This is a genomic window from Lentzea albida (genome assembly GCF_900111005.1).
Lineage (GTDB): Bacteria > Actinomycetota > Actinomycetes > Mycobacteriales > Pseudonocardiaceae > Lentzea > Lentzea albida.
The window spans coordinates 1-113,086 of the sequence record NZ_FOFV01000022.1 but is presented as its reverse complement, the minus strand read 5'-3'; the positions used below and the strand labels follow the sequence as shown (position 1 = coordinate 113,086).

Below are 113,086 nucleotides of genomic sequence, written 5' to 3'. Positions count from 1 at the left end.
CGAGCACGAGCCCGTACTTGTCCTGCTGCGCCTCGTCGGGGTAGTCGCCGAAGAACGACAGGCTGAAGTCGCACGAGGCGGGCGACACCGGGACGAGCGCCGGTTCCTCCGCCTCCTCGACCTCCTCGGTGACGGGGTCCCCTGCGATGAGCGTGGCCACGTCACGCGGGGTCGGCGCCACGGTGAACAGGTCCTTCACCGGCAGGCGCACGCCGAAGTCGCGCTCGATCTCGCTGACCAGTCCCATGAGGGCGAGCGAGTCCGCGCCCAGCGCGAGGAACGTCTCGTCCACCCTGGGCTCGCCGGTGAGTCCGAGCCGCGTCGCGGTCAGCCGCCACAGCCCGCCCAGGACGTCCGCCGGACCGGTCTCGACCGGCGCGACGGCCCGCCCGCGCTCGAACGGGTAGCCGGGCAGCCAGATCCGCCTGCCGGTCGCGACCCCGGAGAGGTCGACGTCGGCTCCGGCGGTGTACGCCGCCGCGAGGGCGTCGAGGGGACGCCCTCCGATCCACCGGGCCTCCGGTTGCTCGGCGCGGCCCAGCCGGCAGAGCACCGAGTCGGTGCCGATCTCGATCCGCGGCCCGCTGTCCCCCAGCTCCGCGAGGCACAGGTCGAACCGCATCGGCTGCCGCAGGTGGTCGGTGAGGTGCCGCACGTCCACCACGGACCCGACGGGCAACCGCACCCCGTCGACCCCGCGGACCAGCGGAACGCGCAGCGGCGTGAACTCGGCCTCCGCCAAGAGCCTCGCGAACTCGTCGACGACCGGTTCCACGAACCGCGAGTGGAACGCCCTGTCCACCCCGAGCCGCGTGCACGGCACCCCGGCACGGCGGGCGGCCTCCTCGATCGCGTCGGCGTCGCCGGACAGCACGTGGCTGAACGAGCCGTTGACGACGGCCAGGTCGGTGCCGCTCGCCCGAGCGACGGCCTCGGCCTGCTCGCGGGTCGAGTGCACGGCCACCATCCCGCCCGGCCGGGTGCGGTCCGTCAGCGCGCCGCGGGCGACCGTCAGCCGCAGCCCGTCGTGCCGGGAGAGCCCGCCCGCCACGACCAGCGCCGCGTACTCGCCGATGCTGTGGCCGACGACGACCTCGGGCTCCACACCCCACGAGCGCCACAGTTCCGCGAGCGCCACCTGGTACGCGAACATCGCGGGCTGCACGGCCAGTTCGGCGGTGGGATCGAGCAACGCTCGCAGGTCCGTGGTCTCGGACAGCTCGTCGACCACCGCGCGGAACACGGGGAACTCGGCGTGCAGCTCCGCCGCCATGCCCGCACGGGCCTGGCCCTGTCCGGGGAAGGCGAAGACCACGGGACCGGGGGCGGGCTCGGTCAGCGGAACGTCCAGCGCGCCGACGAGGCCGGCGGTGGTCTCGGCGGTCACGGCCATCCGGTGCCGGTGGCGCGGACGGGCGGCGAGCGTGGTGGCGACGTCGGCGACCGCGAGGTCCGGGTGGGCGGTGAGGTGGGCCTTGAGGGCGGTGACGGATTCGGCGAGGGCGCGAGGGGTTCGGGCCGACAACGGCACCACGGCGGCGCCGGAGGTCTGCCGCGGTGAGGGAACAGGCGGCTGTTCCACCACGACGTGGGCGTTGGTGCCGCCCACACCCAGAGCGGTGACACCCGCCCGCCGCGGTTCTGTTCCACCCCAACGACCACCTGCTGTGGCCAGCTCGAACGGCCCGAGGTCCAGCGCGGAGTTCGGCTCCCCCACACCCGGCGTCGGCACGATCTCGCCGTGCTCCAGCATCAGCACCGTCTTGATCAGGCCGACGAGCCCGGAGCACGTGTCGAGGTGCCCGACCGAGGCCTTGGCCGACCCGAGCCGCACCGGCCCGGGGTAGACCTCGCGCAGCGCGGACACCTCGATCGGGTCGCCCAGCGCGGTCCCGGTGCCGTGACACTCCACGTAGGACACCGACGAGGGTTCGACCCCCGCCCGCTTCAACGCGAGGCGGACGACTTCGGCCTGCCCGCTCACGCTCGGCGCGGTGAACCCGGCCTTCGCCGCGCCGTCGTTGTTGACCGCGGAGCCGAGGATCACGGCGTGCACGGCGTCCCCGTCGGCGAGGGCCTGGTCGAGGCGCTTGAGCACCACCGCGGCGACGCCGTTCCCGCCGACCGTGCCGTCCGCCTCCGCCGAGAACGGCCGGCACGCGCCGGTCGGCGACAGGATGCCGTCGGGATGTGCCTCGTACCCGGCGTCCTGCGGCAGGTGCACGGCGGCGGCGCCCGCCACCGCCACGTCGGAGTCGCCGGTCAGCAGCGACTGCACCGCGAGGTGGACCGCCACCAGGCCGGTCGAGCACGCCGTCTGCACGCCGATGGCGGGACCGGTCAGCCCGAGCCGGTGCGCGACCCTGGACGCGAGGAAGTCCGGCTCCACCCCGATCGCGGTCTGCATCGCGGCGGGCACGTCCGCGGCGGACAACGCGTCCTGGTGCCCGTACAGGTGCATGCCGGAGCCCGCGAAGACACCGACCCGCGCGGTGGTGCCGAGGCACCCGGCGTCCTCGAGCGCGCGGTAGCACTCCTGCAGGAAGAGCTTGTGCGCAGGGCTGGTCAGGTCGGCCTCGGCCGGCGTCATGCCGAAGAACGCGTGGTCGAACGCGTCCGCGTCGCTGATCTTGCCCATCGCGCCGACCCGGCCCGGGGCGTCGAAGCGGGTGATCGAGCACCGGCCGGCGCGCAGGTTCGCCCAGAACTCCGCCACGTCGTCCGCGCCCGGCACCCGCGCGGCCATGCCGATCACGGCGATCCGGGTGTCCGCCGAGACGGGCTCGGCCGTCACGGGCGCGGACTCCGCACCCTCCAGGTACCGCACCAGCGCCGCGATCGACGGGTGCGCGAAGAGTGCGGTCTCGGGGAGCGACACCCCGAGGTCGTGTTCCAGTTCGGTGCGCAGCCGTGCGAGCGTCACGGACGTCAATCCCAAGTCGTAGAAGGCCTTGGAAGGGTCAGCCGGTCCACCGCTCACCCGCTCGACGGCCGCGCGCACCAGCGAAGGCACGTCGGTGAGCAGCCGGCCGATCTCGCCGCGACGGATCTTGCCCCCGCCGGTGCGCGGGAAACGCGCGGGATCGACGACGACCACCCGTGCCACCGGCAGCCGCAGCCGTGCGAACACCGCGGCCCGGATCTCCTCCGCCGGCACCGGATCGGCCGATCCGACGACGAGCACGACGTCCTCGGTGGCCAGCCGGGTGTTGGGCACCCCGCACGCGGCGACCCACCCGGCAGGTGCGCCCGCGTCCACCGCGACCGCTTCGATCTCGTGGCAGAAGTGGTTCTGCCCGTTGACGATGACGACGTCCCGCGCCCGCCCGGTGATCACGACCTGCCCGTCCAGCACGTACGCGAGGTCGCCGGTGTCGAACCACCCACCCGTGGGTTTCTCCTGTCCGACGTACCCCGGCGTGACCCGTGCCGACCGCACCTGCAACGCGCCGATCCGCCCTTCCGGCAGCACTTCCCCGCCGCGCACGACCCGGACGGCGGCTCCCGCGGCGGGCGGTCCCACCGGCACGAACTCCACGCACGGACGGGGATCCCCGTCCGGCGCCAGTTCCAGCTCGCCGGCGAGGCTGTCCCGCACGACCCGGTGCACGCCGTCGGAGAACCGTCCGATGGTGATGCCCGTGCACGTCTCGGTCATGCCCCACGCGGGCCGCAGCACCGACTCCGGCAGTCCCAGACCGGCCGCGAACCGGCGCATCAGCCCGGCCGGGACCTGCTCACCGCCGCTGACCAGCGTCCGCACGTGCGACAGGTCCCACGAACGTCCCTCCGAGGAGTCCGCCACCAGCCGGTAGGCGAACGCGGGCGCCCAGCTGTGCTGCGCGCCGTGCTCGGTCAGAAGGTCCATCCAGCGCACCGGTTCCGAGGTGACGAGGTCCGTCGCCACGTGCACGTTGGAGGCGCCGGTGAAGACCGGCAGCAGGTGGTAGAGCAGCAGGGCGCCGCTGTGGTCGAGCGGCAACCAGTTCAGCGTCGTCTCGCCGGCGCGCAGGTCGAGGCTCTCCCCCGCCCCCACCGCGAACTCCACGAGCCCGCGGTGCGTCAGCGGGATCGCCTTCGCCGCACCGGTGCTCCCCGACGAGAGCAGCACCAGCGCCTCGCCGTCGTCGGCGCGCCCGAGCGGCTGGGGCGCGCGTCCGAACACCGGCACGGGTACCGCCCCGGCGAGCACGCAGGCCCAGAAGGCCGGGAAGAACTCCTGCAGCGGCAGGTCCGCGAGGACCACCCGCGAGCCGGGTTCGACGTCCGCGGACAGCTCGGTCGCGCGGGCGAGCAGCGAGGCGTAGGTGAGCGTGGTCGTGCCGGCCGCGGTCACCGTGGTCACCCCCGCACCGGGGAACCGGGCGGCGGCCCGGCGCAGGGCCGAGGCCAGGTCGAGCGGGAATTCCGCCGGGAACCTCAGCTCGGGTCCGCGGCACAGGGAGGTGGCCATGTCGGTCCTTCCACAGGTCAGGTGAGCCGGCGGGACACCAGTGCCAGCGCGAGCGCGCAGACGACGGCGACGGTGTGGAACCCGGCGACGACTCCGAGGACGGGGAGCGTGGGCAGCAACGCGGAGGCGACGAGGGTCCCGGACGCGAAACCGGCCGTCTCGGCCGTCGAGGACAGGCCGAACAACCGCACCCGGAGGTCGCCGTGGACCTCCTGCAGCCGGGACGTGTAGACGATCTCGGTGAGGCCGTCGGAGAAACCGGCGCACACCATCACGAGGATCAGCACCGGCCACGGCGGGCCGGTGAACGCGAGCACGAACGACGCCGACATCACGCAGGTGCCGACGACGAACGCGGTGGTGCTGTGGGCGAAGCGGGGCGCGACGAACCGCGCGGTGAACGCGCCGACCGCCCACGAGGCCCAGAAGCCGCTCATGAACACGGCGGCGTCCGCACCCGCGACCGCGGAGGCGTGCACCGGCAGCGAGAGGTTGTGCGAGGCGGACCCGAACGCGTCGGCCGCCCGCACGGCGACCAGAACGGCGATCGCGGGTCCGACAGCGCGCAGCAAGGAAGCGGAAGGGCCGGACGCGCGGCGCACGGGTGGCAGGGACTCGTTCCACCGCAACCGGGACACGACGAACGCGGAGAAGGCGAAGGACGCGGCGTTGACGGAGAAGGCCAGGACGAAGCCTCCGAACGCGATGATCGTGCTCGCCGACGCGTACCCGGCGATCACCGCCAGCGCCCGCCAGGTCACGAGCCTGCCGTTCGAGCGGGCGTTCTCCCCCTCCGGCACCAGGTCCGGGACGCTGGCCCGCACGCACACGTTCGAGATGGAGTTGCCCGCGCCGAGCACCAGCGCCGTCACCACGAGACCGGGCAGCCCCGCAGAGGAACCCAGCGCGGCCAGCGCGCACATCACCACTGCCTGCGCGAGGTCGCTCGACATCATGAGGCGCCGCAACCCCAGCAGCCGCACCAGTGACGGCGCGACGAGCCCGCCCGCGAACCCCGCCGTCAACCGCGCGGCCATCACCAGGCCGAGGCCCCACGCGCTGCCCGTCACCGCGTAGGTGAACAGGGACAGCGCGACGAGGTTGAGGAAGTTCCCGAACGCCGACACCGACACGGCGGTGACCAGCGCGGTGAACCGGGCGGGTGGCGCGAGCAGGGTGGTCATCGTCAGCCCAGCGTCCGGCGGGCCGCGGCGGTGAGCGGCACGACCCACGCCGAGCGCGCGAGTTCCGCGGCACCCCGGCGCTGCTTGACCTGGCCGGCCGAGATCGAGAGGTCGAGCGAGCGGACGCCGGCCCCGGCGGCCCACCGGATCACCGCGTGGAAGACCGCGCCGAAGTAGACCGGCGCGCCCGCGGTCGCCTCGTCGTCGAACCCGGCCTGCCGCACGAAGGCCGTGGCGCCGTGGCGGACGACGGACGCGAACCCGACGCGGTCACCGTCCCGCCGTGCCTCCACCAGGAACGCGTCCTCGCCGAGGCACGAGAGGTAGGCGCGGTGCAGGTTCGCGGCTTCGGAGGACCGGTAGTCGTTGCCGTACTTGTGGTACAGCCCCAGTTCCAGCGGCACGATCCAGTCGACGTCGGCCTCGCTGAGCGGACGCACGTCGTAGGTGACGCCCGCCTCCTCGAGCTTGCGGACGTCGGCGAGTTCCTTGTAACGCTGCTTGCGCGGCAATGAGGCCAGCCAGTCCTCGAAGGACTCACCCGGCAGGTCGAGGCGGTAGGTGGCGTGCGAGGGCACGCGAATCCCGCCGTGTGCCTGGAAAGCGGCGGCGAGTTCGGTGTCGGAGTCGTCGCAGTAGAGCGCCGCGACCGTCGCGGCACCGAGGTCCGCGGCCGCCTGCGCCGCCGCGCCCACGAGGGAGGTGAGCTCGCCCGCCCGGCCGGGCCCGTCGTCCACCAGGAACCGGCTGTGCCCCGGCCGCCTGCCCCCGAGCAGGTAGCACGGCAGCACGTCGGCGGCAGGCCGTTCCAGGGCCTCCAGGAACAGGTCGAGGCGGGCGATCGGCCACGGGTTGCTGCGCTCGTCGAAGTGGTACGCCGCCGCGAACCCGCCCCCGGGCGCGAACACGTACAGCGGTGGCACGTCGGCCACCTGCTCCTCGACCGCGAGCCACCGCCGGGAGGCGTACAGGTGGTCGGTGACGTCGATCCGGCTCAGGGCCGGATCGGGCAGTGCGGCGAGGTCGTGCGTCGCGCCGCCGAGGACGCGTTCCGGTGCGGTCGTCATGACTCCTCCTCGTGGGCGGGCGTCACCGCGGCCATCCCGACGCCGGCGACGAGGACGAGGGCTCCGGCGGCGATCAGCACGACGCGGGGCGAGGAGATCGCGCCGAGGCCACCGGCGAGCGCGGAGCCCAGCGGCAACCCACCGAACGCCAGCAGCCGGTACGCGGCGGTCACCCTGCCCAGCAGGTGGTCCGGCACCGCGCGCTGGCGGTACGACACGGTGATCACGCTGCCCAGCACCAGGAACCCGGTGCCGGCGATGCCGAGGACGACCAGCGGCAGGCTCAGCGTGAGACCCGCGGTGGCGATGCCCACCGCCAGCACGCCCTGGCCCACCAGCAACGTGCCGCGGTTGCCCAGCCACCGGACCAGCGCGGGCGCGCAGAGTCCCAGCACCAGGCCGCTGACACCGGACGCGCCGATCAGCAACCCGTACTGCGCGGCGGTCAGGCCGAGCGGCCCGTCCCCCAGCGCCACGATCGGCAGGGCGGTCTGGAACGCCGCGTACCCGGCGTTGACCAGGCCGACGCCGAGCGCGTACACCGCGAGCCTGCGCCGGGTGAACAGGAACGCGAGCCCCTCGCGCACCGAGAACTTCGCCGGTGCGGTGGAAGGTTCGTCGCGGGTCACCAGTGTGACCGCGGAGACCGCCGCCGCCGTGTAGAGCAGGGCGACCGCGCCGAACGAGAACCCGAGCGCGATGCCCGCGACCAGTCCGCCGACCGCGGGCCCGACCAGGAACCGCGTTACGAGCTCGGTGGCCTGCATGCGGCTGTTCGCGCGTTCCAGTTGGTCCTTGCCCACCACACGAGGTGTGATGCTGTGCATGGCCGTGTCGCCCGCGGTCTCCGCGACACCCAGCACGAACGCGATGGCGGCCAGCGCGAGCACACCACCGCCGAAGACGACGACCGCCGCGCCGCACAACAACATCAGCGTGCGCACCACGTTCGCGATGATCATGATCTTGCGCCGGTCGAACCGGTCGACGAGCACTCCCGCGTGCAACGCCGTCAGCGCCCACGGCAGCCGCGCCGCCGTGTAGACGGTGGCCACGGCGGCCGGCCCGCCGCCGAGCTGCAGCGCCGCGATCGGCAACGCCACCTGGTAGATGCCGTCGGCGAAGGTCGCGCTGCCCGCGCTCGCCCACAGCCACTGGAACGACCGGGGCAACCGGGAGGGCCCGGCCGCCGCGGGGGCGGCGGCCGGTGCGGCGGTGGTCATGAGCGGGCCACCTTCTCCTCGAAGCGGCGCAGGAACTTCTCCCGGTCGATCACCGCGCGGACGTGCGTTCCGCGGTACACGACCTCCACACCGTCGTGCGCCCGCACGGCGAACGTCAGCATGCGTCCGTCCACTTCGGTCACTTCCGCGGTCACGGTGACGGTCCAGCCCTCGGGGGTGGCGGCGACGTGCTGCGCGTTGTCGTGCTTGAAGCCCACGGTCATCTCGGAGGGCTCCAGCGCGCCCTCGACCACCTTCATGCAGGTGACCTCGGCCAGCCACAGCAGCACCGGTGTGGCGAGTACCGGTAGGTCGTTCTCCCAGTGGGTGGCGCAGTCCTCGGCGCGCACGACGTGCTCGCGCACCGCCGTGGCGCCCACCGCGAACCGTTCGCTCATCGCGCACCGCGCAGGGCGTTGATCTGGTTCATGATGTTCTTGCGCTGCATCTCGGAGGTGCCGCCGGCGATCAGCGTGCCGAGCGCGTCCTGCACGTCGCGGGTGCTCTCGCCGCGCATGTAGCCGACGTGGCCGCGCAGCCGCATCAGGTTCGTCGCGGCCTCGACCAGACCCTCCGAGCCCACGAGCTTCGCCACCGAACAGCGCAGCGACGCCTCGGGGTCGCGGTCCACCAGCGAGTCGATCGCGGCGAGCGACACCGCGCGGGCCACCTCGATGGTCACGCGGATGTCGGTCACGCGGCCCTGCACGTACTGGTGGTCGATGATCGCGGAGCCGAACGCCTCGCGCCGCTCGCAGAAGTCCAGCACGCTGTCGAGTCGCGGCTCGAGGTAGGCGGCCGCGACCAGGCCGTACAGCGCGCGGTCGAAGCTGATGACGTCGTAGAGGGTCTGCAGGCCGTCGCCGGGAGCGCCGAGCACGGCCTGCTCGGGCAGGAACACCTCGTCGAACTGCAGCGGCCCGGTCGGGCTGGTGCGCAGACCGAGCAGCTCCTCCGGGATGCCGCGGCGGACACCGGGCGCGCGGAAGTTGACCAGGAACAGCGTGATGTCCCGCGTGCCGAGCTCGGGCACCCGGCCCAGCACGAGACCGCGGTCGGCCACAGGAGCGTTGGTGATGTGGTTCTTGGCGCCGTTGAGCCGCCACCCGTCCTCGGTGCGGCGCGCGGCGGTGTTGGTGCGCGCCACGTCCGACCCACCGCGGGTCTCGGTCAGCGCCGTGGCACCGACCGCGCCTCGCAGCAGCGGCGGCAGGAAGTGCTGGTGCGCCCACTCGTCGCCGTGCAGGACGAGTGCGCGCACCAGCCCGACGTGCGCGATCAGCGACAACGTGAAGCCGAGGTCGTCGCTGCCCTTGGCCACCCCCGCCACCGCCACCGCGAGGTCGCGCCACGTGCCGCCGCTCCCGCCCAGCTCGTGCGGCACGCCGATCTTGAACAGGCCGTGGTCGGCGAGCTGCCGCCACGACATCCGGTCGAACGCCTCCGCCTCGTAGGCGCGTTCGGCCCTGGGCGCGACGATCAGCCGCGAAAGTTCGGCGAACTGCTCGTCCAGCGGCAGTGTCGGCGGCTGGATGAGTGCGATGGACATCGGGAAGGCCTTTCTGCCAGCTCGGAAAAGGTGGTGGTTCAGTACCAGCGCAGGACGACGGCGCCCGCGGTCATGCCGCCGCCGACGGAGGCGAGGACGACGACGTCGCCGCGCTTCACCCGGCCGGCGGCGACCGCCTCGTCGAGGGTGATCGGGACCGAGGCCGCGGCGGTGTTGCCGTAGCGCTCCACCGTCAGCGCGACCTTGTCCTGCGAAATGCCGACGGCGGCACCCACGGCCTCGATCAGCCGCGCGTTGGCCTGGTGGGTGATCATCAGGTCGACGTCCTCGACGCCGAGGTCGGCCTGCAGCAGTGCTTCCTTGATGGCCGAGGGCAGCTGGGTGGTCGCGAACTCCCACACCTTCGGGCCGTTCATGTGGAAGTAGTGCCGCCGCGCGGAGACGGTCGCGTGCGACGCCGGCTCGGCGCTGCCGCCCGCCGGCACGCCGACCACCTCGGCCTGCGTGCCGTCGGCCATCAGGTGTGCGGAGAGCACCCCGTAGCCGTCGGGCACCTCGCCGAGCACCACGGCCCCGGCGCCGTCACCGAAGAACACGCTGGTGGTGCGGTCGGTGGGGTCGAGGATGCGGCTGTACGCCTCGGCGCCGACCACCAGCATGCGGCGGTACTGCTGTGGGAAACCGCGCATCATGCCGACGGCGGCGGTGAGACCGTAGACGAACCCGGTGCAGACCGCGGAGACGTCGAACGCGGTGACCGCGCCCATGCCGAGCTTGGCCTGCAGCACGCACGCCGTGGCGGGCTGGATGTGGTCCGGTGACGAGGTGGCCACGACCAGGCCGTCGATCTGGAGCTGGCTCAGCCCACCGGAGTGCAGCGCGCGCATCCCCGCGATCGTGCCGAGGTCGGAGCTCGCGGCACCGTCCTCCGCCCGCCGCCGCTCGCGGATGCCCGTGCGGGACACGATCCACGCGTCGGTGGTGTCCACGACGGACTCGAGTTCCTTGTTGGTCACGACCCTGCGGGGCAGGAACGAACCGGTGCTGAGAATGCCGATCGCCATGTCGACGCTCCCCCGGATCAGGCCGTGACGCCGTGCGTGGACAGGAACGAGCGGTAGGCGGCCGCGAAGCGGTCGACCATCTCCTCCAGGTCGGCGTCGGTGCTGACCAGCGGAGGTGCGAAGACCACGGTGTCCCCCGCGAACCGCAGCAGCACACCGTGCTCGGCCGCGGCCGTGACGAGCTCCTTGCCGGGTTCGCCCGGCCTCAACCCGCACGCCACCGCGTCGAACTCGACGCCGCCGAGCAGGCCGTAGGTGCGGACGTCGCGGACCAGCGGGGCGCCGAGGAACTTGTCCAGCGCGTTGGTGAGCACGGGCGCGGCGGCGCGGACCCGGCCGGGGATGTCGCGCTCCTGCACGATCGCGAGCGTCTCGCGGGCCACGGCGGCCGCGACCGGGTGCCCGGAGTAGGTGAAGCCGTGCCCGAACGACCTGATCTCCTGCGAGCCCTTCGCGAGCACGTCGCAGACCTCGCCGGACACCAGCACCGCCGAGATCGGCAGGTAGGCCGACGAAAGTCCTTTCGCGACTGTGATCATGTCCGGCCGCAGCCCGAACTCGGTCGTGCCGAACATCGAGCCGGTGCGGCCGAAACCGGTGATGACCTCGTCGGCGATGAAGAGGATGTCGTGCTGCTTCAGCACTTCCTCGACGCGGGCGTAGTAGCCGTCCGGCGGGATGACCAGGCCACCGGCACCCATGATCGGCTCCGCGATGAACGCGGCGATCGTGTCCGGGCCCTCCTGGCTGATCAGCAGCTCCAGCTCGTCGATCAGCCAGTCCACGAACTCCTCGTCCGACAGGCCGTTGGCCTGCGTGGACAGCACGTCCGGCGTGTGCATCCGGAGGAACCCGGGCAGCGGGATGCCGAACCCGTTGTGGATGTGGGCCAGCCCCGTCGCGGAGCCCGCCGCGGTGGTCGCTCCGTGGTAGCCGCGGTGGTGCGACAGGATCTTCTTGCGGTGCGAACGGCCCTTGGCGCAGTGGTAGAACCAGGCGAACTTGATCGCGCTGTCGTTCGCGTCGGACCCGGAGTTGCCGAAGAACACCCGTCCCATCGGGATCGGGGACAGCGCGGCCAGGTCGTCGGCGAGCGCGACGGTGACGTCGGCGGTGCGGTGGTTGAACGAACCGTAGAACGGCAGCCTCTCCAGCTGCTTCGCGGCGGCCTCCACCAGGCGCGGCTCGCTGTAGCCGAGCGTGACGCACCACAGACCGGCGACGCCGTCGACGTACTCCTTGCCCTCGGTGTCCCACACACGCACACCCTCCCCTCGGGTGATCACGTGCGGTGCGGTCGGCAGGCCCACTACGGTGTGCGGTTCCAGCAGGGTCGAACTGTCCATCTCGGACTCCTCAGACGTGGTGGGGAAGGAGGTTCACCGGCCTCCGCCGACTTCGAGCACGGCTCCGGTGGTGTAGGAGGACGCGGGCGAGAGCAGGAACCACACCGCTTCCGCCACCTCGTCCGGCTCGCCGATCCGCCCGAGCGGAACCGAGGCGCGCAGCCGCGCCGGCCGGTCGGGAACGCCGTTGTCCTCGTGCAGATCGGTCTGCACCAGGCCGGGGGCGACGGCGTTGACGCGGATGCCCTCGCCGGCCAGTTCCTGCGCCGCGCCCCAGGTGAAGGTGTTGACCGCGGCCTTCATCGCCGCGTAGTGGACCCACTCGCCACCGCCGCCGGTGCGGGCTCCGGTGGACGACACGTTGACCACGACACCGCCATCACCACCACGGCTGCGCGCCATCCGCCGCGCCGCCTCCCGCGTGCACAGCAGGGTGCTGCGCACGACGGTCCGGTACGCCTCGTCGGCCTGACCGAGGTCGAGGTCGAGGATCCGGGTGAGTCCCCCGGTGGTGCCGGCGTTGTTGACCAGCGCGGTCACCGGGCCGAGCGCGGCGGTGGCGGTGTCGAACAGGGCGTGCACGTCCTCCTCGACCGCGACGTCCGCGCGCACCGCGATCGCCGTGCCGCCCACGTCCGCGATCTCCCGTACGAGGGCCTCGGCCGCGTCCTTGCTGGCGCGGTAGTTGACGCAGACGGGCCTCCCGGCGGCGGCAGCCCGCCGGGCGACCGCGGCGCCGATGCCGCGGCCCGCCCCGGTGACCACGATCATGACCGCGCTCAGCCGTTCACGACGCCGAAGCGCTCGGGCAGGAAGAAGCCCTCGAACGCCTGCAGGCTGTAGACGTTGTGCGTCTTGAGCAGCCAGCGCTGCTTGAGCGACTCGATGTCGCGGATCTCGTGCACCTCGCGGCCGTGGATGACGTGGTGGTTGGAGAACGTCACCGAGTCGCCGGGCCTGGAGATGCGGACCTGCTTGCGCTTGTGCAGTGCGGCGAGGAACCGGTCGAGCGCGCCCTGGGCCTCCTCGTCGAGGCCCTCCGTGCGGCCCTCGAACACCTTGGCGCCCTGGCCCTCGATCAGCACCGGGTGGTCCTTGGCGCGGCCGAGCTCCATCGACGTGGTGGAAACGTCGTCGAACGGCGTGTAGAAGCGCTCCTGGCTGAGGATCTCGACGTCGCGGTCCGACAGCTCCTCCACCGCGTGCCGGGTCACCGTGAACGTGGAGTAGACCTCGTTCTCCGGGGTGTCGCGCAGGGTCAGCGTGTTCACGAAGTCCGGGCACACGAAGTGGTTGGTGAAGTCGCGGTGAAACTTCAGGGTCTTGAGCGTCTTCTGCGACTGCGTGTCGAACATCGACTCCTTCGGGTAGATGTCGTGGAAGAAGTCGCCGTCGTTGACGCTGAGGTGCCCGATCATCTCGGTGCCGGTCAGCAGCGCGTACATGCCGAGGAAGCCCTCGGCGACCCAGGTCTTCTTGAGCTGGTACTTGTCGTGCACCGGGTTCTCGGTGCCGAAGCGCGGCAGCTCCGGGTCGATGGGCGCGTTGCCGATGACCACGAACGGCTCCTTGGCGAAGTCGCGCAGCATGGAGGTCTCGCAGAAGTCGACGAACCGCGTCGGCACCTTGCGGTCGTCCCGCAGCTGCGAGAGCTCGTGCATGAACTTGTCGTAGTCGGTGTACGGGTGCGACTCGACGTCCAGCAGCACCTTGCCCAGTGCCTCGGACTCCTCGCGGGTGAACACGAAGCCGTAGTCGATGAACTTCACCGTTTTCCTCCAGGGTGGGGCGACGGACGGGCGGAATGCCCGGCCGTTCGTGTGGGAAGCGGGATCAGACGAGCTCGAACACCGTTGCGGCGTCGAGGAGGTCGAGGTCGCGGCGCAACGCCGCGTAGTCGTCGTTCCACAGCAGCACCGACGCGGCGAAGTCGCGGATGTCGGTGGCGTCGGCGAGGGTGTCGCCGGGTGCGAGGTTCCAGGTCCAGCGGTGCTCGGAGGCGATCTCCGGCCGGGTCAGGGCGGCGACGGTGCCGGCCTTCTTCGGGAAGTACACGTAAGCGGCGAACGGGCCGCGGTGGTTCTCGGGCGTGGTGAAGGGTTCTCCACGCTGCAGGGTGAACAGCGCCTGCTCGATGTCGACGCCCCAGCGGATGCGACCGGTCATCGGGATCAGCGCGGCGGGTGCGCGGGCGGCGATCTCCAGGAAGATCGGCTCTCCGGCGGCGTTCAGGAAGATCTCGTGGTGGAACACCCCGTCGCGGGGCTTGTTCTCGAGGGTCGCGAGCACCTTCTCGTTGAACGCCTTGAGAACCGGCACGACCGGGTCGTCGTCGGGCAACGTGAACGAGCCGTTCACCTTGCCGTAGGCGTATTCGTGGCAGGGGTGCAGGTCCTGGTTGACGTGCACGTGCACGACCTCGCCGTCCCGCACGGCGGAATCGACGTGGTAGAGGGTTCCCTCGACGAACTCGTCGACCTCGAACTCCCACGGCCCCGCGCTCGCGGCCCAGGCCCTCAGCTCGTCGACCGTGTCTATGCGCGCGGCACCAACGGCACCGGACTCGTTGACAGGCTTGACGAACGCGGGAAGACCGACGGTGTCGAGCACCCGCGCCACGTAGGAGTCCGGGTCCTCGGCGTGGGCCTCGGCGTCCCACGCCAGGTGGCGCGGTACCCGGATGCCCGGCAGCGCGGCCTTCATGGCGAGCTTGTCGGTGAACGGTCCCACGTTCACCGGCCGGTCGCCGCTGATGCCGAGCTTCTCCCGCACGGCCGCGACCGCGCCCAGCACGTACTCGTCGTGGCACAGCAGCCGGGTCTCCCCCGCGTGCTCCTCGATGAGCGCGCCGACGGTGCGGGCGAGACCGTCGGGCGTGAAGTCCGACGTCACGACGACCTGGTCGAAGACGTCCGCCCGTCCGCGCTGGCGCAACGCCTTTTCCTTGGCAGGGCTGCAGATCAGGACCAACGACCGGTCGGGCCGAGCCAACGACGCCGGATCGATGCGAAACGACGCGACGTTCTGGACGACGATGTCGAGCTTTCCGATGCGGTCGAACCGTTGCTCGTTCTCAGGCATGCCACGAATCTGGCACGCGTTCCGCGGCCCGGACAGCACCTCGGCGGACATCAAGCTGCAGGCGTGTCTGCAGCTTGATGTCAGGGCTCGGCAGACGCTGTCCGGCCACGTGTTCGACAACGGCGGCAGGCGGATTCCGCACCGCTGTCGATCTGCCGCCCACCTGGTTCGTCGTGGGGTGGAGGCCGCCGGAGCAGGGGCCCGCACCGAAGGCGTGATGACGTGGCGAAGTACATGATCCTCATCTACGGCGACGCCGGACAGTGGGACGCGATGTCCGAGGAGCAGTGGAAGGCGCACAACACCGGTCACGCGGCGTTCGTGGACGAGGCCGGTGCCCGCGTCCACGACGGCCGGCAACTCGAGACGGCCCCCGGTGGCCACGTCGTTGCGCGCGGACGCGAGCGGCCGGGCCCACACCACCGACGGCCCGTTCCTGGAGACCGAGGAAGGCTCGGCGGCTACTACCTGCTCGACGCGGCCGACCTGGACGAGGTGCTGGAGCCGGCCGGGCTCCTGTCCGAGCTGAACCACACGCACAGCGCCCTGGAGATCCGTCCCGTGGTCGAGCACGGGTGAGCGGCACGGGAGACGAGGTCGTCGCCACCACCGCCCAGCTGCCCCGGGACCTCCACCTGGCCGAGGAGTGCACCCAGGACGCGTACGCGCAGGCCCTGGAAATGTGGGGCGCGACGGGCGCACCGGCAGGCCGGGTGCCTGGCTGACCACCGCCGCGCGCAACCGGGCACTCGACGTCCTGCGCGGCCTGGGAGATCCACCCCGAACATCGTCCACGAACAGGTTCGACGCGGGTCGCGGAAGTTCGCCCATCTCACAGAAGATGTTCGTCGAATGCCTCACCATTCTTGTTCGGCAAAAAATTGACGACCGTCGCAGATCTGAATACCTTCTGCCTCTCGGTTCCGGAATCCCTGACCGGAGGTCGGCTTTGACCGCGCGCAGATCCACGTTCACGGCCCTCGTCACGCTGCTCACCTTCGCCGGGATCCTGGTGGCACCACAGGCTTCCGCCGCGTCCCTCGTGGAGGTGACCGCTTTCGGCGACAACCCCGGCGGCATGCGCATGCACGTCTACGTGCCGGACAGCCGCCCGGCCAGTCCGGCGATGGTGGTGGCCATGCACGGCTGTGGCGGTTCCGGGCCCGGCTTCTACTCCGGCAGCGAGTTCGCCTCTCTCGCCGACAGGCACGGCTTCATCGTCATCTACCCGAGCGCGCAACAGGAAGCGGGGTTCGGCAAGTGCTTCGACACCTGGTCCGACGCCGCCAAGCGGCGCGGCGGTGGCAGCGATCCGGTGTCGATCGTCTCGATGGTGACCTACGCCCAGCAGCGCTACGGCGGTGACCCCGGGCGCGTCTTCGCCACCGGGTCGTCCTCCGGCGGCATGATGACCAACGAGATGCTCGCCCTCTACCCGGACGTCTTCAAGGCCGGCGCGGCGTTCATGGGCGTGCCCTTCGGGTGCTTCGCCAACGCCGCCGACTACCCGCCCGGCGCCAGCAGGTGCACGGGCAACGGTGGCGCGAACCGCACCCCGCAGCAGTGGGGCGACCTCGTCCGGCAGGCCTACCCCGGCTACACCGGCACCCGTCCGCGGATGCAGCTGTGGCACGGTACCGCGGACACGCTCGTGCCGTACTCCTTGCTGCGGGAAGAGATCGAGCAGTGGACCGATGTGTTCGGCCTCAGCCAGACACCGACCTCCACCGACACCCCGCGAGCCGGGTGGAACCGCAGTCGCTACGGCGACGAGGTCGAGGCCTACAGCATCCAGGGTGCCGGGCACAGCCTGCCGTCGTCCGGCATGGCCGCCGCGGCCCTCGAGTTCTTCGGCATCACCGGCACCCCCGATCCGGACCCACCGGTACCGGGTACGTGCAGCGTGAAGCCGACCGTCAACGCCTGGAACAACGGCCTGACCGCCAGTCTCGCCATCACCAACAACGGCACCGCCACGATCAACATGTGGTCACTCGCCTTCACCCTGGCGAGCGGGCAGACCATCACCTCCGGCTGGAACGCCACCTACGCACCGTCGACCGGACAGGTCACCGCGCGCAACGCCGGCTACAACGGCACGATCCCACCCGGCAGATCCGTCGACATCGGGTTCCAGGCCACCCACACCGGTAACGCGGCCGCGCCTTCCTCGTTCGTCCTCAACAGCACGGCCTGCTCCACCGGCTGAGCAGACGCGAACCCGCTGGATCAACTCTGGTCGAGAAGCGGCAGGGTGAGGCGGAAGCAGGCGCCTCACCCAAGGCCGCGTCGAGCGAGACGTCGCCGCCGTGGGCGCGGGCGATCGTCAGCCCGAGTCCCGCGTTGGCGCCGCTCCCCCGCGTGAGTGTTCAGCACCTGCCCGGCCTCGACCGTGAACGACAGGTCGTCCACCACCGTGCCGAGGCCGTACCGCTTGGCCAGTCCCCGGACTTCGATCATCGTCATGGGACCGGGCCTCGCCACCCGGCCTGACCGGATCCTGGGAGTTCCTGCGAGGTCCCGGAGAACCGCGCGTCCGCGACGCGGTCACAGCGGCGGGTTCACAGGGAAATCCCAGAACCCGGGCGGAGGACCGCTCTCAGTTTGCGACGAGCCGCCACCGGTTGTCCGCGCTGCCGTTGTCCGAGTCCTGCACGATCTGCGCGCCCGCGCTGGTGGACCCGTTGAGAACGCCCAGCAGCTTGCCGCTGTGGGCGTTGCGGACCTTGTGGGTGCCGTCGCCGCCGGCGATCAGCGTCCACCGGTGGTCGGCGGTGCCGGTGTCGCTCCACTGCAGGACGCGGGCGTTGTCGGCGGTCGACATGTTCTCGACGCCCAGCACCTTGCCGCTGTGGACGTTGCGCAGCCGCACGTCGGACCCGTCGGTGATCAGCTGCCAGTTGTGGTCGGCGGTGCCGCTGTCGTGCCACTGCACGGCCAGCCCACCGTCCGAAGTGGACATGTTCTGGACGCCCAGCACCATGCCGGTCGCGGCGTTGACCAGGCGGTAGCTGATCACACTCCCACCGCCGGTGTTCCAGTAGACGGTGTAGTTGAAGCCGTGCGCGTCGTGGAACGGGCCGAGGTTCACCCGCGTCCCGTTCGCCGTCGCGGTGAACGCCAGCGACGACGTGCTGGTGCGGGTGACCGAGCCGACGTCCAGCGAGGGCAGCGACGACAGGGCCGTGTTGCCGTAGTTGCCCGCCAGCACGACCGGGCCGCAGGTCAGCGCGACGACGTTGCTGTTGTCGTTGGCGGGCTGGGCGATCACGCGCATCGGCAGTCGCAGGGTCACCACGTCGCCGGACGTCCACGACCTCGTCAGCGCGGCGTAGGTGCCCGGTGTGGTGGTCACGTTCTGCGCGACGCCGTTGACGCTGATGGTGGCGCCGGTGGTCCAGGCGGGGATGCGAAACCTCATCGTCCACGAGCCGCCCGCGGTGCCGGTGACGGTGAACGTCGTGGTGTCGCTCGCCGGGTAGGTCGTGCTCTGGGTGACGGTGATGCCGCGAGCCGACCACGTCAGCACTGATGGCGCGTACAGGTTCACGGTGAGCGTGGTGCCGTTGTGGAAGTAGATCGAGTCGGCGAGTTTGGTGTTGGTCTCCAGCGCGGTGCCCTGGCAGCACCAGAACGTGGTGTAGTCCGTGCTCCAGTTGCCGCCGCCCCACGCGGGGCCGGTGTTGCCGCGCCGGTGACCGGGGTTGAGGCCGGTGAAGTAGCAGATGTGACCATGGGCGTCCGCCGGGTTCTGCTGGCCGATGAGGTGGTTGACCAGGGCGCGCTCGTAGTAGTCGAAGTAGGCGGCCCTGCCGGGGTCGGTCAGCCACAGCTCGCGGGTCAGATCGAGCATGTTGTAGGTGTTGCACGCCTCGCACGCGTCGGTGCTCAGGTATCCGGCGATGGCGTTGGGGGCGCGGAAGTGCTCGGCCTGGCTGTTGCCGCCGATGACGTAGGTGTGCGCGCCGACGGTGATGTTCCAGGCGTTGAGGGCGATGTCGCGGTAGCGGGTGGTGCCCGTCGCCTTGTACTCGCGCGCCGCGCCGATCCACTTGGGCACCTGCGTGTTGGCGTGCAGCCCGTTCAGCCGGTCCTGGTTGGACGCCAGCGGGTCGAACACGGCCGCGTGGTCGAACCGCTGGGCCGTCGTCAGCCAGCGGGAGTCGCCCGTCTGCTGGTACAGGTCGGCGAGCACCGCGTTCATGCCGCCGAACTCGGTTCCGAGGACGCCCTGCATCTGACTGCGGGACAACCGGGCGGTGCGCCAGTCGACCCAGCCGGCGAGGCGCAGCAGCACGTCCCGCGCCTGGGTGTTGCCCATGAGGCGCCAGGCGTCCAGCAACCCCGCCAGCGTTTTGTGCAGCGAGTAGTACGACACGGCCTTGGGCGAGCCGGCCTCCAGCGCGTCGAAGTCCGACTCCGGGAAGCCCGCCAGATAACCGGCGGTGAACCCGGCAACCGCGTTGTTCGCCTGGCACTTGGCCAGTTCGGCGACCATCTGGTTCGCCCGGCCGAGGCACGTCGTGTCGCCCAGCACTGCCCATGCCTGCGCCCACGCGGTGAGGAAGTGCCCTTGGCTGTGCGTGCGGAACGGGAAGTTCGGTGCCTCCCACCCGCCCAGCGGCGCGGCACCGCCGGTGGACAGGCGGTGGTTGGCGCGGAAGTTGTAGAGCAGCCGGTCGACGTCGACGAACTTCAGGTACGACAGCGTCCTGTTCTGGTTGTCCATCCACCGGCCCGGCGTCAGCCGGACCTCGGACAGGTCGAACGCGAAGGCCGACACGCCCGCGTCGCCGCGGACCGGTGGCACCGCGGCGGCCTGCGCCGGACTCGGCGTCAGCACCGGCGCGCTGGTCGCCAGCGCGGCCACCCCCGCTGCCTGCAGAAGCCTGCGCCGACTCAACGATGAGGACATGGGGTGCTCCAGCCACTCGGCAACGCTGCTCGTACAGGTGTAACCACGTCACCACGCACAGTCAATGCTAAATGTGAGCGTTAACTTTAGCCTTGAAAGGACCAGTAGCAGTTATCATTGTTATCGCTCACAAGGGCTGGCCGCTGACGGTTCAGGCTCCCGCTGGTCAGGACCACGACGTCTCCCCGTCGTGGGAGACGAACCTGCCCGTACCGGCTTCCGGTCCTCAGGTGGCGGGCGCGACGAGGGCCGTGCAGGCCTTTGCGGGCGTCGACCTGGCCCTGCCGCGCGGCACGTTCCCGGCGGTCATGGGGCCGTCCGGGTCCCGCAGGTCACCTTCCCGCAGTGCGCCGCCGGGCTCGACCGTGGACGGGACGTTCCCAGCGAGATCATCACGTTCCCGATCGACGCCCTTCCCTCACGCGCGGCCGGACCGACGCGGCCACAGGCGTGGCCACGCGGATCGTGTCGTAGCCGCACCGCCAGGCAAACGTCCGGCGACAACGTCTTCGAGGAGCGTGCCGACCGTCTCCGCGGCGCACGTCCTGTTGGCTCCGATACCACCGGTGGAACCGCGTTTCGCCCAGCCGACCACATAGGCGCCGGGGCGGCCGTGCACCCGTCCGGCCGTGTTCGGAATGGTGCCGGTCGTCTCGTCGAAGGGCAGGCCGGACAGCGCGGTGCTGCGGTGCCCGACGGCGTGCACGACCTGGCCGGTCACGATCTTCGCGACCCCGTGGGCACCGTCGACCCACAAGTTCTGGTCGTCACTGAGTTCCACGGGCGTGGCGTGGAAGCGGAGCACGATCCGGCGGCGGTCGTGAGCCGGCGGTGCCGACCAGTCCACACTCACCCGGTCGACACCGCGGAGCAGCCCCGCCTTGCCCAAGGCACCGTCGATGGCGGCCGGGATGCGCGGGTCGTGGGCGTCGACGGCCAGGTCGACGCTGGAGCGTTGGGCGAGCGCCAGCAGTTCCGACCTCGTGTACGCCGCCGACTCCGGGCCGCCGCGGCCGAGCAGCACCACTTCGCGGACCTTGCTCGCCCGCAGGGCGGCCAGGGCGTGGGGTGCGATCGCGGTGCCGGCGAGGTCAGCGGGGTCGGCTGTGAGGATCCTGGCGACGTCGAGCGCGACGTTACCGGTGCCGACCACCACGACGCGCTCTGCCGACAGGTGGACGGCGTTCGCCGGGACGTCGGGATGACCGTTGTACCACCCCACCACGGTCGTCGCCGCGAGGCTCAGGTCCTCGCCCGGGATGCCGAGCGGCCGTGGGGACGCCGCTCCGACGGCGTAGATCACCGCGTCGTGCCGTGCGGCCAGTTCGTCGGTGGACACGTCCCGGCCGACCTCGACCCCCAGCCGCAGGCGCAGCCGCGGGTGGTGGTGCAGGCGGGCGAAGGTGTCGCCGATCTTCCTGGTCGACGTGTGGTCGGGTGCGACACCGAAGCGCAGGAGACCACCGGCCACCAGGAGGCGGTCCAGCAGGGTCACCCGCGCGCTGGTGTGCAGCAACAGGTCCTGGACCGCGTACATGCCCGCCGGTCCGGAGCCGACCACGGCCACGTCCAGTTCGGGGAAGTCGCCCGGGATCGTGCGGGTGAAGTCGGGCGGGCCCCAGGCGTGGAAGTTCGGCGACGGGTCCGCCGCGACCGGGGCGCGGCCGGCGTAGTAACCGGCGTTGATGTCCGCGTAGGGCCGCATCGCCGCGGTGAGCGCGTCCACCGGGAAGATCGCGTCGACCGGGCAGGCGTCCGCGCAGGCACCGCAGTCGATGCACGTCCGCGGGTCGACGTAGAGCATGTCGGTGGTACCGAAGTCCGGCTCGTCCGGCGTGGGGTGGATGCAGTTGACCGGGCACACCGCGACGCAGGACGCGTCGGCGCAGCAGGTCTGCGTGATCGCGAACGCCATCAGATGAGGTTGGCGCGCTGGTAGACGAGGCGTGCCGGGCGGGTGAGCAGGCCGGCGGAGTCGAGGAACTCCATCAGACCGGCGCAGCTCGACCGCAGCATCGCCTTGTGGTGCTCGTTCGCCCCGGCCTCGCGGACGGCCCGGCTGACGTCGAGACCGGCGTTGGCGTACACCTGCCGGTTCACCATGTTGGTGACGATGACGTAGGCGGCGATCGCGACGGCCAGCGCGTTGACCTGCCGGCGCACGAGTCCGGCGCCCCGCAGCCGCGCCTTGGTCTCCTCCCGGGCGAACTTCATGTGCCGGGACTCCTCCACGACGTGGATGTTGTTGATCGTGCGCACGAACGGCACGACCCGCTCGTCGCGCATCCAGTCGCGCTGCATGACGTCGAGGACCTCCTCGGCGACGAGGATCGCCGCGTAGGCGGCCTCACCCGAGGCGACGGCCTTGAACACCCTGCCCAGTTCGACCGCGACCCGGCGAGGACGGTACGCGGGCGCGCCGAGCTTGGCGGCACCACGGGCGAACATGATCGAATGCCGGCACTCGTCCGCGATCTCGGTCAGCGCCCACTGGAACGCGGGATCGGTCGGGTCCTTGGCGTAGAAGTCCCGCAGCATCATCTGCTGCAGGATCATTTCGAACCAGATGCCCGTGCACGCGACCGACGCGGCTTCCTGGCGGGTGAGCTCGCGTTGCTGCTCAGGGGTCATGTCGTCCCAGTACGCGGTTCCGAACAGCGTGCTCCACTCCGGGCTCATGCCGTGGAAGGCGGAGTCGAGGGGCGTGTCCCAGTCGACCTCGTGAGCCGGGTCGTAGGACAGCTGCGCGGACGAGTCCAGCAGCCGCCTCGCGGTCACCTGCCTGTCAGTCTCCGCCACGACGTGCGCTTCGGGCCTGGTCATGAGGACTCCTGCAGGGTCGAGTCATGCCTGTTACCGACGTTTACTGTTACCCATGGTAACACCAATTGATGCTTGCGGCGCACGTCCTGTGATCTCACCGCGCGGCACTTGATGTGTTCTTCGCGGACGTCGTCGTGATCGGGGCAGGGACAGCGGGTCTCCCGTTCGCGCAGGTGCCGGCAGACGACGGGCACAGGTGCGTGTGCTCGCCCGTGGCCGTCTGGTGGGCGGACGGTTGGCCAAGCCCTGGGGCTGTTCCCGCGGCCGGCGATCGCCTCGCAGAGCCGGCGGCCGGTCATCGCCGCGGTCCTCACCTACGCGGCCCGCACGTGGAACGGACTACGCGGCGCGTTCGTCAACGACCACCCGCTGCTCGCCACCGTGCGACGACGGCGACCGCCGAGGTGACGCCGCACCGGTCCTCGTCGCCCACTCCACCCTCGAACTGGCCTCCGAACACCTGGACGCACCCGCCGAGGCCGGCCCGATCCTCGCCGCGGCCGCGGGAGAACTGCTCGGCATCACCGCCTCGCCGCAGATCGAGACGCACCGGTGGACATACGCCCAGCCGGAAAAGGGCTTCGAGGCCCCGTGGAGCAACCGGGCGCGGGACTGCTCGCTCGCGCCGATCACGACGAGCGCCAGGTAGGCGGGCAGCACCGCGAACCCGCAGGGGTCGACCGTGGCGACCATGCCCGCCACCAGGGCAACCGGCAACGTCTGCACCATGCGAGCGTGCTCAGCCGCTGCTCCAGGTCCTGTTCGGACAGTTGACTCGTCACGCGGAACCGGGCGGCCTCCGACGTGGTGCCGCCTGCTGTCGCGCACTCCGAGACCATGGGCGCGACCCGTGGAACACGACCCCGCGGAGGGTCGGCTATTGCGTCCGCCGTGTCGCAACCGCATCCCGCGCGGGTAGCACGATGCCTGGCTGATTTCAATGAATCCAGTAGCTGGCGTTCACCGTGGTGAACACGCGAAAAGGCGATCCCGTTCACGAGTGTGACCAGCGGAAAACTTGCAGCTGACAGCGCCGATCCATTCGATTGTCGTTGACCTCGACATTCGATGCTGTTCGACGACAAAAATCGACTGGAACCGCGAAATGCCAACATTGACCTCCTCCGAAGAACACCCATAACATCCGCTGGGAACCCGCCGCGCAGCCGACCGGAAAAGCCTTTCTCCGGCGCTTGAGGAGTGGAGACCCATGGGCATTTCGGAACAGTCGGCGCGCCAGCGCCGTGCGCGCGCCGGGATGGTGTCGGGTGGTGCCGTCGTCGCACTGGTCACCGTGCTCGCGACGTGGCCTGGCGTTGCCGCGACGGCGAACGCCGCGCGTACCTACGTGCTGAAGAACGCCGGCACGGGACTGTGCCTCGACGCGGGGGCTGGTTCGTCGAGCGGGACGCAGTTGCGTCAGCAGGCGTGTGCCGGTCAGGAGTGGGTGCTCACCGATGTGAGCGGTGGGGTGCGGATCAGCTCGGGAGGCTTGTGCGTCGGCGTGCGCGACGCGTCCACCAGTGCGGGCAAGCCGGTCCAACTCGAGACGTGCGGTGGTGCGGCGAGCCAGGTCTGGGCGCTGACGTCGAGCGGGTCGGACTACCGCCTGGTCAACACCAATGGCGGGAAGTGCATGAACGTCAAGGACAACGCCACGGTGGCCGGGGCGTTGGTGCAGACGAACTCCTGTGACAGCGCTGCCACGAAGCAGTGGACGCTCGAAACGGCCGGTGGCGGGCCGACCAGCACGACCACGACCGGTCCGACGACCACCACCGGCACGCCACCGGCCAACGCGCTGTACGTGTCACCGTCCGGCCGTGACGGCGCCTCGGGCACGATCTCCGACCCGACCACGCTGACGTCCGCCCTCCCCCGCGTGGCCGCGGGCGGCACGATCCTCCTGCGCGGCGGCACCTACAGCTTCGCGCAGACCGTCACGATCCCGGCGACGAACAACGGAACCGCTGCCGCACGCAAGAAGCTCGCGGCCCACCAGGGCGAGAAGCCGGTGCTGAACTTCGCCGCACAGGCCGAGGACCCGGCCAACCGGGGCCTGGCCGTCAACGGCTCGTACTGGCACGTGCAGGGTGTCGTCGTCGAACGGGCCGGGGACAACGGCATCTTCGTCGGCGGCAGCCACAACATCTTCGAGCGCACCATCACCCGCTTCAACCGCGACACCGGCCTGCAGCTGTCCCGGGCGCTGTCCAGCACCCCGCAGGACCAGTGGCCGTCGCACAACCTGATCCTCGGCGCCGAGTCCCACGACAACGCGGACTCCGACGGCGAGGACGCCGACGGGTTCGCCGCGAAGCTCACCTCCGGCCCGGGCAACGTGTTCCGGTACTCCGTGGCGCACAACAACATCGACGACGGCTGGGACCTCTACACCAAGCCGGACACCGGTCCCGTCGGTGCCGTCACCATCGAGGACTCACTCGCCTACGAGAACGGCACCCTGAGCAACGGCGGCCAAGCGGGCAACGGCGACCGCAACGGCTTCAAGCTCGGCGGTGAGGACATCGGCGTCGACCACACCATCACCCGCACCATCGCCTACGACAACGGCAAACACGGCTTCACCTACAACCGCAACCCCGGCTCCATGACCGTGTCCAGCAACCTCAGCATCGACAACGCCGAGCGCAACTTCTCCTTCGACGCGGGCACTTCGGTGTTCCGCACCAACACCTCCTGCCGCGGCGCCAGCGGGAGCAACGACAAGGTCGTCGGCAACTCCGATTCCTCCAACCAGTTCTGGACGGGCACCAACGGCTCGCGGTGCTCCGGCTTCACCGGTCCCCTGGGCTGGTCCTTCGCCTCCGACGGCAGGCTCGTCGTCACCTTGGGCGGCAGAACCGTCGTGCTCTGACAGGAGATCCGGCACCGCCGCCGCGACCAACTCCACCAAGAGAACGAGGTGTCCCATGGTTGCTCCAACGACGTACGCACCGGGACGAGTCGCACCGGCAACAACACGCGCGTTGCGAAGGTTCATGCTGGTCGTGGCGCTGACCCTGACCACCGCGGTCGCCACCGCACCCCAGGCGTCGGCCTATCCCCTCCCGGGCAGGGTCACCGGTGACATCAGCGTGCACGACCCGAGCGCGGTGAGGCGCGCCGACGGGAGCTACCTGGTGGCGCACACCGGCACGAACATCGCCCTCAAGACCTCCGCCGACCGGATCGCGTTCCGCGACGCGGGCTCGGCGTTCCCCGGCGGCACGCCGTGGGCGACTTCCTACACCAACGGAGGCAACAACCTCTGGGCACCAGATCTGTCCTATCGCGACGGACGGTACTGGCTGTACTACTCCGCCTCCACGTTCGGGTCGAACCGGTCCGCGATCTTCCTCGCCACGAGCACCACCGGGAACGCCGGCACGTGGACGCACCGCGGGCTCGTGGTCGAGTCCCGGACGTCGGACGACTTCAACGCCATCGACCCCGACCTCGTCGTGGACGACCAGGGGCGCTGGTGGCTGAGCTTCGGCTCGTTCTGGTCCGGCATCAAGATGATCGCGCTCGACCCGTCCACCGGACTGCGGTCGGGCACGTCCCTCCGGTCGCTCGCCGGCCGCGGCGGCGGGCCGATCGAGGCGCCGACCATCGTCAAGCGCGGGGCGTTCTACTACCTGTTCGTCTCGTTCGACCACTGCTGCCGCGGCGCGGCCAGCACCTATCGGGTGGTGGTGGGCCGTTCCAGCAGCGTCACGGGACCGTACGTCGCCCGCGACGGCACCGCTCTGACGTCCGGTGGCGGCACGGAGGTCCTGGCAGGGCAAGGGAGTGTGCACGGGACCGGCCACCAGGACGTGCTCGCCGATGTGGACGGTGACGTCCTCCTCTACCACTACTACACCGACAGCGGCGCGTCGCGGCTCGGCATCAACCTGCTGGCCTACGACTCGGCGGGCTGGCCGTTCCTGAGGTGATGAGACCGGCACGCGCTCACGCCGGCTCAGCGCCGCGGCTGCCGGGTCAGTGGCCCAGCAGCCGCGCGCTCTCCTCGGCGCGGTGCAACGCCGCCAGCAGCGCCGCCCGCCCGGTGTGGTCGATGTCCTCGGTCAACGCGTCCGCCGCGGCCTCCCCACCCTGCTGGAGCTGGTCGGCCAGCGCGCGGTGGACGGCCGCCAGGCTCGCGGCGTCGAAGTCGGGGCGGACGAACGTGAGCAGCAGCCTCACCTCGTCCTCGCAGCGGCGGTAGCTGTCCAGCAGGTGCCGGTTGCCGGCCAGTGCGACGATCGCGCGGTGGAACGCGCTGTGCGCCCTCGTGAGCTCCCGCCACGACGGTCGCGGCGACCGCTCGGCCAGCGACTCCAGGCGTTCTGCCTCGGCCAGCACGGGGGTCAGGTCCGCGCCCGCGGCCAGCGCCATGCGCAGCGCGCCCAGTTCGAGCACCTTGCGGTAGTCGAAGACCTCGTCGATGCGGGCCCGGCTGAGCGGCGCGACGACCGCTCCGCGGTGGCGCTCGTGCGCCACCAGGCCTCGTTCGACCAGCAGCCGCAGCGCCGAGCGGACGGTGTGCCTGCCGACGTCGAACCGCGCGGCCAGGTCCTCCTCGCGCAGGCGGGTGCCGACCGGGTGCGCGCCGTCGAGCAGCTCGCCCCTCAGGGCCGCGGCGATCCGCTCAGGAGCGGCCATCACGGTGTTCACGGGCAGGATTGTGTCACAATCGACAAACTATTGTTGCACAATCAGGCTCACACCTGGGCTACAAAGGAGCATCGATGCAGCTCGACGACGTTCGCGTGCACGGCGAGTCCGGCCCGCCGGTGCTGCTCCTGCCCGGTGGCGCCGAGTCCTGCGACGGCTTCTTCCCCGGTCTGCGCGAGGGACTGATGGCGACCGCCCAGGTGGTCGAGTACGACCGGCCGGGCACCGGGACGTCCGCCGCGGACGGATCGCTCGCCGGTGCCGCCGCCGCGCTCGGCTCGGTGATCGAGCGGCTCGGCCGCGGGCCGGTCGTCGTGGTGGGGCAGAGCCTCGGCGGCGCGGTGGGTGTGCTGCTCGCCCGCGACCACCCCGAGCAGGTGGCGGGTCGCCCGCAACCACATAGCCGCCCTCCACGAGAACCAAAGCCGCGTCCGACCGATCCGACTGGAGCAGCGCTTTCAAGTCAGCGACGGGAACAGGCATGAACGATCGCTCCTTCGTTGTGAACGTGTCTCGCCCCCTCACCGGGGGACGACTCCTGTTCCAGCGGACCCGTCGGCCGACCGGACACTTCTGCTCATGAGAACCCCGGCCACGACGAGCACCACGCCCACCACCAGGAAGGCGATGTCGTAGATCAGCTCGTCAGCTCCGTGCCTGACGTGGTGCAGGCCCAGGAGGTGGTGGTCCACCACGCCCTCGACGAGGTTGAAGACACCCCACCCGGTGAGCATCCCTCCCGCCAGCACCGCGGTGCGCAGAGGCGGCCGCCGGTTGAGCATCGCGATGCCGGCCAGCACGAGCAGCAGGCAGAACAGGTGGAACAGCCCGTCACCGACCATCATGAGGTGCACGTCGTCGAGCGGATACCACCCGGACAGCATGTGGTGCCAGCCGAGCAACTGGTGGATCACGATGCCGTCGACGAACCCCCCGACGCCCAGCCCCAGCACGAGAGCCGCACGATCGACCCGCCTCATCCCGTCACCGTCCGCACCAGCAGGAACAGGTTCAGCGCCGAGATCACGAAAGCCGCCGCCGCGCCGATCGCCGTGACGCCCCTGCGGTTGACCGCCGCGCCCATCACGTCGGCGCGCCTGGCCAGCAGGACCAGGGGGACCAACGCGAACGGGATGCCGAACGAGAGCACGACCTGGCTCAACACCAGCGCTTTCGTGGGATCGACACCGAACGACAACACCGCGAGTGCCGGCGCCATGGTCACCGCCCGGCGCAGCCACAGCGGAACACGCCTGCGCAGGTACCCCTCCATGATCACCTGTCCGGAGTAGGTGCCCACGCTCGACGCGGCGAGCCCGGAGGCGAGCAGTGCCAGGGCGAACGCCAGTGCCGCACCAGGACCGAGCAGCTGGCCCAGACCCGAGTGCATGTCCTCCAGGGACTCCCGCGGCGCACCGGTCTGGTGGAACGCTCCGGCCGCCACCACGAGCATGCTCACGTTCACCATTCCGGCGATGCCCAGTGCCACGACTATGTCCGTGCGGCTGGCGGTCAACGCCCTGCGCTGCCCGTCAGGACTCGGGCTGTGGTGGCGTTGGGTCAACGCGGAGTGCAGGTAGATCACGTGCGGCATCACCGTCGCGCCGAGCATGCCGGTCGCGAGCAGGACGCTGTCGACGCCGGCGAACCCCGGCACCAGCCCGGCCGCCGCGCCGGTCAGCGGGCCGAGGTGCAAGGTCTGGTAGAGAAATCCTCCGAGCACGATCGCGAGCAGTCCGATGATCACGGACTCGAACCGGCGCCTGCGCAGTGGCGCGAGAGCGAGGATGCCGAAGGACACCACCGCGGTGATCAGCGCCGCCGGCAGCAGCGGCACGCCGAACAACAGGTTCAGCGCCACCGCCGCACCGACGAACTCCGCCAGGTCGGTGGCCATCGCCACCAGCTCCGCCTGCACCCACAACAACCGGGTCACCGGACGCGGGTAGTGCTCGCGGCAGAGCTCAGGCAGGTTCCGGCCGGTCACGATGCCGAGCTTCGCCGACTGGTACTGGACGAACATCGCCAGCAGACTCGCGCTGACGATCACCCACAACAACAGGTATCCGTGTGTCGCGCCGCCCGCCATGTTGGTCGCGAAGTTGCCGGGGTCGACGTACGCGACCGCGACGACGAACGCGGGCCCCATGACTACCGCGGCAGACCGGAAACGTGCTGGCATCGTGATGCCGACCATCTTCAAGACCCTCCTCAGGTGAGCTTGCGGATGGCCTTCTCGATCAGCCCCAGGTTCGCCGGACTGGTCGCGTACAACAGCGGATCCGGCTTCGGTGCGGACGCGTGGCCGCCCAGCGGCTCCGGATCCATCACGTAGGAGAACTCGTGCACACCGTCCGGCGCCGTACCGGACGCCCAGCCGCCTTCGGCTCCCAGCGCCCCGTCGGAGTTGTGCCAGATCGTGCCGGCGTGCTCGGCGTTCTCCTCGTCGAACAGCGCGCTCGGCGCGATCGGGCCTTCGAGGCCGTCCTCCTGCAGTTCCTCGATCGCGGCGAGCCACATGTTCTGGTGGGCCGTGTCGCGCGCGAGGTTGAACCGCAGCATGTCGCGGACGCCCTGGTCGTCGGTCATGTTGTACAGCCGCGCGGTCTGCAGCCTGCCCTGCGCCTCGGCCGCCACGTTCGCACGGAAGTCGGCCATCAGGTTGCCGCTCGCGATGATGTAGCGGCCGTTCCACGGCACGCCGTTGCTGTCCGACAGGGTCGGGCCGCCACCGCTGACGATCGCCTGCTGCGGGTCCATGCCCCCGAGCACCGCCGCGACGACGGGGTCCTTCGCCGCCACCTCGTCGGTCGCCTCCGAAGGGGCGTTCTCGAGCAACCGGGCCACCATCGTCGCGAGCATCTCGACGTGCCCGATCTCCTCGGTGGCCACGTCCATGATCAGATCCTTGTACTTGCCCTCCATCCGGCAGTTCCAGCCCTGGAACAGGTACTGCATCGTCACGGTCATCTCGCCGAACGCGCCGCCGATCAGCTCCTGGAGCTTGCGGGCGTAGTGCGCGTCCGGCCGATCCGGCTTCGCCTCGAACTGCAACCTGCTGGTGTGCAGAAACATCGTGCCTCCATGGGGTGTGACTCCACGGCGAAGCTAGGCGGCGACCGTGACCGGCGCGGTTCCGCTTCGCCACCAGCGGGACACGACCGCGTCACCGCGGCTGGTCAGGCTGGAGCAATTCGACGCCGCGGGGGTGTGAGCCCGCCGCGATCGGGCACCCGGCGACTCCTGACACGGGAGAGGAGCGAACCGCGACATGACCGGACTGACCTTCACGCCGGATCCCCGGCCGCACATCCAGTTGCTCGGTGGATTCCGGCTGGGATTCGGGCCGACCCCGGTCCACGTCGTGCCCGGCGCGCAGAGGCTGCTGGCGCTCCTCGCTCTGCGTGAAAGCCCCGTTCCCCGTGGCGTGGCCGCGGCACTGCTCTGGCCGGAGGCCACCGCACGTCGTGCGGCCGCGTGCCTTCGGTCGTCGTTGTGGCGGTTGGGCAAACCGGCTCCGCTGGTCGTGGCCGCGGACGACGTGCTGACGCTGGGGGTGGAGGTCGACGTCGACTTCCACCGGGCCTGCGCACTGACGGCGGATCCAGGCGCGAGCCCGGACGCGGTGACCGTGCTCAAGGCGGAACTGCTTCCCGGGTGGGCACAGCCGTGGGTGCTGGCCGAACAGGACTGGTGGCACCAGGCCAGGCTGCGGGCGTTGGAAGCGCTCAGCGAGAACTTCCTGGCCACCGGCGACCGCCACCACGCACACGAAGCCGCGCTCGCCGCCGTTCAAACCGACCCGTTGCGCGAGAGCGCGCACCGAACCCTCGTCGAACTCCACCTCGCCGACGGCAACCCCGCGCAGGCGGTGCGCCAGTTCCAGAGGTACCGGAGGCTGCTGCGAACCGAGCTCGGCCTCGAACCGTCCCCGCACATCCACGACCTGATCCGCCCGCTGCTGCGGAGTGCCCGGTAGCAGCCAGTTCGCCCACCGGTATCGGAATCGAGCGTCGGACGGCCTCTGCCGGGGATCGTGAACACCTCCACCACCAGCCACGTGCTGCGCGAGCACCAGCCCGCTGCGCCGGCCTCATCACGTGGAGGGCAGCACCACGCTGACCGGATCCCGGTCAGGACGCATCCCGCGCCACGCCGGGTGCCGCAACCGCCCGTCCGACGTCCACTGGCGGAACTCCACCTCGCCCACCAGCCTCGGTTCGACCCACCGCGCGTCGCGGGCGTGCTCGCGCGGCACCTCGACGCCGAACGGGCTGGTGGCCCGTTCCAGCCTCGTCAGCTGTCCCTGCAACTCGGCGAGGACCACCTGGCTGAAGCCGGTTCCGACGTGGCCGACGTACACGAGACGGCCTTGCTCGTCATGAGCTCCGAGCAGCAAGGAGCCGATCTTGCCCGCGCGGTTGCCCTGGCCCGCGCGCCATCCGCCGATGACGACCTCCTGGGTGTACCGGAACGGTGTTTTCACCCAGGCGGGTGACCGTCGGCCGGGCTCGTAGCGGGACTTGATCCGCTTCGAGACGATGCCCTCGAACCCGTACTGGCTCGCGACGCGCAGCACGTCCTCGGGCTCGGTGTCCGGGAAGCTCGGCGGCACCTGCACCGCGTGCTCGCCGGGCAGACCCAGGTCGACCAGCATCGCCCGGCGCACGTCGTACGGCTTCGACACCAGCGACCGCCCGTCCAGGTGCAGCAGGTCGAACACGAAGTACGCGATGCGGGGCCGGCTCGGCCGCAGCTCGCGCACACCCGGCGCGGCCTTGTCGCGCTGCTGCAACAACCCGAAGTTCGGGCGGCCGTGCTCGTCGAGCGCCACGATCTCGCCGTCGAGCACGGCGGTCCGGTTGCGCAGCAGGTCGGGCAGGATGTTCAGCTCGGGGAAGCGGGGCATGAAGTCGAGGTCGTTGCGGCTGATCAACCGCACATCGCATCCCTGGCAGTGGGCGACGCCCCGGTAACCGTCCCATTTGAACTCCACGGCCCAGCCGTCGTCCCGCGGGGCGGTGCCCGGCGTGGCGAGCATGGGCCGGACGAGGTCCAGCGGCCGGTTCGCCGGCGCTGCGCTTCCCATCTCGCCACCTCCTCCGCTTCCTCCTCGCGTAGTCATGGTCGGCGAGAATTCACGAGGTCGCGACACGAGGAGGCGGCCGACCACCGCGGTACGACCTCCGCGAAGCACCGTGCGTGGCCGCGGAAGCCCGTCGGCCGGGTGACGAGGAGCGACGCCGTGGACCACGTGACGATCAGCCGCGACCGATCTCCGGCGCACTGGTCCTGGGCCGGCCACGGGCGTGCTCCCGGTCCACACCGCGATGCGCATCAGCGGCGCCGTGGAGCGGGGGCAGGTCCGGTTCGGCGGGATCTGCGTCCGTGACGTCCAGTCAGCTCCGCAGCGTGTGGCTGGGCGGGACGCCGTACGCCTTCCGGTACGCGACCGCGAAGTTGCCGGGTTTCGCGAAACCCCAGCGGGCGGCGATCTCCGCGACCGTGGCGCCGGTGGTGGGGTCTGCGGCGAGCAGGTCCTCGTGCGCCCGCCGCAGCCGGATCCGACGCAGGTACCCGGTCGGGGTGATGTCGAAATGACGGCCGAAGGCGTGCTGGACGGCGCGTCCGCTGGTGCCGGCCGCGGCGGCGATCTCGGTGAGGGTGACGGGTTCGTGGGCGTGGGCCTCGATGAAGGCGACCGCGCGACGCAGTGACGCGGGCGCTGTCCACCCCGGGCCTCGCAGGTGCTCGGCGGTCATGGTCGGGTTGGGGAACACCATCAGGGCGGCGGTCGCCGCGGTCTGCAGCAGGTGCTCGTTGATCAGCGGGTTCGCGGCCGAGGGGTCGTCGGCGGCGAAGTCGTCGTGGATCAGGGTGGTGATCCTCGTCCAGTAGGCGGCCATCGCGGACGAGACAGGTCGCATCGACGTGAACCGCAGTCCGCGTGCCGGCAGGCCGGTGCGGTGTCCGGCTGCGACGGAGACCGCGTCCCACGGCAGGACGAGCAGCCTGACGTCGAACGCGGCGGTGTCCACGTGCTGAGCGGCGTCACGCCGGTAAAGGGCGTGGTCGCCCAGACCGAACACCTGTTCCGAGCCGCCGTCGCCGACGCGGGCGGCACCGATCCGGAAGCAGAAGAAGACCAGCTGCTCGAACGGGTCGAAGGTGGTCCGGAACGGGAAGGTGTTGCGGACGTGGTCACACCGCACGCGCCCGGCCACCGCCGAGCTGAACGAGTACTCCGTGGCACCGGCGGGCGAGCGGACACCGGTGACGGCGTTGCTGTACATCGTCCGCAGGATGTCGGCGGCCTCGTCCTCGTCACGAGCCACCCGCCGCAGACGCTCGACGGGAATCGTCGCCGGCTCGACCACGGTCCCTCCCGTTCGAGGGTGCCGGCCCACGAGGCACCACCCGCCAAACAAACAAAGTACCCCTCGAACCCGGCTCGGCAAGGCCCGTACCGCGCGTGCACTGCTGCCGCGCGGGCCGGTCGGGAGCGTCGCACCCGATCGCGGATCTCCGTGGAGCGGTGGACGCTGCCCGTCGGGTCCGAGGTCCGGATCGGCGCGTCGGCGGCCAGCACGCACCAGGCGGACGTCGAGGTAAGGCTCTTGGTCACCGGAACGCGCTCGGCCACCCCGATGACGGGAAGACCTCGAACACAGAGCTGAGCAGATGAGCAGGACCCGCGGCGGAGCGAGCGGGCCGCAGCGTCACCACCGCGCCCCGCCCGCTCCGCCGTCCCGATCAGCCGATGCTGTTGACGACCGCGGTCGTGATCGCCACCGACTTCAACACGGTGCCCTCGGGAATCCAGCTGTAGCCGTTCTCCGGGCCCGCGATCGTGCGGTCCCCGATGAAGTCGCCCGTCTCCGGCGAAATGACCAGCTCGAGGCGTTCACGCGGGTCCATCAGCGTGATCCCGACACCGGTGCGGCCGTCCACCGTCACCTTCTCGGGGGTCAGCACGACGCCGTCGATCTTCGCGATCGCGCGGTACCACCCGGCCCTCAGATCGGCGGGCATGTGACCGGCCCGGAGGATCTCGGTGGCCAGGGCGAACATCGACACCGGCGCCGACCCGCGCTGACCGGTGCTGGAGCGCAGCCAGTCGTAGAGGGCCGCCGGGTCGCGGGGCAACGAGGCGTAGAACGCCGGGGAGTCCCAGTCGGTCGTGCTTCCGCACACCTTCTTCGGCCTGGCGTTGGGGAAGAAGTCGCCGCACGCGCCCCTGCGCTCGCCGGTGTCGGTGTCATCGAGCTTGAACGGCACCTCGGACTGCGGGACGTTGCCGCCCAGCCACTTCACCTCTCCGTCCTTCGTGCGGCGGTTCAGCCACTCCCCGGTGACGTCGGCCGGGATCCAGGTCTTCGACGTCAGTTCGACGGCCCAGGTGCCGCCCTTGTCCGGCGACGGACCGACGATCATGCCGCGGGCGTACGTGCCGTGCTCCGTGATCAGGCGGTACTGGCCGGGTGCCAGCGGCTGGTCCACCGTCTTGATCTTGTCTGCGGCGTCGTCGAGCGCGCCGGCGGCGGACACCAGCCGAACCTCCGGCCGCACAGCTGATTCCGCCGCGACGGGAGGCGCCTGCGAGGGCGCGTCGTTGGCCTTCACCACGAGGACGCCGGTGGCGACGAGTGCTGCCGCGGCAGCGGCCACCGCGACCGGTGCGACACGCCTGCGGCGCAGCGGGACGACGTTCGCGGAGGCGGCTTCGAGCACCCTGGCGCGCACGTCACCGAGCGGCCTGGTGCTCGTCCTGTCCTCGTGGTGCAGGAGGTCCAGCATCTCGTCCAGATTGGTCATCACCGTTCTCCGATCATCGTCTGCAACTTCTCCCGCACGCGGTGCAGCCGCGAGCGGACGGTGCTGGCGGGCAGGTTCAGCGCGGTCGCGACCTCGGACGGGTCCAGCCCCGCCCACGACGTCAGCAACAGCAGATCCCGCTCCTGCCCTGACAACCGCGGCAGCGCCCTGGCGAGTTGCCGCTGGGCGTCCACCTGGGCGGCCACGCGCGCGTCATGGCTCTGCACCGCCTCGGCGCTCAGCCGCTCGGTGGCGCGGTACTTGCGCAGCTCGGTGCGCATGTGGTTGCGCAGCAGGTTCGTGGCGATGCCGTAAAGCCACCCCCTCACCGAGGCGGTGAGGGGGTCGTAGTCCTTCCGCCTGCGCAGGGCGACGAGAAACGTCTCCGCCACGAGGTCGTCCGCGGTGTCGACACCGACCCGGCCGGCCAGGTACCCGCGCAGGGCCGACGCGTGGCTGTCGAAGAGAGCAGCGAACGCGGCGGCGGGGTCCTCTCCGGTGAGGTCCGGTCTCGTGTCGTCGACGACGCGCTCCTTGGGCTTGGTCACATCCACCACTTGTCCGCAGGCCCGCTGGCGTCCCCTCACTGTGGTGGGCGTCACACGGGTCGAGCAGGCTCCACCGATGATGGTCGAGAACTCTCCACGCCGACAGGCGGGCTGCCTGCATGGTCTCGTCCACGGTGAACGGAAAGCATTGGTCTCGTTCGCTGTTTCCGTTGTGAGGGAAGAACATGTCGAGACTGAAGTCCGTTCGCCGTGGAGTGGTCCGGGTGGCCGGTGTCCTGCTGGCGGGTGCGTTCGCCGCCACCGCGACGGCCGGGACCGCGGGTGCCATCGTCAACGGGGAGGACTCCTCCGAGCGCTACCAGTTCATGAGCTCGATCCCGATGAGCGTGCCGAGCGCGGGCAACGCCAAGGGCGTGTGCGGGGCGTCGCTGATCCACCCGCGGTGGGTCGTCACGGCGGCACATTGCGCCGGCCAGGGCGAAGGAGGAGCGGTGATGGACGGGACCGTGCGCATCGGCAGCGACCACCGGACCTCAGGCGGCACCGTCCGGACCGTCGACCTCGTGGTGCGCCACCCCGGCTACGAGGTGATGCCGGGAATGCAGCCCAACCGCAACGACATCGCTTTGGTGCGCCTCGACCGCCCGGTCGCGCAGCAGCCGATCCGGATCGCCGACCGGGCCGGCGCGCCCGGCACCCCGACCCGGCTGCTGGGATTCGGCACCACGGTCGAGGGGTCCGGCCCGGAGGAGTGGAAGTTCGCGGAGCGGCTGCAGCAGCTCGACACCCGCCGCGGCGCCGAGTCCGAGTGCGCGCCCGGCTTCGCGAACCGGACCCGCCTCTGCACGGTGAGCCCGAAGGCCGGCGCCATGGCGTGCTCCGGCGACTCCGGCGGGCCTCAGCTCCAACGCGGCAAGTGGGGACGGTGGGAGCTGATCGGCGTCACCTCCGGCCCCGGTGACGAGGACGTGCCCTGCGCGAACGGACCGGGCCTGTACACCAACGCCACCGCCTACACCGGCTGGATCCGGAAGACCATCAACGCCCACCGCTGATCTCGCACCGCACCTGGCGTCTTCCCGCTGGAGGACGCCAGCAGGTGGACGTGGCCGACGGGGACGGTGCCCACTTTCGGGTGATTGAGGTGTGGCCGGGGAACGTTCGCCTCCTCGCGGGCTACCCCCGGCGTGCTGTCGCACCACACCCGAACAGCCACAAAGGACGGTCGAGAGGCCACCCGGCACCTCGGCTTCTCCGTCACGACCACGTGGGGGCCTCGATGCCGATGGACGACGACCGCTCGCGTGGCCGGGTGGCGACGCGGAAGCGCCGGCCCCTCGCCGTGCCCCTGCTGGTGTCCCTGGTGGTCACGAGCTGCACCGCCGGGCCGTTCGGGCTCTCGACCTTCGGCGCCGCCGACGCGGCGACGGCCGAAGTGGCCGCACCGGCCGAGAAGACCACGGTGCTGGACGCACCGCCCGGCTCGGCGTCGGCGGTCGCGATGAGTTCGGCGCTCTTCCACCGGGCACCGGTCGTGGTGGTGGCAGCGGAGTCGGACCGCGCGGCCTCGGCCGGGGCGGGCGCGCTCGCCGAACGGCTGGGCGTGCCGGCGCTCCAGGTGCCCGCCTCGGCGGAGCCGGTGTCCAAGGACGCCGTGCGCGAGGAGGTGGAACGGCTCTCGCCCCAGGTGGTGGTCACCGTGGGCGCCGAGGCGCGCCGGGAGGTCGAGTCGTGGGCCGGTGGAGCCGAGGTGGTCGGGATCGACGCTCCGCGGGACAGCGGCAAGGCGCCGGAGCCGCCCTCCGGGTTGCCGGCCGTCGAGCGCGCCCAGCCGGTGGACGTGACGGTGCTGGCGGACTCGGGTCGTGACGACGCCGCGGCGGTCGCGACGGCGCGTGCGGCCGGCGCCAGGGTCGTGCGGCTGAAGGGTGCCGATCCGAGGAGCGACCAGGCCGCGATCGACGCGTTGCGCGCGGAGCCGTCCGGCGCGTTGCTGGCGCTGGGCGGGGACTTCGGTCCGCCGGACCGGTTGCGCGGGCGGGTCGACATGGCGGTGCGCGGCGGTCAGCTGCCGGGCGGTGGACAGGTCCTGTTCCCCGGCCGGATGCTCGTCTGCCTCTACGGTCACCCGGACGGGCCCGCGCTCGGCGCACTCGGCGAGCAGGACCTCGACGGCACCATCGTCCGCGCCAAGGAGCTGGCGAAGCAGTACGAGCCGCTGTCCGACGTACCCGTCGTGCCGAGTCTCGAGATCATCGTCACCGTCGCGCACGGCTCCCCCGGCCCGGACGGCGACTACTCGGGCGAGAGCGATGTCGAGTCGTTGCGCCCGTGGGTCGACCGTGCCGGGAAGGAGGGTCTCTACGTGATCCTCGACCTGCAGCCGGGCCGGGCCCGCCTGGTGGACCAGGCGAAGCGGTACGCGTCGCTGCTCGAACAGCCCCACGTGGGCCTGGCCGTCGACCCGGAGTGGAAGCTCGGGCCGGACCAGGTGCCGTTGCAGCAGATCGGCGGTGTCGACGCTGCCGAGGTCAACGAGGTCTCGGCGTGGCTCGCCGACCTGACCGCCGCGAAGTCGCTGCCGCAGAAGCTGCTCGTCGTGCACCAGTTCCAGCTGACGATGATCCGCGACGAGCAGGCCCTCGACACCAGGCGCGACGAGGTGCAGCTGCTGATCCACATGGACGGCCAGGGCACCACGGGCCAGAAGGTGGACACGTGGAACTCCGTCGTGGGAGCGCGGCCGGGTGAGCTGCCGATGGGCTGGAAGAACTTCTACGACGAGGACAAGCCGATGCTCACCCCGGAGCAGACCATGACCTACGAACCGAAGCCGTCGATGATCTCCTACCAGTGACGCCGGTCAGGTCTGGCAGACGCAGCGGTAGAACCGGGCGGCACCGAGCTTGTCGATCACGTCGTGCGCCGGGACCTCCTCGGATCCGAAGAGGACGGTGCGCTCGAAGCGGTCGCCGCCGCACCCGGACCTCGGTGTCCACACCAGCAGCTCGATCTCGTGGTCCGGGTGCTCGGCCTGCAGGCGCGCGAGAACGGCATCACCCGCGTCGGCGGTGCGCACGCCGCCCTCGGGCGACTCGGCCGCGACCACGGCCACCAGGTGGGCGATGCCGAACTGCCAGAGGTGCAGGGTGCGCGCGCCGTCCTCCGGGTCGTCGGTGAACGTCCACCGCGGGTCGTTGCGGAGCAGCTTCGCCTCCGAACTCCCCGGCAGCACGCGGGATCCGCTCAGGCCGCGGGCGCAGCGCAGGCGGGCGAGCTGGTGCAGGAGCGCCTGGCGGACGGGCTCCACCTCGGCGACGAGCCCGGCGAGCTCGTCCAGTCCCGGGGCCTCCGGGTGCTTGAGGCGCCACCTCGCCAGTTGCCGCGCCATCGTCGCGTGCCCGACGCCGACGTCGTGGTACTCCTCCTCGAGCTGGTCGCACCACGAGCTGTCGGCGTCTTCCACCGCCATGCCGGACAACTCGCGCGCGAGCGCACGCGCTTCGGTCAACTCGGCGCGCAGGCCCGCCAGCGCGACGGGCACCATCTCGATGCCCAGGTCCGAGGGCTCGGCCGGATGCAGGTCTCCCACCCCCGCAACGATACGAACGGAAAGGCCACAGTGGATGATCAACACACGTTCGGCGCCGCAGATTCGCCAATCCGTGCGACCCGGGCCCTGGACGCGGATCGCCGCTGCCGCAACACGAAGAGGCGATCAAGGCCGCCACGGGCACGCTGGGTGACGAAATCCCCGTGCCGGATTCATTCGATGTGGGCGCCTGAGCGCGGACTCGCGGGGTAACCGCCCGCAGCCGCATCGACTGAGGGAGCCCGTCCTTGGACCGCAAGAAGATCGTGCCCTGCGCCGGGAAGCTGGCCGGGCTGTGCCTGCTCGCCGGCGTGCTGCTCGCAGGACTCCTCTTTCCGGTCACCGCGGGGATGGGGGTGCTGTCCAACGAACTCAGCGACCAGGTGGACTCCACCCTCGCGCAGATGTTGAACACCGACCCGCCGTTGATGACGACGGTGACGGACAGGGACGGCGCGCCGATCGCGTACCTGTACGACCAGTACCGGGTCCGGACACCGCCGGACAGGATCTCGCCGCACATGAAGGACGCGTTGCTCGCGATCGAGGACCGCCGCTTCTACGACCACCACGGCGTCGACTGGCTCGCGACCGCACGGGCGGCGGCCCGCAACAACGCCAGTGGCGCTGTGGAGCAGGGCGCGTCGACGCTGACGCAGCAGTACGTGAAGAACTACCTGGTGCACGTGCTCGCCCGCGACGACACGAGCGCCCAGCGCCTGGCCCAGGAGCAGAGCGTCACCCGCAAGCTGCGCGAAGCCCGCATCGCCGTGGGCGTGGAAACGGCGCTGGGCAAGGACGAGATCCTCGCGCGCTACCTCGACCTCGTGCCGTTCGGCTCGACGATCTTCGGGATCGCCGCCGCGGCGCAGGCCTACTTCGGCACGACCCCGGCCGAGCTCACCGTGCCCCAGGCCGCGATGCTCGCGGGCATGGTCAACAGCCCGAGCGCGCTCGACCCGGAAACGCGGCCGGACAAGGCCTTCGAGCGCCGCAACCTCGTCATCGACGCGATGGCGGCCCACGGGAGGCTCTCGGCCAAGGGACGCGGCACGCCACAAGTTCGCTCCTCTCGGTCTGAGCAAACCCGTCCGTCCACTGCAGACCGGGTGCGTGGGCGCTGGTCCGTCGTACGGCTTCTTCTGCTCGTTCCTGGTCGAGTACCTGGGCGAGTCCGGGTTCAACCTGGAGGAGCTGAAGATCGGCGGCTACCGCGTGGAGACGACGCTGGACCGGCGGATCACCGAGCACGCGAAGCAGGCCGTCGAGGCGCAGGCGCCGAAGAACACCCCCGGTGTCGCGAACACGATGGCGGTCGTCCGTCCCGGCAAGAACGCGCACGAGGTCGTCGCGCTGGTCGCCAACCGCGACTACGGGCTGAAGCAGGAGGAGTTCCAGACCCAGTTCGACCTGCCGAGCGGGGTGGAGAACAAGTTCGGCACGGGCTCGGTCTACAAGATCTTCACCGCGGCCGCCGCACTCGAGAAGGGGATCGGCATCGACACGGTGATCCCCTCCCCCAACACCTACACGTCGAAGGTGTTCAAGGGCGGGGCGCGCTCGTGCCCCGCCACCGGGGAGCCGGACACGCGCTGGTACTGCCTTTCCAACCACAACGACCGCTACCCGCCGCAGATGCCGCTGAAGCAGGCGCTCGCCACCTCCCCCAACACGGCCTTCGTGATCCTGGAGGAGAAGACCGGCGTCGACGCGGTGGTGGACATGGCGTCCCGGCTCGGCATGCGCAGGACGATGGCCACCAACATCGCCGGTGTGCGGCCGACGCCGAAGGCACCCCGGGACCTGCGGCTGTCCCAGGCGCAGTACTACGCGTCCAACGCCAACGCCTCCTTCACACTGGGTCCCGCACCGTCGAGCACCCTCGAGCTCGCGAACGTGGCGGCGACGATCATGAGCGGTGGCACGTGGTGCAAGCCCACCCCGGTCCGCCGGGTCCTCGACCGGAACGGCCGGCCCGTCGAACTGGCGAAACCACCGTGCGAACAGGCGGTGCCGGAGAAGCTCGCCGACGCGCTGGCCGTCGGGCTCAGCGAGGACGCCAAGGGCACGGGCAGTTCCTCGAACGCCGCCAGGAAAGCCGGGTGGACGCGCCCGATGATGGGCAAGACCGGCACGACCGAGGAGTACAAGTCCGCGGCCTACGTCGGGGCCACGCCCGACTACGCGGGCGCCGTCCAGGTGTTCAACGACGGCACCTCGCCGAAGGGCATCTGCATCGGCTCGGGGCCGCCCCGGCTGTGCTCCGAGGGCAACATCTACGGCGGCACCGTTCCTGCCGCCACCTGGTTCGACACGATGGTGAAGGTGCACGACGGCCTGCCGGAGAAGCCCCTGCCCGAGGTCGAGGACCGCTACCGCCACGGCGACACCAGGATGTCCGTGCCGGACGTCGTCGGCACGGACGTCACCCGGGCCTCGGCGGTGCTGCGCCAGGCCGGTCACCAGGTGACGACGGTGTCCGTCAGCTCCCCTCGACCTCGCGGCACCGTCGTCGCCCAGTCGCGCAAAGGTGCTTCCCTGCAAGCCGCACCGGTGACGCTCTCGGTGAGCAGCGGCCCCGCCGCGCCGACGACTCCCCCGCCGGACCTCGCCTCGTCCACCGCGGTCCCGCCGCCCCCGGACCCGGGGCGGCCGGCGGCCGCTCCCCCGCGATGACACCGTTCGAGTGATCATCGAGGGACGAACGGCGGGCCTTCCCGCACGTCGTGCCCCCGGCGTCCGGTCGGCGGGACGAACAGCTCGGCGCCGAGGTCCAGTAATGTCGTTCGGGTCGTGAGGTTTGCTTGAACACACAGGTCTGCCTCCACGTGTTCGAGTCGTGCAGTGGAGGACCTGGGATGAGTGGCACGAGCGCGCCTGCTGACGGTCGGGACGCGCGAAGAGCAGTCGACCTGCCCGAGTTGCGGCAGTTGCTCGCCGGGCTCACCGCCGTGCGCGACGGCGACTTCGGCATCCGCCTGCCCGACGACTCCGACGGGCTGCTCGGCGAGATCGCGACGGTCTTCAACGGCATGGTGGACCAGCTGTCGCTGTTCACCTCCGAGGTCACCCGCGTCGCGCGGGAGGTCGGCACGGACGGCCGCCTCGGCGGCCAGGCCGAGGTGCCCGGGGTGTCCGGCACCTGGAAGGACCTCACCGACTCGGTGAACGCCATGGCGGGCAACCTGACGAGCCAGGTCCGCGACATCGCCCAGGTCGCCACCGCCGTCGCGCGCGGCGACCTGAGCCAGAAGATCGACGTCGACGCGCGCGGCGAGATCCTCGAGCTCAAGAACACCGTGAACACGATGGTCGACCAGCTGTCGTCGTTCGCCGACGAGGTCACCCGCGTGGCCCGCGAGGTCGGCAGCGAGGGCAGGCTCGGCGGCCAGGCCGAGGTGCCCGGTGTCGGCGGGGTGTGGCTCGACCTCACGAACTCCGTGAACTTCATGGCGGGCAACCTGACCGACCAGGTCCGCAACATCGCCCAGGTGACCACCGCGGTCGCCAGGGGCGACCTCAGTCAGAAGATCACCGTCACCGCCAGGGGCGAGATCCTCGAACTGGCCAACACCATCAACACGATGGTCGACCAGCTGTCGTCGTTCGCCGACGAGGTCACCCGCGTCTCCCGCGAGGTCGGCACCGAGGGCGCGCTGGGCGGCCAGGCCGACGTGAAGGGCGTCTCCGGCACGTGGCGCGACCTCACCGACTCGGTGAACTTCATGGCGGGCAACCTGACCGCGCAGGTGCGGTCCATCGCCCAGGTCGCCACCGCGGTCGCCAGGGGCGACCTCAGCCAGAAGATCACCGTCACCGCGCGGGGCGAGATCCTGGAGCTGAAGAACACGATCAACACGATGGTCGACCAGCTCAGCTCGTTCGCCGACGAGGTCACCCGCGTGTCGAGGGAGGTCGGCACGGACGGCCGCCTCGGCGGTCAGGCGGACGTGAAGGGCGTCTCCGGCACGTGGAAGGACCTCACGGAGTCCGTCAACGTCATGGCGGACAACCTCACCGCGCAGGTGCGGTCCATCGCCCAGGTGACCACGGCCGTCGCGCGCGGCGACCTGAGCCAGAAGATCCGCGTCGACGCGCGCGGCGAGATCCTGGAGCTGAAGGAGACCATCAACACGATGGTCGACCAGCTCTCCGGTTTCGCCGACGAGGTCACCCGCGTGTCCCGCGAGGTCGGCACCGAGGGCAACCTGGGCGGCCAGGCGACGGTGCGGGGCGTCTCCGGCACGTGGAAGCACCTGACGGACAACGTGAACGTCATGGCGTCCAACCTGACCAACCAGGTGCGGTCCATCGCCCAGGTCGCCACCGCGGTCGCGCGCGGCGACCTCAGCCAGAAGATCACCGTCGAGGCCAAGGGCGAGGTCGCCGCGCTGGCGGGCGTCATCAACACGATGGTCGACACGCTGTCCGCGTTCGCCGACGAGGTCACGCGCGTGGCCCGCGAGGTGGGCACCGAGGGCATGCTCGGCGGCCAGGCGCGCGTGCCGAACGTGGCGGGCACGTGGAAGGACCTGACCGACAACGTCAACTTCATGGCGAACAACCTGACGAACCAGGTGCGCAACATCGCCCAGGTGACCACCGCGGTCGCGCAGGGCGACCTGACGAAGAAGATCGACGTCGACGCCCGCGGCGAGATCCTCGAACTCAAGACCACGATCAACACGATGGTCGACCAGCTCTCCTCGTTCGCCGCCGAGGTGACGCGCGTGGCGCGGGAGGTCGGCAGCGAGGGCCGGCTGGGCGGCCAGGCCGAGGTCGAGGGCGTCTCGGGCACGTGGAAGCGGCTCACCGAGAACGTGAACGAGCTCGCCGGCAACCTGACCCGGCAGGTGCGGGCGATCGCCGAGGTGACGAGCGCGGTGGCCGAGGGCGACCTGACCCGGTCGATCACGGTCGAGGCCTCCGGTGAGGTCGCGGAGCTCAAGGACAACATCAACTCGATGGTCGGGTCGCTGCGCGACTCCACCAAGGCCAACCAGGACCAGGACTGGCTGAAGTCGAACCTGGCGCGCATCTCCGGCCTGATGCAGGGCCGCCGCGACCTCGCCGTGGTCGCCGAGCTGATCATGGACGAGCTGACGCCGCTGGTCTCCGCCCAGTTCGGCGCGTTCTACCTGGCCGACGACGCGGACGACCGCCAGGAGCTGCGCCTGATCAGCTCCTACGGCCACCCCGACGACGACTCGCGGCCGACCCGGTTCCAGTTCGGGCAGTCGCTGGTCGGCCAGGCCGCGCGCAGCCGCCGCACCATCGCCGTCGACGAGATGCCCGCCGACTACGTCGCCATCACCTCCGGGCTCGGCCGCACCGCGCCGGTGAACCTCGTCGTGCTGCCGATCGTGGTGGAGGACCAGGTCCTCGGCGTCATCGAGCTGGCGTCGGTGCACCGCTTCACCGACATCCACCGCGACTTCCTCGAACAGCTGATGGAGACCGTCGGCGTCAACGTCAACACCATCATCGCCAACGCCCGCACCGACGAGCTGCTCGTCGAGTCGCAGCGCCTGGCGGGCGAGCTGCAGTCGCGGTCCGGCGAACTGCAGGTGCGCCAGGAGGAACTCCAGCGCTCCAACGCCGAGCTGGAGGAGAAGGCCGCGCTGCTGGCCACGCAGAACCGCGACATCGAGGCCAAGAACCTCGAGATCGAGCAGGCGCGCCAGGAGCTCGAGACCCGTGCGCGGGAGCTCTCGCTCGCGTCGAAGTACAAGTCGGAGTTCCTGGCCAACATGAGCCACGAGCTGCGCACCCCGCTCAACAGCCTGCTGATCCTCGCCCAGCTGCTGGCGCAGAACCCGAGCCGCAACCTCACGCCGAAGCAGGTCGAGTACGCGGGCATCATCCACTCCGCGGGCTCGGACCTGCTGGGCCTGATCAACGACATCCTCGACCTGTCGAAGATCGAGGCGGGCAAGATGGACGTCACGCCCGAACGCGTGCCCCTGCGGCAGCTGCTGGACTACGTCGAGATGACGTTCCGGCCGCTCACCTCCCAGAAGGGGCTGGGCTTCCAGCTGACCACCTCGCCGGGCACACCGCCCGAGCTGGTCACCGACGACACGCGCCTGCAGCAGGTGCTGCGCAACCTGCTCTCCAACGCCGTGAAGTTCACCGAGACCGGCGGGGTGGAGCTGCGCATCGGGCTCGCCGACCCCGAGGAGCTGCCGCTCGCGGTCCGGGTGCACGGGCCCGCGATCGCGTTCCGGGTCAGCGACACCGGCATCGGCATCGCCGAGCACCAGCTCGACTCGATCTTCGGCGCGTTCCAGCAGGCCGACGGCACGACGAGCCGCAAGTACGGCGGCACGGGTCTCGGCCTGTCGATCAGCCGCGAGATCGCCTACCTCCTCGGCGGCTCGATCACCGCGGAGAGCGCGCTGGGCAAGGGCAGCACGTTCACGCTCTACCTCCCCGTGCACAGCAAGGACTTCACCGAGCAGCCGCGGGAGACGACCGCGGAGGAGCCGCCCTCCGCGCCCGCGGAGGAGCCCGCACCGGCGCCCGTCCACCGGCGGAGGCTCCTCGTCGTGGAGGAGCGGCCGCAGGGCCTGCTGTCGCTCGTCGCGCAGAGCGCCGTGACCGACCTGTCCGCGAGCAACGACCCGCGCGGTCCGGTCGAGGTGGTCACCGCGGTCGGCAGGGAGGAGGCCGCGGCGGCGCTCGCGACCGATCCGTGCCACTGCGTCGTGCTGGAGCTGGACATGCCGGACGGCGCCGCGCTCGCGTTCCTGGAGGCGCTCGACGGCGATCCGGCGACCCGCACGATTCCCGTGCTGGCGCACAACAACCGGAGGTTGTCGCCCTCGTACGAGAAGGAGCTGCAGGCGCGCAGCGGCACGCGGCCGCTCGAACTGCTGTCCAGTTTGGACGAACTGCGCGAGCGGATCGCGTTGCACCTCGACGCAGACGGTCCCGAGGACGTGCTGCCGCTCGTGCGGCCGGAGCAGCCGCGGCCACCGGCCCGCCAGCAGGGCAACGGCGCCCTGGCCGGGCGGACGGTGCTGATCGTCGACGACGACGCCCGCAACCTGTTCGCGCTCAGCAGCATTCTGGAACTGCACGACATCCGCGTGCTGCACGCCGAGAACGGCAGGGAGGGCATCGAGGCCCTGACCGCGCACCCGGAGATCGACCTGATCCTGATGGACGTGATGATGCCGGAGATGGACGGGTACGCCGCCACCGCCGCCATCCGCGCCATGCCGGACCACGCGGAGCTGCCGATCATCGCGGTGACCGCGAAGGCGATGCCCGGCGACCGCGACAAGAGCATCGCCGCGGGAGCGAACGACTACGTCACCAAACCCGTCGACGCCGACGACCTGGTCTCGTGCATCCACCGGTGGATGCGGTCCCGGTGACCGCGGACGAGGTGGGCGTCGGGCGGCTCGCGGGCACCGTCGCCCGCCTGCGCAGGGAGATCGACGAGGCGCGGGCCGAGGCGGACGGCCGCGCGCTGGTGGAACTCGCGAAGGGTGTGCTCGTCGAACGGCTGCGCTGCGGTCCCGCGCAGGCCGCGGCACAGCTCGCCCTGCTCGCCGAACGCGCGGGCACCACGCAGCTCACGCTCGCCGTCGACATCATCAACGAGGTGTCCGGCGACGAACTCACCGCCGTCCCCGCGGCGGGAACGGACACCGCCACCGCGATCCGGTTGCGCACGGCGGAAAGCGGCGCCCTGCACGCCGGCGACACGCAGTCCGTGGCCGAGTCGCTCTTCGCCCACGCGCTCGCCCCGCTGGGCGCGAGCGCCGTGGCGATCTGGCTGGCGGGCGCCGACTCCTCGCTCACCCTGGCCGGGCACGCCGGGTTCGCGGCGGGCGAGGCGAACCGGTGGCGCTACGTCCCTCCGGGCGTGCCCACCCCGGCGCGGCGCGCGCTCGTCGAACGCGAGGCGGTGTGGATCCCCGACCTCGGCGAGTCCGGTCTGCCGTCGATCGGGTCCACCCTGCGCGGCCGCGCCACCGTCCCTGCCGGAACCGGCGGCCGGATCACGGGTGTCCTGGAGATCTGCTGGCCCTCGCCACTGCCGCCGCAACCGCTCAGCGTGCTGAAGCAGGTGGAGGCGCTGGCGGAGCTGTGCGCGGCCACGCTCGACATCACGGCACCCGCCGGCCCCGCCGCGCCCGCCCCGTCCGAGCTGACGGACCTCGCGGACGGCCTGCTCGACCCGGCGTTGGTGCTGGGCCCGGAGGTCTCGCCCGACGGCACGATCACGGACTTCCGGGTGCACCACGTCAACAGCGCGTTCGTCGACCTCGCGGGCAGGCCGCGCACCGCCGTGGCCGGCAAGACCCTGCTGGAGGCCTATCCCCTGGCCGCCGCCGAGGGCGACCTGTTCGACAAGATCGAGCGCGTGCTCGGCACCGGTGAGGCGTTCCGGGCCGAGCAGATGAACCTCGCGGCGCTCATCGACGAGGTCCCGCTCACGGTGACGGCCGGGGTGAGCATCACCCGGCACGGCGCACTGGTCCTCGTGGTGTGGCGGGTGCAGGACGAGACGACCCGCCTCGCGAACCTGCTGCAGCACGCCCAGCGCCTCGGCCGCGTCGGCGGTTTCGAGGAGGAACGGCACAGCGGCACGATCGTCTGGAACAGCCAGCTGTACGCGCTCCACGGCCGGGACCGCGGCGCGGGCCCCATCCCGCTGGAGGAGATCGCGGACCACGCCCACCCGGACGACGTGCCCGCGCTCAACGGGTTCGTGCAGACCGTCCTGCGCGACCACCGGCACGCCTCGGCGGCGTTCCGCCTGCAGCGGCCGGACGGCGTGACCCGGCACGTCCGCGTGATCGCGGAACCCGTGCTCGACCCGCTGGGGACGCTGCTCGCCGTCCGCGGTGCCTACCAGGACATCTCGGCCCAGCACTGGACCGAGGTCGCGCTGTCCGCGACCCAGGACCAGCTCGCGATCACGGCCCAGGAGGCGGCCGAGCGCAACAAGCTGACGTTGCAGCTCCAGCAGGTGATCATGCCTCCGACCCACCCCACCCTGGAGGCGTTCGGACTGCGCGTCGCCGTGCGCTACCAGCCGGCCGCGCAGGAGGAGCTGGTCGGCGGCGACTGGTACGACGCCGTCGTGCTGCCGTCGAAGCAGATCCTGGTCTCCGTCGGCGACATCACGGGCCACGGCATCAAGGGCGCGACCGGCATGGTCGTGCTGCGCAACGCGTTGCGCGGTCTCGCCGCCACCGGCGCGGGCCCGGCCCAGCTGCTCACGTGGCTCAACCTCGTGGCCCACCACCTCGCCGACCACATCTTCGCCACGGCGATCTGCGGCGTGTACGACCCGAACACCCGCGTGCTGCGGTGGGCCCGTGCGGGCCACCTGCCACCGGTGCTCGTCCGGGGCGGGCGCGGCGAACTGCTGCCGATGCTGCCCGGCATGATGCTCGGCGCGTTCGCTGAAGCGTCCTATGTGGAGGGAGAGGTCGTCCTGGAGTCCGGGGACACGCTGGTGCTCTACACCGATGGCCTGGTGGAGCGCAGGGACCTGCCGCTGGACGACTGCCTCGACCGGCTGTGCGCCGCCGCGCAGGAACCGCGGGCGAACCTCGACGAGCTGCTGGACCACCTGCTGGTGCACAGCGACTCCAACACCGATGACGACACGTGTGTCGTCGGTGTGCAGCTGCCGTGACGAGAGCCCGGGTTCCGGCCCGGCCCGCAACGCCGTGAAGCGCCCGGCTGGAAGGTTCAGCCGGGCGCTTCACCGTTGGCACACGCCCGTCGCGATCGACGCCTCTTCAGACCGACGACGATCCCGACTGCACGGGCGCGCCTGGTCACCACCACACCACGCGGCCGCCGCCCCGGGCCGTACCGGCCCCGAAGTGATCAACCGGTAGGAACCGGTGCGTCGCCGGCCTTGCGTGGTGTGCGCGGATCAGCGGTCCGAGTCGCCGTGGACGTCGAGGTCCGGGTTGGCGCACGTGCCGCTGTCGTTGTTGGAGAACAGCGGCACCGCGATGACGTTCACGTCGACGTGGCAGACGTTGAGGTCGCTGAGGACCTCGGACTCGTCCAGGTTGACCAGGCCCACCTGGTGGGTGTGGTCGTACCGCGGAGCGATGTCCACGGGCTCGTCCTGCGTCGCGAACGCGGGCGTGCCCATCATCAGGAAACCCGCGCCCACAGCGGCCACGGCACAAGCCTTCTTCAGCATCACGTCTTCTTCCTCGAGAACCGGCTGGGTCGAACTGCGGGTGTTGCGACGGGAGGCGGAGCAGGCATCCCTGGTCACACGCTCCGCCTCCGTTCGGCGCGCCGTCGGGGCAGGGCGCCGTCTCACGTCACTTGTCGTCGGGGTTGGCGCACAGGCCGCTGTCGTTGCCCGACAGCGCCGGCACCGCGATGACGTTGACGTCGATGAAGCAGGCGTTGATGTCGCTCAGCACCTCGGAGTCGTTCAGGTGCGCGACACCGGACTGACCCGTGATGTCCAGCTCGGGGGTGTCGGCCAGCGCGGCGGAACCCATACCGAGGAAAGCGCCCGCGATAGCGACGGCCGCCCCTGCCTTCTTCAGCACAGAAATCTCCTCAATCAAATCTTTCGGGAACTGACAGCGGCGGCGAATGCCGTCCGCAAGTCCGCCAGGACCGTATCCAAACGATGCGACCGAAGCAAAATCAGTGGCCGCCCCGCAGCGTTCGGAAAGCCTCCAAACCACACCTTCGAGTGATGCATTGTTTTGGAGGTTTGAGCGCCACCGGCAAGATGAGCTGCCGAAATCCAACACATTCGCAGCGACACCTTTCCATGGGGTGAACAATCGGGCCCCAGCGCCGCTACCAGGCCCTGCACCGCCCCACCAGGCACGCTCGGGCCACGCCAGTACGCACCGGCCCACCGAGCACGTCCGACAAAGGCACACCTCCGTTTGTCGGCAGCACCGGAAACCAATACGGTCACGAACCGAGATCACCGGAACTGGTCGAGTTGAGCCGGCAGCTCGAAATCACACCGAGGATGTGACCGGTCGAATGCGAATCGCGATGGTGTCCGCGCAGGCGAGTCCGCTGGCGGAATGCACGGCACAGGGCGCGCACGTCACCGAACTCTGCGCGGGATTGAGCGCGTCGGGCCACGACGTGGTCGCCTACACCCGGCGCGACGATTCCACGTCCCCCGACGTGGTGCGCGCCGACGAGGGCCACGACGTCGTGCACGTGCCCGCCGGGCCCGCCCGCGTCATCACCGAGGACGAGTTCACCGCACACCTGGGCGACTTCGCCGCGTTCCTCGCCGAGCGCTGGCGGGTGCTCCCGCCGGACGTCGTGCACTCGCACCACTGGACGTCCGGTCTCGCCTCGTTGATCGGCGCGCACCACCGCCAGATCCCCGTGGTGCACTCGTACCACGGGTTCGGGGAGTCCCCGGAGCGGCAGCGCTCCGACGCCGAGACCCTCCTCGCCCGCCGGGCCGCGTGGATCACGGCGACGAGCACGGCGGAGGCCGCGCACCTCTGGCAGCTCGGCGTGCGCCGCGCCAGGGTGTCCGTCGTCCCGAGCGGCGTGGACGCGTCCCTGTTCACCCCGGAGGGCCCGGCCGAGATCCACGACGGCCGGATGCGCGTCGTCACCGGGAACCTCGATCCCTGCAACCGCACGGCGATCGACGCGGCTCTGTCCACACTGGACCACGTCGAGCTGGTGGACGTCAGCCCCCTCCCCCGCCGGGTGCGGCCGGGTGTGCTGAGGTCGGCGGACGTGGCGTTGTGCGCCCCCGCCACCGACACGTTCGGCAGCACGGCACTCGAGGCGATGGCTTGCGGCGTTCCCGTGGTGGCCACGGCGGTGGGCGCGCTCAGCGACATCGTCCTGCCGGACGTGACGGGCCTGCTGGTGCCGCCGCGGGACAGCGGACGGCTGGCGCGGTCGCTCAAGACGTTGCTCGCCGACGAGACGCTGAGGGAACAGTTCGGCATCGCGGCGCGCGACCGCGTTCTCAGCCGGTACTCACGACGCCGGCTCGCACAGGAGACGCTGGCCGCGTACGACCATCTTGGCCTCGCCGCGCACGGCGACCGCTCCCGGTAGGCCGGTGGTGCGGGGTCGGCGACCGGTGTTGCCGCTGCGACCTCGACAGCCGGTGTTGCCGGTGCGGGATCGACGGCCGGTGGTGCCGGTGCGGGATCGGCGGCCGGTGTTGGCGGTGCGGCGTTGCCGGTGCGGCCTCGACAGCCCAGCGTCGGCAATGCGGGCGTCGGCGTGCGGGCGTCGCGGCCCAGCCTCGGCAGCCCGGCGTCGGCGGCGCGATCCGCGCTCAGCAGGACCCCTCGTGGTCCTGAGCGCGAATCGCGCCGCCCCAGGCCTCGCCACTAGATCGGCAGCGTCTCGCCGCGCCTCACGACCCGCACGCCCCTCTCCTGCCGCCGCGCCGCCTCCGCGGTGAAGTCCGACAACGGCGACTTCATGACGGTGTACTCCTCGTAGTGCACGGGCACGGTGGTGCGCGGCGCGAGCAGCTCCACCAGGTCGGCTCCTTGCACGCCGTCCATCGTGAGCAGCAGTCCCAGTACCTTGGTGCCGCCGAGGTGCACGACCGCGAGGTCGATGTCCCCGAAGCGGGTGCGGATCTCGCTCAACGACGGGTGCACCAGGGTGTCGCCGCTCAGGTAGATGCGGAACGGGCGCCCGCCCGCCCGGTACTCCAGCATGGTGCCCATCACGGGCGGCAGCAGGTGGCCCACCAGCCCGAGCGCGTGCCTGCCCGGCAGTGACGTGATGGTGAGCGTCGCCGTTCCCCGCGACAGCGTGGTGGTCTCCCACGTGCGCAGCGGCGCGGTCTCGCGGAAACCGCGCCGGGACAGGCGTTTCGCCGCGTGCGGGGTGGTGAAGACGGGCAGGTCGCGGCCGAGTTCCCTGCTCGCCACCCGGTCGAAGTGGTCGCCGTGCAGGTGCGAGAGCACGACGCCGTCGAGGTCCGGCAGGTCGGCTATTCCGATGGCGGGATCGACGAGCCGGCGCGACACGATGCCCTGACCGATGTGCGTCCACTGTCCTCTGTGGAGGAAGTTGGGATCCGTCAGGAGCGTGAACGGGCCCAGTCGCAACACGGTGGTGGCGTTGCCCACGAAGTACAGGGAGCCGTGCACGCCCTCCCCACCCGGCTGCGGATCGCCCACCGTCATGGGCGGAACACCGACCGGACGCAGTCGTCCTCCTTCTTCTTGAACAGCTCGTAGCCGCGCGCACCTTCGGCCAGCGGCATGACGTGCGTCGCCAGGTGGCTCGTGACGAGTTCGCCGGACGCGATGCGGTCCAGCAGCATCGGGATGTAGCGCTGCCCGTGCTGCTGCGCGCCGCGTACGGTCAGGCCCTTGTTCATCAGGGCGCCCAGCGGGAACTTGTCGACCATGCCGGTGAAGACGCCCAGCACGAACACCGAACCGCCCTTGCGGCAGTTGTAGATCGCCTCGCGCACCGCGATGGGGCGGTCCATCTCGAGCTTCAGCTTGCTCTTCACCTGGTCGTACACGTACTGCGGGCCCGTGGAGTGCGCCTCGCAGCCGACCGCCTCGATGCACACGTCCGGACCGCGCCCACCGGTGGCCTCCAGCAGCGCGTCGCCAACGGACGTCTGCTCGTAGTTGATCGTCTCGACGCCGAACACGGACTCCGCCTGCCGCAGGCGGTAGTCGAAGCGGTCGATGACCAGCACGCGTTCCGCGCCGAGCAACTGGGCCGCCCGCGCCGCCATCTGGCCCACGGCACCGGCGCCCCACACGGCGACGACGTCACCTCGCTGGACACCGCCGAGGTCCGCGCCCATCCACCCGGTCGCCGCCGAGTCGGACGTGAACAGGGCGCTCATGTCGCCCACGCCCTCGGGGATCGGGATCGCGGTGTGGTCGGCGAACGGCACGCGCACGTACTCGGCGTGGCTGCCGCGGAACCCGCCCATGGCGTGCGAGTAGCCGAAGATCCCGCCGGGGTCGGCCCCCCCACAGGTGCTGGGTGATCGCCGGGTTGGTGTTCGTGTTGTCGCACAACGAGTAAAGCTCGTTGCGGCAGTACCAGCAGTTGCCGCAGGCGATGAACGAGCACACGACCACGCGGTCGCCCGGCCGGTGCTTGGTCACGCCCGGCCCGACCTCGACGACCTCGCCCATGAACTCGTGGCCGATCACGTCGCCCGCCTGCATGAACGGGATGTAGCCGGTGAGCAGGTGCAGGTCCGAGCCGCACACGGTGGTGAGGCCGACCTTGAGGATCATGTCCTGGTCGTTCAACAGCTTCGGGTCGGGGACGTCCTGCACGCGGACGTCGTTGATCCCCTCCCAGCACAGAGCCTTCACAGCCTGCCTCCTCCTGCCGCACGGCTCGTCACGAGCTGCAGCGCCTTGCCCATCGGTCCGGGATGGGTGGGCGCGGTGTCGGCCCGCACCACCTCGCCGGCTTCCAGCACCGACTTGGCCCGGCGCAACGCCACCCGGACGTCGTGCGCCGACGCCCCGGCGGCGGGCTTGGCCCTCAGTTCGGTGCCCTTGTCCCCCGAGGCGGGGGTGATCTGGAGTTCGACCTCTTCCCGCAACCGCGCCAGCTCCTGCGGCAGCGCGGCCTGCACCTCCTGCGGTGCGCGGTTCACCGTCACGACGAGCCACTGCCCGCCCGATCGGCCTGCTCCCGCGCGTCGCCGCCGCCTGGCCACCACCGCGGCGGTCGCCGCACCCGCTGCCAGCAAAGCCTTGCCTGCTGTGTTCATGATCCGCCCTCTCTAGGCGCACGAGGGCCGTGGATACCCCTGCCCGAGCGGGAAAACCGGATGCCACGAGATCGGTTGGACCAGATTCGCACGGGTATGACCCCACTACCGACACACCAGGGAGGTAAGCGATGGCCACGGGTGAAACCGGCTTCGACGACGTCAGCTACGACCTGATCTCCGTGCAGTACCACGCGCTCAAGGCGGGCCACGACTACGGCCAGTACGTCCGCGACGCCGACAACGCCGGCCGTCAGGACATCGCCGACTTCTTCCGCCGCGTCATGGAGGAGGACTCGGCGAGGGCCAAGCAGTGCCACGAGTACCTGAAGGACCTCTCGGGCTCGGGTGATTCCGGACCCGCCGTCAGCTGACCGCTCGCCGACGTCGTGCCGCGGCGCCCGTTTGTCCGGCAACGGCTCGGGTAGCCGGGCACGACCGAAGCGAGACCCTGCTCCCCACCTGGAGTTCTCATGTCCCGGACCGATCACGCGGTGCGGACACCCGTGCAGAAGGCGGCACTGGCGGTCAGCATCGTGTTCGTCCTCGTCGGCGTCGCCGGCTTCATCCCCGGCCTCACGACGAACTACGACACCCTGATGTTCGCAGGCCACGAGTCGCAGGCGATGTTGCTGGGCATCTTCATGGTGTCGATCCTGCACAACATCGTGCACCTGGCGTTCGGCGTCGTCGGGTTCCTCATGTCCCGCACGGCGCAGGGCGCGTACCGGTACCTGGTCGGCGGTGGCATCGTCTACCTGCTGCTGTGGCTGTACGGCCTGGTGATCGACCACGACAGCGACGCGAACTTCGTGCCGCTCAACACCGCGGACAACTGGCTGCACCTGCTGCTCGCGGTCGGCATGGCCGGACTCGGGTTCGCGCTCGGACGCGGCGCGCGCAACCGCAACCGGCACGTCTAGAGCGCAGCTCCCCCGGTGATGATCAGCAGGGCGACGTCGACGAGTGCCACGACGAGCAACGCGTTGAAGTTCGCCCGTGATCCGGCCTCGCGGCCGCGGATCCTGCCGATCACGAGGACCACGACCGACAACGGCACCGCCACCAGTCCCGCCGTCGTGACGGGACCCGGCGGGCCGAAGGCCAGGACCAGTCCGGTGATCACCGCCAGCGCGGATGCCACGCCCGCGCTGGCGGCCCCGCCGAGGCGGTGCGGCAGTCCGCGCACCCCGGTGGCGGCGTCGTCCTCCAGGTCCGGCAGGACGTTGGCGAAGTGCGCGGCACTGCCGAGCACGGCCGCGGCCACGACGAGCCAGGCCGGTGCCCAGTGACCGCCCGGACCGCCGAGCGTGACGAACGCGGGCAACAACCCGAACGAGACCGCGTACGGCACGACGGAGAACACCGTCGCCTTCACACCGAAGTCATAGGCCCACGCGGAAAGCAGCATCACGACGTGCACGAGCGTGGCGTCCACACCGGACAGCAGCGACAGCAGGACCGCTGCGACAGCCGCGACGATCGTGACGACGAGAACCAGTCGCCTGGACACGGCACCGGACGCGACCGGCTTGTCACGACGGCCGACGCGCGCGTCCCTGTCCGCGTCCAGCAGGTCGTTGAGCCATCCCACGGACAGCTGACCCGCCAGCACCGCGGCGGCGACGGCCACCAGACCGCCCGGCGACCTGCCGGTGGTCATGGCGAGAGCCGTGGCGACCGCGGTGACCGCGAGAGCAGGCAACGGATGACAGGAACGGGCGAGAGCTTCGGTGCGGCCCATGGGATTCCAGTCTGCCAGTCGCGGCGGATCACGCAGAACGATCTTGAGCCCAACGACCCCGAACTGTACGAGAGGCTCGCCGGCCAGTGGTGGCAGCCGCGCGGAGCGTTCGCCGTGCTGCACTGGCTCGCCGCCGCCCGCGCCCGGCTGGTCCCCGAGGCACGGCCGGGAGCCGTCCTGGTCGACCTGGGCTGCGGGGCGGGCCTGCTCGCACCGCACGTCACCGGCTACCGGCACCTCGGCGTCGACCGCTCGGAGTCCGCTCTGCGGCAGGCACGGGCGCACGGCGTCGAACCGATCTGCGCCGACGTGCTCGCCGTGCCGCTGCCCAGCGGGTGCGCGGACGTCGTCGTCGCCGGCGAGATCTTCGAGCACGTCCACGACCTCGCGGGCGCGGTCGCCGAAGCCTGCCGTCTGCTGCGGCCGGGCGGCCTGCTGGTGCTGGACTCGCTGGCCGACACCGCCCTGTGCCGCCTGGTGGCGATCGGCCTGGCGGAACGCGCCGGTCTGGCACCGCGCGGCGTGCACGACCCCGCCTTGCTCGTCGACCGCGCGCTCCTGGTCGGCGAATGCGCCCGGCGCGGTGTGCGCCTGCGGCTGCGGGGTATCCGCCCGGCACTGCTCGACCTGCTCACGTGGCCGGTGCGCCGCGGAACCCCCGTCCGCATGGTCCCGACCACGACCACGGCCGTGCTCTTCCAGGGCGCGGGCCGCAAGAAGGGATGAGCCTTGGACCTCCACCCCCTCGCCGAACGCCTGTCCAGCCGGGCTGCGCGGTACGACGCCTCCGGTGACTTCCCGCAGGAGGACTTCGACGACCTGCGCGAGGCCGGACTGCTCGGCCTGATGACGCCGCGGCACCTGGGCGGGTCCGGTGCGTCGTTCGCCGAGTACACCGACGTGGCGATCGAGCTCGGCAGTGGCGCGGGGGCGACCGCGTTGATCTTCAACATGCACGCGTCCGTCACCGGGGCCCTCGCCCAGACCCCGGACGAGCTGGTGCGGCAGTTCGGCGGCGCCGAGAGCTTCTTCGCCTTCCGCGACCGCGTGCTGAAGGCCGCGGCGGAAGGCGCCCTCTACGCCGTGGCGATGAGCGAACGAGGTGCCGGGTCCCGGCTGTCCCAAGTGCGGACCGCCTACGAGCGCACGGGTTCCGGCTTCCGCGTCACCGGCTCCAAGACGTTCGTCTCCGGCGCCGGGCACGCGGACGCGTACCTCGTCGCCGCGCGGGACAGCGGGTCGGAGGAGCCGAAGATCTCGTACTTCCTCGTCCCGGCCGGTCCGGGCGTGGACGTCCAGCAGACCTGGGACTCGCTCGGCATGCGCGCGACCGGGAGCCACGACCTGCACCTCGACGTCGAGGTGGGCGAGGACGCGCTCGTGGGCGGCATCGAGGGTGCCGCGCTGCTGCTGGCGCAGGTGATGCCCCAGTGGCTGGTCGCCTCCTACGCCGCCGTCTACGTCGGTGTCGCCCGCTCCGTGCTGCACCACGGCGTGCGGCACCTGACCGAGCGCGGGCTGCACACCCTCCCGATGGTCCGCGCTCGCCTCGGCCGCGCCGACGTGCAGGTGGCCGCGGCCGAGCTCGTGGTCCGCGAGGCCGCCCGGCGCGTGACCGGCGACCCCGGCAGCCCCGAGACGAACCGCTGGGTGTGGCGGGCCAAGCTGATCGCCGGGGACACGGCCGCGCAGGTCGCGTTCTCCGTGCTGGAGGCGGCGGGGGCCTCGGCCACCCGGCGGGGTCATCCGCTGGAACGGCTCTACCGCGACGCGCGGTGCGGCGCGCTGCAGCCCGCCACGTCCGACGTGTGCGCGGACTGGCTCGGCGCCGCCGCGCTGGGCGAGGACCCCGACGGGCAGGCCCGCTGGTGACCGCGCACATCGCCGCGATCGGCACCGCCCTGCCCCCGGTCGTCGAGCAGAAGACGTTGTGGGAAGAGCACTTCCGCCCTCTGTTGCAGGAGAGCAGGGCCGCCGAGCGGATCTTCGCGGCGGCCGGGGTGCGGCGGCGGCACGCCGTGGTCAGCCCGCTCGACTTCGACCTGTCGGAGTGCACGACCGGGGAGCGGATGCAGTTCTACAACCTCTTCGCGCGGCCGTTGGGCCATGAAGCCGTCGTTTCGGCGCTGTCCTCCGCCGGCCTGGAACCGGCGGACGTCGGCCAGCTGACCGTCGTGTCCTGCACCGGGTACACGGCGCCGGGGCTCGACGTGCAGCTGGCGGCGTCCCTGGAACTGGCCGAGGACGCACAAAGGCTGCAGGTGGGCCACATGGGGTGCTACGCCGCGCTTCCCGCACTGGCCACCGTCGCCGACCACGTCCGCGCGCACCGCCGTCCGGCCGTCCTGCTGTGCCTGGAGCTCACCTCGCTGCACGCACAGGAGTCCACAATGGACGCAGGCCAGATCGTGTCGCACGCGCTGTTCGGGGACGCGGCCACCGCGCTCGTCGTCCGGCCGGAGCCGGGCAGGCTGGAGGTCGTCGCCACGGGCGCGGTCACCGATCCGTCCACAGCGGACCACATGACGTGGACGGTGACCGACCACGGCTTCCGGATGACGCTGTCGCCGCAGGTGCCCGAGGTGCTGGGCAAGCACGTCCGGGACGCCGTCGAGCGCCTGCTGGGCGAGCACGGCCTCACCGTGCCGCAGGTGCGCGGGTGGGCCGTGCACCCCGGCGGCCCGCGCATCCTCGACACCGTGCAGCACGAGCTCGGCCTGCGGGCGGAGGCCCTGGAGCCGTCGCGGCACGTGCTGCGCGAGCACGGCAACTGTTCGTCGGCCACGGTCCTGATGGTCCTCGACGAGGTGCTGCGCGACACCGCGCTGCGGCCGGGTGATCCGGTGGTGGCGATGGCGTTCGGACCCGGCCTGACCCTCTACACCACGCTGTTCCGCGTCACCGGATCGCCGGCGTGACGCAGGCGTACCCGGCCGCGGGCCGGATACCCCGGTGTCATGGACACCGATGAACTGCGGAGGTTCGTCCTCGACCGGCTCGACGAGGACGAACGACGTCTGGCCGGCGAGGAGCTCCCGTTGCTCGACGACGCGGAGCGCCGCGGGAGGCTGCGCATCACCCGCACCGACGACGGCGCGGGACTCCTGCTGCTGCCCGGCCCGGCCCAGGCGGCCGACGAGCGGGAACTCGTGCCGTTCCCCGAGAAGGTGGGCCAGCTGAGGAGCGAGGTCGAGCAGACGGACGACGACACGGTGCTGCGGCTGCTCGCCGGGGCGTTCGACACGCACCACGACTGGCAGGAGGAGCGGCGATGACGACGCCCGAGCCCGACCGCGTGACGGCGGAGAGCGAACTGGAGGACGCGGACATCGGTGCCGAGCACACGCGTCCCACCCTGGCCGACGAGAACCCGGGCGGGCCGCACCGGGGACGCGACGAGTCCGAACCGGACGGACGCGGTGGGGACGGCGGGATGGATCCCGCTCCGTAAGGTGCTGGAAGGATTCCTCACGCCTGGCAGGCCTCGCCTGTCAGGCGTCCTCCGCCCGCACGACGAGTCCGCGCACGGTGAGCACCGTCGACTCCGGGCTCTCCGGCAGCACGAACTCGACGTCCGCCGGGTCACCTCCGACGCACAGCGGTTCCCGTGCGGCCAGGCGGATCTCACCGCCGGGCTGGGTCACCGTGGCCGCGTCCCGCTCCAGCACGACGGTCCCGCCGTCCTCGGCACCACCCGCGTCCGGCAGCTCGGCGACCAGCCGCAGACCCGCGTCGTCGTACTCGCCGGCGAAGTCGAGGACCATCGGCTTGGACCGCAGCGTCACTTCGACACCTGCTGCGTGACAACGAGTTCGGCTCATGCGCGAGCGGTACCCGCCCGCTCTGGGACGAAAACACGGGGTGCCGGAAGTGCTCAGACCATGACCTCCCGCAGGACCCGCAGCACGTTCTCGCCCAGCACCTTGCGGATGTCTGCCTCCGCGAACCCGCGCCTCACCAGCGCGTCGGTGATCTTCGGCAGGTCCGACGGGCGGGAGACCTCGGCGTGCGCGGTCGTGGCCTCGAAGCCCGGCGGGAGCATCCAGCCGCCGTAGACCTGCTGGTAGTAGTCGTCGATGAAGTCGGGACCGAGGCCGACGTGGTCGATGCCCGCCACCTCGGCGATCCGCTCGACGTGGTCGGCGACGCGGTCGGCCGTGGGGTTCTGGGCGTCGATGAAGAACGGGACGGCCGCCGCCACGCCGATGACGCCGCCGAGGTCGGCGATCTGCTTGATGTGGTCGTCGTGGAGGTTGCGGTGGATGTCGGTGATGCCGAGGCAGGCCGAGTGGGTCGCGAGGAACGGCCTGGTGGCGAGTTCCAGCACGTGGTCGACGCCGCCGAGGCCGAGGTGGCTGATGTCGAAGACGATGCCCAGCTCCTCCATCTCCCGCAGCGCCTCGATGCCCTGCGGGGTGAGGCGGCTGCGCGAGGTCGCGTCGAGGCCGCTGCCGTCGGCGAGGAACGTGCGGCCGAAGTGGGCGAGGGAGATGACCCGGACGCCCACCCGGTGCAGGGTGCGGACAAGCGCGACGTCCTGGCCGATGCCGTGCGCTCCCTCCAGCGCGATGACGAGGGCGATCCTGCCGGCGGCGACGGCCGCGTCGATCTCGGCGCCGGTCACGCAGACCGCGACGTCCTCGCTGTGCTCGGCGGCGAGGCGGTGGATGCGCTCGACGAGCAGCAGCGTGCGCCGCAGACCACCCTCTGACTGGAAGGCCTCTTCGAGGCAGATGGGCAGGATCTGGACGTCGACTCCTCCCGCCCGCAGCTCGGGGAGCCAGAACTCCCGGAAGTGACCGGGCTTGGCGCGCTGGTCGAAGTGGTCGACCAGCAGGATGAGGTCGTTGTGGCAGTCCACCACCACGGCGTCCTGGTGCAGAGACATGGTCATCCTGTGGGGTTGCGGGGCCGAGATGGTCGTCGAGTCTAGGTGCCGCCACTTCCGCACGAACGCGCGAAACGTCGCTCCCCGCGGCGGATCCGTGCGACATCGGTCGCGTCAGATGTCGCCGAGCAGTCTCGCCGCCTTGATGCCGAGGTGGAGGACGAGGCGGCGCTCACCGTCGCTCAGGTCGAAGCCGGTGAGCTGCTCGATGCGGCGGAGCCGGTGGTAGATCGTCGCGCGGTGCACGTTGAGGCGCTCGGCGACCGCGCGGGAGTCGCCCGCGCGGTCGAGGAAGGTCTCGGCGGTGACGAGGAGCGCGGGATCGGCGTCGACGAGCGCGGTGATCGCCTGCTCGACCCCCATGCTGCGGAGCTGCTCGCGCGGCTGGGCGACCAGCAGCGCGTAGATCCCCAGCGCGTCGTGGCGGGCGACGGGCCGGAACACCGGGATGACGTCGGCGACCCTGATCGCGTCGAGGGCCTGCTGGTACGAGGTGGCGACGTCGGTCAGCCGCACCGTCGGGCGGCCCACGCCGGCGACGACGGCCCGCCACCGGTCGGCGCGCCCGAGCCTCTGCACCGCCGACGAGCACAGTTCGTCGGCGAGCCGCGGGACCCGGTCCATCGCGCGTTGCGTGGCGACGAACAGCCCGTGGCCGGGGCGGACCAGGTACATGCTCTCGCGGAACGGCATCGTGTGGGCCGCCGCGCGCAGAGCCGCTCCCAGCGCGAGGCGGTCGCCCTCGTCGACGTCCTGACCGGCCACCGGCAGTGGCGCGACGACGATGGCGACGACACCCCCGCGTGCCGCGAAGAGGCCCGATTCGACGAGCCCGTCCGCGGCGAGGGTGCGCGCGACGTGGTCGTCCGACATCAGGTCGCGGAGGAACTCGCCGACGCGGGCGTCGTGCAGCTCGCCCAACGCCCGTTCGCGGAACAGCACTTCCGCGGCCTCGTCGGCCGCGACACCGGCGAGGGCCAGCCCGGCGTCGTCCACCGGTTCGTCAGCGTCGATGAGCCACAGGTAGCCGAACTGGACGCCCTGGAACCGGATCGGGATCGCGACCCGCGGGAGCAGGTCGAACTCGTCGGTCGTGGGCAGCCGCACCGGTCCGTCGGCGCGCTGGAGCCGGAGCTTCCGCAGCCACGCGACGGCCTCGGGCGGCGCCTCCCTGGTCAGCACGACCCGTGCGCGCATGTCGTCGATCGGACCGGCCTGCGCGCTGTAGGCGAGCAGCCGGAAGTGGACGTCGTCGACCGCGACCGCCCGGCCGAGCTGCCGGGCGAGCGTGTCCACCACCCGCTGCAGGTCCTCGCTCACGGTGCCGCGTTCCGACGCATCGCCACGCCTCTCGTCATCAGCCCGATGGTAGGGACAACAGGGGGTGCTTCAACGCGACAGCAGTCACTCTATGGCTGCTTTCGGTTCGACACCTGTCGAGTGGGTGCACGAACGCCCCGTTGTGGGTAGCCGGAAGTCATGAGCAAGATCAGTGCAACGGACCTGTTGCTCGACGGGTTCGACAGGGTCCAGCAGGCGGTGGCGGAGGTCGTGGACGGCCTGTCCCCCGACGACCTGGCGCACCGGGTCGACGGCTCGGCGAACTCGATCGCCTGGCTCGTCTGGCACCTCACCCGCGTGCAGGACGACCACGTCGCCGACCTCGCGGGCACCGACCAGGCCTGGACCGCCGACGGCTGGGCGGACCGGTTCGACCTGCCGCTGCCCCGCGGCGACACCGGCTACGGCCACGGCGACGAGCAGGTCGCGGCCGTGCGGGCGTCGACTGACCTGCTGCTCGGCTACCACCGGGCCGTCCACGAACGCACCCGGGCCTACCTGCGTGAACTGGACGTCGACGACCTCTCGACGGTGATCGACGAGTCGTGGGACCCGCCGGTGACCCGCGCGGTGCGCCTCGTCAGCGTGCTCGAGGACGACCTGCAGCACGTCGGGCAGGCCGCCTTCGTCCGGGGGCTGCGGGAACGCGAGCTTTAGCTAGGGCTGCGGCCGGGCACCGGGCCCGGGTTCCGCGCGGATGTCGCCGATGCTGTCGACGCGGTGGCCCTCGCCGCAGCGGATCTCGGTGCGGATCGGCGCGCCGCACTCGCGGTGCGACAGCGCCACGGTGGGTCCCGCCGGGCTCGGCAGCCAGCGGTCGGCCCAGGTGAGCAGGCTGATGATGGCCGCGGCGAGGTCACGTCCCTTGTCGGTGAGCCGGTACTCGTGACGGCCGCGGGAGCCGGTGTCGTGGTAGGCGACCCTGACGAGGATGCCCTGACCGGTCAGCTCCCGCAGGCGCGCCGACAGCACGCCGCGCGTCATGCCGGTGTGGCGCAGGAAGTCGTCGAAGCGCCGCGTGCCGTAGAAGGCCTCCCGCACGATCTGCCCGGCGCTGCGCGGCACGAGCACGTCCAGCGCGCGTTGCGCGGAGTCCGGTTCCAGCTGCCAGGCCTCGCGCCTCCACCGCAACTCGTGCGCGTCGTCCGCAGGTGGCCTGGCGGTCGGCTCCGGCACGCCTTTGTGCTGCATGCGCGCACTCTGTCACATGTTCCCAGCACCCCGGCGGAGGCCGTGCGGGAGACGTCCCCGCGATGGGCTACCGTGCTGAGTATGGTTGACAGTACTCAGCCGGTGCGGCGGTTCGTGGCGCTGGGCGACAGCGTCACGGAGGGGGTCGGCGATCCCCGCCGGGACGGCAGCCTGCGCGGCTGGGCCGACGTGCTGGCCGGCGAGCTCGCCCACGCCTGGCCGGGTCTCGAGTACGACAACCTCGCCGTCCGCGGATGGCGCACCCGGCACGTGCTGGAGCACCAGCTCGAGCCCGCGCTGCGGAGCAAGCCCGACCTCGTCAGCGTCGTGGCGGGCGCCAACGACGCGTTCGACCGCGACGGCTTCGACGGTCCCGCCGTCGGCAAGGCGCTCACCCACGCCGTCGCCGCCCTGCGCGACAGCGGCGCCCGCGTGATCATGGCGACCCTGCCCGACGTCACGCGGCGCTGGCCCGGTCCCCCGGCCCGGCACCAGGCGACGCGCTCGCGCCTGCAGCACGTCAACGACCTGGTGCGCACGATCGCCGCCCAGTACGAGGCGGTCATGCACGACCTCTGGCACGACGAGCGCACCCACGCGCCGCGCATGTGGTCGATCGACCGCGTGCACCCCGGCACCCACGGCCACGCCGGCATCGCCCACACGTTCGCCGAGCTCCTCCTCGGCCGCGCCCGCACGCCCTGGACCGCCGCCGGACCACCGGTCGGCGCGGCGCAGCGGATGGCCGAGATCCGCTCGCTGTGCACGATCGTCCGGACCGACTTCCGCCGCAGCCTGCCGAGTCAGCTCCCGCGCGGCCGGTGGGACACCGCGGTGAACGCACCGGGTCAGTCGCTCTGAGCGCTCAGGACGCGACCGGGCACGCCGCGCCGATGACTCCACCCCGCGCAGAGCTTCCGCGAGCAGGTCGCTCGCATGGCGCCGAGCACCCGCGCGCCGCCCCGGTCAGGCGCTGATCAGTCGCCGGACCCGCGAACCGACTCGACGGCGGCGTCGACGGTCTCGGCGAGCGGGAGGACCTCGCTCAACCCGCTGATGAAGAGCGGGTGCTGAGCGGCGTTGTCCTGCGCCACGATCGCGAACCCGATGCCGTCGTTCTGGGCCCGGCCGTGCAGCTTCAGCAGCATCGACAACCCGGCCGAACTCAGGAACGACACGGCGAGGTCGACCACGAGGGCGGCCGGCTGCTTGTCCAGGAGCTCGGTCAGGGCGGTACCCGCGGCGTCGACGGTGGCCGCGTCGAGCTCCCCGGTGACCGTGGCGACGAGCACCCCGTCCCGATCGGCGGTCTGCACATCCGCCGCAGTGCCTTCGGCTGGCTCGACCGTCATCGTGCACCCCGCAGACGCATCACTACCGAATCCTCCAACGCACTTCGTCACCACGCGTACATCCGGACGTTACGCTGCGCTTACACGATCCTCAACTCGGTTGCGTTCGCGCTCGCGCCGCGGAGGTGACATACCCCGCGAACAGAGCTTTCACGCCGTCGATCCGACATCCGGGTGACACTCCAGACGCCGACGATTGATTCCCACATTCCGGGAGCGCTCCCAGACTCGCTGGTCTTTCCGGCAGCACCGTGGACCGATTCGCTCCGGGCGGTCATCGGGCTCGCCAGGTATGCGATTCCAGCATCACCGCTGTTCAGGCGCCCAACTCTCACCGCAGACCGGCGAGCGCGTGCGTCAGCCACGACACGGAGCTTGACACGTCGCGCAGGGCGATATGAGACTCCCCAACCTGGGAACGCTCCCAGCTCTACCGCCGCCGCTAGAGGAGTTCTCACGTGCGTCCCCGCCACTGGGTCAGAGTGGTGGTCTGTGTCGTCGTCTCCACCGTCGTCGCCGCCTGCGGCGCGGGAGGAGCGGCGAACCGGACCGCCGACGGCAGAACCGAGCTGACCGTCGCCACGTTCAACGAGTTCGGCTACGAGGAGTTGTTCCGGGAGTACGAGGCCGCCCACCCGGACGTCAAGATCACGCCCCGCAAGACGGGCCAGGGCGCCCCGCACCACCAGAACCTCTTCACGAAGCTGGGCGCGGGGTCGGGTCTCGCCGACGTCGAGGCCGTCGAAGAGGGTTACCTGAGCCAGGTCATGGCCAGGTCCGACCAGTTCCACGACCTGCTGGAGATCGGTCCGAAGGCCGTGACGCCGGACCGCTGGCTCCGGTGGAAGGTCGAGGCCGCGACCACCAGGAACGGCCGGCTGATCGGCTACGGCACGGACATCGGCCCGCTCGCCCTGTGCTACCGCAAGGACCTCTTCGCCGAAGCCGGTCTGCCGTCCGAACCCGACGACGTCCGGCAGCTCTTCGCCACCTGGGACAGCTACTTCGCCGCGGGTGACAGGTTCGTCGCCGCCGTCTCCGGTGTCGCCTGGTTCGACAGCGCGGCGCAGATCTTCAACGCCATGCACAACCAGCACGACGTCGGCTACTTCGACACCTCCGACACGCTCGTCGTCGAGTCCAACCCGGACATCCGCAACGACTGGAACGCCGTCACCAACGCCGTGGCGAGAGGGCAGTCGGCGAAGCTCACGGCCTTCAGCAACGAGTGGAACACCGGCTTCAAGCTCGGCAGGTTCGCCACCACGACGTGCCCGTCGTGGATGCTCGGCGTCATCGAGACCCAGGCGGGGCCGGAGAACGCCGGCAAGTGGGCCGTCACCGACGCGTTCCCCGACGGCGGCGGCAACTGGGGCGGCTCGTACCTGACCGTGCCGAAGCAGAGCCGCAACGCCGGCAAGGCCGCCGAGCTCGCCGCCTGGCTGACCGCGCCCGAACAGCAGATCAAGGCCTTCCAGGCGAGAGGAACCTTCCCCAGCCAGATCGACGCGCTGGAGAACCGGGCCCTGCTGGAGCAGGTCAACACCTACTTCGACAACGTCAAGGCGGGCGCCCTGTTCGCCGCGCAGGTGCAGAAGGTCAAGGCCGCGCAGCACAAGGGGCCCGCCGACGGGCAGATCCAGGAGGACGCGTTCGGCCCGGCGCTGCGGTCCGTCGAACAGGGCAAGAACGCGAACGACGCCTGGGGCACGGCGGTGAAGGAGGCGAAGAAGATCGCCGGATGAGCGACACGCCACGACCGGCTCGTCCGGAGGGCACAGCGCTCGGATCGCACGTGTTCACGGCGAAGTGAACACGTGCGTCACAACGCCCCCAGTTCGGCGCACAGGTGCTTGCGCACGAGCTCGACCTGCTGCTGGTGCCCGGGACCGGAGTACCCGCGCGGCGTGCCCTCGACGAGCATGACCAGGTAGAGGTAGCTGCGGTACATCGCCAGCCGCAGCCGCGCGCTCCGCGTGAACGGCCCGGCGCCGTAACCGGACAGAAAGGCCCGGTCGCGTTCGATGTCGTCGAACAGCGCGAGCGACACGAACTCGGCGAGCGGGTCGCCCCAGAACGCGCGCTCCCCGTCGATCAGGCCCGTCACCCGGCCGTCGTGGACGAGGACGTTGCCGTCCCACAGGTCGAAGTGCACGAGAACGGGACGGGACACCTCGTCCAGCAGTGCGGCGTGCGAGCGCATGCGGCCCGCGACGTCGTCGACCGGCAGCGCCACGGCGAACCTCGCGGCGTCCGCCAGCACACCGTCCACCATGGACAGGAACGCCTCGCGCCAGGTGCGGGCCAGCCCGAGTTGCGGGTAGCCGTAGCCGGTGCCGGTGACCTCGTGCAGACCGGCGACGACCCGGCCGAGGCCGGTCCGCAGCGCGGCCGCCTCCGCCGGTGTGGTCGTGGCAGCGCGTGCCGCGAGGGTGTCGCCCTGGATCTCCGTCATCAGCAGGAGGTCGGCCGGGACGGTGGTGCGGCCGAAGTCGGCGTGCACCACCTCGGGTACCGGCGCGCGCCCTCCTGCCGCCCGGTAGAAGGCGGTCTCGGTCCGCATGAGGCCGCGCTCGTGGGTGAGGCCCGGTGCGTCCGGGTGCGGTGCCACCTTCAGCACCAGGCCCGGACCGCCGGCCCGCCTGATCCGGTAGGCGGTGTTGTAGGTGCCCTCGGTCAGCTCCACCCAGCCGGTCGCGGTGACGGGGTCGACGCCCGCCTCGCTCAGCACGCGGCGCATCGTGTCGTCGTCCAGCTCGAGCCGGTGCTCGTTGTGCATTGAATCCCCCGGAAACCGTCACTTCAGCAGGAACGCGTCGATGACAGTCTGGGTGACGGAGTTGCCGGCGGTGTCCCTGGCCGACGCCTTGAGCGACACCGAGACGGCGCCCCGGGGATGGCTCAGGACGGCGGCCCACCTGCCGTTGCCGCCCACCAGCGGGGCGGCTCGCCACGTCGCTCCCCGGTCGTACGACACCTGCACGCCCGTGGGGCGGGCGGCGATGCCGGTGTTGTGGCTGACCGACAGGGGCACGACCGCCGAGAGCCTGCTCGCGCGGTTGTGGCCGTCCACGGCGGGTGTGAACTTCACGGCCATCAGCGGCAGCGGCCGGGCCGGGCCCTCGGCGACCGTGTCGGAGGTGAAGGTCCAGTCGGCGACGACCTCGCTGGTCAGCGTGCGGTCCCTGGTCGCCTCGGTGTGCAACCGGTAGGTGGCCGGGCCGGAGCCAGCCGCGAACAGACCGCTGGTGCTCGGGATCCTGCCGATCTCGACGCCGTCCCGGTAGAGCGTGGAGCTGCCGGTGTGCGCGGAGAACCCCTCGCGGTCGCGGCCGGAGTCGGCGAAGAGCGGGATCTGGAAGACCATCGTGTCGGTCGACCGGCTGGCGTACCGGGTCGGCCTGCCCGGGTTCGAGGGCAGGTCGGGGCCGAACACCGCCAGGTTGAACGAGTCGGTGGCGGTCCTGCCCCGCGGGAAGCTCGTCGGCGCGCTGGAGAACAGGCGCGACCGGTACTCCCCCGCCGCCGTCATCTCCGAGAAGTCGTTGAACCACGGCGTTTCCGGCGAGTAGAGCTCCTCCAGGACGTACGGCAACGGCTTGGTGATCATGCCTTCCCGGGTGCCCGTGGTCCCGGACGTCGTGGCGCCGTGCGTGGTGCGGACCTTCACCAGGTCCTTGTCCCGCAACCGGAGCACGGGATCCACCGGCATGCGGCCGTCGACGTCACCCCGCACGTTGTACAGGTACGGGCTGGCGTCGAAGCTCCCGGTGGCGTCCTTCTCGGCGAACCTGCCGCCGACCGAGTAGCGGAACCGACCGGGTGCCGAGGTCTTCGACGGGCTGACGAGGACGTCGCCGTACTCGGGAGGGCTGATCGTCGTGCGCAGGTGGTCCTTGCCTCCGTAGGAGGTCGAGCGGGAGAACTCCACGAACTTCTGGCCCGCCTTGGCGCCGCGCCGGTCGAGGACGAGGCCCGCGGGCCTGCCCTGCCGGGCGTCGACGGTGATCGTGGTGGCGGCGCCGAGGTCCACGTCGGGCTCGACGGCCACCGCAAGTCGGTCCGATGTGGACACCTGCGATTCGAAGTAGTAGTGCCCCTTGGGTGCGCGGACCGTCAGCGAACCCGAGGATTCGTACGGCACGCGGGACTCCGGCTTGCTCAGGTCGACGAGCCGGAACGCGTAGTCGGGGGTGGGCTTGCCGTCCGTGCCGAGGACGTTCACCTTGAGGTCGTAGCTCTCCACTTCCCGGGTCACGGTGATGGGCGTGCGCAGGTCCCCGGCCGTGACCACACCGCTGTAGATCCCGTCGGCGCCGCCGGCCTTCGTGTCGGTGGTGACGGTCGCCTGGGCGGACGCGCCGGGAGCGATCGTCAGGGTCGCGGGGGCGACGGTGAACATCCCCGCCGGAGCGGCCTTGCCGTTGGGGTCTTCGACCTCCGTCGCGAGGGCCAGGGTCACGGGTGACGTGCCGGAGTTGTGGTAGGTCACCGCTGTGGTGACCGGGACGTCGTCGGTGTGCGGCCACTGCACGACACCGTTGTTGATGCTCGCCACGGACGCGTGCACGGACGTCGTCACCGCCTTGGCGACGTCGACCCGCCCGGCGCCCTGTTCGAACGCGGTCAGCGCGGGGTTCGGCTTCGCGGTGCCCATCAGGGCCGCCTTGAGCTGCGGTGCCTTCCACTCCGGGTGCCGGCCGGCCAGGATCGCGGCGGCGCCGGCCACGTGCGGGGTCGCCATGGACGTGCCGGACAGCGCGACGTGGTCCTCCCCCACCGGCGGTTCCAGCCGGCTGATGAGGCTGTCCCGCGCCAGCGCGGCGACGATGTCCACGCCCGGTGCGGTGATGTCCGGCTTGATGGCGTTGTCGCGCAGTCGTGGGCCGCGGCTCGAGAAGCCGGCGAGCGCGTCGGTGTGGTCGACGGCGCCGACGGTGAGCGCGGCGTCCGCGGCCGCCGGCGAGCCCGGCGTGCGTCCGCTGTTGCCCGAGGCGATCACGAACAGGGCGCCCGTCCGCGCGGTGAGCTCGTTCACCGCCTGCGACAGCGGATCGGTGCCGTCGCTGGGGGCGTCGCCGCCCAGGCTCATGTTGATCACTTGGGCACCGCCGGCCGCGGCCCACTCCATCCCGGCGATGATCCCGGACTCCGTGCCGCTGCCCGCGTCGTTGAGGACCTTGCCGACGAGCAGCCTCGTGTCGGGCGCGACGCCCTGGTACTTCGGGTGGCCGCCCGTGACGATCGACGCGACGTGCGTGCCGTGGCCGTGCTTGTCCGCGGTCCCGCTCGCGCTGCCGGTGAAGTCCTTCGCCTCGGTCACGGCGTCGGCGAGGTCGGGGTGGGTGGCCTGGATCCCGGTGTCGAGCACCGCGACCGTGGTGCCCTTGCCGGTGTGGCCAGCCTGCCAGGCGGCCGGAGCGCCGATCTGCGGCACGCTCCTGTCGAGCAGGGCGTGCACGGGGCCGTCGAGCCAGATCCTGGTGGCGTCGCGGGTGTTCCAGAACGCCGTGTCCTTGACCGCGAGCACGGCCGCGCCACCGATGCTCGGCAACGCGCGGACCGTGCGCGCGTTGAGGTTGCCTGGCCGGGTGACGATCAACGGGATGTCGCCGCGTTCGGCGTCGCCGTAGCCGCTGTCGAGGAGCCGGGTGACGTTGAACAGCCGGGGGTCGAGCCGTCCGTCCCGAAGCGGGCCGAGCGCGTCGAACGGCGTGACGCTGACGTCGCCGTTGACGTCGGTGCGGGTCAGGAAGCCGACGTGCTCCCTGCCCTCGGCCGCGCGCACGACGGCGTGCCCGGTCGCGGTGAGCACCACCTGGTCGCCGGTGACCAGCGTGATCGTGCGCCCCTGGCCGGTCGGCGAGGCGACCGGCCCGGCGTTCGCGTGCGCCACCGGCCCGACGAGACCCGCCGCCGCGACCACGACGACCGCGGCGGACCGCCTCCACCTGTTGCTCATGCTCCCCCTCTGGAGATCTCCGGCGCCCACACAGAGATCTACTGGCTCCGCTGGTGGTTTCCACCCGTTGCCAGTTGCCAGAGTTGGTCTAAACCTCCGCCGCGTAGAGGGCGGCGACCGCCCTGGCCTGCCGGCTCAGGGCTCGGCGCGCCTCGTCGGGGGTGAGCACCTCGACGCCCGAGCCGAAGGCGAGCAGGGTCTCGACGGCGCGCACCGAGCGGAAGCGCAGCTCCACCCGGCTCCAGCCGGGCCCCTGCGGAACGGGCGTCCCGTCCGGTTCGGCGAGATCCGCCTGGTGCACGCGCAGGAACAGGGCCAGCACGTCGTCCCGCACCAGGGCCGTGACGGCCACGAGCGACGGGAGGTCGTCGATGCGGCGGCGCAGGACCTCCCACACCTCGTCGAGTTCGACGCCGGCGCGCCGCTGGACGGGCTCGGTGAGCACGACGGCCGACTGGGAGCGGTCGACGCGGTAGAGGCCGGGTTCACCTTCGTGGTCCGCGACCAGGTACCAGACGCCCGCCTTGTTGACCAGGCCGTACGGGTCGACGACGTAGGTGTGCGCGCGGTTGTCGCGGCCGTGCCGGTAGCGCAGCTCCAAGCGCCGGTCGGCGAACACGGCGCGTTGGAAGACCTCCAGGTCCGACCGCCCCGGCGCACCCCGCCAGCGGACCGGGTCGATCAGCACGCGCCTGCTGGTCAGGTCGGCGCCGCCCCGGTGCGGGGCGGGCAGCGCGGCCATCACCTTGCGCAGGGCGGAACCGAGGGCCTGACCGAGGCCGAGATCGGTGTGCGCGGAACCGGCCAGCGCCACGAACAGGGCCCGCGACTCGTCGGTGGTCAGGCCGGTGACGTCCGTCTGGTAGCCCGGCAGCAGCGCGATGCCTCCCTGCGGGCCGCGCACGGTGTAGACGGGCACGCCCGCCGTCGAAAGGGCCTCGACGTCGCGCATGATCGTGCGGACCGAGACCTCCAGCCGCCCGGCCAGATCGGTGGCGGACAGCTGCCCGTGGGTCTGCAGGAGCAGCAGGATCGAGAGCAGGCGGTCGGACCTCATGCCTCCGGATTCTTCTCCACGTACATGACAGAAGATGACATATAAGTGCCGCAACACTCTGGTCACCTGGTCGCGACGAGCGCGACCGGACAGGGAGGAACCACCAGTCATGACCGCCACCACCGGTGCCGCGCAGACGATCGCCGACGAGTACGTCCGCGCCTGGACCAGCGGCGACGCCGAGAAGGCCCTGAGCTTCGTGGCCGACGACGTCGTGTGCGAGGCGCCCAGCGGACGCATCGAGGGCATCGAGGGCTACCGGCAGTTCCTCGCGCCGTTCGTGGGCAGGATGCTCAAGGGCGAGGTGGTCGACGTGCTCGGCCACGACACCCGCGCCGTGACCGTCTACGCCGTCGACCTGCCGTTCGTGCGGAACCTGCACGGGACCGAGTACCTGACCGTCGCCGACGGCAAGATCAGCCACGTGATCAGCGTGTTCGACATGTCGCCGATGCTGCGGGCCGCGCAGTCCTGACCGGACACCACGGACCTGGTCATGGCGCTCGCGCTGCCGGGGTACGAGGCGGGGCCGCGGAGTAGCGCTACCCGCAGCGGGAAGCCATCACCCGGCCATGACCAGTCCTTTGTGGAGCCGGTCGGGCACGGCGCTCACGGGCACGGCGGCAGCGGAGTCCGTGAGCGGCCGCACCGGGCCAGCTCCGGCCACCTCACCCCTCCTCGGTCAGGGCGGTGATCATCGCCTCGGCCATCGGGGCGCTCGACGCGGGGTTCTGCCCGGTGAACAGGTTGCGGTCGCGCACGGTGTAGGCCTGGTAGGCGGGCCCTTGCGAGTGCAGCGCGCCCTTGTCCCGCAACGTGCTCGCCAGCAACCACGGCGCGTTCTCGGCGGTGCCGAACAGCTGCTCCTCCTCGTCGGTGAAGGCCGCCATCCTGCGGCCCTCGAACACCCACCTGCCGTCGGCGTCGACGGCGGAGAGCAGCGCCGCCGGGCCGTGGCAGACCGCGCCGATCACCTTCCCGGACGCGTCGGCCTCGACGAGGAGCCTGCCGAGGTCGGCGTCCTGGTACAGGTCCACGACGGGACCGTGGCCGCCGGGCAGCACGATCGCGACGTAGTCGTCCAGAGCGACCTCGTCGAGCTTGAGCAGCGGGCCGAACTCCCGCAGTGCGCGCTCGGCGTGCTCGACGTGGTGCCCGCACTCCGGCCCGGCGATCTCCGGGTCGGCGCTGTGCGCGTCCAGCGGCTGCAGGACGCCGCCGGGCGAGGCGAAGTCGACGGTGAAGCCCGCCTCGACGAACTTCTCGTGCGGGGCGGCCAGTTCCTCCGCCCAGTAGCCCGTCGGGTAGGCCGAGCCGTCGGTGCGCTCCCAGACGTCGGCGGCGGACATGACGATCAGGATCTTGCTCATCTGCTGGCTCCGTTCCGGGGCAGGTGCGTCAGGCGGGGAAGTCGCTGGCGGACGCGGTGGAGGCGGCGGCGTCGAGGGTCGCCTGCAGCGCATGGACCTTCGCGGTGGCGTAAGCGTGGGAGTCCGAGCCGAGGACCAGGCGCAGCGAGGTGTCGCCCGACACGACCTTCTCGATCGTGATCCGGGCGCCCCTGACCGGGTCGCCGAGCTGGTTTCCCTGCAGCTTCAGGTGGTTCTCGACCATCTCGCGGATCTCCGGGTACGCCGGGGTGGTGTTCTCGGGCAGCGCCAGCGAGTCGGTGGTGAGGAAGCCCGTGCGGAAGTAGCCGGGCTCGACGATCGTGACGCCGACGCCGAAGCCCGCGACCTCACCGGCGAGCGCCTCGCTCAGGCCCTCCAGCGCGTACTTGCCGGCGCAGTAGAGCGCCCAGCCGGGCACCGAGGTCAGGCCGAGGACCGAGGACACGTTGACGACGTGGCCGCCGCGCTGCTCGCGCAGGACCGGAAGCGTGGCGCGCAGGACGTTCCACACGCCGGCGACCTGGACGTCGAGCATGTCCCGCACGTCGCGGTCGCTGGTCTCCTCCACCGCGGCGAGGAAGCCGTAGCCGGCGTTGTTGACCACGACGTCTAGCCCGCCGAAGCGGTCGGTCGTCTGCCGCACGGCCTGCGCCACCGCGGCCTCGTCGCGGAGGTCGACCGCCAGCGGCAGCAGGCGGGTGGTGTCGGTGTCGAGCGCCGCGAGGAGGCGTTCGGTCGAGCGGGTCGTCGCGGCGACGTTGTCGCCCCGCTCCAGGAGCTGCTTGACGAGTTCGAGGCCCAGGCCACGGGAGGTGCCGGTGACGAACCAGGTGGCGGGACGATCGGTCGGAAAGGTCATGGCACAAGCCTGGCGCCGCGAACGGTCCCGTTGGGACGCATATCCGGCCCTGTGCGACCTCGGACTCGGCAACCTAGGACTCGGAGGTCCAGTTATGAACTCCGTGACTGCGCTAGGACTGCGCGACAATGGCTTCATGGCCAGTCTCAACCGCGAACTCGCCGACTTCCTGCGGCGCGCACGCAGCCAGGTCGACCCGTCCCGCGCCGGCCTGCCCTCCGACGGCAGGGTCCGCCGCGTCAAAGGCCTGCGGCGCGAGGAGGTCGCGCTGCTCGCCGGCGTGTCCACGGACTACTACGCCCGGCTCGAGCAGGGCAGGCGCATCACCCCGTCCGCGGCAGTCGTCGAGGCCATCGGCCGCGCCCTCGAACTGGACGAGGCGGGCCGCACGCACCTGCGGGACCTGATCGGGCTGCCGGCCGGCCCGGCGCCCCGCCGGCCGAGCAGCGTGCAACGCGTCCGTCCTGGCCTCTACCAGCTGATCGACGCGCTGGACGGGGAGCCGGCGCTGGTCCTCGGCCGCCGCACCGACGTGCTGGCGGCGAACCGGATGGCGAAGGCGTTGTTCGCCGACTTCGACGAGATCCCGCCCAAGGAGCGCAACTACGCGCGCTGGATCTTCCTCGACGAGGCCGCCCGGTCGTTGTTCGTCGACTGGCACGACCAGGCCCGCGCCGCCGTGGAGAGCCTGCGCTTCGAGGTCGGCAGGGACCCCGGCGACACCGCCACCGTCGCGCTCGTGAACGAGCTGCGCGAACGCAGCCGCGACTTCGACCAGTGGTGGGAGCAGCACCGGGTGCACCAGCGCACGTACGGCTCGAAGCGGCTGCGGCACCCGCTCGTCGGCGACCTCACCGTCGAGTACGAATCGCTCGCGCTGCCGGGAGATCCGGACACGATGCTCTACGTCTACAGCACCGCGCCGGACTCGCCGTCGAGGCAGGCGATGGACATCCTGGCCAGCTGGACGGCCGGTGCCCGGCCGAGCCCGCAGGAGGCAGGGCCCGAGGCCTAGTCGAACCGCCCGTCGAGTGTTCCGGCGGGCAGGACCTCGGTCGAGTTGTGCTCGCGGACGATCCGCCAGCCGTCCGGCGTGCCGCGCCAGACCAGCGAGGTCGTCGTGCGGATGTCCGTGACGGCCTCGGGTGTGACGATCCTGGCCACGAACCTCAGCGTGGACGCGGCCAGGTCGCCGGAGGCGAGCACGTGCGGGCCGTCGTCGACGGCGTGGTGCGCGGACACCATCTCGCGGAAGGCGGGTTCCCAGATCTCGCCGTAGGCGGCGGCCGTCGTGGCCACCCGGTGCTCGGGGTCGAAGTCGTCGTAGAGGCGGAGGTCCGCCGAGTCGAAGTCGTAGAACTCGCCGAAGACGCGCCGGAAGCCGAACGGCGCGTCCCCCGCGCGGCGGTCCCAGCCGAACACCCACCGGACGTGCCGGTCCGCGATCACCTGCTCTGTCGTCATGATCCCGACGCTAGGACCGCCCAGGACTTCCTGACAGGGTGCGCGACTCCTAGGGAGTCGCGTGGCGCTCGAGCACGCAGGCGATCCGCTGCACCGGGATCTCGTGCCGATCGCGGGTCAGCTCGTCCTGCACGACGTAGTGCAGCTTCTCCCCCACGCTCCGCAGCATCATCACGATGCCCTTGCGGGGTTCCTCTCCGTCCACGGTGAACTCGACGAAGTCCCCTTGCCTCGCGTCAGATCCGTAGTCGCGCAGCATCACGAACGCCACCTCCACCTCGTTGTGGTCCGACTCAGGAGAAATTGACGTCCTGACCGTCCACAAACGACATTTCACCGGATCAGGTGAGGAGGTGGTTCAACTCCGCCGAAGACCGTTGATCAGCAGCCGCACCAGGTGGCGCACGTCGTAGCGAACGCCTTCGGCCACGTTCGCCCCGGCGCAGATGCTGCCGACGGCGCGCATCAGTTCGTGGGCGTCCTGCCCTTCCACTATCTCGCCGGCCTGAGCGGCCTCGTCCAGCAAGCGCGTGCACACGGGCACGAGGTGTTCGAGGAAGTAGTCGTGCAGGGGGTCGTAGCAGGACTCGCTCGACTGCAGCACGGACGCCAGACCCTGTTTGGTGACCACGAAGTCGACGAACCTGTCGATCCACTTCGTCAACGCCTGGTGCGGACCCGGTTCGCTCGCGAGCAGCGCGGGCCCCGCCTCCGACAGCGACTCCACCTGCGACCGGTAGACGGCGAGGATCAGGTCGGCCCGCGTCGGGTAGTGGCGGTAGATGGTCGCCGTGCCGACTCCGGCGCGGGCGGCGATCTCGCGGATGGGCGCCTCCACACCGGAGGTGACGAACACCGCGGCCGCCGCCTCGAGCACGCTCCCGGCGTTGCGCCGGGCGTCGGCCCGCCGCTGGGGCCGCACCGCCGCGCCGGGAACCTCGCTCATCGCCCCATCCTATCGAGCCGTCCCCACCGGGACGGGCAGGTCCAGCAGCAGCGCGGCCAGTTCGTCCGGCACGGTGATCATGCAGTCGTGGCCCGACGCCAGTTCCCGGACGTCCGCCGGCTCGCCGTTCGGTTGCACGCCGGGAACGGGACGGCGCCGGACCGCCGACTCCGCCGTGCAGTGGACGTGCGTGCGCGGGATCGAGGCGAGCGCCGGGTGGTCCATCGCGACCGGCTCGTCCAGGCACCGCACCGTCTGGTCGGACAGCATGGACCGCAGCCACGCGACGTCGGCGGGATCGCTGACCCCGAACAGCCCGAACGGCTCCGGCGGCGGGGGCACCCTCCAGCCGTCACCGAGCATGCCGCGCGCCTCCGGCATCACGTCGAGAGCGCTCTCACCGTGCACCGGCACCATCGCGTCGAGGTACACGAGCCGCGCGATCCGCTCCGGGACCTCGTTCGCCACCGCGGAGATCACCATGCCCGCGTAGCTGTGGCCGACGAGGACGACGTCGTGCAGGTCCTCGTCCACCAGCAGCCGCACGACGTCGGCGGTGTGCGTGCGCAGGCCCGTGTCGGGGCCCAGCAGGTGCCGCGTCTCGCCGTAACCGGTGAGCGTCGGGGTGTAGACCGGACTGCCGCTCGCACCCAGCCTCGGCACCACCTTCGACCAGCTCTGGCCGCTGTGCCACGCCCCGTGCACCAGCACGTACGTCATCGGCATGATCTCTCCAGACTCAAGTGGGACATTGTCCCGATTACGATACGGGACGATGTCCCACTTAGTCGAGGAGGGATCCGGACACGTCAGCGCACCTTCTTCACCCGCGTCACGCTCACCGCGCCCAGCACCCCGAAGATCGCTCCACCCAGGAACAACCCGAGGTACCCGAACGAGGCGATCAAACCGGGCGCCGCCACCGGGATCAGCGACTGCGGCAACGACTGCGCGAGGTTGGCCACGCCGAGGTCCTTGCCCGCGGTCTCCTCGCTGGGCAGCACGTCGGCGATCAGGGCGAGCTCGACGGCGAAGAACGCCCCGAGCCCCGCCCCGAGGACGAGCTCGCCGAGCAGGACCGCCTCGATCGACGGGGCGAGCGCGATCACGGTCAGGCCCACGACGGCGATGGCCGACGAGATGATCACGAACAGCTTGCGGCGGCGCAGGCGGTCGGAGAGCCAGCCGAGCAGGGGCGCGACCAGGAGGATGCCGACCGCGTTGGCGAGGATCGCCTGGAAGACCAGGGTGGGCGCCTCCTCGTCGGTGACACCGAACCGCTCGATGAGGAAGTACGTGAGGTAGCTGGTCGCGGTGAACTGCGTCGTCGTCAGGAAGAACCGCGTGAGCCACGCCCAGCCGAGGTCGGGGTTCTTGCGGGGGTTGAACACGAACGAGCCGAGCAGGGCCTTGAGGTCGAAGGGTTCGCGAACGCGTTCGACGCGGACGCGGTCCCGCACGGGGGCGATCACGGCGACCATCAACACGACGCCGATCAGGCTGGGCACCAGGTACTGCACCGGTCCGGCCGGGAAGAGCTGGACGAGGAACGTCGCGGCGACACCGCCGACGTTCTGCGCGAGGCTGATGAACGACGCGGTGCGGCCGCGTCTCTCGGGGCCGATCTGGTCTGGGAGCATGGCCACGAGGGCGGCGAGCGCGAAGTTCAGGCCGACCTGCGCGATGCTCCAGCCCACGAGCACGACCGCGACGTTCGGGGCGACGGCGATCACGACGATGCCGGCGTAGCCGAGGGCGGCACCCGAGAAGATCCACGGCTTGCGCATGCCGAGGCGGCCGGTGGTGCGGTCGGAGAACCGGCCGGCGAGCGGGTTCGCGATCAGGGAGAAGACCGCGCCGACACCGAGGACCAGGCCGAGCGCCGCACCCGCGCCGTCCAGGTCGAGTTCCCGCAGCCGCAGCGCGATCGTGATGACGAGCGGCGGGACCAGGGCGATCGAGAAGCCCAGGATCGCGAGGGGGATCGCGATCTGGGGGTAGCGCGATGGCGGCGCACCGGTCGACACGGCCGTGGCGGTCGTCGTACCGGCGGTGGCGGGCGCAGGAAGGGGCTTTGACTCGTCCACGTTGACTTCCCTCTGCAGGCGAGCCCGGGGCGTGCTGCCCCAGGCAAGGCCAACACGATAACCCCAAAAAGTTCCAAGTGGAGCTTTTTAGTCCGCCACCGGCCTCAGGAGGTGCTCGAGGAGGGTCATGCCCCGGTTCATGTCGACCTGCGGGTCGAGCAGCCACTGCGTCGAGAGACCGTCCATCGCGGCGATCACCAGTGACGCCGCCACCTCCGGCGAGATGTCGGCCCGCACGGTGCCCACGGCCTGGGCGAGCCGCAGGATCAGCAACGCCTCCTTGCGAATGGAGTCGTAGCGCTCCACGAAGAACGCGCGCGAGTGCTCGTTGCCCGGCTCGATCGCCCGCGCGACCATGCCGTGGCGCAGCGCCACGAGACCCGGCGCCCTGGACACGTAGTCCTCCAGGTGGGAGGCGAAGTCGATCGTCTCGACGACGTCGACGCGGGCGTCGGCGAGCGCCTGGCGGTCCTTCTCGCGCAGCACCTCGACGAAGAGCTCCTCGCGGGTCTCGAAGTAGCGCTTCAGGGCCGCGTGGCTCACCCCGATCGCGTCACCGATGGCGCGCAGGCTGGTGCCCTCGAACCCGTGCTCGGCGAACACCTCGATGGTGCGGTCGAGGATCTGCTGCCGGCGCAGGATCCCCTTGGGGTACCGGCCGCGCTGCCTCGACGCCCCCTCCTCCTCGGTGTCCTGGACCTTCTCCGCGCGCTCACCCTGCGGCACCTGTACCTCCTCGTCGGTCGTTCGGGTCCACCCTACCAAAAAAAGTTCCACTCGGAGCTTTTCCTGGTAGCGTGCGGTCATGCATGACAACGTCGTCCAGGTCGAGCAGCGCGTCGGGAACACCATCCGCGATCACGTGACGCCCGCCCTGTTCATCAGGACCGCTCCCGTCGGCATCACCGCGTGGGAGGTGCCGGACGAACCCGTTCCGTTCGCGGAAGCAGTGAACCAGGACTTCGAGCCGTTCGAGGTCGGCACGCCCTGGAGCAGGCCCTGGGGCACGACCTGGTTCCACGTCACGGGCTCGGTGCCGCAGGACTGGGGGCGCGAGGGCAGCGCCGTGCAGCTGTTCGTCGACCTGGGCTTCTCCCCCCTGCTGCCCGCGTTCCAGGCGGAAGGCCTCGCCTACCGGCCGGACGGCACCATCATCAAGGGCATCGAGCCGTTCAACCGCGTGGTCGACGTCGACGGCACGTCCGTCGACCTCTACGTGGAGGCGGCGTCCAACCCGAACATGCTCGAGCACTTCTTCGCCTCGGCACCCGCCGCGGCGGCCGGGGGCATGGCCGCGGCGCTGCCGGGAACGCTCGCCCCCGTCGCCCGGCCCCACGCCGCGCGCCTGGGCAGCAAGACCACGGCCGGCTCGGAGCCGATCTACACGTTGCGCAGCCTCATGCTCGTCGAACGCGATCTCGAGGTGGACGCGCTGCTCGCCGACGTGACCGTCCTGACAGGACTGATGCGCGAGCTCGAGCCGACCCTCCCGCGCCGGGCCGAGATCCTCCGCGCGCTCGAGGCCATGTGCGACACGATCGACCCGGACGACGTCCGCGGCAGCGCTGCGGCAGCACGGAAACAGCTCGCCGGCGTCCTCGGCGCTCCCGCCCACTCCAGCGCGCACTCGATCGTCGCGGTCGGTCACGCGCACCTCGACTCCGCCTGGCTGTGGCCGACGCGCGAGACGGTCCGCAAGTGCGCCAGGACGTTCTCCAACGTGCTCGACCTGATGGACGCCGACCCCGAGTTCACCTTCGCCTGCTCGAGCGCCCAGCAGTTCGCGTGGGTGAAGGAGTACTACCCGGACCTCTTCGAACGCATCCGCGTGCGCGTGGCCGAGGGCCGGTTCGTCCCGGTCGGCGGCATGTGGGTCGAGAGCGACACGAACATGCCGGGCGGCGAGGCCCTGGTGCGCCAGTTCGTGCACGGGCAGGGGTTCTTCCAGCGCGAGTTCGGACTGCTCTCGCGCGAGGCCTGGCTGCCCGACTCGTTCGGTTTCACCGCCTCCCTGCCCCAGATCGCCCGCTCCGCCGGGACCGACAGCTTCCTCACCCAGAAGATGTCCTGGAACGACACCAACAAGATGCCGCACCACACCTTCTGGTGGGAGGGCATCGACGGCAGCCGGATCTTCACCCACTTCCCCCCGAACGACACCTACGGCTCGGACCTGGGTGCCGCCGATCTCGCCAAGGCGCAGCGCCAGTACGCCGAGAAGGGGGCGTCGAACGTCTCGATGACCCTCTTCGGGTGGTACGACGGCGGCGGTGGCCCGACCCGCGAGATGATCGCCGCCGCACGACGCACGCGGGACCTCGAAGGGTCCCCGCGGGTGACCCTGGGTTCACCGGGCGACTTCTTCGCCGAGGCGAAGGCGACCCTGACCCGTCCCGAGGTCTGGACGGGCGAGATGTACCTGGAGACCCACCGCGGCACCTACACCTCGCAGGCGAGGACCAAGCTCGGCAACCGGCGCAGCGAGCACCTGCTGCGCGAGGCCGAGCTGTGGAGCGCGACGGCCGCCGTCCGCGGGCTGCTCGACTACCCCTACGAGCAGCTGGACGCCATCTGGCACACGGTGCTCCTCCAGCAGTTCCACGACATCCTGCCGGGCTCCGCGATCGCGTGGGTCCACGACGAGGCCGAGGAGAACTACCGCCGCGTCGGTGAGGAGCTCGAAGGCCTCATCGCGGCCGCCCAGAGCGCTCTCGCGGGCGACGGGGACGCGACAGTCGTGTTCAACGCTGCCCCTGTCGCCGACGGAGGTGTTCCGGCACTGGGAGCGTCGGTCGGCCAGGAAGTGCCGCCGGCGGTGACGCCGGTCGCGGTCGACGGCGGTCACGTCCTCGAGAACGGCCGGATCTCCGCGCGGTTCGACGCCGCGGGACTGCTGGTCTCGCTGGTCGACACCGAGTCGGGCCGCGACCTGGTCCCGCCCGGTGAGGCGGCGGCGCTGCTCCAGGTCTTCCGGGACAAGCCGGTGATGTTCGAGGCGTGGGACATCGACCGCTCCTACGCCAACACCGTGACCGAGCTCCGCGAGGCGGCGTCGATCCGGATCGACGGCGACGCCCTGGCCGTGACCCGCACCCACGTCGACTCGGAGGTCGTCCAGAGGTTCCGCCTCGCCGCCGGCGCGCACGAGCTGCAGGTCGAGACGGCGGTCGACTGGCACGAGCAGGAGAAGCTGCTCAAGCTCGCGTTCCCCGTCGACGTGCGCGCCGACCAGTTCGCCTCCGAGATCCAGTTCGGGCACGTGATGCGCCCGACCTTCGCGAACACGTCGTGGGACGCGGCGCGGTTCGAGACGGTCGCGCACCGGTGGGTGCACGTCGGCGAGCCCGGGTTCGGCGTGGTGGTCGCCAACGCGTCCACGTACGGGCACGACGTGACCCGCACGACCCGCGACGACGGCGGCACGACCACCCGGATCCGCCAGTCCCTGCTGCGGGCGCCGAAGTTCCCCGACCCGGACGCCGACCAGGGGACCCACGTCTTCCACACCACGATCGGCTTCGCCCCGACCGTGCTGGAGGCGGCGGCCGCCGGCTACCGGCTGAACCTGCCTGCTCGCGGCGTGCGCGGGAACCCGGCCAACGCCGTCGACCCGATCGTGGCGGTGTCCTCGCCGTCGGTGCTCGTCGAGTCGGTCAAGCTCGCCGAGGACCGGTCCGGTGATCTCGTCGTGCGGCTGTACGAGGCGCGGGGTTCGCGGACGTCGGTCACCGTCGGGCTCGGGACGCCGTTCTCCTCGGCGTCGCGGACGGATCTCCTCGAGCGGGAACTGGGCGAGCAGGTGTGGGGAGCGGACGAGACGATCGGCCTGGAGCTGCGCCCGTTCGAGATCGCGACACTGCGCGTGCGGGTGTGACACCGCGGTCTGTGGTGGCATCGGCGCTTCGGGATCGGAGCTGTTCGTGACAACCGCGCCTTCCCGGCGCCGATGCGCGCCCCCATGTTCGTCCGGATTCCCCGTCGCGGTAAGGGTCTTGTGACCCCGGTCTTCCGCCCCCGCGGACGGGTCCGGACGGCCCGGAGGGGGCGGCCGCCGGCCCGGACTCGCGGGAACTTTGCCGTAGGGTGATCGCCGTGGTGCGGATCTCGCGGACCGACCTCTCCGGTGGGGTCGTCCTGACGACGACCGGAGCGCTGGACGCGGCCACCGCCGCCGCCTGGCAGTTCTCCGCCGCGCAGCACGACCTGCCACCCGGTCACGCACTGGTGCTGGACCTGCGGGAGACCGACTTCATCGCGATCGCGGGCGTCCGCGCGGTCGTCGCCGTCGCCGACCACCACGACCGGGAGACCGTCGTCGTCCTGGCGGCCGGTCACCACCTGCGCGACTGGATCGGCCTCCTCGACCCCCGGCAGCGTGTGCGCGTCGTCGACCGCCTCGGCCACGCGCTCGTCCTGTTCCGGCAGCTCCAGCCGTGAGCTCCCACAGCGCGTTCGTCTACGGGTCGCCCGACGAACTCGTCCAGCACGCGCTCACCGCGCACCGGTCCCCGGGACCGCTGGTGCTGGGCTGTTCACCGCGGCACAACGCCCTGATCACCGCGGCACTGGCGCCCGGCTCGGACGCGCGCACCCTGACCCGGCCCCAGGCCGGGACCAGACCGGGCACCGCGATCGCCGTCCTCGAACGGCTCGTCCGCGAGTGCGGTCCGGTGACGGTGCTCGTCGAACCGGACCACGGCGCCACGGCCGCGGGTACGACCCGGTGGCGCCGGTTCGAGGCCGCGTGCAACCTCACGCTCGCGCCGCGGGCCGTCACCCTGATCTGCGCCTTCGACGGCCGCAGCACACCGGACGCCGTCCTCGCCGCCCTGGCGGAGAGCCACGGGCACCACGACGACCCCGAGGCGGTCCTCGATCGGCTCGCCGTCCGCGCTCCGCTCGTCCCTCCCCCGGCCGATCCCGTGCTCGTGGTCCTCGGCTCCGCGTCGATCGACGACCTCGGACCGATCCGGCGGCGGGTCTCCGCCGCGCTGGGCGTGCTGCCGGTGCTGGCGCGCACGGACTTCGTCGCCGCGGTCAACGAGGTCCTCACCAACGCCCACCTGCACGGACGACCACCCGTCGACACCAGGCTGTGGGTCTCACCGGACTTCGTGGAGTGCCGGATCACCGACCGGGGACGGGGTTTCGGCGACGCCGGCGCCGGCTTCCGCCCCGGTGCGGGCGGCGGTGACCTGCGCCGCGCGGGGGCGGGGCTGCGGCTGACCAGGCAGACCTGCGACGACCTCGACACCTGGCACACGGCGACGACGTTCACCGTCCGGCTGTCGAGCGCGACTTCCTCCACGCACGACATGAACCACAACGGCGCGATCGCGCGCGTGGAGGCCGCGCAGGTCCGTGCCGACGCGGCGCTCACCAGGGCCGAGGCCGCGCGGGTCCGTGCGGAAGCGACCCGCGAGCGCCTGGCAGGCCGCATCGCACCACCGCACTGACGGTTCAGAGCACCGCCCACACCGTCTTCCTGCCGCCCGGCCGGTCGATCACGCAGCCCCACGTCCTCGCGAGCTGCGCGACCACGTGCAGTCCCCGCCCGAAGTTGGCGGGGCTGCCGGGGTCACCGAGCACCACCGGGATCGAGCTGTCGTCGCCGACCGCCACGGTGAGCCGGCCGCGCCGCAGCTCGAGCCGGAGGCGCACCACCTCGGAGAACGTGTGCTGGACGGTGTTCTGCACGAGTTCCGACGCCACCTGCACGGCGTCGTTGGTCAGCAGGTCGGCCAGCTCCCACTCCGCGCACGTCTGCCGCACGAACAGGCGGGCCGCACGGGGGCTGCTCGGGTCGTGCGGCAGTTCGCGGGCGACGCGCTTGCGCGGTGCGGGCCGTTCGACGTTGGCCAGCGCCTCACCGACCTGGCCGTAGACCCCGACGTACCGGCGGATCGCCGTGCGCCGGAGCAGTTCGACGTGCCGGGAGCCCGTCGCCACGAGCAACGGTGTCGCGGGCCAGTCGCTGATGCGCAGCCACACCGTCGTGAACACGCTCAGCGCGCTCGTCGTGGCGATCGTGACGTTGCTCAGATCCACGACCAACGCCCGTGGCGCCTCCACGGCGCACTTGAGCATGTAGTCGCGAAGCACCGCATAGGTCGAACGCCCGAGCACCCCGTCGACGGAGATCAGCGTGCACTCGTCGCGCTCCTCGGCGCGAACCTTCAGCTGCTCGACCCGGGAACCGGCCATCTCATCTCGTCGGGAGCTCGGCCCGCGCGGAGTCGGCGAGCTCGCGCAGCGCGGCCCCCAGGTCCGGGAACAACCGCAGCCGCACGTCGACGCCCGTGGCGGCCAACGGCGACAGCACGACGTGGTGCGCGGCGACCACACCGAGCGGGATCTTCCTCGCTCGCGCCTCCCGCTGGGCGATCAGCAGCAGGTTGATGCCCGACGAGCCGAAGAACTCGATCTCCTGCAGGTCGACGACGACCCTGGCCGGGGCCTTCTCGACCGCGGACAGGACCTCGTCGAGGCCGATCTCCTCGGTCAGCATGTCGACCTCACCGGTCAGCGCGACGACCGCGACCCCTTGGTGCTCGGTCGTGTGCGCGGTCAGAACGTCGGAAAGTCCCTCGAACGGATGGCCCATGGCCGGCCTCCTCTCGGCGCACCGCGCGAAGCGCCGACGTCAGCCGCTGCCCAACCCGGAGAACCTGGTAGGTGTTCCTCGTGTGGTGATCGATGTTTCGGGAAGCTCCACCCCACGCTATTCCCATCTCCCACATCCGACAACCGCGCTGGTGACGGCGGGGTCTGGTGGCCCAGAGGAAGCCCGCGCCGCGTGGTGGGGCCGGGGTGGCCGGTGGGCTGGATCGGTTGCGGCACTGGGGGAACATGGGATGGCGGGATGACGCGGATCGGGCGCCGGCGGGGTGTGGCGAAGGGCGTTGGAGACGCTGGTCCGCTGGCCGGGCGCGTGCCGTCGGCACGCCCGGACACGCGGCCGGCCGCTGCCGGCCGGCAGACCCCGCACGGCAGGCACCGCCCCGGTCGCACGAGCCCAAGGCCCCCGCTCACCCGATCGAAGCCGAAGCGGGGGTCGTTCGGACACGCGAATCGAAATAGGCTCACCACCGTGGACGCCCACTCCGCCCGCTACCAGGTGGTGCTGGTCGGCGCCTCGCTCGGTGGCGCCGAGGCGCTGCAGGTGCTGCTGGGCGGCCTGCGCACGGACCTGCCCGCGCCCGTCGTCGTCGTGCAGCACCTCGGCCCCGGCACGAGCGCGCTGGACTCGGTGCTGGGCAAGGTGTCGCGGCACCCGGTCGTCTGGGCGCACGACGGGGTGCTGCTCGAACCCGGCACCGTCTACCTGTGTCCCGGCCGGACCGGGGTGCGCCTGGAGCCGGACGGCACGCTGACCGTGCAGCCGATGGCGAACCGGTCCTCCTACGGACAGGTGGACGAACTGTTCACCTCGGCGTCGACGTCGATGGGCGCGCATGTCCTCGCGCTCGTGCTGACCGGCCTCGGCAACGACGGCAGCGCCGGCGCTCTCGCCGTGCACCGGGCCGGCGGGACGGTGATCGTGCAGGACGAGTTCACCTCGACGGCGTTCGGGATGCCGTCGGCGGTGATCAAGGCCGGTGCCGCGGACCTGGTGCTGCCTCTGGGGGAACTGCCCGACCTGCTCGACCGGGTGGTCGGTGCCGGCCGGCCGGTGCCCACGCCCGCGGTCCGCGCCACCGAGGCGATGTTCGCGGGCGGTGGTGAGCTCGGCCGGCTGATGAGCACGACCGACTGGGGCACCACCGCGTTCGGTCCGGTGGACCGGTGGCCCGCCCTGCTGCGCGACACGGTGGCGATGGTCCTCGCCAACCCCGTGCCCATGAGCCTGATGTGGGGGCACGACCTGCTGCAGCTGTACAACGACGCCTACCGCGACCTCCTCGGCGAACGCCACCCCGAGGCCCTCGGCCGTTCGGTGCTGCGGGTCTGGCCGGACGCGGCGACGACGATCGCCCCGGTGGTGCGGCAGGTCGTCGACACCGGGACGGCACGGCGCCTGACCGACCAGCCGTTCGTCGTGAACCGGGACGGCAGGCCGGAGGAGCTCTTCGCGACCATCGCCTACTCCCCCGTCCGCGACGGCGACCGCGTCGCGGGGGTGCTCGCCACCCTCGTCGACACCACCGACCAGGTCCGCAACGCCCGCCGCCTCACCACCCTGCACCGGCTCACCGCCACGTCGCGCGAGGCGAGCGACACGACCACGGACCGCGAGGTGTGCCAGTGGCTGATGCGGGCGCTGGCGGCCAACCCGCAGGACGTCCCGTTCGCCCTGGTCTACCTCGTCGAGGAACGGGGCGTGCGCGCCCACCTCGCCGCGTCCACCGGTCTCACCGACGACAGCCCGGCCCTCGACCAGCTCGTCACCAGCGAGCGCCCGGCGGCGTGGCCGTTGCACAAGAGCATGCGCACGGCCGAGCCGCAGGTCGTGGAAGACCTGCTCACGCGCTTTCCGGGGCTGGTGTCCGGCACGTGGCCGCAGCCCCCGCACACCGCGGTGATCCTGCCCGTCAGCCCGATCCGCGACGGTGTGCCGGCCGCCCTGCTGGTGCTCGGCGTCAGCTCCCACGCCCCGTTCGACGCCGCGCACCGGCAGTTCTTCGACCTCATAGCCGAACGCGTCGCCGCCACCCTCACCGCGGCGCGCATCGACCGCGAGCAGAAGCGCCAGATGGCGGCGCTCGCCGAGCTGAACCGCGCGAAGAACCTCTTCTTCGCGGGCCTCAGCCACGAGTTCCGCACACCGCTCACCCTCTTGCTGCTGCCGCTCGAGGAACAGCTCACGACCCTGCCGGCCGAGCACCGGGACACGGCGCGGATCGCGCACCGCAACGCGCTGCGCCTGCTCCGCATGGTCAACACGCTGCTCGCGTTCTCGGAGCTCGAACAGGGGCGGGATCCGCGGGTCGTCGAGGACATCGAGGACCTCGCCGGGCTCACGACCGACCTGGCCGGCGTGCTCCGTCCCGCGATCGAACGCGCGAACCTCGCCCTGGTGGTCGACTGCCCACCGCTCGACCGGCCGGTGCGGCTCGACCGGGCCATGTGGGAGACGGTCGTGCTCAGCCTGCTGTCCAACGCGCTCAAGCACACGTTCACCGGATCGATCACCATCGCGCTGGGCTCCCGGCAGCACCACGTCGAGCTCGTGGTGACGGACACGGGAACCGGCATCGACCCGGCCGAGATCCCGCACCTGTTCACCCGCTTCCACCGGATCGAGGGCGCCAGGGCGCGCAGCCGGGAGGGCTCCGGCATCGGCCTCGCCCTGGTGCGGCAGCTGGTCAGCCTGCACCACGGCAGCATCCGGGTGCGCAGCGAACCCGATCTCGGCAGCACGTTCACCGTGTGGATCCCTTATGCCCAGCCACAACACGCCCAACGGCCCGCACCCGTCAGGTCCGCCGAGGAGAAGGCGCGCATGCGGCAGGCGTTCGCCGAGGAGGCCGAGTCCTGGCTCGTCGGCGACGAACCCGCCGTTCTCCCCTCTGCGGCGGGACACCGGGCCACCGTGCTCGTCGTCGACGACAACGCGGACATGCGCAACTACCTGCGACGGATGCTGAGCGACCAGTACGACGTCCTGACCGCCGCCGGCGGTGACCAGGCTCTCGACCGCCTCGCCGGGCGGGGAGCCGACCTGATCATCGGCGACGTCGTCGTGCCGGACCTCGACGGCGTCCGGCTGGTCGAACGGGTGCGCGCCGACCCCTCGTTGCGCGCCACCCCGATCATCCTGCTGACCGCGCTGGGCACCTCCTCGTAGGCGGTCCGGGGCGCCCACGACGTCCTGGTCAAACCGTTCACCGCGCGGGAGCTCTTCGCCCGCGTCGAGGCCCAGCTCGCGCTCAGGCGCGTCCGCAGTGCCACCGCCGAGCGTCCCGGGTCGGGAGCGTCCGCCGCCGACGTGTGACGGGGTGGAGCCCGGGTACCCAGCCCGAAATCACACGGGTGAGGAGGCCCTTTGCACAGGGACCTGGTCGTCGCCGGAGCTTCCGCCGGTGGAGTGGAGGCGCTGCGGTCCCTGGTCGCCGGACTGCCTCCCGACCTTCCCGCCGCCGTGGTGGTCGTGCTGCACATGCCGGCCGGGGGCTCGTCCGCGCTGCCCGCGATCCTCGACCGCAGCGGGCCGCTGTCCGCGGTCGCCGTCGGGGACGGCACGCCGTTGCGGCACGGCCGGATCCACGTCGCCCCGCCCGACCACCACACGCTGGTGCAGAACGGCGTGCTGCGGCTGTCACGAGGTCCCACGGAGAACGGGCACCGGCCGGCGGTCAACGTGCTGTTCCGCTCCGCCGCGCTCTCGGCCGGTCCCGCCGCGATCGGGGTGGTCCTGTCCGGCATGCTCGACGACGGCGTGGCGGGCATGGCCGCGATCAAGAACCAGGGAGGTCTCGCCCTGGTGCAGTCCCCCGGCGACGCGCTGCACCCCGGCATGCCGGTGAACGTCCTCGAGCACGTCGCGGTCGACCACGTCGTGCCCGCCTCCGAGATGGGTGCGACGCTGGCAGAGCTCGTCGCGGAGGAGATCACGGCGGCGGCACCTCCGGTGCCCGAGACCCTCCGGCTGGAGGTCGAGGTGTCAGGCGACAACGCGGGCGCGGGCTTCGGCGACATCCCGAAACTCGGCCGGACGACCACCTTGACCTGCCCGGACTGCGCCGGTTCGCTGCTCGAGATCCCCGGCGGAAGCGGCCACCACCGCTGCCTGGTGGGCCACGCGTGGACCCCGGAGGCCCTGCTCGACGCCTACAGCGGAGGCCTGGAGCGCGCCATGTGGACCGCGGTGCGCACACTGGAGGAGAAGATCGCGCTCGCCCGGCGCATGGCCGGTCACGCGCGGCAGTCCGGTCGCGCCCACATCGCCGACCGGTACTCCGATCAGGAGGAAGAGGCCCTGGCCGCCGCGGACGTGCTGCGCAAGCACCTGCTGCGGTCCGAACTGAGGGAGGGAACCGGCTCGTGACGGGCATCAGCGTCCGCACGGCGGACCTCGCGGGCATGGTGGTCGCGACGCCGGTCGGGCGCCTGGACGTGACGTCGTACCCGGTGCTGCGCGACGGACTGCTCAAGCTGGCGGCGGAAGCCCCGGTCGCCCTGCTGGTGCGGCTGGGCGCGGACTTCGAGACGGCCGGCGCGGCGATGCTGTCGGTCTTCACCACGGTCTGCACGAAGGTCTCCGACTGGCCGGACGTGCCGGTCGTCCTCATCGCCGAGACCGAACGCCACCGGCACGACCTCGGCCGCAGCGGGATCACGAGGAGCGTCGCCACCGCACCCGACCTCATCTCGGCGGTCGAGCTCGCCCAGGAACAACCGCTGCGCCGGCTCCGCAAGCTCTCGCTGCCGGGCACGGCCGCCGCGCCGTCGATCGCGCGCGAGGCCGTGCGCGACGTCTGCGAGGAGTGGGACCTGCCGCACCTGCTCCAGGACGCGCTGGTGGTGGTGACCGAACTCGTCGGCAACGCGGTGCGGCACGCGCGCACCGACTCGGTGTTGCGCGTCGAGCTGCGCCGGACCGGACTGACGCTCGCCGTCACCGACGGCAGCCCCGAACCTCCGGTGCTGGGCGCCTCGCGTCAGGACCTTCCCGGACACCGGGGTCTGGAGCTCGTGGACGGCATCAGCCGCGCCTGGGGCTCCATGCCCGCGTTCGACGGGAGCAAGGTCGTGTGGGCCGTGCTGGCACTCGGCCCGAAGCGGTAGCTTCGGGCGCGTGAACGACCGCCTGCCGACGCCCGGCCCCGGTGTCGAGGACGTGCTGCAGCACCTCGAGGAGGCGCGCGGCTCGGACTTCACCGGGTACGAGCGAGCCGGCCTCATCCGCCGCGTCCGGCACCGGATGAGCGAGTTGGGCATCGGGGACCACGCCGGGTACGTCGAGCACCTGCGCGCCGACGCGGGCGAGGTCAGCGCGTTGGTCGACGCCGTGCCGGCCGACGTCCCCGGCTTCTTGCGCGATCCGGAGGCCTGGACGTCCCTGCGCGAGCAGGGCGTGCCCGCGATCCTCGCCGAACGCGGGCCGCACGACCCGATCCGGGTGTGGAGCGCGGGCTGCGCGTCCGGTGAGGAGGCGTACAGCCTCGCGATCGCCTTCGCCGAGGTCGTGGGCATCGAGCAGTTCCGCCAGCGGGTGAAGATCTACGCCACCGACGTCGACGACGAGGCCCTCGCCAAGGCGAGGCTCGCGAGCTACGGCGAGCGCGAGCTGCGGGGCGTGCCGCCGGAGTTGATCGCCAGGTACTTCGAGCGGCAGAACGGCCACCACCGGTTCCGCAAGGACCTGCGCCGGTCGATCGTCTTCGGCCGCAACGACCTGGAGCAGGACGCGCCGATCTCGCGCCTCGACCTGCTGGTCTGCCGCAACACGTTGACGTACCTCGACCAGCGGACCCGGTCAGAGGTGCTGGGCAGGTTCCACTTCGCGCTGGCGCCGGGGGGCGTGCTGTTCCTGGGCAAGGCCGAGGCGCTGCCGCACCACAGCCCGGTCTTCGATCCGCTCGACCACGAACGGCGCCTCTTCCGCAAGGCGCCCACCGGTTCGCCGCCCGCCCGCTCCCCTTCCGAGGTGGTGCACCATCGAGGGGTGAACGTCGGCGGTATCGACGCACTGGAGGAGCAGGCGTTCTCCTCGAGCCCGGTCGCCCAGGTGGTGGTGACGGCGGACGGGGTGGTGGCGCTCGTCAACGGGCAGGCGGAGACCCTGTTCGAGGTCTCCGCCGAGGACGTCGGCCAGCCGTTGCGCGACCTCGAGCTGTCCTACCGCCCGATCGAGCTGCGCGGCTACGTCGAACAGGCGCGCCTGGAGCGCAAGTCGTTGCGCGTCAAGGACGTCGAATGGCTGCGCAACACCGGCGGGGCGCTGTGGCTCGAAGTCCACGTCGACCCGCTCATCGGTGCCGACGACACCGTCATCGGCGTCGCGGTGGCGTTCCACGACGTGACGGCGGCGCGCAAGCTGGTCGAGGAGCTCGCGTTCACCAAGCGCCAGCTCGAGGCCGCGTACGGGGAACTCCAGTCCACCAACGAGGAGACGGAGACCACGAACGAGGAACTCCAGTCCACGGTGGAGGAGCTGGAGACCACGAGCGAGGAGTTCCAGTCCACCAACGAGGAACTGGAGACGATGAACGAGGAGCTCCACTCGACCAACGACGAGCTCCAGACCATCAACGACGTCCTCCGCGAACGCAGCTCCGAACTCGACCGCGTCAACGGGTTCCTCGAGTCCGTGCTCACCTCGTTGCGCGCCGGTGTCGTCGTGCTCGACCCGCAGCTGCGCGTCCTGGCGTGGAACCGCGGAGCGGAGGACCTGTGGGGCCTGCGCCGCGAGGAGGCCGAGGGCGAGCACCTGCTGAACCTCGACATCGGCCTGCCGGTCGCCGACCTGCGCCCGGTGGTGCGCCCGGCGCTGTCCGACCCCGCGTTCAGCGGGGAGGTCGAGCTCACCGCGGTGAACCGGCGCGGCCGCACGGTGCTCGTCCGGGTGGTGTGCACGCCGTTGCGCCGCGGGGGCGGCGGGCCGGCCGGGGCCATCCTCGTCATGGAGCAGCGGCGCGGCTGACACGCGACGTGTGCTGGAGCACGGCCGGGAAGTCGCGGGAACTGAACGGCGTCCGCGCCCGACTACCGCTGCAAGTCCGCGCTCCCCACCCTGCAGAGGTGTCACATGTCCGCTCCGGCAGTCGAGGTCGAAAGAACAGAGGAGACACCGCGCACCGGCACGATCTCCGTCGTGCCGCTGTTGCGCCGGTTGCACTTCTACGCCGGCGTGCTCGTCGGCCCGTTCCTCGTCATAGCCGCCGCGACGGGAATGCTGTACGCGTTCGCCCCGCAGATCGACGGCGTCCTGTACGGCGACCAGCTGCGGGTCGGCTCGGTGGGGAGCAGCACGCGCCCGGTCGCCGACCAGGTGGCGGCGGCCCAGGCGGCGCTGCCCGACGGCATCGTCACCGGGGTCCAGCTGTTCGACGACCCCGAGGCGACGACGCGGGTGGTGTTCGCGCTCGAAGGACTCCCCGCCGAGCACAGCAGGACCGTCTACGTGAACCCGTACACCGCCGAGGTGCAGGGCCAGCTGACCACGTGGTTCGGCGCGACGCCCGCCACGACCTGGCTGGACAACCTGCACAGCAACCTGAACCTCGGTGTTCCCGGCACCCTGTACTCCGAACTCGCGGCGAGCTGGCTGTGGGTGCTCGCGCTCGTCGGGCTGGTGCTCTGGGTCCAGCGCCGCCGGACGGCGAAGCGCAGGGCCCGCGCGTTGCTGCTGCCGGAGAAGGGCGCCAAGGGCGTGCGCAGGAGCCGTTCCTGGCACGCGAGCCTCGGCATGTGGGCCCTGATCGGCACCCTGTTCCTCTCGGCCACCGGCCTGACGTGGTCGACCTACGCCGGGGAGAACTTCAGCGCCGCGCTGACCGCCCTCAACGCCAAGGCACCGGTGCTCGACACCAAGCTCCCCGGCTCCACCGGAAGCGCTCCCTCCGGTGAGCACTCCGGGCACGGGAGCGGCGAGCCCACCGCCGTGCCGGTGGACCCCGCGACGTTCGACCGCGTGCTCGGCACCGCGCGCACGGCCGGTCTGGACGGGCCGGTGGACGTCACGCCGGGTGCGCCGGGCACGGCCTGGTCCGTGGCGCAGACGGACGCCGTGTGGCCGATGCGCCAGGACAAGGTCGCGGTCGACCCCGCCACCGCCCAGGTCACCGCCCGCGCGGACTTCGCCGACCGGCCGTTCCTCGCGAAGCTGTCGTCGTGGGGCATCCAGGCCCACATGGGCGTCCTGTTCGGGTTCGTGAACCAGCTCGTGCTGTTCCTGCTGGCCGGGGCGATCCTGGCGCTCATCGTGTTCGGCTACCGCATGTGGTGGCAGCGCAGGCCCACCCGCGCCGACCGCCGCGCACCCTTCGGTGCGGCGCCCAAGCGCGGTGCCTGGACGCAGCTCCCGCTGTGGTTCGTCATCCCCGCGCCACTGGTGCTGATCGCGATCGGCTGGGCGATCCCGTTGCTGGGCCTCAGCCTTCTCGCGTTCCTCGTCCTCGACGGCCTGGCCGGCTTCGTCCGCTCGCGCCGGCGGGAGGAGCAGCAGGCCTGAGCTCCGGACGGGTGCGGGGCGATCGCGCTCCGCACCCCGCAGGGCGCTCGTGGCTAGGAGATCCGCCTGCCCGCGCGGTCGTCGGCCAGCATGTCCACCAGGTCCTCGCGAGCCCTGGCGACCCGCGACCGGATCGTGCCCACCGGACACGCGCACACCACCGCGGCGTCGGCGTAGGAGAGCCCGAGCACCTGGGTGAGCACGAACGCGGTGCGCCGCTCCGGGTCGAGCGAGCCGACCACCTCGTCGAGCACCACGCGGTCCGCGAACCCCGGCTCAGCGGGTTCGGGCGCCTCGGCGCTGTGGTGCAGCCGCGGTCGCACCCGCACGGCGCGGATGTGGTCGGCCACCACCCGCCGGGCGATGGCGAGCAGCCACGTGCGGCCGGCGGAGCGCCCCTCGAAACCCGGCAGCGAAGGCAACGCCCGCAGGTAGGTCTCCTGGGTGAGGTCGTCCGCGAGGCCAACGTCGGCGGCGAGGTGCGCGACGAACCGCCACACGTCGGCCTGGGTGGCGCGCACGAAGTCGGCCAGGGCGGCGCGGTCTCCCGCACCGGCTCGCAGCGCGAGGCTGGTGATGTCGGCGTCGTCGCTGCGCGGCACTCCCACGCACGGGACTACGGACGCGGTGGTGATCGGGTTCAGCGGGAGAACAGGTGTTCCCGGGCCCGGCGAGGGAGTGAGCGCGGCGGCCTTCACACGGCCGCCGCGCTCTCGGGAGTCGCACAACTCCCGATGGCGGGGGACGCCGAACCAGCGGGTGCGGACCGGCTCGGTGTGTTCCTCGCCGAGTTCGTCGGCCCGCGGCGCGCAGTGGTTCCCGGACGTCACCCGGACCGGTGAGTCAGACGACGCCGGCGTCCTCGTGACCGCGCCCGCCGACCAGGTCCTCACGCGCCCTGGCGACCCGCGACCGGATCGTGCCGACCGGGCAGCCCACCACCTCGGCCGCCTCCGCGTAGGACAGGCCCAGCACCTGTGTGAGCAGCAACGCCTCCCGGCGCTCGGACGACAGCCCGGCCAGCATGACGGAGAGCTCGACGACGTCCTCGAACCCGGCGGCGCGCGCGTGGGCGGCGGCCTGCCCCGCGTCCGACGCGACCTGGTGGTCCGCCGACCAGGCGATCGACGGCCGCGCGACCGCGGACCGGACGTGGTCGACGACGGTGCGGCGGGCGATGGACAGCAACCACGTGCGGGCCGACGAGCGCCCCTCGAACCGCGGCAGGCTGCGCAACGCCCGCAGGTAGACCTCCTGCGTCAGGTCGTCCGCGACCCCGGCGTCCGCGAGGTGCGCGACCAGGCGCCACACATCACGCTGCGTCGAACGGATGAACCACTCGAGCGCGTCACGGTCACCCGCACCAGCGGCCAACGCGGTCGCGGTGACCGTCTCGTCGTCACGCCCCGAAGTCGACACGATTCAGAAGAGTAACTCAGAGCCGCCTGGGAACTATCAGCGCCGAATGGCCGACAATGTTCCCGTGGAGTGCGACATCTGCCGCGAAGCCCTGTCCGCCCGGCTGGACGGCGAAGAGGAGGGCGTGCCCGCCGACGAGGTCGACGCGCACCTCGAGACCTGCGCGTCCTGCCGCTCGTGGCACGACAGCGCGGCCGCCCTCACGCGCTCGCTCCGCATCAGGCCGGCGACCCCGGTCCCGGACCTGACGGCCGCGATCCTCGACGCCGCTCCCCCGATCACCCCGCCCACCCCGCGCGGCTGGACCCCGCGAGCCCTCCTCGGCGTCGTCGCCATCGCCCAGCTCACCCTCGGCGTCTCGCAGGTGGTCGGCACCGACTCCGGGCACAGCGGCCACACCACCGGCGTGGACAGCAGCCACCTGTTCAACGAGAGCACCGCCTGGAACCTCGCCATCGGCCTGGGCCTGCTCTGGGCCGCCCTCCGCCCGGCGGCGACCTCCGGCATGCTGCCCGTCGTCGGCGCCTTCGTGGCGGTGCTCATCCCCTACTCCGCCAGCGACCTGCTCGGCGGCACGGCCACCGCGGCCCGCGTGTTCAGCCACGCGCTGCTGGTCGTCGGCCTCGGCCTGCTCGCGCTCGTGCACTTCACCCACCGCGGGCCCGGCGGCCGGACACCCGTGGCGGAGGGCGAGTCCGACGACGTCACGGGCTCGTCTGCGACGACGGAGCGGGCGGAGCAGCCGCGTGGGCAGCGCCGGGTGCGGTTGCGGCCTGTCAGTCGGCGGCGGGCCGCCTGAGTTTCGCGCCGGCTGAGGCTCTCAGAGCCGTCTGAGCGTCAACCGGACGACTGGACCACTGCGTCCAATCCGTGCAGGGTCTCAGGCGATCCGCTCGTAGAGCGTGCCCGCCCGGACGAGCGTGGGCCGTCCGTCCGGGCCGGGTGCGAGGAACTGCACCGCCGCCACCGCGCCCGGAGAGCCGAGCTCCAGCACGAACCGGCGTCGTTCGGCGTCCACGCAGACGAGCGGCAGCGCCTGGCCGCCCTCCCCCGGGCTGCCCATCAGCCGTTCCCACGCCACGAGGGCGGGAGTGCGGTTCAGTTCGAGGTGGAGTCGCCCGTCGCGGACGTCGACCACGACCTCGCCGTCCGGGGACGCGTACCGCCCGGCGAACGGCTCGGGGACGACCTCGACCGCGGACTCCGGCGCCCGCACGGGTTCCGGGACACGCACGCCGAAGAGCTCCCCGAGGAGGTCGGCGCACAACGCGGAGACCAGCTGCCCGCCGGTCTGGCTGTTCGTGAGCACCGCCAGAACCGCCTTCCGCTCCGGGAGGACGACCAGGTTGGAGTGCATGCCGTTGTTGGCGCCGGCGTGTCCGATGACCCGCTCGGGCGCCTCCTGCACGATGGCCCAGCCGAGGCCCCAGTTCACGTACAGGGGCAGGCAGCCCCAGTAGTCGTCGAACTGGGGCGTGCGCATCAGTTCCAGCGCCTCGGGCGACAGGATCCGGCGGCCGTCGGGTGCCGTGCCGTCGAGGTGCGTCCGCCCGAAGCGGATCAGGGCGTCGGCGTCGAGCCACAGGCGGGACCCGGCCGGGCCGTTCTCCGGACCGAGGCGCAGGCGGGCCACCGGGGACGTCGTGCCGGCGACGGGGTCGACGACGTGGCCGACGGCGGTGGACCGCAGCAGCAGCTCTTCGGCGTCGGGGGTCGCGTTGAGGCCGAGCGGTTCGAGGACGCGGGAGCGCAGTGCCGCGTCGTAGCGCTCGCCGGTGATCACCTCGACCAGACGCCCGAGCGTGCCCATGCCCGCGTTGCTGTAGCACCACCGCTCACCGGGAACGCCCGTGACCGGCAGGGTGGCGAGGTCCCCCATGAGGCGTTCGAGGACGTCGTCGCCCGGCGGCAGGTCCGGCAGGTGGTTGGCGGCGAGCCCGGACGAGTGGGTGAACAGCATGCGCACCGTGATCGCGTCGGACCGCTCCGGCGTCGCCGAGGTGAAGTCCGGCAGGTAGGCCCGCACGGGCGCGTCGAGGTCCAGCAGGCCCTCGTCCACGAGGGTCATCACCAGGGACGACGTGAACACCTTCGTGATGGAGCCGGCGGCGAAGAGCGTGTCCGCGCGCACCGGCGCGCCGGTGACGACGCTGGCCGTCCCGGTCTGCGCCCGCACGAGCACGCCGTCGTGCCACAGCGCGGCGGAGGCACCGGTCACGCTGAACTTCTCCGCGAGCTCCGACAGCCGGCCCGCGAGCTCCGTCGAGGTCATCATTCTCAGCACCCTAGGTCTGCGGGGCGTCGGCGGCACGTGACAACCGTTGCGCCGAACCATCTGACCGTGCGACGGCTGTCGCACTCCGAAACGCCCGCGCAGCACGATAATTCCCAGAGCCGGGGGCCGTCCGTCCACTTCGGAGCATCCGGCTTCCCCCACCCACCACGAGGAGAGGCTCCATGACCCAGGACCCAGTCACCCCACCGCCCGCGTCCTCGTTCCGCCGCCACGGCGATCTGCTGCTGTTGTCGGGCCAGGTCGGCGTCGACGAGAACTGGCGGCCGGTGAACGGCACCTTCCAGGACGAGGTGCGCGCGGTCTTCCGCAACGTCCGGACCGTGCTCGCCGCGGCCGGGAGCCGGCCGGAGCAGGTCCTCAAGGTCACCGGTTACCTGACGGACGCCGAGTTCTTCCCCGCCTACAACGAGGTTTGGCTCGAGGAGTTCCCGGACCCGGCGCACCGCCCCGCCCGCACGACGATCGTGACGCAGCTGCACCCGCCGTTCCGGGTCGAGCTGGACGTGACCGCGGTGACCGAGACGTCTTAAGTCCTTAAAGGACAGTCCACACCAGACAGAAACCTCGGGGCTCGTCCGGCGAACCGGACGAGCCCCGAGGCGCAGGCGGGGCGTCTCAGCGCCTCGGGATCACAGGCAGCTCGGACAACCCGGCAGCCGGGCCCCGTGGTGCAGGGCCTTCGCGTAGCGGGCCTCCTCCTCGATCGGGCCGGCCAGCTCCGCGGTCAGCAACCGCTGCTCCGGCAGCGCGCCGAGGTCCACCCGCACCCCGTCCTTGATGACGGCGTGGATGCTCTCGTAGTTCTTGGCGCCCTGCAGCGGGTCGTGGTCGAGGACGACCATGTCCGCGATCTTGCCCACCTCGAGGGTGCCGAGGTCGTCGTCGACGTGGTAGGCCTTGGCGATGTTGCGGGTGGCCGCGTGCAGCAGGTCCATCGGCTTCATGCCCTTCTCCTCCATCGCCCTCAGCCAGACGAAGTGGCCGGTCGCGAGGCGGCCCAGGGCCTCCTCCTCGGGCATGCCGTTCCAGGTGCCCTTGATCATCGGCTCCTGCAGGACCTCCGGCGCGAAGATGCCTCCGTCGTTGGCCAGCAGGATGTTCGCGCCCGCGCTGATGAGGTTGCGGGTGTTGGCGTCCGAGGCCTTCCACATCGTCCACTCGAAGTCCGAGATGGACGACTTCAGGAAGTCGAGGCCGTTCTCGGTGACGGGGAAGACGGCGGCGCCGCTGCCGGTCCGCGCGAACTGCTCGAGGAGGTCGTCCGGGATCTCGGTCGGGCCGGTGGTGTTGGGGTGCTGCACGAGGTCACAGCCCGCGTCGACCGCGATCCGCAGGCCCTCGACGGACGTGGCGTGCGCCTGCGCGGTCAGGCCCGCCCGGTGGACCTCCTCGACGATGGCGCGCTGGGTCCGCTCCGAGAAGACGAGGAACGCACCAGCGGCGATCCCGCCGTGTTCGTTCGACGCGTACTTGACGAAGTCGATGCCGCGCTCGATGTACCCGCGCACCTCCTTGCCGACCTCGTGCGGTTCCAGCCACATGAGGTGCCGCCCGGTGTTCTCGACCCAGGCCGCGTTGACCCGCTCGACGAAGTACGAGGTGCCGACGCCGGGGATCCTGCCGTCGAAGTCGCCGGAGAACGGGCCGTCGAACCCGACGATGTTGCCGGCGCAGCGGATGCGGCTGCCCACGGTCTCGCCGCGGTTGATCCGGTCCCGCACCGTCATGAGCGCCCGCCGCGGTCCCCAGGTGTCGAACACCGTCGTCAGGCCGGCCTTCAGGGCGACCTGGGCGGCCTCGGTGATCAGGTCCTCGTAGCGCCCGTCGTAGCGGACGAGCGTCTCGTACAGGGCGTTGACCAGGAGGTGCACGTTGGCGTTCATCAGACCCGGGATGACGAACCTGCCGCTGTGGTCGACGATCTCGGCATCCGCGGGCACCGCGATGTCCTCGCGCCGCCCGATCGCCGTGATGCGGCCGTTCTCCACCAGGATCGACCGACCCTCGGCGCCACCGTCGGACACACCGTCGATGATCGTGGCGCCGGTCAGAAGGAGTGACATCTTCGTCCTCTCAGCATCGTTGTGCGCGGGCTCTCCCGCCCGGCCGGACCGGTGCCGCGGGCGAGTTCTGCCTGCTCACGACCAACGGAGGCGCCGGTTACCTTCATCTGTTACTTACAACTGAAGGTTTTGTATACTCCCAGTTCATGGCGCGTCAAGAGTCACTCAACGTTTCCTCGTCCCCTGCTCGCCGGCGTGGTGGGCGCAAGCCCACGATCAGCCGCGAGCAGATCCTGCGCGCCGCCGAGAAGTTCGCTCCCGAAGAACTGTCGATACCGGCGCTGGCCGGCTCGCTCGGGGTCACCCACGCCGGGATCTACCACTACTTCTCGTCCCGCGCCGAGCTCGTGGCGGCGATAGCGGCGCACGCCTCCCGGCAGCTCGAGCCGCCCCCTCCCGGGCCGTGGGAGGACTGGCTGGTCGAGGTCGCGTTCGTCCTGCGAGGACACTTCAGCCAGTTCGCGAGCACGGCCGACCTGGCCGCGATCGGGACGTCGGTGACCTTCGCACCCCTGGTCGAGGCGCTGCTGCGGGTCATGCGGGACGCGGGGTTCACCATCCGGCAGGCGGGCGACGCCAGCGAACTCATCGCGTCGTGCGCGCTGGGGGGAGCCGTGGTCCTCCAGCGGCCGAACTTCGACGCGGCCGCCCTCGTCGAGGACCTCCAGGTCGCCGAGGACTCCCCCGTGCACGAGCTCGCGGCGTCCGCTGTGGACGACGACGCCGACGCGGCCTTCCGCCGCCGGCTCGCGGTCGTCGTCGCCGGGCTCAAGGCCTCCCTGGAGGCCCCCACCGCGTCCTGAACCCCGCTCTAGCGGAGCGGGTCGAACGGGCCGAGCTCGCGCTGGGCGACCCCGGTCATGACCTGCCGGGCGAGGAGCTTGCCCGTGACGGGGGCGTAGGTGACCCCGTACATGCCGTGGCCGCCCGCGACGTGGACGCCGTCGACCTTCGTGCGGCCGATGAGCGGCAGGCCGTCCGGCGTGAGAGGACGGGCACCGATCCAGGGGTCCCGCACGTCGGAGAAGTCGGCGCCGTCGATCAGGGGGTGGATCGAGCGCAGCACCGAGTCGAGCCGGCGGCGGTCGAACGGCGCGTCGCGCCCGGCGACGTCCATGATGCCGGTGACGCGCAGGCGGTCCCCGTAGGGCGTCATGGCGACCCGCACGCCGGGGAGGTACACCGCCGAGGTGACCGGTTCGTCGAGCGCCACGGTGCAGGAGTAGCCGTGACCGGACTGGACCGGCACCCGGACGCCGAACGGGCGCGCGAGCTCCGGCAGCCACGTCCCGGTCGCGAGCACGACGGCGTCGGCGCGGTGCGGCGTGCCCGCCCAGGTGTCGGCCTGCAGGCCGCGGGGGCCGAATCCGACCGACCGGACCAGTGCGCCGTCGACGATCTCGCCGCCGCGTTCGCGCACGGAGGCGGCCAGCGCGTCGAGGAACGGCCCGGGTTCCACGAACCGCTGGTCCTCCAGGTGCAGGACCTGCTCGACGCGGTGGGAGAACGGCGCCTCGTGCCCCGCGGTCGTGCGGTAGGAGACGTGCTGCCCGACCTCGCGGGCGGCGAGGAGCTCGTGCTCGATCCCGGAGGTGTCCTCACCGGCGGTGAACCCGATCCGGAGGGTCTCCTCGCGCACGTCCGCCGCGACGCCACCCGCGAGCAGGTCGTCGAACGCCGGGATCGCCCCGTGACCGAGAGGGGCCAGCGCCGCCAGTCCCCTGCGCCAGCGCGCCCCGGTGGAGTTGCGGGCGAAGCCGGCCAGGAACGCGAGCGTCGTCGCGGACACCCGCCTGCTCATCGCGAGCGGTGAACCGGGCGTCAGCAGGCCCCGGACGCCGGCACGCAGGAGCGCGGGTTCCGGCAGAGGTGCCGCCATCGCCGGGATGACGTACCCGGCGTTGCCCCACGAGGCGGCCGCGCCGACGCCCGAGCGGTCGAGAACGGTGACCTCGGCGCCGTGTTCCTGCAGGAACCACGCGCACGAAAGCCCGACCGCGCCCGCTCCGACGACCACGACCCGTTGCGGGACGCGAGACTTCATCTCAACTCCTCGTGTTCGGACACTTCACCCGTCGGGCGCCCTGGCGCGTTCACTGCCACACGTCCCGCGCGACCCGCAGGAAGTTGCCGCCCAAGATCCCCTCGACCGCCGCAGCCGGGTAGCCGCGATCGACCAGCGCGGCCGCGATCACGGGCAACCGCTCCGGCTCGACGAAACCGATGCGGTCCCACTGCGCGTAGCTCGCCGGGAACAGGTCGGGGTTCTGCTCCAGCTCACCGCTCGCGTCGTCGTCCTCGAAGCAGAAGTCGAGGCCGAGCCCCACGTGCTCCCAGCCGACCAGTTCGACGGCGTGCTCGACGTGCCGGACGAACGTCTCGGTGCTCACGTCGTTGTCGCCCAGGAAGATCCCCACGCCGTTGATCCCGACGACCCCACCGGTCGCGGCGCACGCGCGGATCTGGTCGTCCCACACGTTGCGCTCGTGGTCGTGGATCGCGCGCACCGAGGAGTGGGAGAGCACGACCGGCGCCGACGACGCGGCGAAGACGTCCATCGAGGTGCGGTAGGAGCAGTGGGACGCGTCCACGACCATGCCCACGCGGTTCATCTCCGCCACCACGTCCCTGCCGAACGCGGTCAGCCCGCCGTCCGAGGTGTCGTGGCAGCCCGACCCGGCGGCGTTGCGCTGGTTGTAGGTGAGCAGCATGGTCCGGACACCGAGGTCGTAGTAGGTGCGCACCATGTCCGTGCGACCTTCCAGCGGGTTGGCGTCCTCGAGGTCGAACGCGACCGCGAGCCGTCCGGTGGCCTTGGCCGTGCGCACGTCCTCGACCGAGCCGGCCAGGACGTAGCGGTCCGGGTTCGAGAGCACGTGGTGGCGGAACGCGGACAGCACCCGGATCGTGTCGGCGATGCCGTGCGGTGCGTAACCGACGTTCACCGACACGAAGGAGGCGCCCGAGTCGGCGTAGCGCGACAACTCGTCGACGTCGGTGTTCGGGTCGAGGGGGAGGCAGCAGTGCTGCTCCCACACCAGTGCCCGGGAGTACTCGAACCGCGTCTGCGCCTGCTTCATGGATCTCCCGGGAGCGGTGGTCGGACCTCCCGAATCTAGGTCCGCACCGGACGGGGAACGAGTGACAGCGGTCGTACCTCCGGGCACGACTGATCGACAGCTGTCGCAGGTGCCCAGGTGATCGTCACCGGGCCCGGCCGAGGCGCTCCCGCCCCCGCAGGTCAGCGCGCGGTGACGTCCGTGCGAGCGGCCACGTCCCGGTCGGCCGCCTGCCTCGAGGCGACGGCCTGGGCGAGCAGCGTGAGTCCCGCCTGGGCCGCCGACCCCGGTGGCGCCGTCACGACGGTCAGCGTCTGGTCCGGGGCGTGCGGGACGCGCAGCGTCTGCTGGTTCACCAGGACCTCCCCCGCGACGGGGTGGTGCATCCGGTGCGCGGTGCTGTCGCAGGCGCGCACGCGGTGGTCGGCCCACATGGTCGCGAACTCGGGGCTGCGGGTCGCGAGCTCACCGACGAGCGCGGTCAGGTCGCGGTCGTCCGGGTGCCGGCCGGCGGTGAGGCGGAGGTTGCCGACGACCGCGCGGGCCTTCGCCGTCCAGTTCCCGTAGAGCGCGCGGGTGTGGGCGTCGAGGAAGACCAGCCTGGTCATGTTGGGGCGGTCGGCCGGGCGCTCGGGACTCGTGAAGTCGAGGTGCCCGGCGAACAGGGCGTGGCCCAGCGGGTTCCACGCGAGCACGTCGCCGCGCCGGCCGAGCAGGATCGCCGGCACGTGCGCGAGCGTCGTGATGAGCTCGGCGGTGTCGGGCGAGACCTTCTCCGCCGGTGGCTTCGGGGCGGGCCGCCCGCGTCGCGGCCGGGCGAGTTCGCGCAGGTGCGCGTGCTCGTCGGGGTCCAGCTGCAACGCGCGGGCCAGCGCGGCCACGACCTCCTGCGACGCGTGCAGCGCCTGTCCCTGTTCGAGGCGGACGTAGTACGACGCGCTGACTCCGGCGAGGCCCGCGACCTCCTCGCGGCGCAGACCGGGGACGCGCCGCCGTTCGCCGTAGGTCGGCAGTCCGACCTGGTCCGGCCGCAGCCGCGCCCGGCAGGCCTGGAGGTACTCGGCGAGCTGTCCCTGTCCGCTCATGGGGCCAGTATGCGCAAGGCCGCGGGGCCGAGCCTGACCGTGCGAGTGGTAGGCAACGACCGGTCTGGCTCGCCGTGCCGCCGCCGGGCGAGGGTCGAGCCATGACATCGATCCTCGAGAACACCCCGGTGATGGACCTCGACCCGGCGGACTTCGGGTTCCGGCGCCGCGCCTGGGTCCCCGTACCACCGGCACGCCTCTACGACATCGTCAGCGACGTCTCCCTGATCGGCCGCTGGAGCCCCAGTGCGTCGGAGGTCGCCTACGACGACGGCGCCGGACCGGAGCCCGGCGCCTGGTTCAGCGGGCACAACCGGCGCGGTGACCGCACGTGGGTCAGCCGCTCGCAGGTCCTCGAGGCACGGCCGGGCGCCGAGTTCTCGTTCGTCGTGGGCGGCCTGGACGACGGCATCGTGCGCTGGCGCTGGACCATGCACGAGGACGGCGACGGGTCGGTCGTGACCCAGGAGTGGCAGTTGCTGCGCATGGACCCGGTGCTCGGGGCGACCCGCCGCGACGTCGAGGCCCTGCGCGACGAGATGGAGACGAGCGTCGAGTCGACGCTCGTCTCCCTCGCGAAGTGGCTGCACTGACCTGTCAGTGCCCGAACCCCTTCACGACGGGCCACCTGTCCCAGCCGGGATCACCGGTGCGGGCGAAGGAGATCCAGGCCCCGTGGACCTCGGCCGCCAGCTGCTCGGGCACCTCGCCGGGCCCGAGCAGCCCGGTCTCCCCGTGCAGGGCCGGGTCGCGGGCGACGTCGAAGACGAACGGCAGTTCCACGGTGTGCGCCGCCCCCAGCCGCCCGTCCAGCGCCGTCGAGCGGTGGCCGAACGAGTAGACGTGGGCCCGGCCGTGGGCCTCGATCATCCGCCGGGTGCCGTCGCCGAACAGGGCGGCACCGAGCGATTCCGCCGCAGCGGTGTCCAGATTTCCCTTCGGCACCAGGTAAAGCCGTCCCTCCTCGGTGTTGGTGCCGATCAGCAGGTCCACCGGCTCGTCCGGCAACGCCTCGGCGGGCTGGACGGGCAGCACGAGACTGAAAGGGCTCAGGCCCGCCAACGGATCCGCGGCCGTGGCGGTGCGCAGGTCGAGCCCGGCGAGCGACGGCAACGCCTCCACGAAACGCTCGTCGGGAACGTCCGCGAACGCCTCCGGGGCGACACCGAGGACGTCGGCCAGCGCCGCCGTCACCCGTGCCGCCTGCTCCGGCGTGAACGCACCGGAACCGGTGCCGCTCTGCATGATCGCGCGCCGGAACAGGCCGCGCGCCCGGGAGTCCGCGAGCAGCGCCCCGACCAGCGTGGCTCCCGCGGACTGGCCGAACACGGTGACGTTGCCCGGATCTCCGCCGAACACCGCCACCGTGTCGCGCACCCAGGCCAGCGCGGCGATCACGTCGAGCAGACCGCGGTTGGGCGGCGCTCCCGGCAGGTCGAGGAAACCGGGAACACCGAGCCGGTAGTTCACCTTCACCAGCACCACGCCGTCGCGGGCGAACGACCGGCCGTCGTAGAGCGAGGCGCTGGTGGAGCCCGTGACGAAGCCGCCGCCGTGGACGAACACCATGACGGGGTGCTTCCCGTCGCCCGCGGCGGGCGTGTGCACGTCGACCGTGAGGTACTCCCCCGGCACCCAGCCGGGCCCGAAGTACGGCGTCAGGTCGAGCCGGCCGAAGTCGCGCGCCGGCTGGGGTGCCGTGGGCGACGGCCGGGTGCCGTCCCGCACCCCGCGCCAGCCCGGATGCGGCACCGGGGCGGCGAACCGCCCGGCGCCGGTGGGCGTCACCGCGTACGGGACGGCCCGGTAGACCTCTCCGGTGTCGTGGCGCGCACCCCGCACCACGCCCGCCGGCGTGACGACCAGTGGGTCGTTCATCATTCCTCCACAAAGGACGGTCAGACGCGGGAGAACCCGGCCCAGCCCTGGACTTCGAAACCGGTCCCGGCCCGCTTCACCTGCACCGCGCCGTGTCCGCCGAAGTGCGCGGGGAACACCAGTGCCCTCTCGTCCTCGGCCCGCCCGAACAACCGGCGCCGCGTGGCACGCGCCTGCACCGGGTCCTCGCAGAAGCACGAGTTCACGTCGGGGTGCAGGACCTGCAGGGGGCTGTGGACCAGGTCGCCCACGAACAGCGCCTTGTCGTCCCGCGACTCGAGCACGACGACCGACGACCCAGGGGTGTGCCCGGCGGCGAGCTCGAGCCGCAGGTCGCCGTCGATCCGGTGGCTGTCGTCCCACAGCTCCACGAGCCCCGCCTCGACCACGGGCGCGACGCTGTCCTCGAAGACGTTCTGGTTGCCGCGCCCGAACACCGAGGTGTGCTCGTTGGCCGGGTTCCAGAACTCGAAGTCCCGCCGCGGCATCAGGTAGGTGGCGTTCGGGAAGGTCGGCACCCACTCGCGCCCGTCGAGGCGGGTGTTCCAGCCGACGTGGTCGATGTGCAGGTGCGTGTTGACCACGACGTCGACATCCTCCGGCCGCACGCCGGCACGGGCGAGGTCGTCGAGGAACCCGGTGTCGAGGCGGCTCCACACCGGCGCGTAGGGACGTTCCTTGTGGTTGCCGACGCCGGTGTCGACCAGGACCGTGCGTCCCCCGCTGCGCAGCAGCCACGTCTGGACCGCGGCCCGGCACTCGTTCGTCGCGGGATCGTAGAAGTCCGGGACGAGCAGGTCCTCGGAGTCGTACCCTCCTTTGTCCGGGAAGAACTCGGCCGGGCTCATCCGCACCGATCCGGCGTACTCGACGATCCGGGTGATCTCGACGTCACCCAAGGTCAGCTTGTCATCCATGTGTTCGACCGTGTCCGAGGACGGTCACGGCAACCAGACCTGCCCGGTCCTACCCCCGGCAGGGGGTGGCACGGGGCGCCCGCCGGTCCGGACGGCACGGAAACCTCGGAGGGGAGGCAGGCGTCATGACCGCCATGGGAGAGAAGTTCCACGTGGTACCGGACGAGCTGCGCGGCTACAGCGGGTTGCTCGAACGGCAGGCCGAGCACTTCCTGACGATCCGCGAGCACGCGGTCGTCCAGGGCGGGGACACGTCCGGGTTCACCGGGCTGCTGTCGCTGCTCGACCCCGTCGTCGTCGGGGTCGCGCGGCTCTACGACGAGACCCTCGAGGCCGCGAACAAGAAGATGGCGCAGGACGCCGAAGCACTCGTCAAGTCGGCGGACGCCTACGAGAAGGCAGATCACATCGGCGTCTGCCTGATCGACACCGCGGGCGGGAAGATGGAGCCCCCGTCCTGGCTCGAAAGAGTTCTGGGGGTCGGCAGATGAGCGCCGGGGTCTGCAACGGTTACCAGGACGTCGAGGACCCGGGCGTCGCCCTGCGCGCCACCCCCGAGAACCGCCCCGGCCGGCAGACGGTCAAGGAGCTGATCGAGGCCGCCGGCTGGAAGATCCAGGGCGTCAACTGGATCTACCAGCAGGTCACCGGCGACGACCTGGTGCGCGACCTGGTCATGCCGCTGGCGGGCGACTTCGAGAAGATCGACGCGAACGCCGCCGCGTGGGACAGGGTCGCCAAGGCGCTGGACAACGTGCGGCACAACGTGAACAACGGCATCGAGGAGCTCGCGCCGAGCTGGGACGGCGGCGCCGCGCAGAGCTTCGAGAACCGCATGCGCCGCACGTGGACCACGGCGATCGAGTGGGACTCGCAGGTCGCGAAGTTCATCGGCGACCGCTTCAAGAACATGGCGAGCTCGTGCCGCTCGGCCGCGAAGCTCGCGCTCACCCTGCTCGACAAGATCTGCGACAAGCTCATGAAGGCCGCGATGACGGCGTGGATCCCGATCGTCGGCTGGGGCCGTGCCGTGTGGATGGTCTACGACGTCGTCAACATCGTCGACCAGGTGCGCAAGCTGATCCAGTCCATGCAGACGCTCATCGAGGGCGTCCAGGGCATGATCAACGGCATCAAGCTGATGGGCACGGCGCTCTCGCGCATCCCCGACGTGCGTGATGTCAACGACTTCTTCGACGTGGTCGACACCTGGCAGGACGGCAAGGAGAAGCTGGGCGACGGCGTGTCCGCCGTGGGCAGCGGCGCGTGGGGCGTGGCCAAGAACGGGTACAAGACGCGCACCAAGCTCAAGGGCACGCAAGAGGACGAGCACTGGCAGCAAAGCACTCCTGCCACCTCGGGCGGTGCGCAATGACGTTCCCGTACGACAGCGCCCGGCAGCAGTTGCAGACGTGGCAACAGGATCTCGACGCGAGGGGCGCGCGCCTGGAGAAGGTCGCGCTCGAAGCGTCCAGGGTGCAGACCCGCGGCGGCGAGCTGTCCCCCGCGGACGTCGCCGAGATCGAGAAGTTCGCCCGCTCCAAGGACGCGCCCAACGCGTTGAAGGACCTGCAGCGCAAGGTCGACGCAGGCGCGTTGTCCTGGCAGGACATCGCCTCCGGCAGGGCCGTGGGTGATCCCGACGTGCAGCGCGCCATGCAGACCAGCATGCCGTCGCTGAAGCGGGCCTACACGGCGATCAAGGAGGGGCAGGACCCCGACGAGGTCGTCGCGGCGGGTCAGCAGCGGCCCCGGCGGGCGCGCGGGGACTACGACGACGACGCGCCGAGCGACTTCACCGAGGACGCCTTCTGACGCACGGGGTGGTGCGGGACCAACCCTAGACTCGTCCACCAGCGCTGAGCGCCGCCAACTGGTCCGCGTATTCGATGCGGGCGACCCAGTCCGCGGGCCACGCCTCCAGCCCGTGCGCGGCACCGGCGAACGCCCCGGCCAGCGCGGCGATCGAGTCGGAGTCGCCACTGGTCCGGGCGGCCCGCACGAGCGCCCGCACCGGGTCGTCGGCGTGCCGGATCGCGCAGTACAGGCCCGTTGCCAGTGCCTCCTCCGCGATCCAGGCCTCGCCGGTGGCCAGGCACGCGTCCTGCCCGTCGTCCGGCTTCTCGAGCGCAGCCACCAACTGCTCCAGGGCCTCGACGCACTCGTCCCAGCCGCGGGCGATGAAGCGGGCCGGTGCGGTGGCTCCCGGCACCTTCCACAACGACCCCAGCCACTCCTCCCGGTAGGTCGAGCGCTGGTCACGGCAGCGGGCCAGCAGAGCGGCGGGCACGTCGGCCAGATCAAGGCCGTCGACCAGCAGACGCGTCGCGTACGCGGTGAGTTCGGACGCGGCCAGGGCCGTGGGGTGGCCGTGGGTCATCGCGGCCTGCAGCTGCGACACCCCGGCCAGCACGTCCAGGTCGAGACCGGGCAGCAGGCCCACCGGCGTCACGCGCATGTTCGCGCCGCACCCCTTGGACTCCTCGACGGTCGCCTCGACCCACGGCTGCCCCTCCGCCAGTCCGCCGATCGCACGCAGGCACGTCATGCCGGGCGCGCGGTCGTTCTCCGGGCTGTGTGCCCAGGCGATGAAACGTTCCCGCAGCCGTGGTTCGAGCGCGTCCGCGGTGTAGCTGTCGGCATCGTGCAGCGCCCACGCGACGGCGAGCGCCATCTGCGTGTCGTCGGTGACCAGCGCGGGGTCGCCGTCCAGGTCGTCCGGTCCGGACGGACCGAACATCTCGTCGATCTCCGCGACGGTCAGGAACTCCGTCGGCTTGCCGAGCGCGTCCCCGAAGGCCAACCCGTACAACGATCCCGCGATGCGATCCACGGTCACGACCCTAGCCGCTGTCCTAGGTCCCGATCACTGCGTTCAGGCCGCTCGCCTGCGTGCGCCAGTCCTGCTGGTTCGGGCTGCCCCCGGCCCAGCGCTGCCCGATGCGGTTCAGCGCGTCCCGGTCCGCGGTCCAGACCGAGTCGGACTGCTGGCGCGCGAACCGTTGGTACGCGGCGGAGTTCGTCGCCTTCGCGAGGTCGTTCAGGTAGCGCATGAAGATGCCTTTGAACTGCTTCTGGTTGTCGTCGCACGAGCTCGTGCCGACGTCGCAGGACTCGGTGAGCACGCCGCCCCGCGTCAGCACCGGGCTCGCGATGGCCGAGTCCGCCAGGCGCTTCGCGGCGTCGAGGTAGCGGGTGTCGCCCGTGGCGCGCCACACCTCGAGGAACCCGCCGACGCCCAGCCCCTGGTTGTAGGTCCACACCGTCTGGCCGTTGTTGCGGCAGTCGCCGGTGAGACCGTCGTTGACGAGACCCGCCGAGCCGATCAGCCCGCTACCGAGGTACCAGTCGGCGGCGGTGCGGGCGCGGTGCAGCCACAGGGTGTCGCCGGCGGTGCGGCGGTGGATCGCCGCGGTCAGGCGCAGGTACTGGCCGTTCGTGACAGCGTTCTTGTAGGTGCGTTCCCGGTCCCACCACACCCCACCGCCGCACGTCCTGGTGTCCCAGTACTGGTGCACGTAGGCCGCGATCGTGGTGGCCGTCGTCAGGTAGCGCTGGTCGCCGGTGACGTCGTAGGCGGCCACCCAGGTGAGACCCCACCAGGCGCTGTCGTCGATGGAACGGCTGATGAAGTCGCCCTCGATCGGGTCGGTGCCGCGCTGCCCCGCCGCGAACGGGCCGCGGTTCACGTCGAACGTGCGCGCGATGACCCAGTCGTGGTCGCGGATCCCGGAGTCCATCACCGCCGACAGCGTCGTCGCCGAGTTCCACCAGCTCGTCGGCCACCAGGCGGTCGTCGGGTCGTAGGAGTACAGGAGTGCGTCAGCGGCGGCACGCGTCCTCGTCGGCACCGGACGCGCCCACGCCGTGCAACTGCCCTCCTGGTGCGCCGCCTCCCTGCCGCACGCCCGCACGGCCCCGCCGAAGTGACGTCCACGCGGATCCCTGGTGGCGAACATGGTGGTCCGCGTCGACACACCTCCCGCGGGCGTGGCGGTCCGCCCGAGCGACGACCCGCCGGGCCAGCTCGCACCGCCGTCCCACGAGCGGTCGAGCCACACCTCGTCCCCCGGCCCGCCGGCCTCGACACTCCCCCACGCCATCCCGTTCGCGTCGGTGTGCAGCCGGATGACCCTGCCGAACAACGTGGTGGGCGGCACCGGCTGCAGATCACCACTGGCCTGGGCGGCGCTCGTCCGGTCGCACAGCACGTCGCACACGGTGGGGTAGATCCAGTCGGTGCACGTCACCGCCGCGGCGTCACCGCACGCGCGGATCAGGCCGCGCCGGTGGTGGCCGGGGTCGGTGACGTTGTACATGAGGGTCCTGGTGCCGGTCCACGTGCCCGGGATGCTCGCCGGGCCCAGCAGCCCCTCCCAGCTGGCTCCGCCGTCCCACGACCGGTCGAGCCACACCGAGTCGCCGGTGACGCCGTTGTCGATGCTGCCCCACGCCATGCCGTCGCGGTCGGAGACGTGCAGCACCAGGCGGCGGCCGTTGATCTGCTTCTCCGGCACGGGGAAGGTCTCCTGGGCGGCCTGGGAGGGGTCGAGGGTGTCGCAGGACAGCACGCACACCACCGCCGCAGCGGTGATCGGCGACGAGCTGGGTGGGCTGCCCGGTGAGGTGCTCGGGTGGACGCTGACGGACGGCGGGCTGCCCGGTGAGGTGCTCGGGTGGACGCTGACGGACGGCGGGCTGCCCGGTGAGGTGCTCGGGTGGACGCTGACGGACGGCGGGCTGCCCGGTGAGGTGCTCGGGTGGACGCTGACGGACGGCGGGCTGCCCGGTGAGGTGCTCGGGTGGACGCTGACGGACGGCGGGCTGCCCGCTGAGGCGCTGCCGGTCGGTGGCCTGCTGGGCAGCGCGCTGCCGTTCGGTGGACTGGTGGGCGACGAACCCGGCGGCGCGGAGACCGGCGCCAGCACCATCAGGACGGCCACGAAGACGTTCAGCACCCCGACCACACTCCCCGACGCTCGTGGGAACGCTCTCATGGTCTGCGAAGCCGAACGACCAGGTCAACGCCCCGGCCGGATCATGTCCAGGACAAGCTGATCGCACGCTGCCCGCCGACCCCGGCCGCGACGCGCTGCCGTCCGGGCACCTCCGCGAGAAGGTCGCCGCGAGCTGACAGCCGAGGGGCGCCACGAACCCGTGGCGCCCCTCGAAAGCCGTCACACCGGCCAGGCCGGCTCCCCGGTCACCGCCTCCGCGATCGCGGACAGCGGGATCACCACCCACTCCGGGCGGAAGCGCTGCTCGTGGCACACCTCGAGCACGGCGCGGTCCAGCTCGACGGCCGCCAGCAGCGCGCCGTCGAGCCGGAACTCCGGCGACAGCTCGACGTACCCGTCGCAGAACGCCTTCCTGTTGCGCGCCAGCCATTTCGCGGCCCTCGGCAGCAGGCCGGCCACGTCGTCCGCGCCCACCAGCAGCTGCGAGGCCGCGTAGTGCAACGACCGCAACGCGGTGGCCACGTCGTGCGCCGCGGGACGCGGCCGGACGCGCTCCGCCGCGCCGCCGTGCGGTTCTCCCTCGAAGTCCACGAGCACCCACGTGTGCGGCGACCGCAGCACCTGTCCCAGGTGCAGGTCTCCGTGGACCCGCTGCAGCCGGATCGGTTCCCCCGCCTCCAGCACGGCGTCGTACCGGGCGCGGAGACCCGCCTCGAACGGGGCCAGCGCGGGCACCCAGGCCAGTGCGTCGTCCAGGCGGCGGTGCAGGGCGCCGACGAACTCGACCTCGTCGTCCGGCCCGGCGGTCTGCTCGCCGAGCGAGTCGCGCAGGTCGGCGTGCACGCGCGCGACGGCGAGACCCAACCGGCGCGCCTCGGCGGCGAAGTCCCCGCCCGCGGCCTGCGGGTCCTCACCGGGGCCCGCGAGGAAGTCCCGCACGCTGGCGGTGGCCATCGGCCAGCCCAGCGCGCCGAGCGGCACGAACTCGTGCAGCACGGCGAACGTCGTGCGCACACCGTCCAGTTCGGACTCGAGCGCACCCTGCGGAGCCGCGATGTGCGGGTCGCCCACCGAGTGCAGGGCGTCGTGCAGCACCAGTTCCGGGTTGTCGCCGGGCTCCAGCACGCGGAAGAACTTCAGCACGTGCCGCTGGCCGTAGACGATCGAGCAGTTGCGCTGCGGCCCCGGGAACGGCCGTCCGACGGGCGCGTCGGTGTACCGAGGTGGCAGCGCGCCGCGGAACCGCAGCCCGTCCACCTCCGCGGACTCCTCGAAGTGGTCGAGCAGCGCGGCGGTCAGCTCCGGGTCGTACACCGCCTCGTACACGGCCCGGTCACCCGCGGTGCCGATCCGCGCGTGCACCAGCCGCTCCGGCAGCTCGTCGCGCAGGCCCAGCAGCAGCTGGTACCGGCGCCCGTCCCCGGCCAGCACCACGTGGACCAGCGTCGGATCACCGTCGCGCAGGACGGTCGCGCGTTCGCACGTGACCGGCCCGCGGCCGCGGAACCAGTGCTGCGACCTGAGCCAGCGTTCCAGCTGATCCGGCGCCGGCAGGACCTCGACGGCCTCGCTCGTCGTCACTTCTTGTCTCCACCTTCCACGTCGGAGGTCAGCTGGAACCAGTAGAAGCCGTGCCCGGGAAGGGTGAGCTGGTACGGCAGCTCCCCGATCGCGGGGAACCGCACCCCGCCGGTGAGCTCGACCGGCACCGCGCCGGCGTGCTCGGACAGGTCGAGCTCGACGGGCTGCGGGAAGCGGGAGAGGTTGTTGACGCAGAGCACGACGTCGGAGCCGAGCGTGCGCTGGTAGGCGAGCACGGTCGGGTTCGACGCCCCGAGCTCGGTGAAGTCGCCGTGGCCGAACGCCCGGTGCCGCTTGCGGACCTCGATCATGTGCCGCGTCCAGTTGAGCAGCGACGACTGGCTGCGCGTCTGCGCCTCGACGTTGAGGCCCTGGTAGCCGTAGACCGGGTCCATGATCACCGGCAGGTAGATCCGGCCGGGGTCGCAGCTCGAGAACCCGGCGTTGCGGTCCGGGGTCCA

General features: G+C 71.4%; 103 protein-coding genes and 2 pseudogenes (1 of these 105 cut by a window edge). 42 read left to right on the top strand and 63 right to left on the bottom strand.

The window, feature by feature from the left end:
- The 11 genes from BMY74_RS38200 to BMY74_RS38150 form a co-directional block, all read right to left on the bottom strand.
- Positions 1-4,453: the start of a hybrid non-ribosomal peptide synthetase/type I polyketide synthase gene (locus BMY74_RS38200; RefSeq protein ID WP_089925224.1), read on the bottom strand. 5,180 nt of this gene lie to the left of the window's left edge; the window shows 4,453 of its 9,633 coding nt (coding positions 1-4,453); its start codon is at positions 4,451-4,453; its stop codon lies beyond the left edge, outside the window.
- 17 nt (positions 4,454-4,470) lie between these two features.
- Positions 4,471-5,637: an MFS transporter gene (locus tag BMY74_RS38195; protein WP_143091866.1), complete on the bottom strand. Its 1,167-nt coding sequence runs from the start codon at positions 5,635-5,637 to the stop codon at positions 4,471-4,473.
- Positions 5,638-5,639: 2 nt separating this feature from the next.
- The gene (locus tag BMY74_RS38190; RefSeq protein WP_089925219.1) at positions 5,640-6,704 is read right to left on the bottom strand and encodes a GNAT family N-acetyltransferase; all 1,065 of its coding nucleotides are present in this window, start codon (positions 6,702-6,704) and stop codon (positions 5,640-5,642) included.
- Positions 6,701-7,927 (bottom strand): MFS transporter, encoded by a 1,227-nt coding sequence (locus tag BMY74_RS38185; RefSeq protein WP_089925216.1) that lies wholly within the window; start codon positions 7,925-7,927, stop codon positions 6,701-6,703. The genes BMY74_RS38190 and BMY74_RS38185 overlap by 4 nt, the downstream gene beginning before the upstream one ends.
- Entirely contained in the window at positions 7,924-8,325 is a 402-nt protein-coding gene (locus BMY74_RS38180) for a thioesterase family protein (protein ID WP_089925211.1), read from the bottom strand. The genes BMY74_RS38185 and BMY74_RS38180 overlap by 4 nt, the downstream gene beginning before the upstream one ends.
- Positions 8,322-9,476, bottom strand: a complete 1,155-nt coding sequence (locus BMY74_RS38175) for an acyl-CoA dehydrogenase family protein (RefSeq protein ID WP_089925207.1) — start codon at positions 9,474-9,476, stop codon at positions 8,322-8,324. Before BMY74_RS38175 ends, BMY74_RS38180 begins: the two co-directional genes overlap by 4 nt.
- Before the next feature lie 38 nt (positions 9,477-9,514).
- Entirely contained in the window at positions 9,515-10,501 is a 987-nt protein-coding gene (locus BMY74_RS38170) for a 3-oxoacyl-ACP synthase III family protein (RefSeq protein WP_089925203.1), read from the bottom strand.
- A 17-nt stretch (positions 10,502-10,518) separates the two neighbouring features.
- A complete protein-coding gene (locus tag BMY74_RS38165) occupies positions 10,519-11,847 on the bottom strand; it encodes an aminotransferase (RefSeq protein ID WP_089925200.1) in 1,329 nt (442 codons plus the stop codon).
- A gap of 33 nt (positions 11,848-11,880) precedes the next feature.
- The gene (locus BMY74_RS38160) at positions 11,881-12,618 is read right to left on the bottom strand and encodes an SDR family oxidoreductase (RefSeq protein ID WP_089925197.1); all 738 of its coding nucleotides are present in this window, start codon (positions 12,616-12,618) and stop codon (positions 11,881-11,883) included.
- An 8-nt stretch (positions 12,619-12,626) separates the two neighbouring features.
- On the bottom strand, positions 12,627-13,616 hold the full coding sequence (locus tag BMY74_RS38155; RefSeq protein ID WP_089925194.1) for a Fe(II)-2OG oxygenase family protein: 990 nt from the start codon (positions 13,614-13,616) through the stop codon (positions 12,627-12,629).
- 64 nt (positions 13,617-13,680) lie between these two features.
- On the bottom strand, positions 13,681-14,928 hold the full coding sequence (locus tag BMY74_RS38150; protein ID WP_089925361.1) for an ATP-grasp domain-containing protein: 1,248 nt from the start codon (positions 14,926-14,928) through the stop codon (positions 13,681-13,683).
- A 222-nt stretch (positions 14,929-15,150) separates the two neighbouring features.
- Between BMY74_RS38150 and BMY74_RS38145 the strand changes: the two genes are divergently transcribed.
- The 3 genes from BMY74_RS38145 (at position 15,151) to BMY74_RS38140 (ending at position 17,137) form a co-directional block, all read left to right on the top strand.
- Positions 15,151-15,507, top strand: coding sequence for a YciI family protein (locus BMY74_RS38145; protein ID WP_218159890.1), 357 nt, complete (start codon positions 15,151-15,153; stop codon positions 15,505-15,507).
- Positions 15,504-15,653, top strand: coding sequence for a hypothetical protein (locus BMY74_RS44470; protein ID WP_218159889.1), 150 nt, complete (start codon positions 15,504-15,506; stop codon positions 15,651-15,653). Before BMY74_RS38145 ends, BMY74_RS44470 begins: the two co-directional genes overlap by 4 nt.
- Before the next feature lie 224 nt (positions 15,654-15,877).
- Positions 15,878-17,137 carry an extracellular catalytic domain type 1 short-chain-length polyhydroxyalkanoate depolymerase gene (locus BMY74_RS38140; protein WP_245786603.1) on the top strand — a complete coding sequence of 420 codons (1,260 nt, stop codon included), beginning with the start codon at positions 15,878-15,880 and terminating at the stop codon, positions 17,135-17,137.
- Positions 17,138-17,527: 390 nt separating this feature from the next.
- Here the strand turns inward: BMY74_RS38140 and BMY74_RS38135 are convergent, their stop codons facing one another.
- The 4 genes from BMY74_RS38135 to BMY74_RS38120 all read right to left on the bottom strand — a co-directional run bounded on the left by BMY74_RS38135 (position 17,528) and on the right by BMY74_RS38120 (position 23,395).
- The gene (locus BMY74_RS38135) at positions 17,528-19,843 is read right to left on the bottom strand and encodes a beta-L-arabinofuranosidase domain-containing protein (RefSeq protein ID WP_089925190.1); all 2,316 of its coding nucleotides are present in this window, start codon (positions 19,841-19,843) and stop codon (positions 17,528-17,530) included.
- Positions 19,844-20,261: 418 nt separating this feature from the next.
- Positions 20,262-21,758 carry an FAD-dependent oxidoreductase gene (locus BMY74_RS38130; RefSeq protein ID WP_089925187.1) on the bottom strand — a complete coding sequence of 499 codons (1,497 nt, stop codon included), beginning with the start codon at positions 21,756-21,758 and terminating at the stop codon, positions 20,262-20,264.
- A complete protein-coding gene (locus BMY74_RS38125; RefSeq protein WP_089925184.1) occupies positions 21,758-22,666 on the bottom strand; it encodes an AurF N-oxygenase family protein in 909 nt (302 codons plus the stop codon). Before BMY74_RS38125 ends, BMY74_RS38130 begins: the two co-directional genes overlap by 1 nt.
- Before the next feature lie 339 nt (positions 22,667-23,005).
- Entirely contained in the window at positions 23,006-23,395 is a 390-nt protein-coding gene (locus tag BMY74_RS38120; RefSeq protein ID WP_089925181.1) for a hypothetical protein, read from the bottom strand.
- Between the two features lie 481 nt (positions 23,396-23,876).
- Between BMY74_RS38120 and BMY74_RS38115 the strand changes: the two genes are divergently transcribed.
- Complete coding sequence (locus tag BMY74_RS38115) at positions 23,877-25,544, top strand: RICIN domain-containing protein (RefSeq protein WP_245786602.1); 1,668 nt, start codon at positions 23,877-23,879, stop codon at positions 25,542-25,544.
- 55 nt (positions 25,545-25,599) lie between these two features.
- Positions 25,600-26,607 carry an arabinan endo-1,5-alpha-L-arabinosidase gene (locus BMY74_RS38110; protein WP_089925176.1) on the top strand — a complete coding sequence of 336 codons (1,008 nt, stop codon included), beginning with the start codon at positions 25,600-25,602 and terminating at the stop codon, positions 26,605-26,607.
- A 46-nt stretch (positions 26,608-26,653) separates the two neighbouring features.
- Here BMY74_RS38110 and BMY74_RS38105 read toward each other — a convergent pair whose 3' ends face one another.
- Complete coding sequence (locus BMY74_RS38105) at positions 26,654-27,328, bottom strand: GntR family transcriptional regulator (protein ID WP_089925173.1); 675 nt, start codon at positions 27,326-27,328, stop codon at positions 26,654-26,656.
- A 74-nt stretch (positions 27,329-27,402) separates the two neighbouring features.
- Between BMY74_RS38105 and BMY74_RS38100 the strand changes: the two genes are divergently transcribed.
- Complete coding sequence (locus tag BMY74_RS38100) at positions 27,403-27,813, top strand: alpha/beta fold hydrolase (RefSeq protein ID WP_089925169.1); 411 nt, start codon at positions 27,403-27,405, stop codon at positions 27,811-27,813.
- Positions 27,814-27,849: 36 nt separating this feature from the next.
- On the opposite strand, the gene BMY74_RS38095 is transcribed toward BMY74_RS38100, so the two are convergent.
- Genes BMY74_RS38095 through BMY74_RS38085 form a run of 3 tightly spaced genes read right to left on the bottom strand, consistent with a single transcriptional unit; the run spans position 27,850 to position 30,403 of the window.
- On the bottom strand, positions 27,850-28,308 hold the full coding sequence (locus BMY74_RS38095) for a DUF2243 domain-containing protein (protein WP_089925167.1): 459 nt from the start codon (positions 28,306-28,308) through the stop codon (positions 27,850-27,852).
- Positions 28,305-29,510: an Nramp family divalent metal transporter gene (locus BMY74_RS38090; RefSeq protein ID WP_281245039.1), complete on the bottom strand. Its 1,206-nt coding sequence runs from the start codon at positions 29,508-29,510 to the stop codon at positions 28,305-28,307. The genes BMY74_RS38095 and BMY74_RS38090 overlap by 4 nt, the downstream gene beginning before the upstream one ends.
- 29 nt (positions 29,511-29,539) lie before the next feature.
- Positions 29,540-30,403: a manganese catalase gene (locus tag BMY74_RS38085; RefSeq protein WP_089925164.1), complete on the bottom strand. Its 864-nt coding sequence runs from the start codon at positions 30,401-30,403 to the stop codon at positions 29,540-29,542.
- A gap of 196 nt (positions 30,404-30,599) precedes the next feature.
- Between BMY74_RS38085 and BMY74_RS38080 the strand changes: the two genes are divergently transcribed.
- A complete protein-coding gene (locus BMY74_RS38080) occupies positions 30,600-31,307 on the top strand; it encodes an AfsR/SARP family transcriptional regulator (RefSeq protein WP_089925161.1) in 708 nt (235 codons plus the stop codon).
- Between the two features lie 117 nt (positions 31,308-31,424).
- On the opposite strand, the gene ligD is transcribed toward BMY74_RS38080, so the two are convergent.
- The 4 genes from ligD to BMY74_RS38060 all read right to left on the bottom strand — a co-directional run bounded on the left by ligD (position 31,425) and on the right by BMY74_RS38060 (position 35,697).
- Positions 31,425-32,417, bottom strand: coding sequence for a non-homologous end-joining DNA ligase (gene ligD, locus BMY74_RS38075; protein WP_245786600.1), 993 nt, complete (start codon positions 32,415-32,417; stop codon positions 31,425-31,427).
- A 310-nt stretch (positions 32,418-32,727) separates the two neighbouring features.
- Complete coding sequence (locus BMY74_RS38070; RefSeq protein WP_245786599.1) at positions 32,728-33,705, bottom strand: helix-turn-helix transcriptional regulator; 978 nt, start codon at positions 33,703-33,705, stop codon at positions 32,728-32,730.
- A 376-nt stretch (positions 33,706-34,081) separates the two neighbouring features.
- Positions 34,082-35,143: a CU044_5270 family protein gene (locus tag BMY74_RS38065; protein WP_089925159.1), complete on the bottom strand. Its 1,062-nt coding sequence runs from the start codon at positions 35,141-35,143 to the stop codon at positions 34,082-34,084.
- Positions 35,143-35,697 (bottom strand): RNA polymerase sigma factor, encoded by a 555-nt coding sequence (locus BMY74_RS38060; RefSeq protein ID WP_089925344.1) that lies wholly within the window; start codon positions 35,695-35,697, stop codon positions 35,143-35,145. Before BMY74_RS38060 ends, BMY74_RS38065 begins: the two co-directional genes overlap by 1 nt.
- A gap of 179 nt (positions 35,698-35,876) precedes the next feature.
- Between BMY74_RS38060 and BMY74_RS38055 the strand changes: the two genes are divergently transcribed.
- Complete coding sequence (locus BMY74_RS38055) at positions 35,877-36,707, top strand: S1 family peptidase (RefSeq protein ID WP_089925157.1); 831 nt, start codon at positions 35,877-35,879, stop codon at positions 36,705-36,707.
- Between the two features lie 224 nt (positions 36,708-36,931).
- Positions 36,932-38,509, top strand: a complete 1,578-nt coding sequence (locus tag BMY74_RS38050; RefSeq protein WP_218159887.1) for a hypothetical protein — start codon at positions 36,932-36,934, stop codon at positions 38,507-38,509.
- A 6-nt stretch (positions 38,510-38,515) separates the two neighbouring features.
- On the opposite strand, the gene BMY74_RS38045 is transcribed toward BMY74_RS38050, so the two are convergent.
- The gene (locus tag BMY74_RS38045; RefSeq protein WP_089925154.1) at positions 38,516-39,244 is read right to left on the bottom strand and encodes a hypothetical protein; all 729 of its coding nucleotides are present in this window, start codon (positions 39,242-39,244) and stop codon (positions 38,516-38,518) included.
- 350 nt (positions 39,245-39,594) lie between these two features.
- Here BMY74_RS38045 and BMY74_RS46865 point away from each other — a divergent pair.
- Positions 39,595-40,200 (top strand): annotated as a pseudogene (locus tag BMY74_RS46865) (transglycosylase domain-containing protein); the annotation flags it as partial.
- Here the strand turns inward: BMY74_RS46865 and BMY74_RS46860 are convergent.
- Entirely contained in the window at positions 40,119-40,298 is a 180-nt protein-coding gene (locus tag BMY74_RS46860) for a hypothetical protein (RefSeq protein ID WP_342718395.1), read from the bottom strand. The pseudogene BMY74_RS46865 and the gene BMY74_RS46860 sit on opposite strands and share 82 nt — an antisense overlap.
- 59 nt (positions 40,299-40,357) lie before the next feature.
- Between BMY74_RS46860 and BMY74_RS46855 the strand changes: the two genes are divergently transcribed.
- The 3 genes from BMY74_RS46855 to BMY74_RS38030 all read left to right on the top strand — a co-directional run bounded on the left by BMY74_RS46855 (position 40,358) and on the right by BMY74_RS38030 (position 48,905).
- Positions 40,358-41,920, top strand: coding sequence for a penicillin-binding transpeptidase domain-containing protein (locus BMY74_RS46855; protein WP_342718394.1), 1,563 nt, complete (start codon positions 40,358-40,360; stop codon positions 41,918-41,920).
- Positions 41,921-42,102: 182 nt separating this feature from the next.
- A complete protein-coding gene (locus tag BMY74_RS38035; protein WP_089925151.1) occupies positions 42,103-46,626 on the top strand; it encodes a HAMP domain-containing protein in 4,524 nt (1,507 codons plus the stop codon).
- Positions 46,623-48,905 (top strand): PP2C family protein-serine/threonine phosphatase, encoded by a 2,283-nt coding sequence (locus tag BMY74_RS38030; protein WP_245786597.1) that lies wholly within the window; start codon positions 46,623-46,625, stop codon positions 48,903-48,905. Before BMY74_RS38035 ends, BMY74_RS38030 begins: the two co-directional genes overlap by 4 nt.
- Positions 48,906-49,151: 246 nt before the next feature.
- Here the strand turns inward: BMY74_RS38030 and BMY74_RS38025 are convergent, their stop codons facing one another.
- Positions 49,152-49,430: a hypothetical protein gene (locus BMY74_RS38025; protein ID WP_177230123.1), complete on the bottom strand. Its 279-nt coding sequence runs from the start codon at positions 49,428-49,430 to the stop codon at positions 49,152-49,154.
- A 127-nt stretch (positions 49,431-49,557) separates the two neighbouring features.
- On the bottom strand, positions 49,558-49,794 hold the full coding sequence (locus tag BMY74_RS38020; protein WP_089925141.1) for a hypothetical protein: 237 nt from the start codon (positions 49,792-49,794) through the stop codon (positions 49,558-49,560).
- A gap of 454 nt (positions 49,795-50,248) precedes the next feature.
- On the opposite strand from BMY74_RS38020, the gene BMY74_RS38015 reads away from it, so the two are divergent.
- Entirely contained in the window at positions 50,249-51,304 is a 1,056-nt protein-coding gene (locus BMY74_RS38015) for a glycosyltransferase (RefSeq protein ID WP_089925138.1), read from the top strand.
- Positions 51,305-51,585: 281 nt separating this feature from the next.
- Here the strand turns inward: BMY74_RS38015 and BMY74_RS38010 are convergent, their stop codons facing one another.
- The 4 genes and pseudogenes from BMY74_RS38010 to BMY74_RS38000 form a co-directional block, all read right to left on the bottom strand.
- A complete protein-coding gene (locus tag BMY74_RS38010; RefSeq protein ID WP_089925136.1) occupies positions 51,586-52,398 on the bottom strand; it encodes an MBL fold metallo-hydrolase in 813 nt (270 codons plus the stop codon).
- Positions 52,395-53,171 carry a zinc-binding dehydrogenase gene (locus tag BMY74_RS38005; protein ID WP_245786596.1) on the bottom strand — a complete coding sequence of 259 codons (777 nt, stop codon included), beginning with the start codon at positions 53,169-53,171 and terminating at the stop codon, positions 52,395-52,397. The genes BMY74_RS38010 and BMY74_RS38005 overlap by 4 nt, the downstream gene beginning before the upstream one ends.
- A 130-nt stretch (positions 53,172-53,301) precedes the next feature.
- Positions 53,302-53,484 (bottom strand): annotated as a pseudogene (locus tag BMY74_RS46440) (alcohol dehydrogenase catalytic domain-containing protein); the annotation flags it as partial.
- A gap of 77 nt (positions 53,485-53,561) precedes the next feature.
- Complete coding sequence (locus BMY74_RS38000) at positions 53,562-53,972, bottom strand: hypothetical protein (RefSeq protein WP_089925133.1); 411 nt, start codon at positions 53,970-53,972, stop codon at positions 53,562-53,564.
- A gap of 131 nt (positions 53,973-54,103) precedes the next feature.
- Between BMY74_RS38000 and BMY74_RS37995 the strand changes: the two genes are divergently transcribed.
- Together BMY74_RS37995 and BMY74_RS37990 are read left to right on the top strand one after the other, a co-directional pair.
- Entirely contained in the window at positions 54,104-54,346 is a 243-nt protein-coding gene (locus BMY74_RS37995) for an acyl carrier protein (RefSeq protein ID WP_089925130.1), read from the top strand.
- Between the two features lie 99 nt (positions 54,347-54,445).
- Positions 54,446-54,895, top strand: coding sequence for a DUF4383 domain-containing protein (locus BMY74_RS37990; protein WP_089925126.1), 450 nt, complete (start codon positions 54,446-54,448; stop codon positions 54,893-54,895).
- On the opposite strand, the gene BMY74_RS37985 is transcribed toward BMY74_RS37990, so the two are convergent.
- The gene (locus BMY74_RS37985) at positions 54,892-55,677 is read right to left on the bottom strand and encodes a UbiA family prenyltransferase (protein WP_245786595.1); all 786 of its coding nucleotides are present in this window, start codon (positions 55,675-55,677) and stop codon (positions 54,892-54,894) included. The genes BMY74_RS37990 and BMY74_RS37985 overlap by 4 nt on opposite strands.
- 3 nt (positions 55,678-55,680) lie before the next feature.
- On the opposite strand from BMY74_RS37985, the gene BMY74_RS37980 reads away from it, so the two are divergent.
- The 5 genes from BMY74_RS37980 to BMY74_RS37960 are packed head-to-tail and all read left to right on the top strand — an operon-like array spanning position 55,681 to position 59,167.
- Positions 55,681-56,442, top strand: a complete 762-nt coding sequence (locus BMY74_RS37980; RefSeq protein WP_089925335.1) for a methyltransferase domain-containing protein — start codon at positions 55,681-55,683, stop codon at positions 56,440-56,442.
- A 3-nt stretch (positions 56,443-56,445) separates the two neighbouring features.
- On the top strand, positions 56,446-57,588 hold the full coding sequence (locus BMY74_RS37975; protein ID WP_218159886.1) for an acyl-CoA dehydrogenase family protein: 1,143 nt from the start codon (positions 56,446-56,448) through the stop codon (positions 57,586-57,588).
- Positions 57,585-58,634, top strand: a complete 1,050-nt coding sequence (locus BMY74_RS37970) for a type III polyketide synthase (protein WP_089925123.1) — start codon at positions 57,585-57,587, stop codon at positions 58,632-58,634. The genes BMY74_RS37975 and BMY74_RS37970 overlap by 4 nt, the downstream gene beginning before the upstream one ends.
- A gap of 39 nt (positions 58,635-58,673) precedes the next feature.
- The gene (locus tag BMY74_RS37965) at positions 58,674-58,991 is read left to right on the top strand and encodes a hypothetical protein (RefSeq protein ID WP_089925120.1); all 318 of its coding nucleotides are present in this window, start codon (positions 58,674-58,676) and stop codon (positions 58,989-58,991) included.
- On the top strand, positions 58,988-59,167 hold the full coding sequence (locus tag BMY74_RS37960) for a hypothetical protein (protein WP_089925116.1): 180 nt from the start codon (positions 58,988-58,990) through the stop codon (positions 59,165-59,167). Before BMY74_RS37965 ends, BMY74_RS37960 begins: the two co-directional genes overlap by 4 nt.
- A gap of 40 nt (positions 59,168-59,207) precedes the next feature.
- Here BMY74_RS37960 and BMY74_RS37955 read toward each other — a convergent pair whose 3' ends face one another.
- The 3 genes from BMY74_RS37955 to BMY74_RS37945 all read right to left on the bottom strand — a co-directional run bounded on the left by BMY74_RS37955 (position 59,208) and on the right by BMY74_RS37945 (position 61,924).
- Positions 59,208-59,501: a hypothetical protein gene (locus BMY74_RS37955; RefSeq protein WP_089925113.1), complete on the bottom strand. Its 294-nt coding sequence runs from the start codon at positions 59,499-59,501 to the stop codon at positions 59,208-59,210.
- 89 nt (positions 59,502-59,590) lie between these two features.
- Positions 59,591-60,604: a dipeptidase gene (locus tag BMY74_RS37950; RefSeq protein ID WP_218159885.1), complete on the bottom strand. Its 1,014-nt coding sequence runs from the start codon at positions 60,602-60,604 to the stop codon at positions 59,591-59,593.
- A 114-nt stretch (positions 60,605-60,718) separates the two neighbouring features.
- The gene (locus tag BMY74_RS37945) at positions 60,719-61,924 is read right to left on the bottom strand and encodes a PucR family transcriptional regulator (RefSeq protein ID WP_089925107.1); all 1,206 of its coding nucleotides are present in this window, start codon (positions 61,922-61,924) and stop codon (positions 60,719-60,721) included.
- Between the two features lie 168 nt (positions 61,925-62,092).
- On the opposite strand from BMY74_RS37945, the gene BMY74_RS37940 reads away from it, so the two are divergent.
- The gene (locus BMY74_RS37940) at positions 62,093-62,602 is read left to right on the top strand and encodes a mycothiol transferase (RefSeq protein WP_281245041.1); all 510 of its coding nucleotides are present in this window, start codon (positions 62,093-62,095) and stop codon (positions 62,600-62,602) included.
- Here BMY74_RS37940 and BMY74_RS37935 read toward each other — a convergent pair whose 3' ends face one another.
- Positions 62,603-63,136, bottom strand: coding sequence for a winged helix-turn-helix transcriptional regulator (locus tag BMY74_RS37935; protein WP_089925104.1), 534 nt, complete (start codon positions 63,134-63,136; stop codon positions 62,603-62,605).
- An 81-nt stretch (positions 63,137-63,217) separates the two neighbouring features.
- Between BMY74_RS37935 and BMY74_RS37930 the strand changes: the two genes are divergently transcribed.
- Positions 63,218-63,997, top strand: coding sequence for an SGNH/GDSL hydrolase family protein (locus BMY74_RS37930; RefSeq protein WP_089925101.1), 780 nt, complete (start codon positions 63,218-63,220; stop codon positions 63,995-63,997).
- Between the two features lie 116 nt (positions 63,998-64,113).
- Here BMY74_RS37930 and BMY74_RS37925 read toward each other — a convergent pair whose 3' ends face one another.
- Positions 64,114-64,488 (bottom strand): STAS domain-containing protein, encoded by a 375-nt coding sequence (locus tag BMY74_RS37925; RefSeq protein ID WP_089925098.1) that lies wholly within the window; start codon positions 64,486-64,488, stop codon positions 64,114-64,116.
- A 458-nt stretch (positions 64,489-64,946) separates the two neighbouring features.
- Here BMY74_RS37925 and BMY74_RS37920 point away from each other — a divergent pair, with 458 nt between their 5' ends.
- A complete protein-coding gene (locus BMY74_RS37920) occupies positions 64,947-66,233 on the top strand; it encodes an ABC transporter substrate-binding protein (RefSeq protein WP_245786594.1) in 1,287 nt (428 codons plus the stop codon).
- 77 nt (positions 66,234-66,310) lie between these two features.
- On the opposite strand, the gene BMY74_RS37915 is transcribed toward BMY74_RS37920, so the two are convergent.
- From BMY74_RS37915 to BMY74_RS37905, 3 genes are all read right to left on the bottom strand, one after another.
- Entirely contained in the window at positions 66,311-67,267 is a 957-nt protein-coding gene (locus tag BMY74_RS37915) for a phosphotransferase family protein (RefSeq protein ID WP_245786593.1), read from the bottom strand.
- An 18-nt stretch (positions 67,268-67,285) separates the two neighbouring features.
- Entirely contained in the window at positions 67,286-70,450 is a 3,165-nt protein-coding gene (locus tag BMY74_RS37910; protein ID WP_089925089.1) for a S8 family peptidase, read from the bottom strand.
- 88 nt (positions 70,451-70,538) lie between these two features.
- Entirely contained in the window at positions 70,539-71,507 is a 969-nt protein-coding gene (locus tag BMY74_RS37905; RefSeq protein WP_089925085.1) for a helix-turn-helix transcriptional regulator, read from the bottom strand.
- A gap of 109 nt (positions 71,508-71,616) precedes the next feature.
- Here BMY74_RS37905 and BMY74_RS37900 point away from each other — a divergent pair, with 109 nt between their 5' ends.
- Entirely contained in the window at positions 71,617-71,982 is a 366-nt protein-coding gene (locus tag BMY74_RS37900) for a nuclear transport factor 2 family protein (protein WP_089925082.1), read from the top strand.
- A 193-nt stretch (positions 71,983-72,175) separates the two neighbouring features.
- Here BMY74_RS37900 and BMY74_RS37895 read toward each other — a convergent pair whose 3' ends face one another.
- Both BMY74_RS37895 and BMY74_RS37890 read right to left on the bottom strand, forming a co-directional pair.
- Positions 72,176-72,877: a type 1 glutamine amidotransferase domain-containing protein gene (locus tag BMY74_RS37895; RefSeq protein ID WP_089925079.1), complete on the bottom strand. Its 702-nt coding sequence runs from the start codon at positions 72,875-72,877 to the stop codon at positions 72,176-72,178.
- A 28-nt stretch (positions 72,878-72,905) separates the two neighbouring features.
- Positions 72,906-73,757: an SDR family oxidoreductase gene (locus BMY74_RS37890; protein WP_089925075.1), complete on the bottom strand. Its 852-nt coding sequence runs from the start codon at positions 73,755-73,757 to the stop codon at positions 72,906-72,908.
- 136 nt (positions 73,758-73,893) lie between these two features.
- Between BMY74_RS37890 and BMY74_RS37885 the strand changes: the two genes are divergently transcribed.
- The gene (locus BMY74_RS37885) at positions 73,894-74,772 is read left to right on the top strand and encodes a helix-turn-helix domain-containing protein (RefSeq protein ID WP_089925072.1); all 879 of its coding nucleotides are present in this window, start codon (positions 73,894-73,896) and stop codon (positions 74,770-74,772) included.
- On the opposite strand, the gene BMY74_RS37880 is transcribed toward BMY74_RS37885, so the two are convergent.
- The 6 genes from BMY74_RS37880 to BMY74_RS37855 form a co-directional block, all read right to left on the bottom strand.
- The gene (locus BMY74_RS37880; RefSeq protein ID WP_089925068.1) at positions 74,769-75,221 is read right to left on the bottom strand and encodes a nuclear transport factor 2 family protein; all 453 of its coding nucleotides are present in this window, start codon (positions 75,219-75,221) and stop codon (positions 74,769-74,771) included. The two genes, BMY74_RS37885 and BMY74_RS37880, sit on opposite strands and share 4 nt — an antisense overlap.
- A 49-nt stretch (positions 75,222-75,270) precedes the next feature.
- On the bottom strand, positions 75,271-75,492 hold the full coding sequence (locus tag BMY74_RS37875) for a hypothetical protein (protein ID WP_143091864.1): 222 nt from the start codon (positions 75,490-75,492) through the stop codon (positions 75,271-75,273).
- An 87-nt stretch (positions 75,493-75,579) separates the two neighbouring features.
- The gene (locus BMY74_RS37870) at positions 75,580-76,167 is read right to left on the bottom strand and encodes a TetR/AcrR family transcriptional regulator (RefSeq protein WP_089925061.1); all 588 of its coding nucleotides are present in this window, start codon (positions 76,165-76,167) and stop codon (positions 75,580-75,582) included.
- Between the two features lie 9 nt (positions 76,168-76,176).
- Positions 76,177-76,893: an alpha/beta hydrolase gene (locus BMY74_RS37865; RefSeq protein WP_089925058.1), complete on the bottom strand. Its 717-nt coding sequence runs from the start codon at positions 76,891-76,893 to the stop codon at positions 76,177-76,179.
- Positions 76,894-76,976: 83 nt separating this feature from the next.
- Positions 76,977-78,254: an MFS transporter gene (locus tag BMY74_RS37860; protein ID WP_089925055.1), complete on the bottom strand. Its 1,278-nt coding sequence runs from the start codon at positions 78,252-78,254 to the stop codon at positions 76,977-76,979.
- 87 nt (positions 78,255-78,341) lie between these two features.
- On the bottom strand, positions 78,342-78,980 hold the full coding sequence (locus tag BMY74_RS37855; RefSeq protein WP_218159884.1) for a TetR/AcrR family transcriptional regulator: 639 nt from the start codon (positions 78,978-78,980) through the stop codon (positions 78,342-78,344).
- 79 nt (positions 78,981-79,059) lie between these two features.
- Between BMY74_RS37855 and BMY74_RS37850 the strand changes: the two genes are divergently transcribed.
- The 3 genes from BMY74_RS37850 to BMY74_RS37840 all read left to right on the top strand — a co-directional run bounded on the left by BMY74_RS37850 (position 79,060) and on the right by BMY74_RS37840 (position 83,710).
- Positions 79,060-82,128 carry an alpha-mannosidase gene (locus BMY74_RS37850; RefSeq protein WP_089925048.1) on the top strand — a complete coding sequence of 1,023 codons (3,069 nt, stop codon included), beginning with the start codon at positions 79,060-79,062 and terminating at the stop codon, positions 82,126-82,128.
- Positions 82,129-82,346: 218 nt separating this feature from the next.
- The gene (locus tag BMY74_RS37845; RefSeq protein WP_143091863.1) at positions 82,347-82,691 is read left to right on the top strand and encodes a hypothetical protein; all 345 of its coding nucleotides are present in this window, start codon (positions 82,347-82,349) and stop codon (positions 82,689-82,691) included.
- Entirely contained in the window at positions 82,688-83,710 is a 1,023-nt protein-coding gene (locus tag BMY74_RS37840) for an ATP-binding protein (RefSeq protein WP_089925042.1), read from the top strand. The genes BMY74_RS37845 and BMY74_RS37840 overlap by 4 nt, the downstream gene beginning before the upstream one ends.
- 4 nt (positions 83,711-83,714) lie before the next feature.
- On the opposite strand, the gene BMY74_RS37835 is transcribed toward BMY74_RS37840, so the two are convergent.
- On the bottom strand, positions 83,715-84,458 hold the full coding sequence (locus tag BMY74_RS37835) for an ATP-binding protein (protein ID WP_089925041.1): 744 nt from the start codon (positions 84,456-84,458) through the stop codon (positions 83,715-83,717).
- A 1-nt stretch (position 84,459) separates the two neighbouring features.
- Positions 84,460-84,858 (bottom strand): STAS domain-containing protein, encoded by a 399-nt coding sequence (locus tag BMY74_RS37830; protein WP_089925324.1) that lies wholly within the window; start codon positions 84,856-84,858, stop codon positions 84,460-84,462.
- A 486-nt stretch (positions 84,859-85,344) separates the two neighbouring features.
- Between BMY74_RS37830 and BMY74_RS37825 the strand changes: the two genes are divergently transcribed.
- The 5 genes from BMY74_RS37825 to BMY74_RS37805 all read left to right on the top strand — a co-directional run bounded on the left by BMY74_RS37825 (position 85,345) and on the right by BMY74_RS37805 (position 93,369).
- The gene (locus tag BMY74_RS37825; RefSeq protein WP_177230122.1) at positions 85,345-88,041 is read left to right on the top strand and encodes a chemotaxis protein CheB; all 2,697 of its coding nucleotides are present in this window, start codon (positions 85,345-85,347) and stop codon (positions 88,039-88,041) included.
- Between the two features lie 198 nt (positions 88,042-88,239).
- The gene (locus tag BMY74_RS37820; protein WP_089925034.1) at positions 88,240-89,241 is read left to right on the top strand and encodes a chemotaxis protein CheB; all 1,002 of its coding nucleotides are present in this window, start codon (positions 88,240-88,242) and stop codon (positions 89,239-89,241) included.
- Positions 89,238-89,981 carry an ATP-binding protein gene (locus tag BMY74_RS37815; RefSeq protein ID WP_089925031.1) on the top strand — a complete coding sequence of 248 codons (744 nt, stop codon included), beginning with the start codon at positions 89,238-89,240 and terminating at the stop codon, positions 89,979-89,981. The genes BMY74_RS37820 and BMY74_RS37815 overlap by 4 nt, the downstream gene beginning before the upstream one ends.
- A 10-nt stretch (positions 89,982-89,991) precedes the next feature.
- Positions 89,992-91,839: a CheR family methyltransferase gene (locus BMY74_RS37810; RefSeq protein WP_089925028.1), complete on the top strand. Its 1,848-nt coding sequence runs from the start codon at positions 89,992-89,994 to the stop codon at positions 91,837-91,839.
- Positions 91,840-91,944: 105 nt separating this feature from the next.
- The gene (locus BMY74_RS37805) at positions 91,945-93,369 is read left to right on the top strand and encodes a PepSY-associated TM helix domain-containing protein (protein ID WP_218159883.1); all 1,425 of its coding nucleotides are present in this window, start codon (positions 91,945-91,947) and stop codon (positions 93,367-93,369) included.
- Positions 93,370-93,422: 53 nt separating this feature from the next.
- Here the strand turns inward: BMY74_RS37805 and BMY74_RS37800 are convergent, their stop codons facing one another.
- The gene (locus BMY74_RS37800) at positions 93,423-93,971 is read right to left on the bottom strand and encodes a sigma-70 family RNA polymerase sigma factor (RefSeq protein ID WP_089925320.1); all 549 of its coding nucleotides are present in this window, start codon (positions 93,969-93,971) and stop codon (positions 93,423-93,425) included.
- Positions 93,972-94,212: 241 nt separating this feature from the next.
- Positions 94,213-94,791 carry an RNA polymerase sigma factor SigC gene (gene sigC / locus BMY74_RS37795; protein ID WP_425434893.1) on the bottom strand — a complete coding sequence of 193 codons (579 nt, stop codon included), beginning with the start codon at positions 94,789-94,791 and terminating at the stop codon, positions 94,213-94,215.
- 43 nt (positions 94,792-94,834) lie between these two features.
- Between sigC and BMY74_RS37790 the strand changes: the two genes are divergently transcribed.
- Complete coding sequence (locus BMY74_RS37790) at positions 94,835-95,587, top strand: zf-HC2 domain-containing protein (protein WP_245786592.1); 753 nt, start codon at positions 94,835-94,837, stop codon at positions 95,585-95,587.
- Positions 95,588-95,668: 81 nt separating this feature from the next.
- Here BMY74_RS37790 and BMY74_RS37785 read toward each other — a convergent pair whose 3' ends face one another.
- Positions 95,669-97,063 carry a serine hydrolase gene (locus BMY74_RS37785; protein WP_177230121.1) on the bottom strand — a complete coding sequence of 465 codons (1,395 nt, stop codon included), beginning with the start codon at positions 97,061-97,063 and terminating at the stop codon, positions 95,669-95,671.
- Between the two features lie 182 nt (positions 97,064-97,245).
- On the opposite strand from BMY74_RS37785, the gene BMY74_RS37780 reads away from it, so the two are divergent.
- Positions 97,246-97,614: a RidA family protein gene (locus tag BMY74_RS37780; RefSeq protein WP_089925014.1), complete on the top strand. Its 369-nt coding sequence runs from the start codon at positions 97,246-97,248 to the stop codon at positions 97,612-97,614.
- A 99-nt stretch (positions 97,615-97,713) separates the two neighbouring features.
- On the opposite strand, the gene BMY74_RS37775 is transcribed toward BMY74_RS37780, so the two are convergent.
- Positions 97,714-99,147, bottom strand: a complete 1,434-nt coding sequence (locus BMY74_RS37775) for an amidohydrolase family protein (protein WP_089925010.1) — start codon at positions 99,145-99,147, stop codon at positions 97,714-97,716.
- A gap of 146 nt (positions 99,148-99,293) precedes the next feature.
- Between BMY74_RS37775 and BMY74_RS37770 the strand changes: the two genes are divergently transcribed.
- Positions 99,294-99,950, top strand: a complete 657-nt coding sequence (locus tag BMY74_RS37770) for a TetR/AcrR family transcriptional regulator (RefSeq protein WP_089925007.1) — start codon at positions 99,294-99,296, stop codon at positions 99,948-99,950.
- An 8-nt stretch (positions 99,951-99,958) separates the two neighbouring features.
- Here BMY74_RS37770 and BMY74_RS37765 read toward each other — a convergent pair whose 3' ends face one another.
- The 3 genes from BMY74_RS37765 to BMY74_RS37755 form a co-directional block, all read right to left on the bottom strand.
- Positions 99,959-101,191 (bottom strand): NAD(P)/FAD-dependent oxidoreductase, encoded by a 1,233-nt coding sequence (locus tag BMY74_RS37765; protein ID WP_089925003.1) that lies wholly within the window; start codon positions 101,189-101,191, stop codon positions 99,959-99,961.
- A gap of 49 nt (positions 101,192-101,240) precedes the next feature.
- Positions 101,241-102,227 (bottom strand): dipeptidase, encoded by a 987-nt coding sequence (locus BMY74_RS37760; protein ID WP_089925000.1) that lies wholly within the window; start codon positions 102,225-102,227, stop codon positions 101,241-101,243.
- Positions 102,228-102,388: 161 nt separating this feature from the next.
- Entirely contained in the window at positions 102,389-103,291 is a 903-nt protein-coding gene (locus BMY74_RS37755; protein ID WP_089924995.1) for a helix-turn-helix domain-containing protein, read from the bottom strand.
- 101 nt (positions 103,292-103,392) lie between these two features.
- On the opposite strand from BMY74_RS37755, the gene BMY74_RS37750 reads away from it, so the two are divergent.
- Positions 103,393-103,884, top strand: a complete 492-nt coding sequence (locus BMY74_RS37750) for an SRPBCC family protein (RefSeq protein ID WP_089924992.1) — start codon at positions 103,393-103,395, stop codon at positions 103,882-103,884.
- A gap of 4 nt (positions 103,885-103,888) precedes the next feature.
- Here the strand turns inward: BMY74_RS37750 and BMY74_RS37745 are convergent, their stop codons facing one another.
- On the bottom strand, positions 103,889-105,169 hold the full coding sequence (locus BMY74_RS37745) for a carboxylesterase/lipase family protein (RefSeq protein ID WP_425434892.1): 1,281 nt from the start codon (positions 105,167-105,169) through the stop codon (positions 103,889-103,891).
- Between the two features lie 20 nt (positions 105,170-105,189).
- On the bottom strand, positions 105,190-106,086 hold the full coding sequence (locus tag BMY74_RS37740) for an MBL fold metallo-hydrolase (protein WP_089924985.1): 897 nt from the start codon (positions 106,084-106,086) through the stop codon (positions 105,190-105,192).
- Positions 106,087-106,211: 125 nt separating this feature from the next.
- Between BMY74_RS37740 and BMY74_RS37735 the strand changes: the two genes are divergently transcribed.
- From BMY74_RS37735 to BMY74_RS37725, 3 genes are read left to right on the top strand one after another with little or no spacing between them, the layout of a single operon-like run.
- On the top strand, positions 106,212-106,577 hold the full coding sequence (locus BMY74_RS37735) for a hypothetical protein (RefSeq protein ID WP_177230120.1): 366 nt from the start codon (positions 106,212-106,214) through the stop codon (positions 106,575-106,577).
- Positions 106,574-107,461, top strand: coding sequence for a WXG100 family type VII secretion target (locus BMY74_RS37730; protein ID WP_089924982.1), 888 nt, complete (start codon positions 106,574-106,576; stop codon positions 107,459-107,461). Before BMY74_RS37735 ends, BMY74_RS37730 begins: the two co-directional genes overlap by 4 nt.
- Positions 107,458-107,901 carry a hypothetical protein gene (locus BMY74_RS37725; RefSeq protein WP_089924978.1) on the top strand — a complete coding sequence of 148 codons (444 nt, stop codon included), beginning with the start codon at positions 107,458-107,460 and terminating at the stop codon, positions 107,899-107,901. The genes BMY74_RS37730 and BMY74_RS37725 overlap by 4 nt, the downstream gene beginning before the upstream one ends.
- A 25-nt stretch (positions 107,902-107,926) precedes the next feature.
- On the opposite strand, the gene BMY74_RS37720 is transcribed toward BMY74_RS37725, so the two are convergent.
- The gene (locus BMY74_RS37720; protein WP_245786591.1) at positions 107,927-108,919 is read right to left on the bottom strand and encodes an ADP-ribosylglycohydrolase family protein; all 993 of its coding nucleotides are present in this window, start codon (positions 108,917-108,919) and stop codon (positions 107,927-107,929) included.
- Positions 108,920-108,941: 22 nt separating this feature from the next.
- Positions 108,942-110,657 carry a glycoside hydrolase family 76 protein gene (locus tag BMY74_RS37715; RefSeq protein WP_245786590.1) on the bottom strand — a complete coding sequence of 572 codons (1,716 nt, stop codon included), beginning with the start codon at positions 110,655-110,657 and terminating at the stop codon, positions 108,942-108,944.
- Here BMY74_RS37715 and BMY74_RS46435 point away from each other — a divergent pair.
- Positions 110,641-111,144, top strand: coding sequence for a hypothetical protein (locus tag BMY74_RS46435; RefSeq protein WP_245786589.1), 504 nt, complete (start codon positions 110,641-110,643; stop codon positions 111,142-111,144). The genes BMY74_RS37715 and BMY74_RS46435 overlap by 17 nt on opposite strands.
- A gap of 119 nt (positions 111,145-111,263) precedes the next feature.
- Here BMY74_RS46435 and BMY74_RS37710 read toward each other — a convergent pair whose 3' ends face one another.
- On the bottom strand, positions 111,264-112,625 hold the full coding sequence (locus BMY74_RS37710) for a maltokinase N-terminal cap-like domain-containing protein (protein ID WP_089924975.1): 1,362 nt from the start codon (positions 112,623-112,625) through the stop codon (positions 111,264-111,266).
- Positions 112,622-113,086 (bottom strand): alpha-glucosidase C-terminal domain-containing protein (locus BMY74_RS37705; RefSeq protein WP_143091860.1); only part of this gene is annotated, 465 nt, incomplete at its 5' end. The genes BMY74_RS37705 and BMY74_RS37710, both read right to left, overlap by 4 nt.

Excerpts from the sequence above, each read along its gene's own strand:
- BMY74_RS38195 (WP_143091866.1), bottom strand. The coding sequence starts at position 5,637 with ATGACCACCCTGCTCGCGCCACCCGCCCGGTTCACCGCGCTGGTCACC.
- BMY74_RS38190 (WP_089925219.1), bottom strand. The coding sequence starts at position 6,704 with ATGACGACCGCACCGGAACGCGTCCTCGGCGGCGCGACGCACGACCTC.
- BMY74_RS38185 (WP_089925216.1), bottom strand. The coding sequence starts at position 7,927 with ATGACCACCGCCGCACCGGCCGCCGCCCCCGCGGCGGCCGGGCCCTCC.
- BMY74_RS38180 (WP_089925211.1), bottom strand. The coding sequence starts at position 8,325 with ATGAGCGAACGGTTCGCGGTGGGCGCCACGGCGGTGCGCGAGCACGTC.
- BMY74_RS38175 (WP_089925207.1), bottom strand. The coding sequence starts at position 9,476 with ATGTCCATCGCACTCATCCAGCCGCCGACACTGCCGCTGGACGAGCAG.
- BMY74_RS38170 (WP_089925203.1), bottom strand. The coding sequence starts at position 10,501 with ATGGCGATCGGCATTCTCAGCACCGGTTCGTTCCTGCCCCGCAGGGTC.
- BMY74_RS38165 (WP_089925200.1), bottom strand. The coding sequence starts at position 11,847 with ATGGACAGTTCGACCCTGCTGGAACCGCACACCGTAGTGGGCCTGCCG.
- BMY74_RS38160 (WP_089925197.1), bottom strand. The coding sequence starts at position 12,618 with ATGATCGTGGTCACCGGGGCGGGCCGCGGCATCGGCGCCGCGGTCGCC.
- BMY74_RS38150 (WP_089925361.1), bottom strand. The coding sequence starts at position 14,928 with ATGCCTGAGAACGAGCAACGGTTCGACCGCATCGGAAAGCTCGACATC.
- BMY74_RS38135 (WP_089925190.1), bottom strand. The coding sequence starts at position 19,843 with ATGTCCTCATCGTTGAGTCGGCGCAGGCTTCTGCAGGCAGCGGGGGTG.
- BMY74_RS38130 (WP_089925187.1), bottom strand. The coding sequence starts at position 21,758 with ATGGCGTTCGCGATCACGCAGACCTGCTGCGCCGACGCGTCCTGCGTC.
- BMY74_RS38125 (WP_089925184.1), bottom strand. The coding sequence starts at position 22,666 with ATGACCAGGCCCGAAGCGCACGTCGTGGCGGAGACTGACAGGCAGGTG.
- BMY74_RS38120 (WP_089925181.1), bottom strand. The coding sequence starts at position 23,395 with ATGGTGCAGACGTTGCCGGTTGCCCTGGTGGCGGGCATGGTCGCCACG.
- BMY74_RS38115 (WP_245786602.1), top strand. The coding sequence starts at position 23,877 with ATGGGCATTTCGGAACAGTCGGCGCGCCAGCGCCGTGCGCGCGCCGGG.
- BMY74_RS38110 (WP_089925176.1), top strand. The coding sequence starts at position 25,600 with ATGGTTGCTCCAACGACGTACGCACCGGGACGAGTCGCACCGGCAACA.
- BMY74_RS38100 (WP_089925169.1), top strand. The coding sequence starts at position 27,403 with ATGCAGCTCGACGACGTTCGCGTGCACGGCGAGTCCGGCCCGCCGGTG.
- BMY74_RS38095 (WP_089925167.1), bottom strand. The coding sequence starts at position 28,308 with ATGAGGCGGGTCGATCGTGCGGCTCTCGTGCTGGGGCTGGGCGTCGGG.
- BMY74_RS38090 (WP_281245039.1), bottom strand. The coding sequence starts at position 29,510 with ATGCCAGCACGTTTCCGGTCTGCCGCGGTAGTCATGGGGCCCGCGTTC.
- BMY74_RS38085 (WP_089925164.1), bottom strand. The coding sequence starts at position 30,403 with ATGTTTCTGCACACCAGCAGGTTGCAGTTCGAGGCGAAGCCGGATCGG.
- BMY74_RS38080 (WP_089925161.1), top strand. The coding sequence starts at position 30,600 with ATGACCGGACTGACCTTCACGCCGGATCCCCGGCCGCACATCCAGTTG.
- ligD (WP_245786600.1), bottom strand. The coding sequence starts at position 32,417 with ATGGGAAGCGCAGCGCCGGCGAACCGGCCGCTGGACCTCGTCCGGCCC.
- BMY74_RS38065 (WP_089925159.1), bottom strand. The coding sequence starts at position 35,143 with ATGACCAATCTGGACGAGATGCTGGACCTCCTGCACCACGAGGACAGG.
- BMY74_RS38055 (WP_089925157.1), top strand. The coding sequence starts at position 35,877 with ATGTCGAGACTGAAGTCCGTTCGCCGTGGAGTGGTCCGGGTGGCCGGT.
- BMY74_RS38050 (WP_218159887.1), top strand. The coding sequence starts at position 36,932 with ATGCCGATGGACGACGACCGCTCGCGTGGCCGGGTGGCGACGCGGAAG.
- BMY74_RS38035 (WP_089925151.1), top strand. The coding sequence starts at position 42,103 with ATGAGTGGCACGAGCGCGCCTGCTGACGGTCGGGACGCGCGAAGAGCA.
- BMY74_RS38025 (WP_177230123.1), bottom strand. The coding sequence starts at position 49,430 with ATGCTGAAGAAGGCTTGTGCCGTGGCCGCTGTGGGCGCGGGTTTCCTG.
- BMY74_RS38015 (WP_089925138.1), top strand. The coding sequence starts at position 50,249 with ATGCGAATCGCGATGGTGTCCGCGCAGGCGAGTCCGCTGGCGGAATGC.
- BMY74_RS38010 (WP_089925136.1), bottom strand. The coding sequence starts at position 52,398 with ATGACGGTGGGCGATCCGCAGCCGGGTGGGGAGGGCGTGCACGGCTCC.
- BMY74_RS38005 (WP_245786596.1), bottom strand. The coding sequence starts at position 53,171 with ATGGGCGGGTTCCGCGGCAGCCACGCCGAGTACGTGCGCGTGCCGTTC.
- BMY74_RS38000 (WP_089925133.1), bottom strand. The coding sequence starts at position 53,972 with ATGAACACAGCAGGCAAGGCTTTGCTGGCAGCGGGTGCGGCGACCGCC.
- BMY74_RS37995 (WP_089925130.1), top strand. The coding sequence starts at position 54,104 with ATGGCCACGGGTGAAACCGGCTTCGACGACGTCAGCTACGACCTGATC.
- BMY74_RS37990 (WP_089925126.1), top strand. The coding sequence starts at position 54,446 with ATGTCCCGGACCGATCACGCGGTGCGGACACCCGTGCAGAAGGCGGCA.
- BMY74_RS37980 (WP_089925335.1), top strand. The coding sequence starts at position 55,681 with ATGACAGGAACGGGCGAGAGCTTCGGTGCGGCCCATGGGATTCCAGTC.
- BMY74_RS37965 (WP_089925120.1), top strand. The coding sequence starts at position 58,674 with ATGGACACCGATGAACTGCGGAGGTTCGTCCTCGACCGGCTCGACGAG.
- BMY74_RS37960 (WP_089925116.1), top strand. The coding sequence starts at position 58,988 with ATGACGACGCCCGAGCCCGACCGCGTGACGGCGGAGAGCGAACTGGAG.
- BMY74_RS37950 (WP_218159885.1), bottom strand. The coding sequence starts at position 60,604 with ATGTCTCTGCACCAGGACGCCGTGGTGGTGGACTGCCACAACGACCTC.
- BMY74_RS37935 (WP_089925104.1), bottom strand. The coding sequence starts at position 63,136 with ATGCAGCACAAAGGCGTGCCGGAGCCGACCGCCAGGCCACCTGCGGAC.
- BMY74_RS37930 (WP_089925101.1), top strand. The coding sequence starts at position 63,218 with ATGGTTGACAGTACTCAGCCGGTGCGGCGGTTCGTGGCGCTGGGCGAC.
- BMY74_RS37925 (WP_089925098.1), bottom strand. The coding sequence starts at position 64,488 with ATGACGGTCGAGCCAGCCGAAGGCACTGCGGCGGATGTGCAGACCGCC.
- BMY74_RS37915 (WP_245786593.1), bottom strand. The coding sequence starts at position 67,267 with ATGCACAACGAGCACCGGCTCGAGCTGGACGACGACACGATGCGCCGC.
- BMY74_RS37910 (WP_089925089.1), bottom strand. The coding sequence starts at position 70,450 with ATGAGCAACAGGTGGAGGCGGTCCGCCGCGGTCGTCGTGGTCGCGGCG.
- BMY74_RS37905 (WP_089925085.1), bottom strand. The coding sequence starts at position 71,507 with ATGAGGTCCGACCGCCTGCTCTCGATCCTGCTGCTCCTGCAGACCCAC.
- BMY74_RS37900 (WP_089925082.1), top strand. The coding sequence starts at position 71,617 with ATGACCGCCACCACCGGTGCCGCGCAGACGATCGCCGACGAGTACGTC.
- BMY74_RS37895 (WP_089925079.1), bottom strand. The coding sequence starts at position 72,877 with ATGAGCAAGATCCTGATCGTCATGTCCGCCGCCGACGTCTGGGAGCGC.
- BMY74_RS37890 (WP_089925075.1), bottom strand. The coding sequence starts at position 73,757 with ATGACCTTTCCGACCGATCGTCCCGCCACCTGGTTCGTCACCGGCACC.
- BMY74_RS37885 (WP_089925072.1), top strand. The coding sequence starts at position 73,894 with ATGGCCAGTCTCAACCGCGAACTCGCCGACTTCCTGCGGCGCGCACGC.
- BMY74_RS37880 (WP_089925068.1), bottom strand. The coding sequence starts at position 75,221 with ATGACGACAGAGCAGGTGATCGCGGACCGGCACGTCCGGTGGGTGTTC.
- BMY74_RS37870 (WP_089925061.1), bottom strand. The coding sequence starts at position 76,167 with ATGAGCGAGGTTCCCGGCGCGGCGGTGCGGCCCCAGCGGCGGGCCGAC.
- BMY74_RS37865 (WP_089925058.1), bottom strand. The coding sequence starts at position 76,893 with ATGCCGATGACGTACGTGCTGGTGCACGGGGCGTGGCACAGCGGCCAG.
- BMY74_RS37850 (WP_089925048.1), top strand. The coding sequence starts at position 79,060 with ATGCATGACAACGTCGTCCAGGTCGAGCAGCGCGTCGGGAACACCATC.
- BMY74_RS37835 (WP_089925041.1), bottom strand. The coding sequence starts at position 84,458 with ATGGCCGGTTCCCGGGTCGAGCAGCTGAAGGTTCGCGCCGAGGAGCGC.
- BMY74_RS37830 (WP_089925324.1), bottom strand. The coding sequence starts at position 84,858 with ATGGGCCATCCGTTCGAGGGACTTTCCGACGTTCTGACCGCGCACACG.
- BMY74_RS37805 (WP_218159883.1), top strand. The coding sequence starts at position 91,945 with ATGTCCGCTCCGGCAGTCGAGGTCGAAAGAACAGAGGAGACACCGCGC.
- BMY74_RS37790 (WP_245786592.1), top strand. The coding sequence starts at position 94,835 with ATGGCCGACAATGTTCCCGTGGAGTGCGACATCTGCCGCGAAGCCCTG.
- BMY74_RS37785 (WP_177230121.1), bottom strand. The coding sequence starts at position 97,063 with ATGATGACCTCGACGGAGCTCGCGGGCCGGCTGTCGGAGCTCGCGGAG.
- BMY74_RS37780 (WP_089925014.1), top strand. The coding sequence starts at position 97,246 with ATGACCCAGGACCCAGTCACCCCACCGCCCGCGTCCTCGTTCCGCCGC.
- BMY74_RS37775 (WP_089925010.1), bottom strand. The coding sequence starts at position 99,147 with ATGTCACTCCTTCTGACCGGCGCCACGATCATCGACGGTGTGTCCGAC.
- BMY74_RS37770 (WP_089925007.1), top strand. The coding sequence starts at position 99,294 with ATGGCGCGTCAAGAGTCACTCAACGTTTCCTCGTCCCCTGCTCGCCGG.
- BMY74_RS37765 (WP_089925003.1), bottom strand. The coding sequence starts at position 101,191 with ATGAAGTCTCGCGTCCCGCAACGGGTCGTGGTCGTCGGAGCGGGCGCG.
- BMY74_RS37760 (WP_089925000.1), bottom strand. The coding sequence starts at position 102,227 with ATGAAGCAGGCGCAGACGCGGTTCGAGTACTCCCGGGCACTGGTGTGG.
- BMY74_RS37755 (WP_089924995.1), bottom strand. The coding sequence starts at position 103,291 with ATGAGCGGACAGGGACAGCTCGCCGAGTACCTCCAGGCCTGCCGGGCG.
- BMY74_RS37750 (WP_089924992.1), top strand. The coding sequence starts at position 103,393 with ATGACATCGATCCTCGAGAACACCCCGGTGATGGACCTCGACCCGGCG.
- BMY74_RS37745 (WP_425434892.1), bottom strand. The coding sequence starts at position 105,169 with ATGAACGACCCACTGGTCGTCACGCCGGCGGGCGTGGTGCGGGGTGCG.
- BMY74_RS37740 (WP_089924985.1), bottom strand. The coding sequence starts at position 106,086 with ATGGATGACAAGCTGACCTTGGGTGACGTCGAGATCACCCGGATCGTC.
- BMY74_RS37735 (WP_177230120.1), top strand. The coding sequence starts at position 106,212 with ATGACCGCCATGGGAGAGAAGTTCCACGTGGTACCGGACGAGCTGCGC.
- BMY74_RS37730 (WP_089924982.1), top strand. The coding sequence starts at position 106,574 with ATGAGCGCCGGGGTCTGCAACGGTTACCAGGACGTCGAGGACCCGGGC.
- BMY74_RS37725 (WP_089924978.1), top strand. The coding sequence starts at position 107,458 with ATGACGTTCCCGTACGACAGCGCCCGGCAGCAGTTGCAGACGTGGCAA.